The organism is Rhodococcus sp. 1R11 (genome assembly GCF_004563845.1).
Lineage (GTDB): Bacteria > Actinomycetota > Actinomycetes > Mycobacteriales > Mycobacteriaceae > Rhodococcoides.
Window position 1 is genome coordinate 1 of sequence record NZ_SPNG01000009.1, and the last position, 114,222, is coordinate 114,222.

General features: G+C 63.4%; 105 protein-coding genes, 1 rRNA gene and 1 pseudogene (1 of these 107 only partly in view). 71 read left to right on the plus strand and 36 right to left on the minus strand.

From position 1 onward, the window contains the following. Nucleotides 1-191 precede the first annotated feature (191 nt). Both rrf and E4P29_RS16345 read left to right on the plus strand, forming a co-directional pair. A 5S ribosomal RNA gene (gene rrf, locus E4P29_RS16340) occupies nt 192-308 on the plus strand. Nucleotides 309-443: 135 nt separating this feature from the next. Continuing rightward, the gene (locus E4P29_RS16345; RefSeq protein ID WP_209205437.1) at nt 444-1,046 is read left to right on the plus strand and encodes a DUF6188 family protein; all 603 of its coding nucleotides are present in this window, start codon (nt 444-446) and stop codon (nt 1,044-1,046) included. Here the strand turns inward: E4P29_RS16345 and E4P29_RS16350 are convergent. Beyond that, a complete protein-coding gene (locus E4P29_RS16350; protein ID WP_245154362.1) occupies nt 1,025-1,774 on the minus strand; it encodes a DUF2071 domain-containing protein in 750 nt (249 codons plus the stop codon). The two genes, E4P29_RS16345 and E4P29_RS16350, sit on opposite strands and share 22 nt — an antisense overlap. A gap of 24 nt (nt 1,775-1,798) precedes the next feature. Continuing rightward, complete coding sequence (locus E4P29_RS16355; protein ID WP_135046284.1) at nt 1,799-2,467, minus strand: SIMPL domain-containing protein; 669 nt, start codon at nt 2,465-2,467, stop codon at nt 1,799-1,801. An 86-nt stretch (nt 2,468-2,553) separates the two neighbouring features. Between E4P29_RS16355 and E4P29_RS16360 the strand changes: the two genes are divergently transcribed. Next, nucleotides 2,554-3,546, plus strand: a complete 993-nt coding sequence (locus E4P29_RS16360; protein ID WP_135046285.1) for a 2-oxoglutarate and iron-dependent oxygenase domain-containing protein — start codon at nt 2,554-2,556, stop codon at nt 3,544-3,546. Here the strand turns inward: E4P29_RS16360 and E4P29_RS16365 are convergent. Beyond that, nucleotides 3,540-3,968: a DoxX family membrane protein gene (locus E4P29_RS16365; RefSeq protein ID WP_245154363.1), complete on the minus strand. Its 429-nt coding sequence runs from the start codon at nt 3,966-3,968 to the stop codon at nt 3,540-3,542. The genes E4P29_RS16360 and E4P29_RS16365 overlap by 7 nt on opposite strands. Nucleotides 3,969-4,002: 34 nt before the next feature. On the opposite strand from E4P29_RS16365, the gene E4P29_RS16370 reads away from it, so the two are divergent. Next, nucleotides 4,003-5,094 carry a DNA polymerase IV gene (locus E4P29_RS16370; RefSeq protein WP_135046287.1) on the plus strand — a complete coding sequence of 364 codons (1,092 nt, stop codon included), beginning with the start codon at nt 4,003-4,005 and terminating at the stop codon, nt 5,092-5,094. A 1-nt stretch (nt 5,095) separates the two neighbouring features. Here E4P29_RS16370 and E4P29_RS16375 read toward each other — a convergent pair whose 3' ends face one another. Next, nucleotides 5,096-5,788, minus strand: a complete 693-nt coding sequence (locus tag E4P29_RS16375) for a tellurium resistance protein (RefSeq protein WP_135046288.1) — start codon at nt 5,786-5,788, stop codon at nt 5,096-5,098. A gap of 140 nt (nt 5,789-5,928) precedes the next feature. On the opposite strand from E4P29_RS16375, the gene E4P29_RS16380 reads away from it, so the two are divergent. Then, the gene (locus tag E4P29_RS16380) at nt 5,929-7,407 is read left to right on the plus strand and encodes a carboxylesterase/lipase family protein (RefSeq protein ID WP_135046289.1); all 1,479 of its coding nucleotides are present in this window, start codon (nt 5,929-5,931) and stop codon (nt 7,405-7,407) included. Between the two features lie 47 nt (nt 7,408-7,454). Here E4P29_RS16380 and E4P29_RS16385 read toward each other — a convergent pair whose 3' ends face one another. Next, a complete protein-coding gene (locus tag E4P29_RS16385) occupies nt 7,455-9,206 on the minus strand; it encodes a pyruvate dehydrogenase (RefSeq protein WP_135046290.1) in 1,752 nt (583 codons plus the stop codon). A gap of 282 nt (nt 9,207-9,488) precedes the next feature. On the opposite strand from E4P29_RS16385, the gene E4P29_RS16390 reads away from it, so the two are divergent. Genes E4P29_RS16390 through E4P29_RS16405 form a run of 4 tightly spaced genes read left to right on the plus strand, consistent with a single transcriptional unit; the run spans nt 9,489 to nt 13,693 of the window. Continuing rightward, on the plus strand, nt 9,489-10,226 hold the full coding sequence (locus tag E4P29_RS16390; protein WP_209205438.1) for a GntR family transcriptional regulator: 738 nt from the start codon (nt 9,489-9,491) through the stop codon (nt 10,224-10,226). Between the two features lie 33 nt (nt 10,227-10,259). Beyond that, nucleotides 10,260-11,261, plus strand: coding sequence for an ADP-ribosylglycohydrolase family protein (locus E4P29_RS16395; RefSeq protein WP_135046291.1), 1,002 nt, complete (start codon nt 10,260-10,262; stop codon nt 11,259-11,261). A gap of 30 nt (nt 11,262-11,291) precedes the next feature. Continuing rightward, nucleotides 11,292-12,758 carry a cytosine permease gene (locus E4P29_RS16400; RefSeq protein ID WP_135046292.1) on the plus strand — a complete coding sequence of 489 codons (1,467 nt, stop codon included), beginning with the start codon at nt 11,292-11,294 and terminating at the stop codon, nt 12,756-12,758. Then, nucleotides 12,755-13,693, plus strand: a complete 939-nt coding sequence (locus E4P29_RS16405) for a PfkB family carbohydrate kinase (protein ID WP_245154365.1) — start codon at nt 12,755-12,757, stop codon at nt 13,691-13,693. The genes E4P29_RS16400 and E4P29_RS16405 overlap by 4 nt, the downstream gene beginning before the upstream one ends. On the opposite strand, the gene E4P29_RS16410 is transcribed toward E4P29_RS16405, so the two are convergent. Continuing rightward, the gene (locus tag E4P29_RS16410; RefSeq protein ID WP_135046293.1) at nt 13,649-14,719 is read right to left on the minus strand and encodes a LacI family DNA-binding transcriptional regulator; all 1,071 of its coding nucleotides are present in this window, start codon (nt 14,717-14,719) and stop codon (nt 13,649-13,651) included. The genes E4P29_RS16405 and E4P29_RS16410 overlap by 45 nt on opposite strands. A 111-nt stretch (nt 14,720-14,830) precedes the next feature. Here E4P29_RS16410 and E4P29_RS16415 point away from each other — a divergent pair, with 111 nt between their 5' ends. The 11 genes from E4P29_RS16415 to E4P29_RS16465 all read left to right on the plus strand — a co-directional run bounded on the left by E4P29_RS16415 (nt 14,831) and on the right by E4P29_RS16465 (nt 26,788). Further along, nucleotides 14,831-15,865 carry a formamidase gene (locus tag E4P29_RS16415; RefSeq protein ID WP_135046294.1) on the plus strand — a complete coding sequence of 345 codons (1,035 nt, stop codon included), beginning with the start codon at nt 14,831-14,833 and terminating at the stop codon, nt 15,863-15,865. A gap of 159 nt (nt 15,866-16,024) precedes the next feature. Beyond that, nucleotides 16,025-16,657, plus strand: a complete 633-nt coding sequence (locus E4P29_RS16420) for a flavin reductase family protein (RefSeq protein ID WP_135046295.1) — start codon at nt 16,025-16,027, stop codon at nt 16,655-16,657. After that, nucleotides 16,654-17,547: a carbon-nitrogen hydrolase family protein gene (locus E4P29_RS16425; protein ID WP_167735514.1), complete on the plus strand. Its 894-nt coding sequence runs from the start codon at nt 16,654-16,656 to the stop codon at nt 17,545-17,547. Before E4P29_RS16420 ends, E4P29_RS16425 begins: the two co-directional genes overlap by 4 nt. After that, nucleotides 17,525-18,556, plus strand: coding sequence for a hypothetical protein (locus tag E4P29_RS16430; RefSeq protein ID WP_135046297.1), 1,032 nt, complete (start codon nt 17,525-17,527; stop codon nt 18,554-18,556). Before E4P29_RS16425 ends, E4P29_RS16430 begins: the two co-directional genes overlap by 23 nt. Nucleotide 18,557: 1 nt before the next feature. Further along, entirely contained in the window at nt 18,558-19,817 is a 1,260-nt protein-coding gene (locus tag E4P29_RS16435) for an FAD-dependent monooxygenase (protein ID WP_135046298.1), read from the plus strand. Beyond that, entirely contained in the window at nt 19,814-21,244 is a 1,431-nt protein-coding gene (locus E4P29_RS16440) for an MFS transporter (protein WP_230591857.1), read from the plus strand. The genes E4P29_RS16435 and E4P29_RS16440 overlap by 4 nt, the downstream gene beginning before the upstream one ends. Beyond that, the gene (locus E4P29_RS16445) at nt 21,244-22,095 is read left to right on the plus strand and encodes an FAD binding domain-containing protein (protein ID WP_135046299.1); all 852 of its coding nucleotides are present in this window, start codon (nt 21,244-21,246) and stop codon (nt 22,093-22,095) included. The genes E4P29_RS16440 and E4P29_RS16445 overlap by 1 nt, the downstream gene beginning before the upstream one ends. Continuing rightward, entirely contained in the window at nt 22,092-24,458 is a 2,367-nt protein-coding gene (locus tag E4P29_RS16450; protein ID WP_245154366.1) for a xanthine dehydrogenase family protein molybdopterin-binding subunit, read from the plus strand. Before E4P29_RS16445 ends, E4P29_RS16450 begins: the two co-directional genes overlap by 4 nt. Next, on the plus strand, nt 24,455-24,958 hold the full coding sequence (locus E4P29_RS16455; RefSeq protein WP_094714514.1) for a (2Fe-2S)-binding protein: 504 nt from the start codon (nt 24,455-24,457) through the stop codon (nt 24,956-24,958). The genes E4P29_RS16450 and E4P29_RS16455 overlap by 4 nt, the downstream gene beginning before the upstream one ends. Further along, a complete protein-coding gene (locus tag E4P29_RS16460; RefSeq protein ID WP_135046300.1) occupies nt 24,955-25,581 on the plus strand; it encodes an SRPBCC family protein in 627 nt (208 codons plus the stop codon). Before E4P29_RS16455 ends, E4P29_RS16460 begins: the two co-directional genes overlap by 4 nt. A gap of 7 nt (nt 25,582-25,588) precedes the next feature. After that, nucleotides 25,589-26,788, plus strand: coding sequence for an XdhC/CoxI family protein (locus tag E4P29_RS16465; RefSeq protein ID WP_135046301.1), 1,200 nt, complete (start codon nt 25,589-25,591; stop codon nt 26,786-26,788). On the opposite strand, the gene E4P29_RS16470 is transcribed toward E4P29_RS16465, so the two are convergent. After that, entirely contained in the window at nt 26,698-27,816 is a 1,119-nt protein-coding gene (locus E4P29_RS16470; RefSeq protein WP_135046302.1) for a YbfB/YjiJ family MFS transporter, read from the minus strand. The genes E4P29_RS16465 and E4P29_RS16470 overlap by 91 nt on opposite strands. A gap of 130 nt (nt 27,817-27,946) precedes the next feature. Between E4P29_RS16470 and E4P29_RS16475 the strand changes: the two genes are divergently transcribed. The 5 genes from E4P29_RS16475 to E4P29_RS25955 all read left to right on the plus strand — a co-directional run bounded on the left by E4P29_RS16475 (nt 27,947) and on the right by E4P29_RS25955 (nt 31,652). Then, nucleotides 27,947-28,810: a hypothetical protein gene (locus E4P29_RS16475; protein ID WP_135046303.1), complete on the plus strand. Its 864-nt coding sequence runs from the start codon at nt 27,947-27,949 to the stop codon at nt 28,808-28,810. Nucleotides 28,811-28,901: 91 nt separating this feature from the next. Further along, complete coding sequence (locus tag E4P29_RS16480) at nt 28,902-29,201, plus strand: type VII secretion target (protein WP_135046304.1); 300 nt, start codon at nt 28,902-28,904, stop codon at nt 29,199-29,201. Further along, the gene (locus tag E4P29_RS16485) at nt 29,198-30,181 is read left to right on the plus strand and encodes a hypothetical protein (protein ID WP_135046305.1); all 984 of its coding nucleotides are present in this window, start codon (nt 29,198-29,200) and stop codon (nt 30,179-30,181) included. The genes E4P29_RS16480 and E4P29_RS16485 overlap by 4 nt, the downstream gene beginning before the upstream one ends. Further along, nucleotides 30,178-31,125, plus strand: coding sequence for a hypothetical protein (locus E4P29_RS25950; RefSeq protein ID WP_167735515.1), 948 nt, complete (start codon nt 30,178-30,180; stop codon nt 31,123-31,125). Before E4P29_RS16485 ends, E4P29_RS25950 begins: the two co-directional genes overlap by 4 nt. A gap of 17 nt (nt 31,126-31,142) precedes the next feature. Next, nucleotides 31,143-31,652, plus strand: a complete 510-nt coding sequence (locus E4P29_RS25955; RefSeq protein WP_167735516.1) for an LpqN/LpqT family lipoprotein — start codon at nt 31,143-31,145, stop codon at nt 31,650-31,652. On the opposite strand, the gene E4P29_RS16495 is transcribed toward E4P29_RS25955, so the two are convergent. Next, the gene (locus E4P29_RS16495) at nt 31,649-33,016 is read right to left on the minus strand and encodes an MmgE/PrpD family protein (protein ID WP_135046307.1); all 1,368 of its coding nucleotides are present in this window, start codon (nt 33,014-33,016) and stop codon (nt 31,649-31,651) included. The genes E4P29_RS25955 and E4P29_RS16495 overlap by 4 nt on opposite strands. Before the next feature lie 177 nt (nt 33,017-33,193). On the opposite strand from E4P29_RS16495, the gene E4P29_RS16500 reads away from it, so the two are divergent. Together E4P29_RS16500 and E4P29_RS16505 are read left to right on the plus strand one after the other, a co-directional pair. Next, a complete protein-coding gene (locus E4P29_RS16500; RefSeq protein ID WP_027497869.1) occupies nt 33,194-34,006 on the plus strand; it encodes a cyclase family protein in 813 nt (270 codons plus the stop codon). Beyond that, nucleotides 34,003-35,421 (plus strand): MmgE/PrpD family protein, encoded by a 1,419-nt coding sequence (locus tag E4P29_RS16505; RefSeq protein ID WP_135046308.1) that lies wholly within the window; start codon nt 34,003-34,005, stop codon nt 35,419-35,421. Before E4P29_RS16500 ends, E4P29_RS16505 begins: the two co-directional genes overlap by 4 nt. A gap of 51 nt (nt 35,422-35,472) precedes the next feature. On the opposite strand, the gene E4P29_RS16510 is transcribed toward E4P29_RS16505, so the two are convergent. Both E4P29_RS16510 and E4P29_RS16515 read right to left on the minus strand, forming a co-directional pair. Beyond that, a complete protein-coding gene (locus E4P29_RS16510; RefSeq protein ID WP_135046309.1) occupies nt 35,473-36,300 on the minus strand; it encodes a CoA ester lyase in 828 nt (275 codons plus the stop codon). Further along, nucleotides 36,297-37,085: an IclR family transcriptional regulator gene (locus E4P29_RS16515; RefSeq protein ID WP_032384779.1), complete on the minus strand. Its 789-nt coding sequence runs from the start codon at nt 37,083-37,085 to the stop codon at nt 36,297-36,299. The genes E4P29_RS16510 and E4P29_RS16515 overlap by 4 nt, the downstream gene beginning before the upstream one ends. Before the next feature lie 211 nt (nt 37,086-37,296). On the opposite strand from E4P29_RS16515, the gene E4P29_RS16520 reads away from it, so the two are divergent. Genes E4P29_RS16520 through E4P29_RS16560 form a run of 9 tightly spaced genes read left to right on the plus strand, consistent with a single transcriptional unit; the run spans nt 37,297 to nt 46,651 of the window. Beyond that, a complete protein-coding gene (locus E4P29_RS16520; RefSeq protein ID WP_032369049.1) occupies nt 37,297-38,517 on the plus strand; it encodes an ABC transporter substrate-binding protein in 1,221 nt (406 codons plus the stop codon). Then, nucleotides 38,514-39,503: a branched-chain amino acid ABC transporter permease gene (locus E4P29_RS16525; RefSeq protein ID WP_135046310.1), complete on the plus strand. Its 990-nt coding sequence runs from the start codon at nt 38,514-38,516 to the stop codon at nt 39,501-39,503. Before E4P29_RS16520 ends, E4P29_RS16525 begins: the two co-directional genes overlap by 4 nt. Next, a complete protein-coding gene (locus tag E4P29_RS16530) occupies nt 39,500-40,543 on the plus strand; it encodes a branched-chain amino acid ABC transporter permease (RefSeq protein ID WP_052056402.1) in 1,044 nt (347 codons plus the stop codon). The genes E4P29_RS16525 and E4P29_RS16530 overlap by 4 nt, the downstream gene beginning before the upstream one ends. Then, nucleotides 40,540-41,262 (plus strand): ABC transporter ATP-binding protein, encoded by a 723-nt coding sequence (locus E4P29_RS16535; RefSeq protein ID WP_135046311.1) that lies wholly within the window; start codon nt 40,540-40,542, stop codon nt 41,260-41,262. Before E4P29_RS16530 ends, E4P29_RS16535 begins: the two co-directional genes overlap by 4 nt. Beyond that, the gene (locus tag E4P29_RS16540; RefSeq protein ID WP_179273948.1) at nt 41,259-41,963 is read left to right on the plus strand and encodes an ABC transporter ATP-binding protein; all 705 of its coding nucleotides are present in this window, start codon (nt 41,259-41,261) and stop codon (nt 41,961-41,963) included. The genes E4P29_RS16535 and E4P29_RS16540 overlap by 4 nt, the downstream gene beginning before the upstream one ends. Before the next feature lie 13 nt (nt 41,964-41,976). Then, complete coding sequence (locus E4P29_RS16545) at nt 41,977-42,609, plus strand: hydantoin racemase (protein WP_135046312.1); 633 nt, start codon at nt 41,977-41,979, stop codon at nt 42,607-42,609. Then, on the plus strand, nt 42,606-43,970 hold the full coding sequence (locus tag E4P29_RS16550; protein WP_135046313.1) for an FAD-binding protein: 1,365 nt from the start codon (nt 42,606-42,608) through the stop codon (nt 43,968-43,970). The genes E4P29_RS16545 and E4P29_RS16550 overlap by 4 nt, the downstream gene beginning before the upstream one ends. Before the next feature lie 27 nt (nt 43,971-43,997). After that, entirely contained in the window at nt 43,998-45,464 is a 1,467-nt protein-coding gene (locus E4P29_RS16555) for a dihydroorotase family protein (protein ID WP_032384784.1), read from the plus strand. Then, nucleotides 45,461-46,651, plus strand: coding sequence for a CoA transferase (locus tag E4P29_RS16560; RefSeq protein WP_032369045.1), 1,191 nt, complete (start codon nt 45,461-45,463; stop codon nt 46,649-46,651). The genes E4P29_RS16555 and E4P29_RS16560 overlap by 4 nt, the downstream gene beginning before the upstream one ends. A gap of 40 nt (nt 46,652-46,691) precedes the next feature. On the opposite strand, the gene E4P29_RS16565 is transcribed toward E4P29_RS16560, so the two are convergent. Continuing rightward, a complete protein-coding gene (locus E4P29_RS16565) occupies nt 46,692-47,618 on the minus strand; it encodes an ABC transporter substrate-binding protein (protein WP_135046448.1) in 927 nt (308 codons plus the stop codon). A gap of 76 nt (nt 47,619-47,694) precedes the next feature. After that, nucleotides 47,695-49,992, minus strand: a complete 2,298-nt coding sequence (locus E4P29_RS16570) for an excinuclease ABC subunit UvrA (RefSeq protein ID WP_135046314.1) — start codon at nt 49,990-49,992, stop codon at nt 47,695-47,697. 396 nt (nt 49,993-50,388) lie between these two features. On the opposite strand from E4P29_RS16570, the gene E4P29_RS16575 reads away from it, so the two are divergent. Continuing rightward, on the plus strand, nt 50,389-50,592 hold the full coding sequence (locus tag E4P29_RS16575) for a hypothetical protein (protein WP_045840953.1): 204 nt from the start codon (nt 50,389-50,391) through the stop codon (nt 50,590-50,592). Nucleotides 50,593-50,596: 4 nt separating this feature from the next. Here E4P29_RS16575 and E4P29_RS16580 read toward each other — a convergent pair whose 3' ends face one another. Continuing rightward, complete coding sequence (locus tag E4P29_RS16580; RefSeq protein WP_135046315.1) at nt 50,597-51,136, minus strand: DUF2231 domain-containing protein; 540 nt, start codon at nt 51,134-51,136, stop codon at nt 50,597-50,599. Between the two features lie 87 nt (nt 51,137-51,223). On the opposite strand from E4P29_RS16580, the gene E4P29_RS16585 reads away from it, so the two are divergent. Continuing rightward, nucleotides 51,224-52,720, plus strand: a complete 1,497-nt coding sequence (locus E4P29_RS16585; RefSeq protein WP_135046316.1) for a fatty acyl-CoA synthetase — start codon at nt 51,224-51,226, stop codon at nt 52,718-52,720. Between the two features lie 5 nt (nt 52,721-52,725). Here the strand turns inward: E4P29_RS16585 and E4P29_RS26390 are convergent, their stop codons facing one another. From E4P29_RS26390 to E4P29_RS26400, 3 genes and pseudogenes are all read right to left on the minus strand, one after another. Continuing rightward, complete coding sequence (locus E4P29_RS26390; protein WP_245154367.1) at nt 52,726-54,369, minus strand: HNH endonuclease signature motif containing protein; 1,644 nt, start codon at nt 54,367-54,369, stop codon at nt 52,726-52,728. Nucleotides 54,370-54,406: 37 nt separating this feature from the next. Further along, the gene (locus E4P29_RS26395) at nt 54,407-54,658 is read right to left on the minus strand and encodes a DUF3253 domain-containing protein (protein ID WP_245154380.1); all 252 of its coding nucleotides are present in this window, start codon (nt 54,656-54,658) and stop codon (nt 54,407-54,409) included. A gap of 15 nt (nt 54,659-54,673) precedes the next feature. Then, nucleotides 54,674-54,802: pseudogene (locus tag E4P29_RS26400) on the minus strand (DUF2256 domain-containing protein); the annotation flags it as partial. A 63-nt stretch (nt 54,803-54,865) separates the two neighbouring features. Between E4P29_RS26400 and E4P29_RS16605 the strand changes: the two are divergent. Beyond that, nucleotides 54,866-55,432 carry a peptide deformylase gene (locus E4P29_RS16605; protein ID WP_135046318.1) on the plus strand — a complete coding sequence of 189 codons (567 nt, stop codon included), beginning with the start codon at nt 54,866-54,868 and terminating at the stop codon, nt 55,430-55,432. A 24-nt stretch (nt 55,433-55,456) separates the two neighbouring features. Here E4P29_RS16605 and E4P29_RS16610 read toward each other — a convergent pair whose 3' ends face one another. Continuing rightward, nucleotides 55,457-55,789, minus strand: a complete 333-nt coding sequence (locus tag E4P29_RS16610; RefSeq protein ID WP_135046319.1) for a hypothetical protein — start codon at nt 55,787-55,789, stop codon at nt 55,457-55,459. Between the two features lie 106 nt (nt 55,790-55,895). Between E4P29_RS16610 and E4P29_RS16615 the strand changes: the two genes are divergently transcribed. Together E4P29_RS16615 and E4P29_RS16620 are read left to right on the plus strand one after the other, a co-directional pair. Then, entirely contained in the window at nt 55,896-56,309 is a 414-nt protein-coding gene (locus tag E4P29_RS16615; protein ID WP_209205439.1) for a hypothetical protein, read from the plus strand. A gap of 142 nt (nt 56,310-56,451) precedes the next feature. Beyond that, nucleotides 56,452-57,720: a DUF4185 domain-containing protein gene (locus tag E4P29_RS16620; RefSeq protein WP_135046320.1), complete on the plus strand. Its 1,269-nt coding sequence runs from the start codon at nt 56,452-56,454 to the stop codon at nt 57,718-57,720. On the opposite strand, the gene E4P29_RS16625 is transcribed toward E4P29_RS16620, so the two are convergent. Continuing rightward, nucleotides 57,683-58,306 carry a hypothetical protein gene (locus E4P29_RS16625; RefSeq protein ID WP_135046321.1) on the minus strand — a complete coding sequence of 208 codons (624 nt, stop codon included), beginning with the start codon at nt 58,304-58,306 and terminating at the stop codon, nt 57,683-57,685. The genes E4P29_RS16620 and E4P29_RS16625 overlap by 38 nt on opposite strands. After that, nucleotides 58,303-59,259, minus strand: a complete 957-nt coding sequence (locus E4P29_RS16630) for a hypothetical protein (RefSeq protein ID WP_245154368.1) — start codon at nt 59,257-59,259, stop codon at nt 58,303-58,305. The genes E4P29_RS16625 and E4P29_RS16630 overlap by 4 nt, the downstream gene beginning before the upstream one ends. A gap of 319 nt (nt 59,260-59,578) precedes the next feature. On the opposite strand from E4P29_RS16630, the gene E4P29_RS16635 reads away from it, so the two are divergent. The 6 genes from E4P29_RS16635 (at nt 59,579) to E4P29_RS16660 (ending at nt 67,236) form a co-directional block, all read left to right on the plus strand. Further along, nucleotides 59,579-60,559 carry an ABC transporter permease gene (locus tag E4P29_RS16635; RefSeq protein WP_032407015.1) on the plus strand — a complete coding sequence of 327 codons (981 nt, stop codon included), beginning with the start codon at nt 59,579-59,581 and terminating at the stop codon, nt 60,557-60,559. Nucleotides 60,560-60,591: 32 nt separating this feature from the next. Beyond that, on the plus strand, nt 60,592-61,512 hold the full coding sequence (locus tag E4P29_RS16640; RefSeq protein WP_135046322.1) for an ABC transporter permease: 921 nt from the start codon (nt 60,592-60,594) through the stop codon (nt 61,510-61,512). Further along, nucleotides 61,505-63,406, plus strand: a complete 1,902-nt coding sequence (locus E4P29_RS16645) for an ABC transporter ATP-binding protein (RefSeq protein ID WP_135046323.1) — start codon at nt 61,505-61,507, stop codon at nt 63,404-63,406. The genes E4P29_RS16640 and E4P29_RS16645 overlap by 8 nt, the downstream gene beginning before the upstream one ends. A 37-nt stretch (nt 63,407-63,443) precedes the next feature. Next, entirely contained in the window at nt 63,444-65,132 is a 1,689-nt protein-coding gene (locus tag E4P29_RS16650; protein WP_135046324.1) for an ABC transporter family substrate-binding protein, read from the plus strand. A gap of 209 nt (nt 65,133-65,341) precedes the next feature. Beyond that, complete coding sequence (locus E4P29_RS16655; protein ID WP_135046325.1) at nt 65,342-65,782, plus strand: hypothetical protein; 441 nt, start codon at nt 65,342-65,344, stop codon at nt 65,780-65,782. A gap of 89 nt (nt 65,783-65,871) precedes the next feature. Further along, nucleotides 65,872-67,236 carry an acetamidase/formamidase family protein gene (locus E4P29_RS16660; RefSeq protein ID WP_135046326.1) on the plus strand — a complete coding sequence of 455 codons (1,365 nt, stop codon included), beginning with the start codon at nt 65,872-65,874 and terminating at the stop codon, nt 67,234-67,236. 75 nt (nt 67,237-67,311) lie between these two features. Here the strand turns inward: E4P29_RS16660 and E4P29_RS16665 are convergent, their stop codons facing one another. Then, on the minus strand, nt 67,312-67,929 hold the full coding sequence (locus E4P29_RS16665) for a TetR/AcrR family transcriptional regulator (RefSeq protein WP_209205440.1): 618 nt from the start codon (nt 67,927-67,929) through the stop codon (nt 67,312-67,314). Between the two features lie 85 nt (nt 67,930-68,014). Here E4P29_RS16665 and E4P29_RS16670 point away from each other — a divergent pair, with 85 nt between their 5' ends. Then, entirely contained in the window at nt 68,015-69,367 is a 1,353-nt protein-coding gene (locus tag E4P29_RS16670; protein WP_032393136.1) for a cytochrome P450, read from the plus strand. 3 nt (nt 69,368-69,370) lie between these two features. On the opposite strand, the gene E4P29_RS16675 is transcribed toward E4P29_RS16670, so the two are convergent. The 3 genes from E4P29_RS16675 to E4P29_RS16685 all read right to left on the minus strand — a co-directional run bounded on the left by E4P29_RS16675 (nt 69,371) and on the right by E4P29_RS16685 (nt 72,023). Further along, the gene (locus E4P29_RS16675; protein WP_135046327.1) at nt 69,371-70,234 is read right to left on the minus strand and encodes an alpha/beta hydrolase; all 864 of its coding nucleotides are present in this window, start codon (nt 70,232-70,234) and stop codon (nt 69,371-69,373) included. A 47-nt stretch (nt 70,235-70,281) separates the two neighbouring features. Further along, nucleotides 70,282-70,578 (minus strand): antibiotic biosynthesis monooxygenase, encoded by a 297-nt coding sequence (locus tag E4P29_RS16680; protein ID WP_135046328.1) that lies wholly within the window; start codon nt 70,576-70,578, stop codon nt 70,282-70,284. A 68-nt stretch (nt 70,579-70,646) separates the two neighbouring features. Further along, the gene (locus E4P29_RS16685) at nt 70,647-72,023 is read right to left on the minus strand and encodes an NAD-dependent succinate-semialdehyde dehydrogenase (RefSeq protein ID WP_135046329.1); all 1,377 of its coding nucleotides are present in this window, start codon (nt 72,021-72,023) and stop codon (nt 70,647-70,649) included. Nucleotides 72,024-72,263: 240 nt separating this feature from the next. Here E4P29_RS16685 and E4P29_RS16690 point away from each other — a divergent pair, with 240 nt between their 5' ends. Then, nucleotides 72,264-74,501, plus strand: a complete 2,238-nt coding sequence (locus tag E4P29_RS16690; protein WP_135046330.1) for an NADP-dependent isocitrate dehydrogenase — start codon at nt 72,264-72,266, stop codon at nt 74,499-74,501. Between the two features lie 213 nt (nt 74,502-74,714). Here E4P29_RS16690 and E4P29_RS16695 read toward each other — a convergent pair whose 3' ends face one another. Then, nucleotides 74,715-75,608 (minus strand): LysR family transcriptional regulator, encoded by an 894-nt coding sequence (locus tag E4P29_RS16695; RefSeq protein WP_135046331.1) that lies wholly within the window; start codon nt 75,606-75,608, stop codon nt 74,715-74,717. Between the two features lie 82 nt (nt 75,609-75,690). Between E4P29_RS16695 and E4P29_RS16700 the strand changes: the two genes are divergently transcribed. The 4 genes from E4P29_RS16700 to E4P29_RS16715 are packed head-to-tail and all read left to right on the plus strand — an operon-like array spanning nt 75,691 to nt 80,358. After that, nucleotides 75,691-77,103, plus strand: a complete 1,413-nt coding sequence (locus E4P29_RS16700) for an SLC13 family permease (protein WP_135046332.1) — start codon at nt 75,691-75,693, stop codon at nt 77,101-77,103. After that, on the plus strand, nt 77,100-78,452 hold the full coding sequence (locus E4P29_RS16705) for an acyclic terpene utilization AtuA family protein (protein WP_135046333.1): 1,353 nt from the start codon (nt 77,100-77,102) through the stop codon (nt 78,450-78,452). The genes E4P29_RS16700 and E4P29_RS16705 overlap by 4 nt, the downstream gene beginning before the upstream one ends. Further along, complete coding sequence (locus tag E4P29_RS16710; protein WP_135046334.1) at nt 78,449-78,763, plus strand: hypothetical protein; 315 nt, start codon at nt 78,449-78,451, stop codon at nt 78,761-78,763. The genes E4P29_RS16705 and E4P29_RS16710 overlap by 4 nt, the downstream gene beginning before the upstream one ends. A 38-nt stretch (nt 78,764-78,801) precedes the next feature. Beyond that, nucleotides 78,802-80,358, plus strand: coding sequence for a CocE/NonD family hydrolase (locus E4P29_RS16715; RefSeq protein WP_135046335.1), 1,557 nt, complete (start codon nt 78,802-78,804; stop codon nt 80,356-80,358). Here E4P29_RS16715 and E4P29_RS16720 read toward each other — a convergent pair. Together E4P29_RS16720 and E4P29_RS16725 are read right to left on the minus strand one after the other, a co-directional pair. Then, a complete protein-coding gene (locus tag E4P29_RS16720) occupies nt 80,345-81,181 on the minus strand; it encodes an adenylate/guanylate cyclase domain-containing protein (RefSeq protein ID WP_209205442.1) in 837 nt (278 codons plus the stop codon). The genes E4P29_RS16715 and E4P29_RS16720 overlap by 14 nt on opposite strands. Further along, nucleotides 81,178-82,158: a helix-turn-helix domain-containing protein gene (locus tag E4P29_RS16725; RefSeq protein WP_135046453.1), complete on the minus strand. Its 981-nt coding sequence runs from the start codon at nt 82,156-82,158 to the stop codon at nt 81,178-81,180. Before E4P29_RS16725 ends, E4P29_RS16720 begins: the two co-directional genes overlap by 4 nt. A gap of 122 nt (nt 82,159-82,280) precedes the next feature. Here E4P29_RS16725 and E4P29_RS16730 point away from each other — a divergent pair, with 122 nt between their 5' ends. Genes E4P29_RS16730 through E4P29_RS16745 form a run of 4 tightly spaced genes read left to right on the plus strand, consistent with a single transcriptional unit; the run spans nt 82,281 to nt 85,017 of the window. Next, nucleotides 82,281-82,913, plus strand: a complete 633-nt coding sequence (locus E4P29_RS16730; RefSeq protein ID WP_135046336.1) for an isochorismatase family protein — start codon at nt 82,281-82,283, stop codon at nt 82,911-82,913. 21 nt (nt 82,914-82,934) lie between these two features. Further along, complete coding sequence (locus E4P29_RS16735; RefSeq protein WP_245154369.1) at nt 82,935-83,354, plus strand: hypothetical protein; 420 nt, start codon at nt 82,935-82,937, stop codon at nt 83,352-83,354. A 12-nt stretch (nt 83,355-83,366) separates the two neighbouring features. Further along, a complete protein-coding gene (locus E4P29_RS16740) occupies nt 83,367-84,353 on the plus strand; it encodes an alpha/beta fold hydrolase (protein ID WP_135046337.1) in 987 nt (328 codons plus the stop codon). Nucleotides 84,354-84,360: 7 nt separating this feature from the next. Then, nucleotides 84,361-85,017, plus strand: coding sequence for a nitroreductase family protein (locus E4P29_RS16745; RefSeq protein ID WP_135046338.1), 657 nt, complete (start codon nt 84,361-84,363; stop codon nt 85,015-85,017). Between the two features lie 22 nt (nt 85,018-85,039). On the opposite strand, the gene E4P29_RS16750 is transcribed toward E4P29_RS16745, so the two are convergent. The 3 genes from E4P29_RS16750 to E4P29_RS16760 form a co-directional block, all read right to left on the minus strand. Beyond that, nucleotides 85,040-85,330, minus strand: a complete 291-nt coding sequence (locus E4P29_RS16750; RefSeq protein ID WP_135046339.1) for a hypothetical protein — start codon at nt 85,328-85,330, stop codon at nt 85,040-85,042. Nucleotides 85,331-85,407: 77 nt separating this feature from the next. Then, the gene (locus E4P29_RS16755) at nt 85,408-86,475 is read right to left on the minus strand and encodes a ParB/Srx family N-terminal domain-containing protein (RefSeq protein WP_245154370.1); all 1,068 of its coding nucleotides are present in this window, start codon (nt 86,473-86,475) and stop codon (nt 85,408-85,410) included. A gap of 108 nt (nt 86,476-86,583) precedes the next feature. Beyond that, complete coding sequence (locus E4P29_RS16760) at nt 86,584-87,114, minus strand: GNAT family N-acetyltransferase (protein ID WP_135046340.1); 531 nt, start codon at nt 87,112-87,114, stop codon at nt 86,584-86,586. A 116-nt stretch (nt 87,115-87,230) separates the two neighbouring features. Between E4P29_RS16760 and E4P29_RS16765 the strand changes: the two genes are divergently transcribed. From E4P29_RS16765 to E4P29_RS16785, 5 genes are all read left to right on the plus strand, one after another. Further along, nucleotides 87,231-88,091, plus strand: a complete 861-nt coding sequence (locus E4P29_RS16765; RefSeq protein WP_135046456.1) for an ABC transporter permease — start codon at nt 87,231-87,233, stop codon at nt 88,089-88,091. A 3-nt stretch (nt 88,092-88,094) separates the two neighbouring features. Next, nucleotides 88,095-88,814 carry an ABC transporter ATP-binding protein gene (locus E4P29_RS16770; protein ID WP_135046341.1) on the plus strand — a complete coding sequence of 240 codons (720 nt, stop codon included), beginning with the start codon at nt 88,095-88,097 and terminating at the stop codon, nt 88,812-88,814. Nucleotides 88,815-88,850: 36 nt separating this feature from the next. Next, nucleotides 88,851-89,897 (plus strand): ABC transporter substrate-binding protein, encoded by a 1,047-nt coding sequence (locus tag E4P29_RS16775; RefSeq protein ID WP_135046342.1) that lies wholly within the window; start codon nt 88,851-88,853, stop codon nt 89,895-89,897. 28 nt (nt 89,898-89,925) lie between these two features. After that, complete coding sequence (locus E4P29_RS16780; RefSeq protein ID WP_032384806.1) at nt 89,926-91,029, plus strand: LLM class flavin-dependent oxidoreductase; 1,104 nt, start codon at nt 89,926-89,928, stop codon at nt 91,027-91,029. 103 nt (nt 91,030-91,132) lie between these two features. After that, entirely contained in the window at nt 91,133-92,389 is a 1,257-nt protein-coding gene (locus E4P29_RS16785) for a DUF4143 domain-containing protein (protein WP_245154371.1), read from the plus strand. A gap of 37 nt (nt 92,390-92,426) precedes the next feature. Here the strand turns inward: E4P29_RS16785 and E4P29_RS16790 are convergent, their stop codons facing one another. The 4 genes from E4P29_RS16790 to E4P29_RS16805 are packed head-to-tail and all read right to left on the minus strand — an operon-like array spanning nt 92,427 to nt 96,423. Further along, nucleotides 92,427-93,560: a serine hydrolase domain-containing protein gene (locus tag E4P29_RS16790; RefSeq protein ID WP_135046344.1), complete on the minus strand. Its 1,134-nt coding sequence runs from the start codon at nt 93,558-93,560 to the stop codon at nt 92,427-92,429. Further along, nucleotides 93,550-94,176, minus strand: coding sequence for a TetR/AcrR family transcriptional regulator (locus E4P29_RS16795; protein WP_135046345.1), 627 nt, complete (start codon nt 94,174-94,176; stop codon nt 93,550-93,552). The genes E4P29_RS16790 and E4P29_RS16795 overlap by 11 nt, the downstream gene beginning before the upstream one ends. Further along, nucleotides 94,173-95,735, minus strand: a complete 1,563-nt coding sequence (locus E4P29_RS16800) for a class I adenylate-forming enzyme family protein (protein WP_135046346.1) — start codon at nt 95,733-95,735, stop codon at nt 94,173-94,175. The genes E4P29_RS16795 and E4P29_RS16800 overlap by 4 nt, the downstream gene beginning before the upstream one ends. 25 nt (nt 95,736-95,760) lie before the next feature. After that, a complete protein-coding gene (locus E4P29_RS16805; RefSeq protein WP_135046347.1) occupies nt 95,761-96,423 on the minus strand; it encodes a nitroreductase family protein in 663 nt (220 codons plus the stop codon). 183 nt (nt 96,424-96,606) lie between these two features. Between E4P29_RS16805 and E4P29_RS16810 the strand changes: the two genes are divergently transcribed. After that, nucleotides 96,607-98,532 carry an NAD(P)/FAD-dependent oxidoreductase gene (locus E4P29_RS16810; protein WP_209205443.1) on the plus strand — a complete coding sequence of 642 codons (1,926 nt, stop codon included), beginning with the start codon at nt 96,607-96,609 and terminating at the stop codon, nt 98,530-98,532. Nucleotides 98,533-98,541: 9 nt separating this feature from the next. Here E4P29_RS16810 and E4P29_RS16815 read toward each other — a convergent pair whose 3' ends face one another. Further along, nucleotides 98,542-99,213, minus strand: a complete 672-nt coding sequence (locus tag E4P29_RS16815; protein ID WP_135046348.1) for a hypothetical protein — start codon at nt 99,211-99,213, stop codon at nt 98,542-98,544. A gap of 263 nt (nt 99,214-99,476) precedes the next feature. On the opposite strand from E4P29_RS16815, the gene E4P29_RS16820 reads away from it, so the two are divergent. Next, nucleotides 99,477-100,001 carry a hypothetical protein gene (locus tag E4P29_RS16820; RefSeq protein WP_135046349.1) on the plus strand — a complete coding sequence of 175 codons (525 nt, stop codon included), beginning with the start codon at nt 99,477-99,479 and terminating at the stop codon, nt 99,999-100,001. 23 nt (nt 100,002-100,024) lie between these two features. Then, nucleotides 100,025-100,540 carry a hypothetical protein gene (locus E4P29_RS16825; protein WP_245154372.1) on the plus strand — a complete coding sequence of 172 codons (516 nt, stop codon included), beginning with the start codon at nt 100,025-100,027 and terminating at the stop codon, nt 100,538-100,540. Nucleotides 100,541-100,606: 66 nt separating this feature from the next. On the opposite strand, the gene E4P29_RS16830 is transcribed toward E4P29_RS16825, so the two are convergent. Continuing rightward, nucleotides 100,607-101,380 (minus strand): hypothetical protein, encoded by a 774-nt coding sequence (locus E4P29_RS16830; protein ID WP_135046350.1) that lies wholly within the window; start codon nt 101,378-101,380, stop codon nt 100,607-100,609. Nucleotides 101,381-101,628: 248 nt separating this feature from the next. Here E4P29_RS16830 and E4P29_RS16835 point away from each other — a divergent pair, with 248 nt between their 5' ends. The 5 genes from E4P29_RS16835 to E4P29_RS16855 all read left to right on the plus strand — a co-directional run bounded on the left by E4P29_RS16835 (nt 101,629) and on the right by E4P29_RS16855 (nt 108,518). Then, nucleotides 101,629-103,107: a hypothetical protein gene (locus tag E4P29_RS16835; RefSeq protein WP_135046351.1), complete on the plus strand. Its 1,479-nt coding sequence runs from the start codon at nt 101,629-101,631 to the stop codon at nt 103,105-103,107. 375 nt (nt 103,108-103,482) lie between these two features. Then, nucleotides 103,483-105,897: an AAA family ATPase gene (locus E4P29_RS16840; protein ID WP_245154373.1), complete on the plus strand. Its 2,415-nt coding sequence runs from the start codon at nt 103,483-103,485 to the stop codon at nt 105,895-105,897. Between the two features lie 33 nt (nt 105,898-105,930). Continuing rightward, nucleotides 105,931-106,287, plus strand: coding sequence for a hypothetical protein (locus E4P29_RS16845; RefSeq protein ID WP_135046352.1), 357 nt, complete (start codon nt 105,931-105,933; stop codon nt 106,285-106,287). Between the two features lie 42 nt (nt 106,288-106,329). Then, nucleotides 106,330-106,977: a DUF6308 family protein gene (locus E4P29_RS16850; RefSeq protein WP_135046353.1), complete on the plus strand. Its 648-nt coding sequence runs from the start codon at nt 106,330-106,332 to the stop codon at nt 106,975-106,977. Nucleotides 106,978-107,216: 239 nt separating this feature from the next. Then, nucleotides 107,217-108,518: a hypothetical protein gene (locus E4P29_RS16855; protein WP_135046354.1), complete on the plus strand. Its 1,302-nt coding sequence runs from the start codon at nt 107,217-107,219 to the stop codon at nt 108,516-108,518. 187 nt (nt 108,519-108,705) lie between these two features. Here E4P29_RS16855 and E4P29_RS16860 read toward each other — a convergent pair whose 3' ends face one another. Continuing rightward, nucleotides 108,706-109,335 (minus strand): DUF6642 family protein, encoded by a 630-nt coding sequence (locus E4P29_RS16860; RefSeq protein WP_135046355.1) that lies wholly within the window; start codon nt 109,333-109,335, stop codon nt 108,706-108,708. A 178-nt stretch (nt 109,336-109,513) separates the two neighbouring features. Between E4P29_RS16860 and E4P29_RS16865 the strand changes: the two genes are divergently transcribed. Beyond that, nucleotides 109,514-114,222: the 5' portion of an AAA domain-containing protein gene (locus E4P29_RS16865; RefSeq protein WP_135046356.1), read on the plus strand. The gene runs 187 nt beyond the window's last position; 4,709 of the gene's 4,896 nt are visible here — the first part of the coding sequence; the start codon lies at nt 109,514-109,516; its stop codon lies off the right edge, out of view.

The following is a 114,222-nucleotide window of genomic DNA, read 5'->3' on the forward strand; positions in this document are numbered from 1 at the left end:
AAGTACAGCAATGTATGCAGGTGACTGGTACTAATAGGCCGAGGACTTACCACAAAGAAGCTACGCGTCCACTGTGCAATATCTGAAACAACACACGAAGAGTTGTTCAGTAACACAACCGAATACACGAATCCGCCACCCCACACGTGAGTGTGGGTGACAGGTTCGCTCGTGACACTGTTTCGCAGAGTTACGGCGGCCATAGCGGAGGGGAAACGCCCGGTCCCATTCCGAACCCGGAAGCTAAGCCCTCCAGCGCCGATGGTACTGCACTCGACAGGGTGTGGGAGAGTAGGACACCGCCGAACACAACATCCCGAAATGCCCCTGACCCTCCACGGTCAGGGGCATTTTGCATTCGAAACCACTACCCACACAACACAATCGAAAGAACGCGTGCGCACTGTGTACCGCGCTGGATTCGTGTGGCACAGTCGTGTTCGATGAAACTTCCCGTCGACGGCCAGCGCGTCCGCAAGGTCCTGCTCGATTTCGACCTGACCGTCGAATTCGACAGCGGTGCCACTATCGCGTTCAGTGAAGTCGTCGTCGATGATCTCGTCGTCGACGAAGACAACCAATTCGAGGGGCTTCGTGCGTTCGCCGCGTTGCTCGGTGTCGTCTGCGAGGATGCCGACTTCGACGAATCCGGTGTTCTCCGTCTGACATTCGACGGACGGACGCGAGTTGTGGCCCGTCCACGACCAGAGGTCGAGTCGTGGGAATTCTGTGCGGCCGACGGGTCCACCGTGCTGTGTGGTGCCGAGGGCACCGTCGAATCGTGGCCGGCACCGCCACACCGAAGTGACGATGAATCCACTCGAGAGGGTCTGCCCTCGATCGGTGCGACGGTCGTTCGCATATCCACCGGCGACGATGCCTCCGTAGAGTTCTCCGACGGAACGTGCCTGCATTTCGACCTACCGCTCGATGCGGGTTACCTGGTGCTTCGGGAGAGCGTCACGGCTGGTTCCGACGCGGGCGGGGACTGGGTCGTCGAGTTGTCGTCGGGGCACGTCATCTTCTATCGACCTCGCACCACATAGGGCTTGCCGAACTGAGTTGCGACACCGTCCGAGTACAGCACCGAGTCGGGTGGTCGAGTACTGACCCCCGGAAGACCCGCAGCGGCAACCAGCTGATCCGAGCAGTGGGTGGGTTCAGCGTCCACCAGGGCCCAATGTCGATGCACGTTCGGTACGTACAGCAGGCGTCCGCCCAGCGCGGTGTGCAGTCCCCACCGCGCGGTGAGGAAGACCGCCAGTGGGTCGTCGGACATGTCGCGTGTGCCCCGCACGATGCCGAAGTCCGTCGTCGCACCGCGCTTGGGCGGTGTCAGCCGCCGGCTGCGGTAGGAAATTGTCCGCTGGTCGTCGTCGATATCGATCGATGCCCACCGGTAGGGGATACGTGCGGCATTGGTGCCCACGACCACTGCGAGTCGGGTCGCCTCCAGGGAGCGAAAGACGACACCGCGTCGGCCTTCTGCGTCGATCGAGTACAGCCGCACATTGATCTCGCCGAAGGTCCCGAAGTACGGGACCGGGTGCCTATATCCGAGACCCGCACCGACCATGTGGAACCCGATGAGACCGACCCACGACGAACCGTCGAACTCGTCCGGTACGCACCCATCCGGTAACAGCGGCGCGACGACCGAACTCGGTACTCGCCAATGCAGAAAGACGAGTCGTTCCCACCGCTGGTCCATCAGAATCGGACGAGGCAGCAGCGGTGGCCGGGGCCAGAGGCGTCGGGCATCGTCGCGGTTCATGTTGCCGAGGGTAGGCGCGCTACGTCAGGAGGCGGTGAATCTGGCGTGCACACTGGCGGCGATCGTGATGTTCTCGGGCTTCAGGGCGAACGCGGCGGGCCCGGATTTCGCGGCAAGCATGCGGTGGGACGGCTCGGTGACGCCGCGTTCGGCAGACCCCGTCAGCAGCCCGGGATCGGCAACGGCCACGGCCGTCACATTCACCCTTCCCAGGCTCGACGCATATGCCTCTGCCTTGGATACAGCATCCTGCACTGCACGTTCGCGGACCTCATGGGTGTGGGCTTTCCTGCTCGGTTCGGTGAGGTCCCAGTCGAAGTGGTCGATCGAGACCCCGTCGAGAGCGGATGCGGCGTATACGAAGGCATCCACCAGGTCGAGTTGGCTGAACTTCACTTCGACGGACGCCTCGGCCTGATAGACGTACGGAAGTTGTTCGCCGTCCTGGTTGAACGGGCGGTGACGGGAACGCCGAACCTGATCGATGGTCCATCGATCGATCGGCCCGTGTTCACTGTTGTAGAGGGGTTCGATGAGGCGAGTGAGCTCACGTACGAGTTGCCCCGCAGGCTCCGACGCGGACTCGGCGCTGCGGCCGTCGGTACGCACCGTCAGGGACAACGTGCATTGTTCGGGTGGATAGGTCACCTCGCCGTGACCGACGACGGTGATGTCGAGTGCTTCCGGGCTCATGACGTCCAGTCTGGCATCCGGGCACGGGGATTCATCGAATCTCAACACTGCTGGCCGACGCGTCAGGTGCGGAGGACAATCGGGTCATGCTCCCTGTTCTCGATCTCGCGTCGTCCGAACACGACCCACAGACCTTCCGACGGGCTCTGCGCGAGGCAGCCCACGATTCGGGTTTCTTCTACCTCGTCGGACACGGGATCGGCACCGACCGGATGGACGACGTGTTGCGTTCGGCGCGGGCATTCTTCGCGGTGTCCGACGCCGTCAAGGACGAGATCAGTCAGCTGAAGAGCCCACACTTCCGCGGCTATTCGCGAGTGGGCGGCGAGCTGACCAACGGTCGGGTCGATTGGCGCGAGCAGATCGACATCGGTCCCGAGCGGCCGGCGATCGAGCATGCGCAGGGCTACTGGAATTTGCAAGGACCGAACCTGTGGCCGTCCGAACCCAGGGGCTTCCGCGAGACGTTCGAGCAGTGGGAGCGATCGGTGTCGCAGATCGGACTCGCGCTGCTCCGACATTGGGCGGCCTCTCTCGGCGCGGACGAGCACGTGTTCGACGACGCGTTCGGTACTGCGCCGGCGACGTTGATGAAAGTGGTGCGTTACCCAGGAACGCCGGATCATTCGCAGGGTGTTGGCGCGCACAAGGATTCGGGGGTGTTGACGCTGCTCCTGGTCGAACCCGACTCGGCCGGTTTGCAGGTGGAGACGGCCGCAGACACCTGGGTCGATGTGCCGCCGGTGGAGGGTGCGTTCATCGTCAACATCGGTGAGCTGTTGGAGGTGGCGACGGGCGGTTACCTCCGGGCGACGCGACATCGCGTGATTGCCCCCGGGCCGGGTACCGACCGGGTATCGGTGCCGTACTTCCTCAGTCCCGCACTGGATGCCGTCGTACCGATCATCACGCTGCCACCGGAACTGGCACGGCACTCACGTGGCGTCGAGGACGATCCCGACAACCCCATCTACGACAACTACGGGGAGAATGCGTGGAAATCCCGTACGCGCGCACATCCCGACGTGGCTCTGTTGCACCATGGAATCGTTCCCGCCGGGCACAGCTCCGCTCAGTGACGCTTGCTGCGACGCCCATTCGAGGCGCGCCACTGTGCCCAGGCACCGGTGCACCACAGTGCCCACACGATCAGCAGAGGTTGGAACAGCAGCCGGATGCCGCGTGCGGCATCCGAGTCCAGGCCGAACGCGTCGGTGTGCGTGACGAATTGAGAGATGTTTCCTGGGAAGACGGCGACGAAGAAGGCGGCCACCACCCATCCCACGAGTGCTGATCGAGCCGTCCAGAACAGGAGCGCAAGACCGAGAACGATCTCGACGACGCCCGAAGCCAGGACGACGAAGTCGGTGTCGACGGGCATCCATGTCGGTACCTGGGCCGCGAAGGTACTGCGTGCCCAGAACAGATGGCTCAGACCGGCGAAGACGAGAAATGCTCCCAGCACGATCCGGCCGATGGTCCGAGATATCGATTTCGTCATTGCGCCATGAGACACCACGGGCACACTGGTGACCATGACCGGGACCACCACGACCGAGCATGCGTCGACCGATGCCACTCGGCGGCGCTGGGTACTGCACGTCGATCTCGACCAATTCATCGCAGCGGTCGAGGTGCTGAGGAACCCCGACCTCGTGGGCAAAGCCGTCGTGGTCGGAGGCAGGGGAGACCCGACCGAGCGTGGGGTGGTGTCGACGGCTTCCTACGAGGCACGGGCGAAGGGCGTCGGATCCGGAATGCCGCTGCGGATCGCAGCGAAGAAGATTCCCGACGCCGTCTTTCTTCCCGTCGACAAGCCGGCATACGACGAGGCGTCGGCGACGGTGATGGACACGCTGCGTTCCCTCGGGGTGGTGGTGGAGGTGATCGGCTGGGACGAGGCCTTCCTGGGCGTCGAGACCGACGATCCGAGGACATTCGCCAGGACCGTGCACGACGCGGTGTTCGATGCGACCGGACTGCATTGCTCGGTCGGGATCGGGGACAACAAGCTTCGAGCGAAGATCGCCACCGATTTCGACAAGCCTCAGGGTATCTACCAACTCACCCAGGACAATTGGTACGAGGTGATGGGAGAGCGTGGCACCGATGCGCTGTGGGGAATCGGCAAGAAGATTTCCACACGGCTTGCTGCACTCGGTATCACCACCGTCCGTGAATTGGCCGATGCGGACGACGCAGACCTCGCCGCGGCGTTCGGGCCGAAGATCGGGCCATGGCTCGGTACGAAGGGTAAAGGGATCGAGCTGTCCCCGGTGACGTCCGAACCGTGGGTCGCGCGATCACACAGTCGGGAAGTCACGTTCCAGACCAACGTCGCCGATTGGACCGTGATCAGGGACGAGGTCGCGAATTTGACGTCGACGGTGCTCGCAGACATCGAAAGCGAGAACCGGCCCGCGGTCCGCGCGGCATTGAAGATTCGGTACGCCCCGTTCGAGACGCATACCGTCAGCGCCCCGATTCAGGGCCCGCCAACCTTCGATGCAGCGACTCTCACGTCGGCCGCAGTAGCCCTGGTGGATCGCCTCGACCACAGCCGAGAGGTTCGCCTGATCGGTGTGCGATTGGAAATGGTTCCGCCGCAACCGAAACCAGCTTCCTAGTTCACTTTCGGCCGGCAGCCCACTTCATTCCCCAGCCGTACTTCTTGTCGAGATCGGCTTGGCTGCCCTGGATGTACTCCACCTCGCGCGTCACGGTGATCCCGGCGGACGTGTTCTGCAGCAACGCGATCGAGCAGATCCGTGCCGAGTTCTCGGTCGAGTCCAGGCGAACCTCCACCTGCGGACCGCTGGTGGGGTACAGGGTCACCACGCCGTCGACCGCAGCCCAGTTGGGCGCGCCGTCGTAGATCATCGCGAAGATCAGAATGCGCGTGAATTTGTCGGGGTCGGCGAGATTGATATGCATGTTCTCCCCGCCGCTGACCGAACCCGAGCGGTCGTCGCCGTCGAGCGCGATGAACGGCGGCTGCTGCAACGACCCGAAGCTGTTTCCCAGTGCCTGAACGACGCCCTTGGAACCGTCGCGCAGCTCGTAGAGGCAGCCGAGGTCGAGATCCACCCCTCCGGTGCCGTACGACGCGGCGGCCAGCTTCGCCAGAAAGCCTTTCTTCTTCGGTTGCGCGGCCGGTGCGCCGCTCGACCAGTTCAGATTCACGCGCATCGACCCCTGCTTCTCTCCGGACTTGGTCAAACTGATGGTGGGCGACGCCTTGGACAGCGTCACCTTGCTCAGGTTGACCGACGCGGCGGGCTGGGCGGGCTGGGAGGGCTTGCGGGTGTAATCGATGGCCATCGTGGAGCCTTCCGAAACGGTCGAGTTCCGGATCGCGATGTCCGGTTTGGGCGGTCCGTCGAGAATAACCGCAACCGGGGTCGACGACGCGGGCCGGGAGTGCACTATGGAGTTCTCACGTTCGAAACCGAAAGGAACCGATGAACCCGGTCGTAGAGGTCGCGCAAGGGAAACTCAGTGGTCGCACGGTTGCGGGGGTGAGCGCCTTCAAGGGAATCCCGTACGCGGCACCGCCCTTCGGTGCACACCGATTTCAGGCACCACAGCAACCCGAGTCGTGGGAGGGCGTCCGGCAGGCCACCGAATTCGGCGCGACGGCTCCCAAGCCCGGATTTCCCAGCCCGATCGACCAGATTCTGTCCGAGGTGGCGATCGACGGAGACGATTGCCTGAACTTGAATGTCTGGACGCCTGACGTCGAGGCCGCGGGGTTGCCCGTACTGGTGTGGATTCACGGTGGGTCGTTCACCAACGGCAGCGGCGCGGTACCCACGTACGACGGGACCGCCTTCGCCCGCGACGGAATCGTGTGCGTCACCATCAACTACCGATTGGGCGTCGACGGATTCCTGGCGATCGACGGAGCGCCCGCAAACCGCGGTCTGCTGGATCAGGTTGCGGCACTCGAATGGGTGGCCGCCAACATTGCGGCGTTCGGCGGCGACCCCGCTCAGGTGACGGTTGCGGGTGAGTCGGCGGGCGCGATGAGTGTGGGCACGTTGCTGTCGATGCCTCGCGCGAAGGGGCTGTTCCGCCGCGCCATCCTGCAGAGCGGCGGCGGGCACCACGTGCTGACCGAGGAGACCGCGAAGAAGGTGACCGCGGCGTTGGCGTCGGACCTCGGTGTGGAACCCACCGTCGACGGTTTCGGTTCGGTGTCGGTGGCGGACTTGACGGCCGCGCAGACCGCGCTGTCGAATCGCATTGCCAAACAACCCGATCCGCGTCTGTGGGGCGAGCTGGTCCTCAACGTCATGGCGTACGAGCCGCACATCGACGGTGACGTGGTGCCGGACCGGCCGATCGATGCGATCGCTGCCGACTCCACCGCAGACGTCGAGATCATGGTCGGATCCAACTCCGACGAACACGCGCTGTTCTTCGTACCCAGCGGGGTGTTCCGCCACATCGACGAGAATCTGCTGCGCATGGCCATGGCGGGCATGGGTGCCGACGCAGACCGGGTGCTCGAGCTCTACCGCGCCGACGCACCCGACGCCACCGCAGGTGAGGTCATGATGGCCGCAATGACCGACTGGTTCTTCCGGATTCCTGCCATCCGTATCGCCGAGGCTCGTTCGGGTTCACCGACGTACATGTACGAATTCGCCCGGCCGTCACCGTCGTACGAGGGCAAGCTCGGTGCCTGCCACGCGATCGAGATCCCGTTCGTCTTCGACAACCTCGCCGAAGGCACCGGTGGGTTGCTCCTCGGACCGAACCCACCACAGGAACTCGCCGACCGAACTCACCGCGCCTGGGTGGACTTCGTCACGGGAGGCGACCCGGGCTGGGCCCCGTACGGGCCGGAGCGAACGGTCATGACGTTCGACGCGGATTCGGCGTCGGTGCAGGATCCTCGTGCGGCGCAGCGGGAGTTGTGGGACAAGATCCGGTAGACGACAGCACCGGTGGTACAGGCAGTACCACCGGTGCCGGGTCTGGATCAGGGGCGCGGAACGTTCCGCAAGTTCGACTTCGCCATCCGAACTGCTTCCCCCACACCGCCGTTGAGAACCACCTTGCTCATCGCGAGCGCGAATCCCTTGAGCTGCTCGCCGGTCAGGGTCGGCGGAACCGACAGAGCCAGCGGATCGGTGATCAGTTGCACCAGGGCAGGCCCGTCCGTGGCGAACGCGGTTTCGAGTGCGCCGCGAATATCACCCGGCTGGTCGACGCGCTGCGCATGAATGCCCGCAGCCTTGGCGATTCCGGTGTAGTCGACCTGCGGCACGTCTACGCCGAAGTCGGGGAGGCCGTCGACGAGCATCTCGGCCTTGACCATGCCCAAGGTCGAGTTGTCGAACATCACGATCTTCACCGGCAACTTGTACATCGCCACGGTGAGGAGTTCGGAGAGCATCATCGAGAATCCACCGTCACCCGAGATGGAGACGACCTGACGGCCCGGGTGCGCGAACTGCGCCCCGATGGCGTGCGGTAGCGCGTTGGCCATCGAGCCGTGCAGCATCGACGCGACGAAAGCTCTTCTGCCGGTGGGGTTGATGTATCGGGCGGTCCACACGTTGCACATACCGGTGTCGGTGGTGAACACGGCATCGTCGTCGGCCAGATCGTCGAGCACGGACGCGGCGAACTCGGGATGGATCGGCACGAGCTTCTCGGCATTGCGGGTGTACGCGCCGACGGTCTTGCCCATCAGGTCGTTGTGCTTGTCCAACCACTTCTCTGCGTAGCGGCGATCGGTCTTGCGAGTGACCAACGGCTGCAACGCGTTCAGAGTTGCGCGGACGTCCCCGTGGATGGGGTACCGCACCGAGGTACGGCGACCCAGCTTGGTCGGATCGATGTCGATCTGCGCGGTCGCGACATCCTCGGGAAGAAACTGTTGGTACGGAAAGTCGGTGCCGAGCAGGATCAACAGATCCGCGTCGTGGATACCGGCGTGCGCAGCTCCGTAGCCGAGCAGGCCGGTCATGCCGACGTCGTACGGGTTGTCGTACTGAATGAACTCCTTGCCGCGCAACGAATGTCCGACGGGAGCACCGATGGTGTCGGCGAATGCGACGACCTCGTCATGGGCACCTTTGACGCCGTAGCCGGCGAAGATCGCGACCTTCTCGGCATTGTTGATGGCGTCGGCCAGCTGTTGGATGTCGGCGGCGGGCGGAGTGACGACGGGAGTCGACGGAATGGCGATGGGATCCATTGCGCCGGCAGCGGCCAGCTCGGCGATGTCACCGGGGAGCGTCACCACCGATACTCCGCCGCCGGTGATCGCTGCGTTGATTGCAGCGCGGAAGACGCGCGGTGCTTGCTCGGCGGTGGAGACGAACTCGTTGTACAGCGAGCATTCGACGAACAGGCGATCGGGGTGCGTCTCCTGGAAGTACCCCGACCCGATCTCGCTGCTGGGAATGTGGGATGCGATCGCGAGAACCGGTGCGCCGGAACGGTGTGCGTCGAACAGCCCGTTGATCAGGTGCAGGTTACCCGGCCCGCAGGAGCCGGCGCAGACGGCGAGGGTGCCGGTGGTCTGCGCGTCCGCCGACGCCGCGAACGCCGCAGCTTCCTCGTGGCGAACATGGATCCAGTCGATGCCGCCCTTGGCCGATCCTCCGGTCCGACGCACCGCGTCGACCACCGGGTTGAGACTGTCGCCGACGATTCCGTAGATGCGCCGAACTCCGGCGTCGACAAGTCCGCGAACGAGTTGTTCGGCCACTGTGGTGGACATAGTTTTTCTCCTCGGATGTAGTAGCGCGCCTCGGGGTCGATGTGCCTGTGCGCATTCTCGACGCCTTCCCGGCGTCGAGGGTGTACGAAACATAGAAGTGCAGCGCGATCACTACCGCAAGAGCAAAGCCCAGGTAGAGGCCCGTCGCGATCTCCGTCACGTGGCGAAATTCCTGCCAGCACTCATCGAAGACTGGGGCTGTCCTGACGTGCTGTCTGCCGATGGCGACATCCAAATGAACAGGCTCTGTACAGGTTCATTCTTGGGATGTACGGTACTGACATGACCGAGCCCGCTATGACTCAGCGCACACCGGAACGCGCACGGCACAAGCGCCAACAGGTACTCGCCTCGCTCAAGAACACCATCGAGTCCGGCGACATCCCCTCAGGCTCGTTCTTGCCCGGAGAGAACGACCTTGCCCGTGAGTTCTCGGTCAGTCGCGGAACCATCCGATCGGCGCTCAGCGAATTGGAAGAACAGAACCTCATCCAAAAGCGCAGCGGCATAGGATCACTCGTCACCTTCGATGGTCATCAGATCGAGACTGCGGACGGATGGGCGCGGGCCCTGTCCTCCGCGGGCGTCGAGATGCACACCCGCACTCTCCGGGTCGAGCGCATCGTCGACCCCGAGTTGGCAGCCGAGGCCGGTACTTCCACGCTGAACTTCGTTGCCGTCGACCGAGTGCGGCACGTGGTCGACGGCCGACCGGTGTCGCTGGAGCGTAGCCGTGTTCCGGCGCTCGGTTCGCTTGCGGACCTGCCCGAGAACGGATTGCTAGGAGAATCGCTGACGGCAACCTTGAGGTCTGCGGGGCTCGTGGCTGCCAGCGGCGAGCAATGGGTCTCGGTGGTTCCCGTCGACGCGGCCGATGCAGCCGTTCTCGAAGTCCCGGTGGGCACCCCGTACCTGCACAGCATTCGTGTCAGTCGAGACGCGTCGGGTCGGTTCGTCGAGAAGGTCGTCAGCCTGCTCGCGCCCGACCGCTTCCGGCTCCATCTCACTTTCAATTCCTGACCGATGACCCCACTCTCTGCGAGGACTGTTTCGATGTCTGCTTCACGCGATCGCGCCCTCGGGGCTTTCTATGGCCTGGCGCTGGGAGACGCGCTGGGAATGCCGACACAATCGATGTGCCGCTGGGACATTGCTGAGGATTACGGCCAACTACGCGGATTCGTCGCCGCCGGTCCCCGTCAGCGGATCGCGCACGGCATGTCGGCGGGCTCGATCACCGACGACACCGAGCAAGCGATCATGTTGGCCCAGTTGATCATCGACGGTGACGGTAGGGTCGATCCCTCGGCTTTCGCCCACGCCTTGATCGCGTGGGAGTCCGAGATGTCCGCGCGCGGATCGTTGGACCTGCTCGGACCGTCGACCAAGCGAGCTGTGGAACGAATACTCGACGGCGCGGACCCGAACGAGGCGGGCAAGTTCGGCAGCACCAACGGTGCGGCCATGCGAATAACGCCCGCGGCAATTGCGGCATCGTTGGACGGCGGTATCGCGCCATTCGTCGACGCGATCTACAGTTGCAGCTTCGTCACCCACAATACGTCTCTCGGAATAGCCTCCGCCGCAGCGGTTGCCGGAGCCGTCAGCGCCGGGATCGCGGGTGCGGAATTGCACGAGGCGGTCGACATCGGTGTCGCCGCGGCCACCGAGGGGGCCACCCGTGGGTATTGGGTCGCCGGTGGAAACATCGCAGCCCGTATTCGTTGGGCAGTCGAGCTGGTCGGGAAATCCACCGACCGGCACATCACGGACACAGTGGCAGACGTCATCGGCACCTCCGTCGCGTCACAGGAATCAGTGGTAGCGGCCTTCGCTCTGGCCGTTGCGTACGACGACCCTTGGGACGTCGTACTGACAGCCGCCACCATCGGCGGCGACACCGACACGATCGCAGCAATAGCCGGCGCAATTCGCGGCGCCGTCGGCGGCTTGGCAGCGTGGCCCGGCGAAGCGATACGAACGGTAACCGACGTGAACAAGCTCGATCTGGAGCCCATCGTCGATCGACTGCTTGCTCTCCGTAACACGAACTGACACAGTTCGACTCACCCTTGGAGCACAACCATGACCTCATCCGCTTCCACGTCTGCATCGGACACGACAGTCGACGTACTGTCGCTGGAAACTCGGGGGATCGAGCCCGTCCCGGACGACGAACGCAACGGTAATCCGCTGCAGTTGTTCTGGGTGTGGTTCGCCGCGAACATTTCCATTCTCGGTCTACCGCTCGGGGCCACCCTGGTGGTCTTCACCGGTCTGAATATCTGGCAAGCATTGATTGTCGCCCTGGTGGGCGCGGCGGGTTCGTTCGCCATCGTCGGAATCGTGTCGATTGCCGGCAAACGTGGCGGGGCACCCAGTCTCACGTTGTCGCGGGCCACCTTCGGGGTTCGCGGAAACATCGGCCCCACATTGGTCTCGCTGATGTCGCGGCTCGGCTGGGAAACCGTCAACACCACGACCGCGGCATTCGTGTTGCTGTCGATATTCACACTGATCTTCGGTGGATCCGGCGTCGCGAAGGATCATGCGTTCGTCACGATCGTCTCCATTGTCGTCTTCATCGTGCTGACACTGGTGGTCAGCGGTCTGGGGCATGCGGCGATCCTCGTCATCCAACGCTGGTCCACGTGGATTTTCGGTGCGCTGAATATCTTCGTCGCGATCTTCCTGATCGCCACCGTCGACTGGACTGCAGTGACCAGTACCCCGGCCGGATCCATCAGTGCGATGGTCATCGGTGTCGGAACCATCGCTGCTGGAACAGGTATCGGTTGGGCGAATGCCGGAGCCGACATGTCGCGATATCAACGAAAGAGTGTGGGAGCCGGCTCGTTGGTGCTGTCCAGCGCGGCCGGAGCCGGAATTCCCCTCGTTCTGCTGATCGGACTCGGCGCGCTGCTGTCGGCAGGCGACAACAGCCTTGCGTCCGCATCGGATCCGGTTGCGGCAATCCGAGAAATTCTGCCGGCCTGGATGGCCGTTCCGTATCTGATCACCGCATTCGGCGGATTGCTGTTGTCCAACCACCTTTCGGTGTACTCGGCCAGTCTCACCACGTTGACCCTCGGTTTCCGGATCAAGCGGGTCTATGCGGTCGGAGTCGACGTCTTCGTCACGTTCGTCGGCGCCATTTACTTCATGCTGATCTCCGACGGCTTCTACGGACCGTTCATCACCTTCATCTCGGTTCTCGCCGTACCTCTGACGGCATGGCTCGGTGTGTTCATGACTGACATGATCAAACGGAAGACGTACGACGCGGCATCGATCATGAACGTGGGCAACACCAGTCGCTACTGGTACACCGGCGGAGTCAACTGGTACGCCTTCGCGAGCTGGGCGGCGGGAATCGTGGTGGGCTTCCTGTTCACTGCGATCACGGTGGACGGCGACGTGATCTACACCGGACCGCTGTCCGGCAGCTGGATCGGTGACAACGGACTCGGCTGGGTGGCGTCGTTCGTGATCGCCGCCGGGCTTTATCTCGTCACCGGTGGAGCGCGGCGGACCGAGACGGTCTCTCGGTGAGTCCGCGACTGATCCATACCGGTCAGGTGATCGTCGACGTGGTGATGGCCGTACCCGAAGTGCCGGTTCCGGGAGGTGACGTCGTAGCGACGTCACTGAACGAGACCGCGGGCGGTGGACTCAACGTGATGGTCGCCGCGATTCGTGATGATCTGCCGGTGATCTTCGCCGGCAGATACGGGTCCGGTCACTATGGTTCGATCGTCCGCGAAGCTCTGTCCGCCAGCGGTGCCGGCATAGTCAATACCGCACCGGCTGAACAGGACTCGGGATTCTGTATCGCCCTCGTCGATGCGAACACCGAGCGCACGTTCGTGACCTACCCGGGGGCCGAGGCGGAACTGAGTATCGGGGACCTCGAGGCGGCAGGGGTACGGAGTGCAGACTTGGTGTACGTCACCGGCTACGGGTTGGCGCACGAGAGCAACGCCGCAGCATTGACCGCGTGGCTGCCGACGCTTCCCGCAGACGTCACGGTGCTGTTCGATCCGTCCCCATTGATCGCCACGCTGAACCGCGACGTGGTGGACGCCGTTCTCGCCCGTGCCGACATCGTGAGCGTGAATCTACGCGAGGGCATGCTCATGACGGATGAGGTCGATATCGATTCCATCGCGGCCGAATTGGTGACGAGGGTGCGGCCCGATGCGGCGGTGGTAGTCCGTACCGGTCCGGACGGTTGTCGAATCGCGGGCGGTAGACGAACGTCGCAATCGGTTCCGGGGTTCGAGGTGCAGGCGGTGGACTCGAACGGCGCGGGCGATGCTCACGCCGGGGTGTTGTTGGCAGGGCTGTCCCGTGGGCTCGGTCTGTACGACGCGGCACTGCGAGCCAATGCTGCTGCAGCACTTGCGGTCACCGAGCGAGGACCGGCGACGGCTCCGCCTCGGTCACGTACCGACGCGTTGATCCGCGGTCGTCCTCTCGACGGGTGAGAGACGACTCCGTCCTGGAACCGTCGAGTCGCGCACGACGAGGGTCGGTGTCAACGCCATCGAGGACACCGGAAGTCCATGGGTGACCGCCAGCAGCATCTCTGCTGCGCGCGTGCCGATTTCGCGGTGTGGGCTGTGAATCGTCGTCAACGGAACGGTCAACTCGCTGCAGATCGAGATGTCGTTGTAGCCGACGACGGCTACGTCGCGTCCTGGCTGCAGACCCGACTCACGCAGCACGCCGAGCACTCCGATGGCGCTGAAATCGTTGGTCGCGAAGATCGCCGTCGGGGGAGTCGGCAGCGACATAAGGTCGCTCGCCCCGCGCCTTCCGGCATCGGGATCGAACCCCTCTTCCCGTACGTACTCGTCCGGAACGTCGATGCCTGCGTCGCGGAGGGCAGCGCGGCAGCCCTCCAAGCGGTCGATTCCGGTGCTGGCCCACGCCGGGCCGGACACGATCCCCACTCGGGTGTGGCCCAGTCCGGCAAGGTGCTCACCGGCGAGGTAGCCGCCCCGATGGTCGTCGCACGTCACGGAGGTCATTCCCGGGTATCTGCGGCTGATGAGCACGAACTTGATCCCTCGGCGCTGGAGGAGTTCGAGGTTCTCGCTGTCGAGGCGAGCATCACCGAAGATGAGGCCGTCGACGTTGCGGCCGAGCAACAGGTCGATGCGTCGACGCTGCTGAATCGGATCGTCGTGGGTGTTGGCGACGAAGGTCTCGTACCCGGCACGGTTCGCTGTTTCCTCGATGGCGTCGTACATCGCAGAGAGCACCACATCGGTCAATCGCGGGACGAGTACTCCGAACGCAGTGGATTTCTTGGTGGTCAAGCTCGCCGCGTTGGGGTTGGGGACGTAGTCCATATCGCGGGCCAGCTCGAACAATCGCAGATCTCCGGCGCTCGCACCTGCCGGGTCGAGCGCAACGCGTCGCAGAGCACGAGAGACGGTCGAAACATGCACTCCCGCAGCCGCTGCGACCGTTTTGAGCGTGACGCTCCCCGAACTGGTGCTGTCCACTGGCGGTTCCCCTCGATCCTCCGTCGGCGCTGCCCCGACCCCTGATGACCCCTAAGCTAGCACCGTGCGCAATCGTTTGCGCAACAAGTTGCCCCTAGGAACGGACATTAGATGACAGGTCTTGGTGGTCTCAATCCGTCGCCGACGTCACTCACGCTCGGCCTGGTTCAGCAGCAGGTTCCGCTGATCACGAGCTTGGACGATGTCGACGCGACGACCGATCGCGTGTGCAGGCAGCTGCGCGAGGCGAAGGCCGGGTTCGCGGCGCTCGACCTCGTGGTCTTCCCGGAGTACTCGCTGCACGGTCTACGCAAATCGTCGTGGGCGTCCGACGAGGTGATGTGCGACATGGACGGTCCGCAGGTGGAGCGATTGCGCGACGCGTGCCGTGAGTCGACGGTGTGGGGGTGCTTCAGCATCATGGAACGCAACCCCGGTGGAGCGCCGTTCAACTCAGGAATAATCGTCGACGATCAGGGTGGGATTGCCCTGTACGTCCGCAAACTTCACCCCTGGACGCCCAAGGAGCCTTGGGAGCCCGGCGACATCGGTCTGCCGGTCTGCCCGGGACCGAAGGGTTCGGTGTTGTCGCTGTTGATCTGTCACGACGGAATGTTCCCCGAAGTCGCCCGTGAAGCGAGCTACCGCGGTGCCAACGTGTTGCTGCGCACGGCCGGCTACAAGTTCCCTCTTCGGCAGTCCTGGCGTATCACCAACGAGGCCAATGCATTCCACAACCTGGCGTACACTGCCTCGGTCTGTTTGGCGGGGGAGGACGGCAACGGCATCCCGTCGATGGGGGAGGCGATGGTGTGCGACTACGAAGGAACGATCATCGAGCGCGGCGATTCCACACCCGATCGGGTGGTGACCGTGTCGATCGAGCCGGCCAGGGCCGACGCGGCACGTCGCGAGTGGGGAGTGGAGAACAACATCTATCAACTGGGGCATCGTGGGTACACCGCGCTCGATGGAGGGGCGCGTGACTGCCCGTACACCTACGTCCGCGATCTCGCCGACGGAACCTACCGAGTTCCGTGGGAGGACGAGGTTCGCATTGTCGACGGGTCTTCGGAGGGGTACGGGCCGCCGCGTCGAGACGGCAGTCCGATCGATACGGCCAGGGCCGGGATGCGCGGCGAGTAAGGCGCAGGTTACGCAGCCGGTGCCCGTGTAACGGTGCCATTAATTGGTTTCGGATTTGTGGCCCAAAGCTCGACATCGACCGAGAAACCCCTCTATCGTCAGAGCAACGCAATCGGTTGCACGACCGGTTGCACAGCAAGCGAAAGAAGGCTCGTTTCGATGACTCCCCAGGTAGGCGACTCTCTGGAGCTCACGGATCGCACCCGCCACGACATCGAATCGATGTCGTCGGGGGATGTGTACAAACTGCTGTCCTGTGCGGTGCAGCCGCGTCCTATCGCCTGGATCTCGACGGTCTCCGGCGACGGCGTCCGCAACCTGGCACCGTTCAGCTTCTTCAATGTCGCGTCGCGCAATCCGGCGACGCTGATGATCTCCATCGGAGAACGTATCGGATCCCCCGGAGAGTTCAAGGACACACTGGTCAACATTCGCGAGACCGGCGAATTCGTCGTCAACATTCCGTCCGCGGACACCGTGGATGCGGTGACCGCGAGTTTCGCCACCGTCGACGCCGACGTCGACGAGTTCGAGCTCTCGCGCATGACCGCAGTGCCGTCGGTGTCCGTCGCAGCCCCGTCGGTGCTCGAATCCTTGGTGTCTCTCGAATGCCGCACGATGCAGGAAATTGCGCTCGGCACGGACACTCTGGTGTTGGGGACCGTGACGGCGGTGACCAGCAGGCCTGGCCTGCTCACCGCCGACCTGCACGTCGATACTCTCGAACACCGTTTCCTCGGCAGACTGGCGGGCCCGTTCTACACCACCGACATGAACCGGGTGGCGCAGTGACTGCCTCGGCCCGTCTGCTCGGTGTCGACACCGAGGCGGTTGTCGACACCTTCGACATCGCTGTGGTGCAGACCGGTTCGCGGGTGGGAGCCTGGCAGCAGAACATCGACGCGGTGCGCTCGGAGGTGCAGGCTCTCGCCGCGGGCGGATCGAAGGTGATCGTTCTGCCCGAATTGTTCGCCAGCGGTTACGATCTCGACAGCATCGACACGATGGCCGAGTCCGTACCCGGTCGAACGTCGACCGCACTCGGAGCGCTGGCCGCCGAGACCGACACGGTTCTGGTGACGGCCATCGCGTTTCGTGATGCCGACGGAATCGTCTTCGACAGCTCGCTCGTCGTGGGCCCGGGCGGCCTGATCGCTCTGGGACACAAGCGCTTTCTGTGGGACCGAGAGAAATCGGTGTTCACTCCTGGCGCTGAGAGCGGACTGCTGGTCAGCAGTCCGTTCGGCACCATCGGCGTCGTGATCTGCTACGAGGCAGGGTTCCCCGAGACGGTCCGCGACCTCGTCCAGCGAGGAGCCGATGTGATCGCCGTACCGTCGGCATTCGGACACGTCCGTTTGCACGTGTGGAAGTTGCTCACCCGTTCCCGAGCACTCGAGAACGGCGTCGTCGTCGCGGCCGCCGGACTCACCGGACAGACCGGCGACGGCCCACGGTTCGCGGGCCACAGCGTCATCGTCGGACCGCAAGGACGCACCATCGTCGAGATGGACGAGAGCGTCGGATCGGTCTCGGCAACAGTGACGCGCCGTGAGTTGCTCGACGCACGCGACGAAATTCCTTATCTGAAAGACCTTGCCCGCCTGGGCGGAATCACCGAGAACGATTCAACCGAGAACCCTCACGAGAGGAACCGAGATGTTCGATCTGCGATCAGCTGATCTCCTGCGCGCGTTCACCCGTCAGCTCGAGCTGTGCAAAGTGCAGCCAGGAGAGCAGGTGGTGATTCTCGCGGAGCCTTCGAGCCGTGGGGATTACGTCTCGGCTGCCTTCGGAGCGGCTCAAAGTTTGGGGGCACAGGTACTTTCGGCCACCGTTCCCGGCGGCAGTCCGGCACCGATGCCGAGCACCCACACCGGTGCGGGCCCCGGTCTTGTGTCGGTCATGAACAGTTCGGTCGCACAGGACATGCTCAAGGGAGCTGATCTCGTGGTCGATCTGACCAGCGAGGGCTTCATTCACGCGCCTATCCAGCAAGAGATCCTGGCCGCCGGAACACGCATCATCTTCGTGTGCGACGCCCCGGACGTGCTTATCAGGAATATGCCGCAGGACGGCGACAAGGAGCGGGTCCAGTCAGGCGTCGATCTGATCCGCAACGGTTCGACCATGCGCATCACCAACGAAGCCGGTACCGATCTCACCGTGCAACTGAGCAATTCGCAGCCCGAGTTCCAGGTGGGCTTCGCCGACGACAAGGGCCGCTGGGATCACTGGCCGTCCACCATGGTGTTGTGTTGGCCGGAGATCTCGAACGGAAAGATCGTGCTGTCCGAGGGCGATATCTTGTTGCCGTTCAAGGAATACGTCCGGGACGAGACGACGCTGACGGTCACCAACGGCCACATCGACGAGGTGACCGGCGGCGGTGAAGCTGCACTGCTCAACATGTTCTTCGCCGACTCCAACGACAAGTGGGCGCGCTACCTGTCCCACATGGGCTGGGGCTTGATGAAGACCGGCGACTGGTTCGCGGCCGCGATGTACGGCAAGGACGACATCATGGGTATGGACGCGCGAGCGTTCGCCGGCAGCTTCCTGTGGTCCACCGGCCCGCACCCTGTACTCGGCCGAGACTCATACGCACACCTCGACATCGGAATGCGCGCCTGCACGGTATCCATCGACGGCATCGACGTCGTCACCGAAGGTCGATTGGTGGAGAACTGACATGGCTCCGATCGAAGTGGTCGTCGCCGGCGGCGGCCTGGGCGGGCTGACCGCAGCGCTTTCGCTGCGGCACAGAGGAATCAAGGTAACGGTACTCGAAGCCGCCGCCGAGCTCGGCGAGGTCGGAGCAGGCATCCAGACCGCACCGAACGCCAGCCGCATTCTCATCGCCCTCGGTATGCGAGAGAAACTCGAAGAGATCAAAACCGAGCCGATGGATCAGGTGCGCAGGCGCTGGGAGAACGGGAAGGTCATCGCGCTCACCGCGCTCGGCGAATACTGCAAGAAGACGTTCAACGCGCCGTACTGGCACTACCACCGCGCAGACCTGCACTCTGCCATTCATGCGCAGTGCCTCGACCCCGACGGCCCCGGCCCGGTTGTAGTGTTCGAGACCGACGCGAAGGTCGTCGAGGTCGACCGCACCGACCCGATGCGGCCCGTCGCAGTCACCGGAGCGGGACGACGGTACGAATCGGATCTGCTCATCGGAGCCGACGGAATCCGCTCGACGGTACGCGATCTCATCGGCCTGCCCGACACGCTGGTGTTCTCCGGCGAAATGGCGTATCGCGCACTCATTCCCGGCGACCGTATCGTCAAGGATCCGGCAACCCGCTGGCTCGTAGATCGCTACCAGAGCACCATCTGGTACGGACCCGACCGTCACCTGGTGCACTACATGATCCGCAACGGCGAGTACCTCAATGTCGTTGCGTTGGCACCGTGTACGGATGAAGTACGTGACGGCGGACCGCGGCTCGTCGGGCCCGAGGAACTGATGGCGACGTTCCCGGACTGGGACGACCGCGCCCACGCGATGCTGTCCAAGGCCGACGAGAACGTGCTGTGCCAGGCGCTCTACTACCGCAGACCCGACCCGCGTTGGACCGACGGCCGCGTCGCGCTGCTGGGCGATGCGTGCCACGCCATGCTGCCGTACCAGGCGCAGGGCGCATCGCAGGCAATGGAAGATGCGGCGGTGCTCGCCGAGGAACTCGCGAAGGTGACCTCAAGCGGAATCGACGACGCGTTGGCGCGCTACGTCTTTCGCCGGGCCCGGCACGCGCGGATGGTGCAGGATGCGAGCCTGCAGAACAAGACCTTCTACCACATACCCGATGGACCCGAGCAGCAGAAGCGGGACGCGACACTGGCGTCGTTCGATGGGGAGTCCGACATCTCGTACGGCTGGCTGTGGAGCGGTACACCGCTCGACGACAGCGACGACGAGAAATTCCACTACTCGTTCGTCCGATGACGACCTCGGACCACAACACCGCGCCGGAGGCTGCGATGAAGACTGGTGATCAGGTAGTACAGGAGCTCCCCTGGAAATGGGGAGTGCAGGGCAAGATCTTCATCATCGGCGGGCTGGGTTACATGTTCGACGCCTGGGACGTGGCGCTGAACGGCTTCTTGACTCCCCTGCTCGGAAGTTACTGGGATCTGTCCCAGGCCGAGCGCGGTCTCGTCGCCACCGGCAACCTGATCGGTATGGCCGTCGGAGCCGTCGTGTGGGGAACGATCGCCGACCGCGTCGGGCGAAAACGCGCATTCTCGTTGACGCTGTTGATCTTTGCGCTGTTCTCGGTCCTCGGTGCTTTCGCCCCGAGCTTCGAGATCTTCATCGTTCTGCGGTTCCTCGCAGGATTCGGCCTCGGCGGCTGCATCCCGGTGGACTACGCGTTGGTCAGCGAATTCTCGCCCCGCCGCATTCGCGGCAAGATTCTGTCCGCGATGGACGTCTGGTGGCCGATCGGTGCCACCATCTGCGGCGTCGTGGCAACACTGCTCGTCCCGATCGACGGCGATGTTCGCTGGCGCTACATGCTGTTGTTCATGGTTCTGCCTGCGCTGCTGCTGTTCTGGGTCCGGCGCGGCATCCCGGAGTCGCCGATCTACCTCGCCAAGGTCGGCCGAGAAGCCGAGGCCCGCGCCGTCATCGACGACATGGTGACTCGTACCGGATCCGACGCCGTCGAGTACGTCATCGTCGCCGACACCGCTCCGAAGGGTCCAGGCGGGATGAAAGCTGCTCTGACGCAGCTCAAATCGGTGTGGCGCTACAGCCCACGTATCACTGCCGCAGCGTGGATGCTGTTCGTGTCGATCATGCTGCTGTACTACGCCGCGCTGAGTTGGATGCCGTCCATCCTCCGCGCCGAGGGCTACGGAGAATTCGCGGCCTTCGCCGGTACGACGCTCATGACCGGAGTCGGCATCGTCGGAGTGCTCACCTCCGCGTTCATCGTCGAGATCTTCGGACGCAAGTGGGTCATCGGACTATCCGGTCCGATCGCCGGTAGTGCCCTGGTCATGTTCGCGGTCATGCTCGACATCCAATCGGCTGCGCTGATCTGGCTCGGCATCTTCGGGTTCGTCATCCAGCTGACCATCCCGGTGCTGTACTGCTACGTCTCGGAGTTGTATCCCACCAATATCCGCGCCTCGGGATTTGGGTACGCGTCCTCGGTCAGTCGGGTGGCCACGGGCTTTGCGCCGCTGCTTTTCGGCTCCGTCATGTGGCCGATCCTGGGTCTGCCGTTGACCTTCGGCATCGTCACCGCGTTCGTGTTGTTCGCGGTGATCTGGATGGCGTACTTCGCACCCGAGACCAAGGGGCGCGAACTCGACACCCTGGTCGACGAACCCACCGAGGTAGTCGCAGGCGAGGCTCGGGTCTGATGAAGCCCGCACAGTTCGACTACCACCGGGCGCGCGATGTCTCGGGTGCAGTGCGCCTACTGGCCGAGCTGGGCGAGGACGCGAAGATCATCGCCGGAGGCCAGTCCCTGGTCGCCATGATGAACTTCCGCCTCGCCCGGCCCGGGCATCTGGTCGACGTGGGTGGGTTGAACACTCTGAGCTACATCCGCCGAGAATCCGACGGCCTGCACATCGGAGCGCTCACCACCCACCATGACGTCGAATCCGGCGACGTGGGAACAGAATTCGCTGTTCTACGCGATGCCATGCGGTGGGTGGGGCACTACCCGATCCGTACCCGCGGCACTGTCGGTGGCAGCATCGCCCATGCGGACGCCACCGCCGAATGGTGCTTGCTCGCCATCCTGCTGGATGCCCGCATCGTCGTCGAGAGTGTGCGGGGACGGCGCACCGTCGAGGCAGACTCGTTCTTTTTCGGGTACTACTCCACCGATCTTGCGTTCGACGAGATGATCGTCGAGATCGTGTTCCCGAACCCGGCACCACATGCCGCAGTGACCGAATACGCCGAGCGGCAGGGAGATTTCGCGATCGTGGGTGCAGCAGTGTCCCTCGATCTCGACGGCGTGGCCGTGGTCGGCGGACGCGTCGCCCTTGCGGGGGTCGGCGCGACCCCGATGCGATCGCCCGCAGGCGAGGCCGCGCTCGCCGCCGGTGGAACATTCGCCGACTGCGCGGACGCCGCAGCCGAAGCACTGGAACTGGAGGACGAGGGCATGTTCACTGCCGAGTACCGCCGCACCCTGGTGCGCACGCTGGTCGTCGAAGCCTGCAGCGACGCGCTGGTGTCGCAGGGGGTGCCCACGTGAGCGTCGATCAGGTTCTCACGCCGAAATTCGTCGGTACCTCGGTCGCACGCCGGGAAGATCCACGGTTGCTCACCGGCCGTGGCAGATTCGTCGACGACATCGCAATGCCGGGCATGCTGCACGCGCAGTTCGTCCGCAGCACCGTCGCGGCCGGAGACATCACAGGTCTCGACGTCGGTGATGTCGCCGGAGTCGAGGGAGTGCGCGGTGTGTTCACCGCGGCGGACCTGGACTTGAGGCCGATCCGAGCCGAATTGTCCCGTCCTCTGACCGAATTCGTGCCCACCGACATGCCCGTGCTGGCGCACGACGTCGTGCGCTACGTCGGTGAGCCGCTGGCCATCGTCGTTGCCGCCGATGCGTACAGCGTCGAGGACGGGCTGGAAGCGGCACGAGTGTCGTACCGGACTGTCGCCGCTGTCACCTCCGCAGATCAGGCCATGTCCAAAGGCGTGCCGCTGGTTCACGATTCGGTTCCGAACAACACCGTCGTGGACGTGCAGATGTTCGCCACCGACTGCATCGACGAGATATTCGACGACGCGCACACCGTGGTGTCCGTGCAGTCCAGAACCGGACGTCAGAACGCACTGCCTCTCGAGACCCGCGGATGCATCGCGTACTGGGACGACCGCGACGAGCAATTGATCGTCTACATCTGCACGCAGGTCCCACACCAGGTTCGCACCGTCACCGCGCTCTGCCTCGGACTTGACGAGCGCCAGGTGCGCGTCGTGGTACCCGACATGGGCGGCGGCTTCGGGCAGAAGTGCGTCGTCGGTCGCGAGGAAATTGCAGTCGCCGCGGCAGCGTTGAAGCTCCGTCGTCCCGTGAAATGGATCGAGGACCGCAAGGACGCCTTGACGGCCTCGTTCCTGGCGCGCGAACAGCAATACGACGTGCGGGCAGCGTTCGATTCCGAGGGGCACATTCTCGGACTCGACGCAGATGTCGTGTGCGACATGGGCGCATACTCCTGCTACCCGTTCACCGCCGGTATCGAGCCGCTCATGGCGTCGGCGGAAATGCCCGGGGTGTACCAGGTTCCGGCGTACCGAGTTCGAGGGCGCTCGGTGTTCAGCAACAAGGCCCCGACCGCGCCGTACCGCGGAGTGTCACGCCCGCAGTACGTCATGGTGATGGAGCGACTGTTCGAGCGAGCAGCCCGTGAACTGGCGCTCGATGCAGTGGAGATCAGACGGCGCAACGTGATCACCGCTTTCCCGTACACCGGCGTCAACAACATCACCTACGACCCGGGCTCGTACCTCGAGGCCCTGAACCTGTGCGAGCAGACGCTGCGGGACGGCGGTTGGTACGACCTTCAGGAGCGGGCGACCGCAGACGGCCGACACATAGGCATCGGCTACTCGTGCTTCAGCGAGCGAACCGGATACGGCAGCAGCGCATTCGCGGCCCGCAAGATGAACGTGGTCCCCGGATTCGACATCTCGGAGGTCAGGATGGACACCTCCGGCACCGTCGTCGTGACCACCGGAACGATGAGCCACGGGCAGAGTCACGAGACCACCATGGCGCAGATCGTCGCAGATCGTCTCGGCATCGGCGTCGAACAGGTGAAGATCGTGCAGGGCGACACCGACCGCATCACGTACGGCTTCGGGTCGTTCGCCTCCCGCTCGATCACCATCGGCGGCAGTGCGGTGGCGTTGGCGTCGAACAAGCTGGGAGACAAACTGTGTGAGATCGCGGCGCACCTGCTGGAGACACGTGACGACAACGTCGAGCTGGCCTCCGGGCGCGTCCGTCAGCGCGACGACCACTCGAAGTACGTCACCTACCGGGACATCGCCGATGTCGCGTACCTCAAGGCGCAGTTGCTGCCCAAGGGGGTCGAGCCGGGATTGTCGGCAACGGCGAGCTTCGACGTGTTCAACGACGGCACGTTCTCCAACGCCACACACGGCGTCGTCGTCGAATTACACGAGGGCACCGGGCAAGTGGAGATCCTGAAGTACGTGTGCGTCGAGGATTGCGGGGTGGCCATCAATCCGAGAATCGTCGAGGGCCAGTGTCGCGGCGGGATCGCCCAGGGTATCGCGGGCGCGTTGTTCGAGCAGGTCTCGTACGACGACCACGGAAACCCACTGTGCGCGAGCTTCATCGACTACAAGGTGCCCACCGCGTGCGAGATTCCCGACATCGAGATCCACCACCTCGAAACTCCCTGCCTGTTCACCGAATCCGGGGCCAAAGGAGCCGGTGAGGGTGGAACTATCGGCGCACCGGCCGCGGTGCTCAACGCGGTCAACGACGGACTGCGTTCCACCGGAGTCGAACTGAACGACACACCGATCACTCCCGTTGCTGTACATGCGGCGCTGGCGAAGGGAAGGCCATGAGCAACAAGCAACTGATCGAACTGACCGTCAACGGTACTGAGCACGAGGTGATCACCCAACCACGCCGCACCCTGGTCGATGTACTACGGCACGACCTGCAGTTGACCGGAACTCACGTGGGTTGCGAGCACGGCGTCTGCGGGGCCTGCACTGTCTTGATCGACGGCAAGCCGGCGCGCGCATGCTTGACGTTTGCCGCGCAGGTCGAGAACTCCGAGATTCGGACCGTCGAATCACTGAGCATCGACGGCGAATTGAACGATCTGCAACAAGCGTTCGCGGACCACCACGGACTGCAGTGCGGATTCTGTACGCCGGGATTCCTGATGCTGGCCGAGGGATATCTTGCCGACAATCCCGATGCCACCAAGGAACAGATCCGCGAGGTGGTCGCCTCGAACTATTGCCGTTGCACCGGATACCAGACCATCGTCGAGGCCATCGACTCGTGCGCCGAACAGCGCCGCTGCGTCGGCTGCGCGAAAGGAGTTTCCCCGTGATACTGACCAACACCCTCGACATCGACGCGTCCGCGGACGACGTTTTCAGGCTGATCAACGACGTCGAGAAAGTGGCGACCTGTGTACCCGGGGCCGCAATCACCGGCAAGGACGGCGAGACTTTCCTCGGTGGAGTCAAGGTCAAGGTCGGGCCGATCAGCGCGTCGTACGCCGGCACGATTCGGTTCCTCGAAGTCGACGCCGAGACCCGCACGCTCACACTCGAAGCCAAGGGTGCGGACTCGCACGGAAACGGCGATGCCGAGGCTCAGGTCGATCTCGCGGTCGAGTCGATCGGTGACCGTTCGCGGTTGACCCTGAACACCGATCTGGTGATCAGCGGCAAGATCGTCTCGTTCGGCAAGGGCGCGATCGTGGCGGTGTCGAACAAGGTGTTGCAACAGTTCGCCGTCAATCTCGGTGCGTTGCTCAGTGGTTCGGCTACGGCCGATCCCACCGCGCCTGCAGCAGTGAAGACCGCTGTTCCGAGTCCGATGGGCGGCGAATTGAATGCGATGTCTCTGATACCCGAACCGGTGCGCAAGTACGCACCGGTCGCGGGGATCTTTCTCGCCGGAATGGTCGAGGGCTGGTTGGTCTCCAGAGCCTTCGGACGTCGGTAGGTTCGCGATGCTCGACTTCGCCGGCACACTGCACGATTGGTTCGTAGACGGACGACCGTTCGGTGTGGCCACTGTCGTGGCAACCTCAGGCAGCGCGGTGCGGGACGTCGGTGCGGTCATGGCCGTCGACGCCGGTGGTACCGCTCTCGGCGGGGTGTCCGGCGGATGCGTCGAAGGTGCAGTGTTCGATGCGGCAGTGTCGGCGGCGACGGGTGGACTCGTCGACCGCCTGAGGTTCGGCGTCGCGGCCGACGACCCGTTCGCCATAGGCCTCACCTGCGGCGGAACGGTCGACGTTGTGGTCGACAGGGTCGATCGAGACAGTCGCCCGCACTACGCAGAACTGTTGGCGCGAATAACATCGCGATCGTCGGTTGCCGAGGTCACGGTCGCCTCCGGTGCTGCGGGCGGACACCTCGTGGTGACTGCCGACGGCTCGTCCGGCTCCATCGGACACCCGGTGCTCGATGAGCGAGCTGTATCGCTCGCTCGGGTGATGTTGGCGGACGGTGCAAGTGGACTGCGGGAAATCGACGTCGACGACGACATCGTCGAGGTCTTCGTGCGATCGTTTCGGGCCCCACCGCTCCTGATCGTCTTCGGCGCGCTCGATCTCGCCGACGCCGTCGCCCACGCAGCAACCATCGTGGGCTACCGCACCGTGGTGTGTGATGCCCGGCCGATATTCGCCACGGAGGAGCGCTTTCCGCATGCCGACGAGGTTGTCGTGGCGTGGCCGCACGAGTATCTGGCGGCCCAGTCGGACAAGGGGCTGATCGACGACACCACCGCCCTGTGCGTGCTCACGCACGATGCGAAGTTCGATGTCCCGTTGCTCGACGTCGCAGTGCGCACCCCCGCCGGCTACATCGGCGTGCTGGGCAGCCGTCGAACGCACGAGGACCGACGTGAACGTCTTGTCGACAGAGGTGTCGGAGAGGACGCGTTCGCGCGGTTGTCGTCGCCCGTCGGTCTCGACATCGGCGGACGCACCCCTGGGGAGACCGCACTGTCGATCGTCGCCGAAATGGTTGCGGTGTCCAACGGGCGATCGGGCGGGCGTTTGCGTGACGGCACCGGTCCGTTGCACGGCAGCGCCGACCGTGGCAGCGAGGCTCAGCGTGGCGCGGTCAACTGCGATACGCGCACTGCGCCGGCAGTTCCCAGCACCAGCACGCCGGTCGCGATTGCGAAGGCGGTCGAGTAGGAGTCTCCGATCGCCGGCGCAACCACCAATGGCCCCACCACTTGTCCGACGCCGTAGACGGCAGTCAGTGTCGCCGCGGTACGGCCGATGGGAAGTGTTTGCGCTGTGCTCATCGTCAGCATCGTGATGCCCATGAACGTTCCCCCGAACAACAACGCTGAACATACAGCGGCAAGGGTGTTCGCCGTCAGGGCGGGAAGCACTGCGGCAACGGACTGTAAGGCGAATGCGGCAACCAGAGCACTGCGCAGGCTGGTTCGACGAGCCACCCCTTGCCACAGCACCGTCGCCGGCACCGCAGCCAATCCCACGACGATCCACACCGCTGGACCCACCGACGTGCTGCCGTGGCCACCGACCGCTGCCACGAGAAACGTGCCGACGACGATGTACCCGAGGCCCTCGAGGAAGTACGCGACGAGCAATGTCCGCCACACCGCGCGGGTTCCGGAGTTCACCTCGCCCGCCTCGGACCGCCCTGCAGGCTCGGGGTGTACCCGAAGCGTCCACGCCGGGGCGACGAGCACCGCAGTCAGTATCGCCGAGCACAACCACAGCGCCTCCCACGACAGATGTGGTCCGGCGAGCAACGTCAGAATGCCGGACGCTGCAATACCTGCACCGACGCCGCCGAACGCGATTCCTGGTGACGCACCGTCGGCTCTGTGCTTGGTGACGGTGCTCGCGCAGGCGATGAACACCGCGGCACTCGCCAGGCCGGCCAGGAACCGCAGCGCCGAAAACGTTGCGGTGGAATGCACTGCAGCCATCGCCATTTCGCTTGCGATGAGCACGAGCGTCCACAGCCTGAACGACGTCGTCGTATTGATCGACGGGCGCACCGACAACACGATCGCGCCGACGAGGTAGCCGGCATAGTTCGCGGTTGCGATGACGGCACCGCTGCTCGGGGTCACCTCCGCCGCGTCGACCATGATCGGTAGCAGCGGCGTGAACACGAATCGCCCGACGCCCATCGCGGCCGCGAGTCCGGCCGCGGCAGCGAACGATAATCGACGGCCGTTCATTGCGATCGCCCTCCTAAGTCGTTAGCCGCGCCAACGGTACGCGTTGGATCCCCGTCTCATCGAACCGAGCAGCAGGGAACCGATCGCACCACCGGTGCGTCCAATACCTGATACCGACTGTGGGGGACGCATGAGTGAGACGAAGTACACCGACGCAGAACGACCTATCTGGGTCCCGTACTGGCCGAACACGTTGGGCCGCCTGTGGCAGGCCGTCATCGCGATTGTCGCGGTGGTAGCCATTGCGATCTATCGCGGGCGGCTCGAGGTGCAAGGAAGCGACAATGGGCACACGATCGGATCGATCGCTCTACTTGCCCTCATGGCTTGCGTTTGGATCGGCATCAACGACAACGTGATTCGATGGGGAATCCCCGTCCGATTCGTTCGGCGCGTCGAGGACCACGCGCTCGGTAGCGGCGTCTGCATTCCGCCTCGGACCGCCAAGCTCTGGTCGATCACGGTCGCGTCCATTTTGGTGTCAGGAATGGGGGTCGCCCTGTCGAAGAGTGACGTGTTCGGCGCGGCCGGTATGCCGATTGCTGGAATTGCCATCGTTGTACTGGTGGCGACGCTCGGCTTCCGCAGCAGCGTCGAGCTGCGCTTGTTCGCGGACGGATTTGTCAGACGCAGACGGTCGTGCATGTTCTTCTTTCCGCGCACTCACGACATCCTCGTGCGCTGGGGCGATGTGGAGCAGTACGAGGCCTCGACGTACCGAACGTCAGAGAAACGGGGGAGTGGGTTCACCGAGCCCGTACTGTATGTCCGAGCGACTGGGCTCGGTATCGAGCGTCCCCGCGACCGGCTGGATCAACCGGACCGGATGGCGATTCGCATCCATTTGCTCGCAGCCGAGCCGAATACCGTTCTGGCATTGATGAAGTGGTGCACCGACGGCCCGGTCAACCGGATCCGCATGACCGGCTACGACTCACCCGACCTGCTGGTGCCACCACCGCTTCGTGAGCGACTGGAACTGTCGCGGTCCTAGCTTCGGCACGGAACCGATCACGGGCTCGCTGCGTCAAACCCGATGACGCCGATTCACCGGGCGTCGATACAGTGCGACTCGGGGGAGCGTCATGACAGTGAATGTGGATCCAGTGATCCTGCGGCAGTTCTCGAATGTGCTGTCGGGAACGGGGGAGGTGATCGCCGAGTTGGACACCCTCGCCCCGTTCCGAGCATCCGAGAATGCGCTGCAGGGTACCGACTTTCGCGCAGCGTGTGCGGCAGCGTCCGCAGCGGCTGCGGGAGCTGTTGCCACTCTGGCAGGCCGAGCCGAATGCGTTGCGGACATCGCCCGTGGTGTCGCGCAGAACTACGAGATCACCGACGACGACCTTGCCCGCCGCCTCGCTGCGATGGACCAGCCGAAATGACCCCGACCGTGCCGCACGTCGCCGGCTGGGAGCCGCAGTCGATGCGCAAGACGATGATCGAACTGGCCGAGATAGTCGAACGCGTCAACGGCCAACGAACCGGGGTGTTGGAAGAGCAGGACACACTGGCCGAGACGTGGACCGGCGACGCAGCACGCGCTGCAGCCGATCGCGTAGTGGCCGAATGCTCCCGGATGAGCTCCGTCTGCAGTGAAATCGACTCGCTCGCAGCTGCATTCGAAGGTGCAGCCGATATCGTCGAGGCCGCCCAAGCGCACGTGCAGGCTCAGGTGTCGGCGGCTACGACGAGCGGGTTCGCGGTACGGGCCGACGGTGTGGTGAATCCCGAAGGGATGATCGCGCTGATCCCAGACAGCCTGGGTGAAGAGAAGACGCGTCGAGCCGACGAACTCCGTTCTGCAGCATATCAATTGACCCAGGACATTCAGAGTGCTCTGCGCCAGGCCGAGAGTGTCGCTCTCGACGCTGCGCAGCAGCTGGCCGAGCCCACCGAGCGGTTGACCGCGCTCGCCCTCGACAATCCCACCGGAAAGTTCGTCGAGAACCCGGACGGGTCGTTCTCCTGGATGCCGGACTGGCCGTCGACCATCGCGGCGTCGGTCGTCGGAGGCATGGCCGCCGTGACGAGGCGGGCGCTGGAAGTACCCGGTGTCGAATCCGTCGACGACGTTGCCAAGAACATCGGACGCGGGCTCGGGGTCTTCGGAGTCGTTGCCGGTGCGATTCCCGGAATTGCGGGAAAAATCGACGAGGGGGTGAACCCGGCCGAGGCCGTGATCGTCGAGGCGACGCCGATAGTCGCGGGAGCAATTACGACCTGGGCGTTCGGAGCCGTGGGTGGCATGGCGGGTTCCATTATTCCGGGGCCCGGCACGGTGGCCGGCGCCGCTGCCGGGATCGCTCTGGGCCAAGTCGTCAGCTACGGCGTGGAGAAGTTGTTCGAGGCGGCAGGAAAATGAGCGAGATCAGAGACGATCGCACGCCCCAGACCGAGGACGTGCTGCTTAAGAGCCTGGTAGCACAGAAGTATCCATTGTGGGTGCGGACGTGGCGCAGTGTTCACCTGGGTTGGCTGGTAGCTCTCGGAGTTTCGTCTGCAGTCCTTGCCGCGACGATCGTGGCTCCGGTTCTCCTGTTCGAGACGCTTTCCGGGGAGACCGTTCTCCTCGTGTCGCCGCTGGTGCTCGCGGTGCTGATACCGCTCGCAGCGGCCGTGGTGTTGTCCGGCATCGGGTCTGCGCGGCTGTCGCTGTTCGTGCGACCGGTGACTGTCGCCGGAGTCGGCCGAGGCGTGGCAGTGCCGGGGCGGGGGACTGTGTTGTATCGCAGCGGAATACTCGCATTCGCGTTGGTGTCCGGCCTGTCCTACATCCACTGGGGAGGAGACGCACGGGTAAGTACAACGCGTCACGACCTGGGCGTCGTACTCATGTCGCACTTCGGCGCTCCGATATGTCTGCTGTTTTTCGCACTGAGTGTGCTCGTCGTCAATCGGACCCGAATTTCGCTGCATCCCGATGGCCTCGTGGAGGAGATCTATCGTCGCCGCGGATGGAAGGCCACCACTGCAATCACGGTTGTCCCGTGGGACGGGATCGTCGAGCTGCAGCCGCAGACGCATCCGAATCCTGCGGTGTCGCATTCACATTGGTACCCCACCATCCGAGTCGTGTATCGCGACCCTGCCGGTGGAACGGATCAGGTGCTGGTCCTGATGGCGTGCGAGAAGAAGGTCGAGCCCAACGCGCTGCTGTCCGTACTGCAGTGGTGTCGGGCCAATCCCTGGGGCCGTGCGCAGCTTGCCCACGACGACGCGCGAGAGCTACTTCGACCGCCTCGATTCCTCGATCGCATCGAAGCAGACCGAGCGGCGTCGATGTCGGGTCGACGGGACGTCCCGTGACAACTCGGGAACAATCGATGCAGAGCGTTCTGCAACAGCAGGGTGTCGAGCTCGTGCCCGTACATCTCGACGAATGCGCAAGGTTCGGTCTGGAGCTCCCTGCGCTGCCGGGGTGGGATCTCGTTCCTGCGCACCTGTTTCCGCACGCCACCGCGGTGCTGTGTTCTCCGACAGATGCGGTCGACGGATTCGTTCCCAACGCGGCAGTCTTGACCGGAAAGTTGACGCGGTCACTCGATCCGCAGACCCTGCTGGCATGTGGGTTCGGCGACTCCCGGGCACTTCCGCAGTGGATCGACGTCAGCTACGACCGTGACCCGTTCTGCGGTCTACCGTCCGTTTCGATTGCGGGTCGATACGAGTGGGACGGTCGGACGTTGTTCGCCCGGACCCGGTATGTCGTTGTCCACCACATCGTCGATCAGTACCTCGTCCAACTGACGGTTACCCTGCCCGACCAGATGAGGTCTCGCTTGCATTGGGCGGCTGATGTATTCGTGGACGAGGTGCGTATCGGGAGAAACTAGGTCGTAGGTAGCCTGCGCAGTTCCTCAGCAACGTCATCCGTCGTGCAGATGGATTCGACGATGCCTCCGAGCTCTGCTGCATCCTCTTCTCCCACCAGGCGGGCAATTTTGGCTCTGATCCCGCTGTAATTCATCGGGAAGTGGGCGACATCTCCGACAGGATTCGGGGTCGAGGCAGACATGAAAGTTCCATCTCGGAATTCGATCGTCACCTCGGCAATTCGGCGCTCGGGTAGAAGCTCATCGAATTCTTCGGCCGAGGAGACATCGACCCGGGCGCTGAATCGATGCGCACGAGAGAAAGTGGGACCATCCGGATCGAGCGCGTCGACGTCGATCGCGTCGGACAAGAACGCGGCAGCGACGACGAACGGTAGCGAGAACATCGCGCCGAGGCGAGTGCTGGGATTGCGTTGGAACAGGGGCTCCGCCAGTGAATGTGTACGCACGACGACCCTTGCGATGTCGTCGGCTGACCAGTCGGCACGGCTGCGCAGACTCTGCACGGTGTCGATGGCGGCATGTGTGTAGGAGCAACTCGCATGCTGCTTGGAATAGCCTTCGAGAGTCAGCCATCGCTCACCGAGATTCTCGGTGAGCTTCGCCAGGTCCAGCGTGCCGATGATCGAGCCCAGTGAATGCTCGATCGCACCGGTGTTGCCCACCACGCCCGCACGGGCCAGTCGTGCGGCGTTCGTACCGGCCCGCGCCGCACCGCCGATCCAGAGGTTGCGTGCAAAGTTACCGTCGAGCACCACAGCCCACGGCGCGACCTGTACCAACGCCGCGGACGAATCGATCGCTGCAGCAACGGCATCGAGGTCGCATCCGTGAACGACGGCGGCCGCAGTCGCCGCACCGGTCGCACCCCAATGCCCATGGGTGTGCCATGCGCTGTTCCGCGTCAGCGCATAGCCGAACCTGGCCGCCACTTCGTATCCGGCAACAACGGCGGTGAGGAAGGTGCGGCCGGAGACCTGCTGGGGTGCAAGTCGCGCTGCGGCGATCGCTGCAGGCACCACGTGCGCGGCGGGGTGTCCAGCGGCGTACTTGTTTCCTTCGTCGAGTTCGAGGCAGCACGAGGCAATCGCGTCGAGTTCGGCGGCCGATTCGACCGTGGTGCCGCGGGGTCCGCCGAGCGGGTGCGTCGAGCCGGGTTCGGCGTTCCAGTGGGCGCGTAATCGTGTCATCTCTGTGGTGCGCGCCCCGGCCAGTGTCACGCCCAGTAGGTCCAACAGAACGAGCTTGGCGCGCTCGGCGAGGTCGTCCGGCAAGGGGCGGCCGCGAAGTGTGTCGACTGCTTGGGCGAGCCGCGCGACGGAGTTCTCATGTTCCGGTGAGCGAAACGATAGTGAACCGTCCATTGTTGAATGTTAGAAGTAACAAGATCTGATCGTCAATGACGCAACCGATAATGCCTGGACTGTTACTCTGACGGCATCGCTTCGCTGTGAACTGGGTCGCTCCACAATGTTCCGCTTGGCGAAACGAACGCATTGCTGACGTGATCGGCGCGCTCAGCGAGTAGAAGGAGACAATCAATGTCCGATCAACTCCTCGATGCCGTCCAGCAGGGCGTGCACACGGTGGATCTCGGGAGGCAGCTGCGGGTGGGAATGCCGCAGTCGCCCAATCACCCGCAGTTCTGGCACACGCTGCCGCGCAGACACGGGGACATGACACGGTCGGACGGCGGTAGCGCAGCCAACGACATGATCACCACGGGTACCCACGTCGGAACCCACATCGACGCGCTTGCGCACGTGAGTCACAACGGGAAACTGCACGGCGGTGCCGACGCGGGTCAGTCCTGCCTCGGTGGAAAGTACGTGGAGCACGGCGTGCACACCATCGCACCGATGATCCGGCGCGGTGTACTGCTGGACATCCCCAGGCTTCTCGGTGTCGGTCGCTGCGATGGTGGTTACGAGATCACGGTCGACGATCTCGAATCTGCCTGCGCTGCACAGTCGGTCGAGATCGGTACCGGCGACGTAGTGCTGATTCGCAGCGGCTGGGGTCAGCTCTTCGACGAAGGCCTGCCCTACGTCGGAGGCCCTTCCGGCGTGCCGGGGGTCAGCGAAGCCGGGGCTCAGTGGCTCGCTGCCCTGCAGGTGCACGCGGCCGGTGCCGACACCATCGCGTTCGAACGACTCGCCCCCGGCGGAGGTCACGCCCTCCTGCCCGCACACCGAGTGCTGTTGGTGGAGAGCGGAATCTACATCATCGAAGCGTTGGACCTCGAAGAACTGTCGCGTCAGGAAATCTTCGAGTTCACGTTCCTGCTGGTGCCGCTGAACATTTTCGGTGCAACCGGCTCGCCGGTTCGCCCTCTGGCGGTGACGTCCGCATGAGTGAACTCACCCTCGCGCAGCAGGTGGCGCGGTTCGCTGTGAACACGCGATACGAGGATCTGCCCGAAGATGTGGTGGCCTCGGTCGGTATGCGCGTTCTCGACACTCTCGGAATCGCGGTCGCGGCCACTGATCTCGATACCAGCCGCGCCGCCATCGCATGGGCGTGCGAACAGGGTGGCACTGCGACGGCGACAGCCATCGGAGTCGACGTCGCGCTACCGCCCATGCTCGCCGCATTCGTCAACGGGGTGCTCGCGCACTCCTTGGACTTCGACGACACACATCTGCCCTCCATCCTGCATCCGAGCGCCAGCGTGGTTCCCGCTGCCTTGGCTGCTGCCCAGGAACACGGTGCCGACGGCCGCGCCCTGGTGCGCGGCATCGCAATCGGCCTCGAGGTCTGCGTTCGGCTCGGCATGGCAGGCTTCGACCCGGACGCCAAGAACTCGGTGTTCTTCGAGCACGGCCAACACGCAACCTCCATTTGCGGCGCGATGGGTGGTGCCGTAGCGGCTGCCGTCATCGGGGGTGCCTCCGAGACCGGGATCGTCGACACCATGGGCATTGCGGCGTCGATGGCATCGGGCATCATCGAGGCCAACCGCACCGGCGGAACCGTCAAGCGCATGCACTGCGGGTGGGCCGCGCATTCCGCACTGTCGGCCGCGGGACTGTCCAGGCACGGGATCACCGGCCCGCCGACGGTCCTCGAAGGCCGGTTCGGGTTCTTCCAAGCCTGGTTGCACGAACCGGGCCGGGCAAACGAAATAGTCGCCGGCCTCGGTACCGAGTGGGCGGTTCCGGGCATATTCTTCAAGCCGTATCCGGCCAACCACTTCACCCATGCCGCCATCGACGCAGGGGCTGCGCTCCGCAAGCGCGGAATCGTAATGGAGGACATCGGCACATTGGAGCTGGGCGTCCCGGCCGCAAACCTGCGCACGATCGGTGAACCGATCGAGGTCAAGCGCACTCCTGCAACCGGTTACATGGCTCAGTTCAGCGGCCCGTACGCCGTGGTCGTCGGACTGCTGGGCGGTGGGGGACTCGGTGCCGCTCTCGAGGACTACTCCGACGAGTTGGCCAACGATCCGCAGCGGCGGGAGTTGATGGCAAAGGTCTCGGTGGTGCCGGATTCACGGTGCGACGCCATTTTCCCCCATCAGTTCCCTGCGGTCCTGACGGCCACGATGACCGACGGTTCCGTACTCGTCGAAGAAGTCCTGACGACTCGCGGTGGTCCGGAAAGACCACTGTCGTTCGAGGAGGTGTCGGCCAAGTTCACCAGCAACGCGCAACAGTTTCTGAGCGAGACCGAGCTCGGTGCGTTGGCCGGTCGTTGCCATGCACTCGGCGACTTGTCGAACATCACCGAACTGCTTGCGCCCCTCACGGTATCGAAGAACCAGTAGAGGCGCTGCACCGCCCAGTTCTCGGCTGGGCGGTGCAGTAGTTTCGATCCATTACGCGCGAGCCAGGACTTCCCGAGCTCCACGAACCACGGCTTCGTCGACGAATCGGCCGGAGTCATCGACCGTCGGTCCTCCGTGAGCTGCGTCGTACAGCTCGAGCAACCTCCGAGCGGCGTTCACATCTTCGTCGGTGGGTGTGAGTGCGGCGTTGATGATGGGCACCTGGCTGGGGTGCAGTGCTGTTCGTGCTCGAAAGCCCATCTCGACAAACCGTGCGGTGGTGGTCTCGAAGCCGGCGAGGTCTCGGAAGTCCGTCGAGGTGGGTGCGATCGGGGCTGCGATACCAGCTGCAGCGCAGTCGATCACGATGCTCGTGCGGATTCCGTCGATCACCGTCGCCGTGTCCTCGGAGCGGGTGATGCGCAGGTCTGCCAAGAGGTCGACCTCGCCTATCCCGAACGTGCGAATTCGGTTGCAGCGGGTCATCTCCGGCAAGGCACGCAGTGCGTGGGCGGTTTCGACGAGACCGATCAATTCGACATCGGGGAGCCCTCTCTCGAAGAGAATTCGGTCGGCATGGGTGAGCGAATCCACCGAACATTTTGCAACCATGATGCCGGTGATCCCCACCATGCCTACCGCGTCGAGATCCTCCTCGAGGAATTCGGGGGTGACGCGAACCCACACTTCGGTGGCGGTCGGCTCTGTGATGTCGAGCCACTGCGCGACGTCGTGGCGAGCTCGTTCCTTGTACGGCAACGGAACTGCGTCTTCGAGGTCGATGATGACGGCGTCGGCCGCGCCTCGTACTGCCTTGTCGAACAGCTCGGGCTTGACCGCAGGAACATAGAGAAACGACCGGGCGGAGGACAGTGTCATCGGCTTGTACGAGCTTCCAGGATCTGGGTGATCGATGTCGCGGCGGCGACCACCTGGCGGGCATGAATCATGTGTTCGTCGTCCGCCGAGGACGAGTAGCGGAAGGCCGGACCGGACGAACTGACAGAGCCGAGTACATGTGCGGCCCCGTCGAAGAACGGTGCCGCAATGGAGGCAGCTCCGGTGTTCCGCTCGTTCGTGGAGGTGGCGTACCCATTGGTGCGGATGTCCTGAAGTCCTGCGTGGAAGCGACTTTCGTCGGCATCGGGGGAGTGCGCCCGCAGCTCTTGGAAGGCCTCCACCGCAAAGCGTTCGGGCAGGAAGGCCAATATCGCGCGGCTCGATGCTCCTGAGTGCAAGGCGTACTGGGGCCCGATCTCGACCACCATCTTCACTTCTTGCGGGCTCTCGTATTGGTCGAGGTACACGCGTCGATGTCCGACGAGGACCGACAGAGTTGCGGTCTCACGGGTTTGAGCGCGCAGGGAACGCAGGACCGGGGCAGCGACGGACCTGACGTCCAGCTGGCTCCACGCCTTGGTTCCGAGGCCGATAGCCGCAGGACCGAGGGCGTATGTCGACTCTCCCACGACCGGCTGCACGATCGAGCGTGACGCCAGCGATTGCAGGATTCGGTGCACGACGGCCTTGCTCAGTTCGAGTCTGCGCGCGATCTCCGAAACCCCCAGGGCCCGATCGGATTGTGCGAAAGCAATGAGCACATCGGCGACACGATCTGCCGACTCCGTGCCCGTCGATGTTTCCAGTACCGGCTTGCTGACCATATGTGTCACCTTTCGGATGTGCCTGCGTTCCGCTGGGCGAACCATACCCGTAACAAGAATTTGACGAAAGGTCCTGTTCTGAGCGCGTGATGCATGACATACTCGGTTCCAGCGAGAAAAGTCATCAATCTGATGGTGCGCTCAGCGGAACGATCGAGTTCCGCCCTCTTGTTCGACTCGGCGCCGGTGGGTGCGGAAGGCAGACACAACAATGAAGAAGCTCGTAGGTGTGCTGACAGCGGTTGCGGTCGTGGGTGCGGCAGCGTGTGGATCCTCATCGGGTTCGGACGATTCGGGGCCGATCAAGATCGGCTCGGTGCACCCCACCACCGGTGCGCTCGCCGGTGTGGGTGGTCTGATGAACGACGGTGCAGCGCTGGCAGTTTCCGACATCAATGCGGCAGGCGGCATCGCAGCCCTCGACGGGCGGTCGCTCGAACTGGTGTCCGGTGACAGCCAGGGCAAGGCCGAAGTCGGCCAGAGCGAGGCGCAACGCTTGATCGACGACGGTGCCGTGTCCCTCGTCGGTACGTACCAGAGCGACGTGACGCAGAACGTCGCGTCGGTCGCCGAACGGTCTCGTGTGCCCCTGGTCATCGACGTCGCGGTGGACGACAAGATTCTCGAACAGGGTTACCAGTATTCGTTCCGCATGCAGCCGAATGCCTCGAGCATGGGCACCGACGGTGCCAAGGCGCTCGCCGCGATCGAGGAGCAGACCGGCCAGGCCATCGACAGAGTGTCGTATCTGCACATCGAAGGCTCGTTCGGCGACAGCGTCTTCGACGCTTTCGAGGCCGAAGCAGCAAATCAGGGAATCTCCTCCGTGCAGGAAATCACCTATCCGGCAACGAACTTCTCGGACGCGACCACCCAGGTCCGGGAGGCAGCCGTGTCCAATCCCGATGTCATCGTCGCCACCGGTTACTACCCGGACGGGTTGTTGATCGCTCGCGCGGTCGAGCAGTTGAACCTGAACGTCAAGGGCGTGTACGGAATTGCCAACGGCGCGTTCGACGACAGCTCCTTCCCGAGCGATGCCGGTGCTGCCGGCGCAGGCGTTCTCAGTGCCAATTACCACTTCGATGCCACCAGCGACCGCGTCACCGACATCCGTGCACGCTTCGAGGCTCAGTACGGGCGACCCATGGAAACGGCAGCGATGTTGTCCTACCAGGCAGTCGAGGTTATCGCGGCCGGCTTGGAAGGCGGCGCTTCGACCGACCCCGAGGATCTGCGGGACGCGATTGCGGGCGTCTCGATCGAGGATCCGTTGCTCGCGTTCAGTGGGCCGATCGAGTTCGACGAAACCGGTGAGAACAAGAACGCGACCGTCATCGTCACCCAGGTACGCGACGGTGCGATCGCCCAGGTCTTCCCCGAAGAATTCGCAACGGACGCAATCGAGTTCCCGGTAGGGGCGGGACGATGACGTCCACGGCCCCAACCGTCGACAAGGCGGGAAAGCGCGGACTCCCGGGTCTCGGCCCCGGTGCTCCCGTGCTGGCCGCAATCGTCGTCGTCATGGCGGTCATCTATTTCGTCGGTGGTAAGGACCAGGGACTGGTCACCCAGGCGGTCGTCTCCGGTCTGCTGCTCGGCGGCGTCTACGCATTGATCTCGGTCGGGTTGACGCTCATCTTCGGTGTTCTCGGCATCGTCAACTTCGCCCAGGGAGCGATGCTGACGATGGCCATGTACATCGTCTACGCCTTGTCCACGGCAGGCCTTCCGGTCTACGTCGCGACACTCGTGGCGGTTCCGCTGATGTTCGTCTTCGGCATGATCGTGCAGGCGACGTTGCTGACCAAGCTGACGATCAGCGGGAGCCACGACGGCCCGCTGCTGGTCACTCTCGGTCTGTCGCTGTTGATCATCAACGTGCTGTTGATGATCTTCGGCGGACGTCCACAGTCGGTGCAGGCACCGATCGACGGTTCGCTGAACGTGCTCGGGGCCGTCGCATCATGGCCACGTGTGGTGGCGTTCATCGGTGCTGCGCTCGTCGCCGTTGCGTTGACCGCCGTGTTGAAGCGGACGCCGCTCGGCTTGTCGATCAGGGCAGTTGCGTCGAACTCGGAGGGGGCCAAGCTCGTCGGCGTCGACATCGGCCGGGTCTACGCTCTCACCTTCGGAATCGGCGCGGCCTGTGTGGCTGTGGCCGGCGGATTGATGACGCCGTTCACCAGCCTCACACCGTCGGTCGGCGAGCAGTTCACGATTCTGGCGTTCGTCATCGTCGTTCTCGGCGGACTCGGCAGCGTCGTCGGTGCCGTGATCGGCGGGCTGATCATCGGGCTCGTGCAGACGGTCGGCGCGCTCTACCTACCCGGAACGGGGTCGCTGATCCTCGTGTTCGCGGTGTTCGTCCTCGTCCTGTTTCTCAAGCCCGAAGGATTGTACGGAGCTCGCCGATGACAACGACCGGTACCGCACCCACCCCGGTGCACGACGATTCACGACTGAAGGACACGTGGCTTCGTCGCCAACTGATCACGCTGGCAATAGGATTCGTCGTCGTCGCGGCATTGCCGTTGATGCTGGGCGAGCAGGCGCAGACGGTGGCCGTCCGCACGTTGATCTTCGCGATCATGGCAGTGGCCTGGAACATCATGAGCGGCTTCGGCGGCATGTTCAGCTTCGGCCACGCCGCGTTCTTCGGCATCGGTGCGTACACCGGTGCGTTCCTGCTCGTCGAACACGATGTGTCGCCGTGGATCTCGATGATCGTGGCCGCGTGTATCGCCGCTGTGGTGGGCACACTGATCGCCTATTTGTGCCTGCGTTACCGGCTTGCCGGTTCGTACTTCGCGCTGGCCACGTTCGCCTTCGCTCAGATGTTCCTGCTGTTGGTACAAAACCTGGAGGTCTTCAACAAGACCGAGGGCTTCAATGTGCCGATCCTGCCTCGTGATTCGTGGTGGATGCTGCAATTCGAGAAGGGCAGCGCCAACTACCTCTGGATCCCGTTGGTGATACTTGCTCTCGCAGTTCTCGGCACCATCTTCTACACGCGTTCTCGTGCAGGCCAGTTCGTCCAGGCCACCCGCGACGACGAGACAGCCGCAGCATCGCTCGGTATCGACACGATGAAGTATCGGCTGATCGCCGTCGCGGCGAGTTGTGCGCTGACCGCCGTCGCCGGCGTCTATTACACGCAGTACTACTTCTTCGTCGGCCCCGAGCAGGCCTTCGGCTCGGCGGTATCCGTCGAAGCAATCGTGCCGGCGGTCATCGGCGGAATCGGAACGATCTGGGGTCCGGTGATCGGTGCCGCCGTCATCGGGCCGCTGTCCGAGTTGATCAACCAGTTGCTCAGAAATCCGCCGCAATTCCTCGAATTCCTGCAAGGAACAATCGGTTTGGACGTCGCCGCCTACTCGGTGATCCTGATTCTGATCGTGATCTTCCTGCCCAAGGGAATCTTCGGGACGATCCGTGAGAGGTGGAACCGATGAGCCTGTTGAGCATCGAGAACCTGAGCAAGTCCTTCTCGGGGATCCACGCGGTACGCGAGGTCAGCCTCGACGTGCCCGAGCACGAATTTCTCGGCATCATCGGCCCCAACGGGGCAGGTAAGACGACCCTGTTCTCCCTGCTGTCGGGTGAGCAGCCCCCGACAGCAGGCCGAGTGATCTTCGACGGAACGGATATCACCGGATGGCCGGCGAGCAAGATCGCGCGGGCCGGTCTGGTTCGTACGTTCCAGCTGATGCGGCCGTTCGAGTCGATGTCGGTACTCGAGAACGTCACCATTGCTGCACTGTCGAAGCGTAAGTCGCGCAGAGATGCTCGACGCCACGCGCTCGAGGTGCTCGATCGGGTCCAACTGTCGGATCGGGTCGGCGGCAAGGTCTCGACCATGTCCACGGCGGGGTTGAAGCGACTCGAACTCGCGCGTGCTCTCGCGATGGAGCCGCGGGTCGTCCTCCTCGACGAAGTACTGGCAGGGCTCGTCCCCGCCGAGCGCGCACCCATGATCGAGCTGTTGCGCAGCGTGCATCAGCAAGGCCAGACGGTGATGTTCGTGGAGCACATCATGGCAGCGGTGATGGCGTTGTCCGAGCGTTTGGTCGTCATGCACGAGGGCGCTGTGTTGACCTCGGGCGACCCGCGCACTGTCGTCGCCGACGAACGAGTCGTCGAGGCCTACCTCGGTGAGGAGAAGACCGCATGATGCTCGAAATCGACGACCTCCACGCCGGCTACCGCAGGCTGGAGATTCTGCACGGACTGACGCTGGGGGTCGACAAGAACGAGATCGTCTCGCTCATCGGTGCCAACGGTGCGGGTAAGACGACGACGCTACGTGCGTTGTCCGGCCTCGTCACCACGTCAGGTGGCCGAATCATGTTGGACGGAAACCCCATTCACGGCATGCGTGCCGACCGAATCGTCAAGGCGGGTCTGGTCCACGTGGCGCAGGACCGCGCGCTGTTCGGTAGCCTCTCCGTAGCCGAGAACCTCGAGATGGGTGCCTACTCGCAGAAGCACGGAACCGTACGCTCGTCGTTGGATTCGGTCTTCGAGTTGTTCCCCATCCTCGCCGAACGCCGGGAACAACGCGCCGACACCATGTCCGGTGGGCAACAACAGATGTTGGCCATCGGACGAGCCATGATGGCCCGTCCCCGGGTGCTGACGCTGGACGAACCGTCCGTCGGACTGGCACCGAAACTCGCCGCGGAGGTTCTCGACGCTATCGTGCGCATCCGCGACTCCGGCGTGACGGTGCTGATAGTCGAACAGAACGCCGCGCAGGCACTGGCAATCTCCGACCGCGCCTACGTAATCGAGAGCGGCTCGATCGTGTTGACCGGCAGCGGTTCCGAACTGACACACGACGAACGCGTCAAAGCGGCGTACCTCGGCATTTAGGAGCCCCACGCACATGCACCTCTTGGCTTTCACCCCGATCGACGTCGACTCGGCCGAACTGGCTCGTCGGCAGCGTCGGTACGACCAGTTGGCCCCGTCCGGCGTCACCGTCGAACTCCGCAACATCGGACCCGACGCGCCCGATGCGCTCGACACGGAATTGGACATCAGACGTTCCGAGGATGTCCTGTCTGCGGCCTTTCATGCTCTACGCGACACCGAAGCAGACGGCTTCCTGCCCGACTGCGTGCTGGATCTGTGCGCAGAGGAAGCGGACTCGTTTGCTGTACCCCTGTACGGATTGACTCGACTGACCGCGTCGTTCCACGCATCCCAAGGAAGCCGCATCGGCGCTCTGGCCCGAAACGAGGCCATCGCCGCCGAACTGGACCGCAGGCTCGGCTTCTATGGACTCGTCGCCGAGGCCACTGTTGTTCTGGGACTGGGTGTTCACGACATCGCCGATACTCGGGCGTGGGGACGAGCAGTGTCCGAGCACGCGCGCGAGTTGCACTGCGACGTCGCCATCAACGCCTGTTCGGCAGTCGACCTGACGGATCCTCCGGTGTCTCCGTGGGTAGTGGACCCGACAGCAACGGCGCTTCGACTGCTGGGACTTCGCAGCGAATTGAAGGTCCTCGCATGAGCGCGGAGGGCCCCGATCTCGTCGTTGCAGGTGCGGGCGGCGGACTCGTCGCGGCGCTCAGGGCTGCTCAGCTCGGTCTCGACGTATTGGTGGTCGAGGCGAGCGAACACTTCCGGCGCGGCAACAACACGGCGATGTCCACCGCGATGATCCCGGGCGCGGGCTCGCGGTGGCAACGCGACGCGGGAATCGACGACTCACCGCAGCAGTTCGTCGACGACGTGATGCGCAAGACCAAGGGCACAGCCGACGCTCGGTTGGCCACGGCGCTTGCCGACGTCAGCGCTCCCTTGGTGGAATGGTTGGCAGATCATCTGGAGCTTCCGCTGGCGTTGGTGACCGACTTCGCGTACCCGGGGCACTCCCGATTACGTTGTCACACAGTCGAAGGCCGACACGGTAGCGCGATGCTCGATCACCTCGCCCGCGCTGTGGCGGCCGAGCCTCGGATCGACATGCTGGTTCCGGCGCGCCTCACCGATGTGTCGGTCGACCTCGACGGTGGAGTGGACGCGGTGACTGTCACGCTGCCCGACGGCAACACCGAGGTCATCCCTACTCGCGCAGTACTGTTGGCCACCAACGGATACGGCGCGAACGAGGCTCTCGTGGAGCAGCACGCTCCGGAGATATCGTCGGCGCGGTACCACGGTAGCGAGCACTCCACCGGAGATGCTCTCGCCATCGGGCGCAAGCTGGGAGCGGATGCGGCGTACCTCGACGCCTACCAGGGGCACGCGGCACTTTCGAAGAAGGCGACGACGCTCGTCGGCTGGGCCACTGTGATGCACGGCGGAATCGTGATCGACGCAACGGGCCGCCGATTCGGTGACGAAACTACCGGCTACTCCGAATATGCCGCCGCTCTCGCGGCTCGGCCCGGATCCGAGGGCTGGGTCGTCATCGACAGGGAGGTCTACGACAAGTGTCTGTCGTTCAAGGACTTCGAGCAGACGGTGGCCTCCGGTGCGGCAGTGTGGGCCGATGACGCTGCAACTCTGGCCGACGTGACCGGCCTGCCGGACGAGGCGGTGGCAGAGGAACTCGCGGCTGTGGCAGGGTATGCACAGGGCGACGTGCCGGATCCGTTCGGCCGCAGCTCTTTCGAGCACACCCTGACCGAACCGTACGCGGCCATCAAAATCGTCCCCGCGTTGTTTCACACGCAGGGCGGCCTCGTCGTCGACGAGAACGCGCGAGTACTGAGGCCCGACGGGTCTGCAATCGACGGACTGTTCGCCTCCGGCGGTGCGGCAATGGGCATTTCGGGCCACGGGGCCGCCGGTTATCTGGCGGGCAACGGGTTGTTGCCCGCGCTCGGGCTTGCGTACCTCGCGGCCAGTTCTCTCACAACTTCCTAACTAGTGAAAAATCTCGAAAGGACAATCATGTCAACGTTGTTGATCATCAACGCCCGAGTCGTGCGACCGGGATCGGCCGCTCCCGACGAGGGGGAGTTCCTCGACCTTCTCATCGAAGACGGCAAATTCACCCGCATCGAAGCGGGAATCGATGCTGCCGGAATCGACACGGTCATCGACGCCGCAGGCAAGGTTGCGTTCCCCGGAGTGGTCGACGCGCATCAGCACTGGGGTATCTACAACTCACTCGGTGAGGACGCCGAAATCGAGTCGCGGGCCTGCGTGCAGGGCGGCGTCACCACCTCGCTGTCCTACATGCGTACCGGGCAGTACTACATGAACACCGGCGGCTCCTACGCCGACGTCTTCCCGACCGTGCTCGAGGCCACCGAGGGCCGACCGTACGTGGACTACGCCTACCACCTGGCACCGATGTCCAAGGGGCACATCGACGAAATCCCGGCACTTATCGCCGAGCACGGCGTCACCTCGTTCAAGATCTTCATGTTCTACGGCAGCCACGGCCTGCACGGCCGCTCGACCGACCAGAGCGAGTTCCTGATGACGCCCAAGGGTGAGCGTTACGATCTGGCGCACTTCGAGTTCGTCATGCGCGGAATTCAGGCTGCGCGCGAACAGTTCCCGGACAAGGCCGATCACATCTCGCTGTCGCTGCACTGCGAGACCGCCGAAATCATGAGTGCGTACACCAAGATCGTCGAAGAAGAAGGCACACTGCAGGGACTGGCCGCCTACAGCGCGTCACGGCCACCGCACTCCGAGGGCCTCGCCGTCACGATCGCGTCGTTCCTGGCCGACGAGACGCAGCTGCCGAACATCAACCTGCTGCACCTGTCCTCGCGCAAGGCGCTGACGGCGGCAATGCGGATGGCGAAGGCCTTCCCGCACGTGAACTTCCGTCGTGAGGTGACCATCGGGCACCTGTTGGCAGATATCGACACCGCCTACGGGCTCGGCGGCAAGGTCAACCCGCCGTTGCGTCCTCGAGACGACGTCGAAGCGTTGTGGGAGCACCTGCTGGCCGGCGATATCGACTGGGTCGTCAGCGATCATGCGTGCTGCAAGGACGAGAAGAAGTTCGCCGAGGACCGCGGCGACATCTTCGCCGCCAAGTCCGGCTTCGGCGGGGCCGAGTACCTGCTCCCCGGTTTGGTCAGCGAAGGCCGCAAGCGCGGGCTGAGCTGGCGCCGGATCGCCGAGCTCACGTCCCTCAACCCGGCGTTGCGCTACGGCCTGCCGGGCAAGGGCGACATCGCCGTCGGGATGGATGCAGACCTCGCGCTGGTCGACCCCGATCACACCTGGACCGTGAGCCCCGAAGACTCCGAGTCGGCCCAGGAATACACGCCGTTCCAGGGCTTCGAGCTCGGTGCCAAGGTAACCGACACGTTCGTCCGCGGACAGCGTGTGCTCGCTGACGGTGCCGTCTCCGGCGCGCCCGCCGGTCGCTACCTGCACCGCCCGTACCTGTGACGGGGCCGCTCGAGGGCGTCAAGGTACTCGATATCTCGACGATCCTCGCCGGGCCGCTCGTCGCGCAGATCCTGGGTGATTTCGGTGCCGAGGTCATCAAGATCGAGCACCCGACGAAGCCCGACGGGATGCGGGGACACGGTCTGGACAAGGACGGACACCCGCTGTGGTGGACGATGATCAGCCGCAACAAGCGGACGATGACGTTGAATCTCGGCAACGAGCGCGGAGCGGAGATCTTTCGGCGTCTCGCGGCAGAGGCCGACGTGGTGGTCGAAAACTTCCGGCCGGGCACACTCGAGCGCTGGGGGCTGGGATACGACGTCCTGTCCGAGGTGAACCCCGGCCTGATTCTGTTGCGCGTCACCGGTTTCGGGCAGACCGGACCGTATTCCACCAGGCCCGCGTTCGGAACACTCGTCGAGTCGATGAGTGGCTTCGCCCACCTGACCGGTGAGGCCGACGGCCCGCCGACGCTCCCCGCATTCGGACTCGCCGATTCCCTCGCCGGAATAGCGGGCTCGTCGGCGGTGTCCATGGCATTGCTGCACCGCACCAACAACGGCGGCAAGGGGCAGGTCATCGACCTCGACCTGTTGAGCCCGATCATGGCCGCAGTCGGCCCGGGCGTCATCTACGCCGACCAATTGGGTATCGACCAGGAGCGCACCGGAAACAGGTCCAGCAACAACGCACCACGCAACCTGTACAAGACGGCGGACGGCCATTGGCTGGCGATCTCGACCAGTGCCAATTCCATCGCCGAGCGGGTCCTCGTTCTCGTCGGCCACCCCGAGGTGCTCGACGAACCCTGGTTCGCCACCGGCCGGCAGCGCGCAGCGCACGCGGATCTGTTGGACGATTACGTGGGGGGTTGGATCGCCGAGCGGACGCGGGACGTCGTCATCGACGAGTTCGAGAAGGCAGGTGCTGCAGTCGCTCCCGTGTACAAACCCAGCGAACTGCTGTCGGATCCGCAGGTCAATGCCATCGAGATGGTGACGACCGTGGAAGACGACGATCTGGGGCCGGTCCGTATGCAGAATGTCATGTGGCGGATGGGCGGTAGCCCCGGCCGAATTCGGCACACCGGTCGACGGCACGGGGCCGATACCGACGACGTACTGTCCGAACTCGGCTGTACGGCGGACGAGATCGAGGCCATGCGACGCGACAGCGTGGTGTAGATCGATCCCGCGGTAGCGGGTGTCGGAACGCCGCGGCGGGTCAGGCGGGGAGCTGTCGAAGCACCGAAGCGACGGCCTCTGCCTGGTCTGCGATACGAGGGCCCCATCGACTCGACAGGTCCTCGTCCATCGGGAAGATCCGGCCGTCGCGGACGGCGGTCATCGATCCCCAACCCGGTCGTGACGAGACGGAAGCGGCTGTGACGCCACAGCATTGGGCGTCGGCAAGAAACACCACATCCGGGTTCGACGTGATCACGGCCTCGGCGGCGAGCTGCGGGTAGTCGCCGGCGTCGGAACCGTCGGCGATGCTGGTGAGTCCGAACAGACCGTAGATCTGCCCGACGAAGCTCGCACTCGTCACCGTGTACAACGTGTCATCGAGTTCGTGGAAGTACGTTAGCGGCGCCTCGCGGGTCGGGACGCTCGCGACGGCTGCATCGATCCGGTCACGAGTCCGGGATACGACGGCATCGCCGTCGGCGTCGTGGCCGGTGGCGTCCGCGACGCGCTCGATCTGCGAGTAGGCGTCGTCGATGCTCGTCGCGGCAGGCAGCACCAGCGTCGGAACGCCTGCCTCGGCCAGTGTCGACGTCACGAGGCCCAGGTCGGTGGAGGCGATCACCAGATCGGGGTTGTACGCCACGATCGCTTCGAGGCTCGGGGTGAACGCCGACAACCCTGTCTTCGGAGCATCGGCGGGGAAGTCCGATTGACCGTCCACGGCCACCACCTGGTCGCCCGCCCCGACGGCGTACAGCGTCTCCGTCGCGGTTGGGCTCAGCGACACGATCTTCTGTGGAGCAGCGTCGATGGTGACCGAGCCGCCGTCCGAGCCGGATGTGATCGTCCTCGGAAACTCGCCACTCGCCGCGGGTGCCGGATCGGCGGCGGGTGGCGCGTCCGTTTCCGTGGTGCTGCATCCCGCCGCTACGAGCGCGACGACCGCGAACCCGGCTGAGATCATTCGTGCCGATCGACGCTGCACTGCCACTCCTGTGTTGTCCGGTGTCTCTTCGAACGCCAACACTATCGGGGAGCGGTCAACGCCCCAGGCTCCGTGCCAAGTACCTACCGGTGTGGGTGTCCGAGGCCACCAGCTCGTCGACCGTGCCGGTGAAGGTGATCAGCCCGCCGTTGTGGCCGCCGTCGGGACCTAGATCGATGATGTGATCCGCCGCGGCGACGACGTCGAGGTTGTGTTCGATGACGATCACCGACCTGCCCTCGTCGACCATCCCGGACAGCAACGCAACCAAGTTCGACACATCCGACGGGTGCAGTCCCGTCGTCGGTTCGTCGAGCACCAGCACCGAAGACGACCCGATCAGCTCGGTGGCGAGTTTGAGACGTTGCCGTTCGCCGCCGGACAGGGACGACAAGTTCTGTCCAAGCGAGAGGTAGCCGAGTCCGACGTCCCGGCAGCGACGCAGAATGTCTCGAATCTTCTTGACCTCGAAGAAGTCCTGCGCGTCCTCGACGGACATCTCGAAGATGTCGGCGATGCTGACGCCGTCGACGGTGTGTCTGATCGCGCCTGATCGAAACCTCCTGCCCTGGCACGTCTCGCAGGTGCTCGTCACGGGATCGGTGAATCCGAGTTCGGTGAAAATGACGCCGCTGCCTTGGCAATCGGGGCACGCGCCGTCCGAGTTGGGGGAGAACAGCGACGGCGGTTGCCCGGTCTTCTTGGCGAAGTACGCGCGGATCGGATCGAGCAGACCGGTGTAGGTCGCAGGGGACGAACGGCGTGAGCCCCGGATCGGTGCCTGGTCGATGACAACGGCGTCGGGCGCGGCCTCGCGCAGATGACCGTGGATGAGGCTCGACTTTCCGGAACCGGCGACACCGGTGACGGCTGTCAGTACCCCGAGCGGGATGTCGACGCTGACGTCGCGCAGGTTGTGGGTGGTGGCACCGAAGATGCTCAGCCAGCCCGAAGGCGCACGGGGAGTGCGTATCTCGGCGTCATCACGCCGGAGCGCGGAGCCGGTCCTGGTGTCGGCTCGGCGGAGCTCGTCGAAGGTTCCCTCGAACACCACTGTGCCACCGGACTTTCCGGCACTCGGTCCGATCTCGACGATACGGTCGGCGATGGCCATCACCTCGGGGTCGTGTTCGACGACGAGGACGGTGTTGCCCTTGTCGCGCAGCGCGAGCAGCATGTCGTTCAGGCGGTGGACGTCGCGAGGATGCAAACCGGTCGTCGGTTCGTCGAAGACGTAGAGCATGTCGTTCAGCGTGGCTCCGAGGTGACGAACCATCTTGATGCGCTGGGATTCACCACCCGAGAGCGAGGACGTCGCTCGGTCCAGGCTCAGGTAGCCCAGGCCGAGATCGACGAGCCTGGTCAACTGCGTGACGATTTCGGTGGTGACGGAGTGCAGGCCCTTGATGTCCCATTGTTCGATACGGTCGGCTAGTTCGGAAACCTGCATGGCGAACGCGTCGGGCAGGGAAAGTCCTTCGAGAGTGGCACCGCGGATGGTGTCGTTGTAGCGGGAACCGCCGCAGGCCTCGCAGACGCCGCGCGTGACGATGCGCTCGAACGCGGCTTTCGCCTTGCCCTTGAGCGCATCTGCGTCCTTGGCGAGGTAGCTTCGGCGGAACCTCGACACGATGCCCTCGTAGCTCTTCATGACGGCGTCGGGATTGGTCACCTCGACCTCGCCGGGCTTGGCGTCGAAGAAGAGGTGACGCTCGCGCGCCGAGTACTGCTCGATCGGGACGTCGAGATCGAACAGGCCCGAGTCGGCGAACACCCGGTACGGCCATTTGCCGACCTCGAAGTCGGGATGCTTGAACGGGCCCTCGCGCAACGACTTCGACTCGTCCACCAGTTCGCCGAGGTCGACGATCTTCGCCTCGCCGAGCCCCTCGCATTCGAGACACATTCCGGCGGGGTCGTTGAACGAGAACGCGTTGGCGTAGCCGATGTCGGGCGTGACGGCGCGGGACCACAGCATGCGCAGCCAGTCTCCGATGTCGGTGATGGTGCCGACCGTCGACCTCGGGCCACCGAACAGTCGCCTCTGATCGACGATGACGACGGCCGACAGGTTCGCGATCAGATCTGCATCCGGTCGGCCGTAGGACGGCAGAAACGTCTGCGCGAACGCGGTGAACGTGGAGTTGATCTGCCTCTGTGCTTCGGCAGCGATGGTGTCGAACACCAGTGACGACTTGCCCGACCCGGAGACGCCGGCGAACACGACCAGCGAGCGTTTCGGCAGATCGAGGTCGACGTCGCGCAGGTTGTTCTCCCGGGCTCCACGCACGACGATCGTGGACAGGGGATCAATAGGTGGCTGGTCTTGTAGCACAAGCTGGGGCTCGGTCATCGCGTTGTCGATTGCCTTTCGCCGCGCCCCGAAGGGCGTACACCCACGTTGGTTCACGCAGTGCCGCCGCAGCCTACCGTACGGTGTACGGAAACGCTACCGGTAACGGATCGACGCAAGGGGAGATCCATAGAAGACGGCTGCTGTGGTGGGGGTTTGTCGTAACGAAAGGTCGCAATGTCGACGAGAAGGCATGTGCTCGCGGCTTGCATTGCCGTGTTGCCGATGCTGGCGGGATGCAGCACTCCGAGCGCAGACGTCGGCACGGACGTCGAGGCGGTGCCGGGGGGAGGCCTCACGCGCTCCACCGTTGTGCCGAGGATCGTCATCCCCGATACCCCGACGGTCGAGAGGCCCGCACCCGCAGCCCCCGCCTACATGCCTCCGGTTGTGTGTATGAATCTGCAGTCAGCGCAGAACGCGATACAGGCGGCCGGTGTCTTCTACTCCCGCAGTGCGGACGCGTCGGGGGAGGGCCGTATGCAGGTCAACGATTCGAACTGGATTGTCGTCGAACAGGATCCGGCTCCCGGTGTCCTCATCGGCGAGGGCGAAGCCGTGCTGTCGGCGGTCAAGATCGGAGAACCGAACAACTGTTGACGGGTCAGCTCGGCAGGCGGTGTCGAGCTTCGGACTCGGCCTCGCTGCCGGGGGTGCTGTAGGCGAGGTGCCCGCCGATGAGTCCGCCAAGCCCTGCGGCTGCGAGGCCGGCCGCCGCCAGAGCTTTGGCAACTCCGTCGGTCTGCTTCCGCCGACGGAGGTAAGAGCCCAGAAAGAGGAACACGCCGGTCGCGTTCGAGGCCGCGTGGATGATGCCGACCCGACGCTGAACAGTGTTCATCGTCGACCAGTCGGCCCATCCGGTCGCTATCGCCGGCGGCGCGGACGCGAGACCCAGCGCGACGACAATTTTGGCCGCCCTGGACTGGTTCTTGACTAGATCGAGCGCGACGGCGCTGGTCCAGCTGCCGATGGTCACCGTCACCAGCGCGGGGTGGATGGGGTGCCCGATCCACCGGCCGTGCAGCGCTGATCCGACGGCACTGTCCGCTACCGCAGGTGCAAGTACGCCATGGATCGCGTCGCTCGGTCCGTCGAGAAACGAGGCTGTCTCGAGACTGTCGAGTGATTGTTTGATTGTCATGGAACACCGAATGCCCCGTGATCGGCGAGCGAACCATCGACGCCGAAGTCGAGGCGAGAAGCTTGGACGTCCTATAACGTCGGTGTCATGACGAACGGCACCCGAGTCAGCACCGTCGACGGCGTTCTGCGCAGGTCGGCGGCGAAATTTCCCGACCGTCCGGCAGTGACATTCGATGGCCGCAGCCATAGCTACCGCGAACTCGACACCGCCGTGACCCGAGCGGCCCGTCGGTTGATTGCAATGGGCTTGGACAAGGGTGACCGGGTGGCGGCGTACGGCGTCAACTCCGACGCGTACGTGGTGGCATTTCTTGCCTGTTCGCGAGCAGGATTGGTGCACGTGCCCATCAACTACGCACTCGTGGGCGACGAGCTGCTGTATCTGCTCGATCAGTCGGGCGCACGGGCTGTGCTCGTCGACCCGGAACTGTCGAACACGCTCGATTCCGTTCGGAGCGGCACCGACGTCGAGTTCGTGGTGTCGCTTCCGGATCTGCTCGACGCTGCTGGGGATGATTCGGTCCTCGAGCCGGCCGCGGACTCCACGGACCTGGCGCAGTTGCTCTACACCTCCGGCACGACGTCGAAACCGAAGGGCGCGATGATGTCTCACGGCGCGCTCGTTGCCGAGTACGTCTCGTGTGTGATCGCTCTGGGGTTCACCGAAGACGACGACCCGCTGTTGGTGATGCCGATGTACCACTCGGCCGGGATGCACGTGTTCATGCTGCCGTATCTGTCGGTCGGGGCGACCGTGCGACTGATGCGCAAGCCCGACGTCGCGGAGATTCTGCGGCGGATCGAGGACGAGAAGATCAAGTCGTTGTTCCTGGCACCGACGGTGTGGGTTCCGCTCGCCAATCACCCCGACCTCGATTCTCGTGATCTGTCGTCGTTGAAGAAGGCGCAGTACGGGTCGTCGATCATGCCCGTCACGGTGTTGACCCGGCTGCGTGAGCGATACCCGGACATCGAGTTCTACAACTGCTTCGGACAATCCGAAATCGGGCCGCTGGCAACGGTTCTGCAGCCGTCCGAGCACGAGGCCAGACCGGCGTCGTGCGGTCGTGCGGTGTTCTTCGTCGAGACCCGCGTCGTCGACGCGGACGGTAACGATGTGCCGGACGGCGAGCCCGGTGAGATTCTCTACCGCTCGCCTCAATTGTGCGACGGTTACTGGGACAAGCCGGAGGCGACGGCGGAAGCGTTCTCCGGGGGGTGGTTCCATTCGGGTGATCTGGTGACTCGGGACGCCGAGGGGTTCATCACGGTCGTCGACCGAATCAAGGACGTCATCAACACGGGCGGGATTCTGGTTGCTTCTCGTGAGGTCGAGGACGCGATCTACACGCACCCCGCCGTTGCCGAGGTCGCGGTCATCGGAATTCCGGACGACAGGTGGATCGAGGCGGTGGCTGCTGTCGTCGTGCTCAAGGACGGAAGTCAGGTGTCGGCGCAGGAGTTGATCGACCACGTGAAGGGCAGGATCGCGCCGTTCAAGGTGCCGAAGACCGTCACTTTCCTGGACGAGTTGCCTCGCAACCAGAGCGGAAAGTTGCTCAAACGCGCGTTGCGCGCCTGAGTTGTTCACGCGGCTCGCTGTTTTCGTCGGTGGTAGCTCGGGAGGGGTTGCTGTATGGGGTCGACGGATTCGGGTGGGATGGCGTAGGGGTGTCCGTCGTCGCCCATGATGAGCTGCCAGTCGCCGTGGTGGACGAGGCGGTGGCATTCTCCGCAGACGAGCGCGAGGTTGTCGATGTCGGTGGGGCCGCCGTGTTCCCAGAATCTGATGTGGTGGGCTTGGCACCATTGTGCGGGGCGGCCGCACATGACGCAGCAGGTGTCGCGGATGGTCAGGGCGATGCGTTGGTCGTCGCTGGCGAGTCTGGTGGTTCGTCCGAGCGCGAGTGGTACGCCGTGGTGGTCGACGATGACGGGGGTCAGGTCGGCGTCGCAGGTGACGAGCTCGGCAAGGAAGCGGCTGATGGGGCCGGTCCAGTCGAGGTGAAACGGCCAGTCGGCGCCGCCCGGCGTGGGGACAGACTTCTGCCCGCCGTTACTGTCACCGCCACGACGGGCCGCGGCATCGCCGCGAGGACCAGCGTCGCCCGGCTCGGACACAGATTCTTGCCCGGCACCACCACATCCGGATGCCGCATCGCCGCGAGTAGCGATATCCCCTCGGGCAGCTCCATTCGGACGCGAGGCGTTGCTATCGCTGCCGCTCGAGGAACCATTCGAGATCGAACCCGTGTCGCCCGAATCCGTTGCCCCGCTATCGGATTGCTTATTACCGCCGTGGGCGAGCAAGTCCCGCAGGGGAACGATCAGGTGCACTGACGCCCGCGACCCGCCCGCCGACCCACGAGTGCCACCGCGGAGGTGTCGGTCGAGGATCTGATCGAGTGCATCGGCCCGGCGCTTCGACGGGCTGCGTGGGTCGCGCTCCCCGCCGGGACCTGGTCGCGGTGCCGTCAACGGCGATAGAGCGGTGAGCAGCTTCTCGGCGAGCAACAGGTCGATGTCGCCACCGACCTGGAAGCGGCCGTTGGCCAGCGGGTGCAGGTCGAATCGGTTCAGGTCCGGGTTCTCCGACACCGGTCGCGGTGCAGGTGTCGGCGGAACAGGCTCGGGCGCATGCGGTTCCGGATCCGGTGTCGGGTCGCCGTGTCGGTCGGAGGACGTGGCGGTGTCGGCGGCGCGACGCTCCTGTTCCTGCTGTTCTTTCTCTCGGCGTTGTTTCTCGGCTTTCGCGTGTCGTGCTCGGGCGTCGTCGGCGGCCGCATGCGCCAAAGCCTGCGCGCGGGAGGTCACGTGGCCGGCGGTGTTGCGCATCGCGGTGTCGAGGAGTTCGGCGACAATTCCGTCGCGCCGGTCCTGATCCAACGTCGGGTCGGCCACCAGAACCACGTCGTAACCCTCGGCGATGGCTGCGGCGTGCGCGGCATGGATCCGACCCTCGGCGAGGGCGTCGAGCACGGTGGGGTGATCGAACAGCCAGTACCCCAGTGCGTTCTGGCGGGCGGCGGATCCGTCGGTGATCCGCACCGACTTCGCGTACCAGCGGGTGACGGACGAGTGCCCGAGTTTCATCGCCAAGCCGCGTCGGTCGATCTCGGCGAGCAACGTCAATCTCGTTGCTGCGAAAGCGTTTTCGAGTGAGATGACGTCAGCAAGCTCGGAGACCAACTCCTGGTCCCCGAGCCCGAACACATCCCCCCATGTCTTCACACCACGAAAGCTATACCCACCCACCGACAGGTTTGTGTCACTGCTTCCAGCGGATCCGGATCGGTCCTTTTGCGGTCGAGGGATCTATGACCGACCCCTTCTGGGTGATCTCGACTTCGCCGGCTTCGACCATGCGTCTGGCCGCGCGGCGAACGGGCTCCATCAAGTCGCGCCAGGCGTCGTCGGACAGGGCTCGTGCCACATCCGATGGGCAGATCGTCGCGTCGCGTGATCGGGTGTCGAGCAAGGATCGGATTTTGTCCTCGAGTTCCTTGTCGGTTGCACTCACTTTGCGCCGCCGGCAGGTGTCGCTGCAGTACTTGACGTCATCCCAGTTCTTCTCCCATTTCTTGCGCCACTCGATCCGCCGACCGCACGACGCGCAGACCTTGTCTGCGGGGTGCGCGGTGGAGGTGCGACGGGAGTGGGCCACAGATCGACAGTAACCTCGTTGCCCAGGGCTTCGCCGCTCTCGGAGTGAAACTATCCTGATCTCATGGCGATTCGACCGATCCTGGTTGCCGGTGATCCCCGGCTGACAACTCCGGCAACTCGCGTGACGGTGTTCGATGACGAGCTCGCAGCGCTGGTCGAGGACATGTTCGAGACCAATACGGCTGCACCCGGTGCGGGTCTGGCGGCCAACCAAATCGGCGACCCACGTTCGGTCTTCGTCTACGACCTGCGGGACGGCGGGGTCCGTCACCGCGGACACGTGATCAACCCGGTGCTCGAGACCTCGGAGATTCCGGAGACGATGCCCGACACGGACGACACCGAGGGATGTCTGTCCGTGCCGGGGGAGCTGTTCCCGACCGGGCGTGCCCACTGGGCCCGTGTCACAGGTGTCGATGTGGAGAACAACACGGTGACGGTGGAAGGCACGGGCTACCTGGCGCGGTGCCTGCAGCACGAGTCCGACCATCTGGCCGGGCTCCTCTACCTCGACCGCCTGCTCGGCCGCCACCGACGTGCGGCGAAGAAGATGATCAAAGCGAGGGGGTGGGTCGGGCCGGGCAACAGTTGGTTGCCCGGGGCCGACGCGCATCCGCTCGGACTGTGATTGCGGCTGTGCCTTATCCGACTGTCAGAACGGGTTGTAGACGTAGAGCATCCGGTAGTCCCATTCCGAAGACCCCGCCGGGATTCGTACCTGGGTCAGCACGCGGCCGTTCTGCGTGCACCAGCCTTGGCCATGGAACGACGAGCAGTCGATTTGCCGACTGGTTCCGAATGGGCTGATGATCCATGAGTTCTTGCTCGTGCCGCTGTAAGCCGCAGGGTCGAAGGCGCTGACGAAATTCGCGGTGGAGTCCTTGGGGCCGAACGGGTTGTCGTCGGGTGCAGCGAATGCCGTCGGCGCGGCGAGGACCGCCACGCCGACTGTCAGTGCAGCGCCGGCGAGGATCTTCTTCAGCATGGTGGCTCCGTTCGTTTCGAGCACGAAGACTCGGTGCTCGGAGATCGGCAGCAACGGACCGCGCGTTACGGGACGCCCTCGGCGTCGGGCCCGGCACACTGGGTTGATGACTCGTATGGAAGCTCCCGCCGTCGCCCAACTACTCGGTCGGCGTCTCGCCGTGTGGGGCGGTGTGAGTGTGCTTGCCGGAACGGTGTTGGCGGTGCGCGGTTCGTCGCCTGCCCGTCGTGCATTCGGCCAGCAGACGGCGGGTTGGGGTGCGATCGACGTGGCGATCGCCGGCGCGGGAGCGCTCAACTCCTCGGTCCCGACGTCGAAGAGTCTGAGCACGTTGCTGTGGATCAATGCCGGGCTCGATGTTCTCTATGTCGCGGCCGGTGCGCACATCGCCGTCCGGAAGCCCAGCTTCGGCCGTCGAATTACCGCTGACCAGGCGATCGGTCACGGAACGGCGGTCGTCGTGCAGGGCGCTGCGCTGCTCGCACTGGATACGACTCACGCGCGCATGATTGCCGGCTAATCACACGAGTGTCATTCTCGCCGTAGGCGTTTTGTCAAGTACCGACACGTCCGATTTGTTGCGCGATCAGTAGATTTGCGTAACACTCGTCCCATCAGTCACATCAGTATCGTGGGTCACACGGGAAACGGTGGGTTCGTCCATGCGTGTACGTAGTCGGCAGATCGCGGTCGGGGCTGTCCTGGCACTGGCAGTGAGCGGACTCAGCGCTCTGACCGCGCCCACCGTGTCGGCCGAGCCGTGCGGCGGCCTCGGTGGGCCGGGCTCCTCACCGCTGTTCGGTTCGTCGGGCAGCGCGGGAATGTCGGGCAAGAACCCGCAGGGACCGCAGGGTCCTTTGCCGCGCATCACCGGGAACACTCAAAGCATCGCCTGGGTCACCGGTCCGCAGAGCGTGAACGACACCTACGACAACCTGGCGATGTCCGGAACCGACCTCGGTATCACCTGGGACAACGGTGCGGGCCAGATTTTGATGGCGTTCGGTGACACCTTCGGTGATTGTTCCTCCGGAAATGCCCAGTGGCGCAGCAATGCACTTTTTCGCTCGGACAAGGCGTCGACGAACCTGTCGCAGGGCATCTCGATCGGTCCGGCCGATCCCACGAACACCACCTCGGGAGCGGTTGTCAGAGTCAACAATCCGCATTACGCCGCCGAGATCATCTCGAGCGCAAAGCTTCCGACCGTCGAGGACACGACCATCCCCACGGCGGCCATCGCGATCGGCAGCACCCAGTACATCAACTACATGTCGGTGCAGAGCTGGGGTACACCCGGTCGCTGGATCACGAACTACTCGGCGACGGCCAAATCGACCGACAACGGCCAGAATTGGACGACGGATCCCAAGACGATCCGCGTCAACAAGGGTGTCACGATCCCGGGCTTCACCAACGTCCACGAAAGCCAGGGGAAGTTTCAGCAGAGCGCCTATGTTCTGGGGCAAGACGGTCAGTACCTGTACCAGTTCGGTACTCCCAATGGACGATTCGGTGACGCGTTCGTATCCCGAGTCGCGCCCGATCAGATCGAGAACCTCGACGCGTACGAGTACTCGACGCAGAAGCCTGGGCCTACAGAGCAGTGGTCCAAGAACATCGGCGACACCGTGGCCGTAGTGAAGGGCCCGGTCAGCGAGATGTCGGTGGCGTGGAACGACTACCTCGGCCGGTACGTCATGATGTACGGCAACGAGAACAACCGGACGCTGGTGGCGCGAACGGCCGAAAATCCGGAGGGGCCGTGGAGCGAACCGAGGACGATCCTCGACGCCAACCAGACGGCGGGCGGTATCTACGCGCCGTTCATTCACCCGATGTCGAGCGGAAAAGACCTGTACTTTACGGCTTCTCGGTGGTCCGATTACAACGTCATGCTCCTGAAGACGAACCTCGATGCGTTGAAGTGATGCGTCCGGTGGCCGCGTCGAGGTAGGCGTCGACGTCCATGTCGATCTTTGCGGACAGCAGTCCACGCCGGATCGTCGAGAGATACTTACTCGACGGTTCGCCGTGCTCCCGCGCGATCGAACTCGTCAGCGTGAACGCCGGCTGTCCGTCGATGTCTTGAAGTCGTAGCAGCGCATCGTATTTCCCTCGGTATGCTTCACCTCGGCGGTCGATGTCGAGTGTGGTCCACTCGCCGATGGGCAGTGATTCCGCGGCCGAGGTATCGACGGAATCGACCACGTTCTCCACTGAGGCTACGTGCGCCAACTGCACACTATCGATCAGGTAGGCATGTGCCAGTGACGGTTCGGCGGGATCGATCGTCAGTGACACGAATGCCGACGCCCCGGTCCACCGTCGGGACACGCCCGCGAAGTACAGAGCGTGATCGATCCACAACCAGCGTTCCGCGTCGACCGCTGTCGACGAGGGTGCCGGTGGATGCGGCCCGAACTCCGATCCGTCCTCGGCACCCGTCAGATAGACGAAGAACCTCTCTCGCAACAGGTTCGAGCCGTATGCGACGTACCAGAGGCGGTCGCTCATTCGGCCTCGAACAGCTGCCGATACGCCTCGGCGAGTAGGTCGGCCGCGAGATCGTGGTTGTGTTCCGCTGCGCCCGTAGAGTTTCCGGAGCGCATCAGCCGCGCGTTGAGGCCGTACGCGAGATCGTCGAACGTGTCGTCGTCGATACCGAGGTCGACGTCCACGTCTTCTTCCAGCAATGCGCCGAGGTCGATCGACCACGACCACACCCGCTCCTCTCGGTACGGTCCGCGTCCGGCGCTGACGGTTTCGTTGGAGACCTCGAGCTGCTCGTCGGTCCGGTCGCGCGGGACGTTGGTGTTGATGCGCAGGTCGAGTTCGATCGTGTCGTCGTCGTGCACGATTTCGTCGACTCGCAGGGTCTCGAAGCCGCCGCACGTCAGCGTCAGCAATCGTCGCGGACCGGTGTCGTCCTGTACGTCGGACAGAGCGGCTGTCTGCCAGAGGTATTTCGCGGTGTTGGCTGGGTCGGGGATCGACGAGTTGATGTAGTCGGCCACGATGCTGCGGATGGCGGGGTACGCGATGTGGTCGGACAGTTCCCAGAATTGGCGACGACTGCGTCCTACGGCCGCGTCGAGGAGCGTCGTGCGCTTGGCTCGTTCTTTGGGCAGTGCCGTCTTCACTCCCGGAGTTTCGCCGATCGCGCTGGGCTCCGACGGGCGTTGTCGCAGGGGGTGGAGCTGGGACACGAGATCGGTGAGCTGCTCCAGGCGATCTGCGGCACCGGGTGCAACCTCGATGGCTTCGATGTCTGGCCAGATCTCGCGGTCGGCATTCACTCGGGCCGCGAGTGATTCGGAGTAGCCCACGAAGGCCGCGTTGTCTGCGAAATGCAGAACGTAGAGTCCGTTTCGGTAGTCCTTGGCGGCGAAGATCGTGGCGATGGCCCCGGAATCGGTGACGTCGAAGCGTTCGAGAGCGAATCCGTCGGGTGTGGAGTCTGTCGGCATGGCAGTGAATCTACCGACGTGTGCGAGCCCCGCCTATTCGTCTCCTGTCCGCATTGTCGCGAATGCGTCCGCCGAGTCGATGAATTAGGCGACCCTACGAGTGCCAGGTCGTCAGACTTGTTCTGCGACCGATGATTCCGCATTGTCCGAAGTGTCGGTAAGAGTTTCTCAACCGTCGTCGAAAGATGAATTCCTGGTGCTATCTTGAGGATTGTCCGTTTCCACCGCTAACGAAACACGCAGGAAACAAGCGGTGTGAACAATGCCGAGAGCAGTGCCGTCGGGCGCGGCCGTGGTGCTCGATGGAAGGTGGTTGCGCGTGGGCGGTTATCTTGCACGCAGGTTGCTGAACTACGTGGTCCTGCTGATCATCGCGACGTTTCTCACGTACTTGCTGGCCTCACTCACGTTCGATCCATTGTCGAATCTGCTCAGCCGCAACCCGCCGCCGTCGGATGCTGTACTCGACGCCAAGCGCGCGGCACTGCATCTCGACGACAATCCCGTGCTTCGGTATTTGAAGTGGCTCTGGGCCGTTCTTCACGGTGACTTCGGTCAGACCATCGCTGCGGGCTCGGTCAACGACGAACTGTGGCGACGCATCCTGGTCTCGCTGCGGTTGGTCGTGCTCGGCACCGTCCTCGGCGCGGTACTGGGAACACTCGTCGGTGCGTACGGCGCCGTCCGGCAGTACAAGATCTTCGACCATGTTGCAACGGTGGTGACGTTCATTCTCATCAGCACCCCGATCCTGGTCTTGGCCCCGGTGCTCAAATACCTTGCTGTGCAGGTCAATCAGAGCACCGGCAGTCAGTTCTTCCAGTACACCGGTGAAACGTCGACGACGCTCGCCCCCGGTCTGATGAACGAAATACTCGACCGCGCACAGCATCTGCTGCTGCCGACCGTCGTCTTGATGTTGTTCACCATCGGTGGGTACAGCCGGTACATGCGCAGCTCGATGCTCGACGAGTTGAACATGGACTACATCCGTACTGCCCGCGGCAAGGGGCTCACACGCGGGCGCGCAATCTTCAAGCACGGCTTCCGTACGGCGTTGATCCCGATGGCCACGTTGTTCGCATTCGGTATGGGTGCGGTGATCACCGGCGCGACGTTCACCGAGCGCGTGTTCGGCTGGTACGGCATGGGTGACTGGCTGATCTACGGCATCACCAGTCAGGACATCAACATCACGCTCGCGGTCTCGCTCTTCACCGCGCTGTCGGTCCTGGTTTCCGGAATGTTGACCGATATCTTCACTGCTGCTTTGGATCCGCGCGTTCGCTACGCGGACTGACCCACCACTTCGAGTAGAGGAAAGGACCGGCGATGGCGACACCTGTGGTTCCCGAGATCGCTGCGGTCGAGGGCCCGATCGACTCGTCTGCCCCGATCACCCGTCGGCGGTTGGTGCTGCGCCGGTTCCTGCGCAACCGGCCGGCGCTGGTGGGCATCGTGGTCCTTCTCGCGATGTTCGTCGGCGCGTTCGTGCTCCCGCATTTCATCCCGTTCACCTACGAGGAACTCGACGCGTACGCGCTCAACTCGCCGCCGACCACACGACACTGGTTCGGCACCAATCAGATCGGCCAGGATGTTCTGGCTCAGACGCTGCGCGGTCTGCAGAAGTCGTTGATCATCGGCATGCTCGTCGCGCTCATTTCCACGGTGCTCGCCGGCGTCGTCGGCGCGGTGGCGGGGTACTTCGGCGGTTGGACCGACCGCGCGCTGATGTGGGTCGCCGATGTATTGCTCGTCGTACCCAGCTTCCTGGTGATCGCCATCTGCTCTCCGTTGTTCCGCGACAAGAGCTTCTTCATCCTGGTGCTGCTGCTCGCGGCCTTCGCGTGGATGATCACCTCACGCATCATTCGCGCGATGACGCGGTCCCTGCGTGAACGCGAATTCATCCGCGCCGCAAAGTACATGGGCGCAACACCGAGCAGCGTGATCTGCAAGCACGTGCTGCCGTCGATGGCCTCCATCCTCATCGTCGACGTCACGCTCAATGTGGGTATCGCCATCATCGGTGAGGCATCGCTGAGCTACTTCGGCTTCGGTGTCCAGCGACCCGACGTCTCGCTCGGCACGCTGATCGCAGACGGTACGTCGTCCGCGTTGACGTATCCGTGGCTGTTCGCGTTCTGCTGTGGCGCACTGGTATTGATCGTGCTGGCCACCAACTTCGTCGGCGACGGCCTGCGCGACGCATTCGATCCGAACTCGACGAGGGGACAGGCACGTGGCTGAGACTGTGCCGGTGTTGAAGGTCAGCGGACTCGAAGTCAGCTTCCCGAGTGAGGAAGGCCGCGTCACCGCAGTCCGCGGACTGGACTATCAGGTGGACAAGGGCGAAGTCATGGCCATCGTCGGCGAATCCGGCTCCGGTAAGTCGGTCTCGTCCCTGGCCGTCATGGGGTTGCTTCCGCAGACCGCACGGGTCACCGGGTCCATCGAGTTGAACGGCCGTCAGCTACTCGGACTGTCCGATCGCGAGATGTCCCGTGAGCGTGGGCGTTCGGTGGCGATGATCTCGCAGGACCCACTGACCGCACTTACCCCCATCTACCGCATCGGCGACCAGATTGCCGAAGCGATCTCCGTGCACAATCCGTCGCTGAGCAAGGCGAAGGTCGAGGAGCGCACCCTGGAGTTGCTCGATCTGGTCGGCATCTCCGATCCGAAAACACGGGCGAAGTCGTATCCACACGAGTTCTCCGGCGGTATGCGCCAGCGCGTTGTCATCGCGATGGCCATCGCAAACGATCCCGATCTCATCATCGCCGACGAGCCCACTACTGCTCTCGACGTGACGATTCAGGCCCAGATCCTCGACCTCCTGCGTACCGCCCGCGACGTCACCGGCGCAGGCGTCGTGTTCATCACCCACGACCTGGGAGTCGTTGCCGGCGTTGCCGACCGGGCCATGGTGATGTACGCCGGTCGTGCTGTCGAGACAGCTCCGGTCGACGAGCTGTACGCGCACCCATCGATGCCCTACACGGTGGGACTGCTCGGCTCCGTCCCTCGCCCGGATCGTCCTGCGCAGGAGCGGCTGGTGCCCATCGAGGGCACTCCACCTGCCCTGGTGAACCTGCCGACGGGATGCCCGTTCGGGCCTCGGTGCCCGTTGCACACGGAGGCCTGCGACGAAGGCGAACCGCCGTTGATCGAGGTTGCCCCGAATCACAGCGCGGCGTGCATCCGCATCGACGCAGCCACGGCCGAGTCGGTGGAGGCCGAGTTCGAGGGTGCCCCACGGTCGGAGGCCCCGGCGGAGCTAGTGGTGACGGTTTCCAAGGACGCCCCGGTGCTGTCGGTGACCGATCTGCACAAGAGCTACCCAATGTTCAAGGGTTCCGTGCTGCGTCGTCGGGCTGGGGAAGTGCCTGCCGTGCAGGGCATCAGCTTCGATGTACATGCGGGGTCCACGTTGGCGATCGTCGGTGAGTCCGGGTGCGGAAAGTCCACGACTCTCCTCGAGATCATGGAATTCGTGAAGCCGCAGCAGGGTTCGATCAAGATCAACGGCGTCGAGCCCTACAGCCTGAGCCGCGCCGAGCAACGAAAGTTGCGCGCCCACATCCAAATCGTGTTCCAGGATCCGATGGGCTCGCTCGACCCGCGCATGCCGGTGGGGGAGATCATCGCCGAGCCGTTGAAGATCAACGGCGTGCCGGTCGACGAACGCACCCGCAGGGTTCGGGAACTGATGGACACCGTCGGAATGCGTCCCGAGCTCGCGGATCGGTATCCCACCCAGTTCTCCGGCGGGCAGCGCCAACGAGTGGGCATTGCACGGGCTTTGGCGCTGAAGCCGTCGATCCTGGTGCTCGACGAGCCCGTGTCTGCTCTCGACGTGTCGATCCAGGCGGGTGTGCTGAACCTGTTGCAGGATCTGCAAGAGGAGCTCGGTCTGGCGTATCTGTTCGTTTCGCACGATCTTTCGGTGGTGCGTCATCTCGCCGACGAAGTAGCGGTGATGCGTAACGGTGTGTTCGTGGAGAAGGGCCCGACGGAGCAGATTTTCGACGCACCGAAGGACCCGTACACGCGGGCACTCCTCAAAGCCATCCCCATTCCCGATCCCGTGCTCCAACGAGCCCGAATCGCCGAGGCCGCAGCACTGGCCGACGCCATCTGACCCTGCAGGTTACGTGCACACTGAGAAAGGTGAATTGATGAGAGCCAAGCTATTTCGGGCACTGGTCCCGATCGCGGTGGCCGTGACCACTGTGGGACTGGTGGCGGGGTGCAGCTCGGGTGACACCGGGCCGAACGCCGATGCGCCCGCGTCCTTCGAGAGCGGAGCGCAGATCAACCCGCATCCCATCAGCGATCTCCAGCAGGGCGGAAATATGAACTTTCCGCTCTCGCAGGTGCCGACCAACTACAACTACTACCAAATCGATGGCACGACGGTCGATGCGGCACGGTACTACCTGGCATTGATGCCGAGAGCTTTCAATGCTGCAGCCGATGCAAGCCTGACGGTCGCGACGGATTTCTTCACCGACATCACCGAGTCCGAGGTCGACGGCAAGCAGGTCATCACGTACAACATCAACCCGAAGGCCAAGTGGAGCACCGGGCGTCCGTTGGACTACACAGACCTCGTGGCAACGTGGACTGCCAACAACGGTAAGGATCCGGCCTACGAGGCGTCCAGCACCGCTGGCTGGGACAAGGTCGAGTCCGTCGTCCGCGGCGAGAACGACCAGCAGGTCATCCTGACCTTTGCCGAGAAGTTCGGTGACTGGCGGTCGTTGTACGAGCCTCTGATGCCGGCTGAGTCCATGGCCAGTGTCGACGCATTCAACACCGGATCTGTGAGCACGATGCCGGCCACCGCAGGGCCGTTCCGTATCCGGACCATCGAGCCCGGCGGCAAGCGCATTGTCGCCGAACGCAACCCGGACTGGTGGGGCGAAAATCCCGCAGTGCTCGACACCATCACGTACCTGCCACTCGATTCGACAGCGTCCGTCGGCGCGTTGCAGAGCGGCGAGATCGACTACTACGAACTGGGCAGCAGCGCAGATGCGTTCAAGGTTGCCCGCGGTATCCCGAACGTCGACCTGCGGCAGAGCCTCGGGTCTCAGTACCGCCACTTCGACTTCAACGGTGCTCCCGGACGCATCACGTCCGACAAGGCGGTCCGGTTGGCTCTGATGAAGGCGATCGACCGCAACTACCTGGCCACCTCGCAGCTGGGCCAGATCACCTCGAACCCGACGGTGCTCAACAGTCATATCTACGTCGACGGACAGAAGGGCTACCAGGCCAACAACGGCGACATCACGTTCGATCCGGAGAAGGCGAAGTCCGAACTCGACGCGGCCGGCTGGACGATGAACGGTGAGTTCCGCTCGAAGGACGGTCAGCAGCTCGATCTGCACGACATCATTCCGGCCGATACCCCGAATGCGACGCAGGAAGCGCAGATCATCCAGCAGAACCTCAAGGCTGTCGGTGCCAATCTCATCATCGATGCGGTGCCTTCGGACGACTTCTTCGAGAAGTACATCCTGGTGGGTGCCTTCGACGTCACCCACTTCACCTGGGAGGGAACGCCGTACACGTCCAGCAGTGACGGCATCTTCCGTTTGACGCCCGGCAGTACATTGCAGAACTACGGCCAGGTTGGGTCCGAGGAGATCAACGGACTGCTCGACAAGGCTGCGGGCGAGCTCGACGACGAAGCACGTATAGCCGACTACAACGAGGCGGACAAGGCGATCTGGGCCGAAGGCCACAGCCTGACGCTGTTCCAGCGTCCGTTCACCTACGCGACGAAGTCCAATCTCGCCAACTTCGGCGCTCCAGGATTCGGCGACATCGACATGTCGAAGGTCGGGTTCCTGAAATAAACAACGGGCTCGGATATCCGGTCGGTGTCGCGGCAATCACGCTGGTTGTCGCGGCATCGACCGCTGTCTACACCCCGCTCGGCCTGGTGGTTGCGCTCGTCGTTCTGATCTTCACGGGTTGGTCTGTGGCCTCGGCCTTGGTGGCCGGACGATCCGCAGCGCGGTCTCGGGATCGAATCTCCGTGCGTCGTGTTCGGTTTCAACACCGCATGCGTTCGCGCGGGTATGTGGAGGTTCAGGAGGGCGCCGGTCGGGCCTGGTATCCGGTGTACTTCCACACCGGTCTTCTCGGATTGGTCCCCGGCGCCGAAGCGAAAGTCGGTAGGTCGTTTCTCGGACGCCGCGCTTTCGTCGTCGAACCGGGGATCGTTGCCTTACCGTCGGGTCGGCGTCGATCGACCTTACCGCCGGGAACACCTCTCGATGCCCCGCGCCTCAACGAGTCCGATCTCCGCACGCGCAGCGCCAGATTCGGTTCGCTGCGTCGTCGGCTCATGCTCGACGCCCCCGCAGCAGTGGCCGGCCCGTTCATCGGGCTGCTGTGGTTGATTGTCGACGGTGGGGGCTTTGCTCAATTTCTGGCAGTGAGTCTGTTGGCAGCTGTCACCGCGATCTGGTGGTCGGCGATCGCCGGCAGCGACCCCAGTTGAGTCGCTGAGCAATTCGCGTGACGCGCGTTCGTAACTGCTGAGAAACACCCCTGATCTACGTTCGAGATTCGGACAATTCAGGAGGCAGCATGGCGCAGTCGATGGCAGAGCACGCAGCGGAAACGATCAGCAAAGGAATCGGCCGACGCGGTTTCATTCGGGCGGTGGCAGCGATGAGCGCAGGGGCTGGTTTGGCAACTACAGCAGCGTGTTCGACGTCCTCGACCACTACCGCGGCAACAAGCTCGTCGGCTCCTGCCGCGTCCGCGGGTGCCATTCTCAACCCAGGATCGGGCGACATTTCGGGAGACCACTATCTGAGCTCCGAGGTAGACAAGGTTCTGTGGGGCTACGTCCCGACGGTCGAATCGGAGTCGGTACTGCAGATGAAGTCCGGCGAGACCGTCACCATCGACGCGCTCAGCCACGAGGGCATTCTCGAGGACCAGGGCCGCGATCCCGTCGAATTCTTCGGCGGCAAAGGCGTTTCGGAGTCCGACGTCCTCCAGGACGCTATCGATATTGCCGGCGGATACGACCGGACGGTACGCAACTTCGACGTCGACGGACCGCACGTGGTGACGGGCCCGGTGTTTGTCGAAGGTGCGCAGCGCGGCGATGTGCTCAAGATCGAAACTCTGGAGGCCGTTCCGCGGGTGCCGTACGGCGTGGTGTCGAGCAGGCACGGCAAGGGCGCGCTGGCAGTTACGGCGTCCGGCGAGGCATCGGCGGGCATCAGCCTTGATGAGGTCATGCCGCCGATCGGAAGCGACGGCAGGAAATCGGGTGACCCGACGCAGTACGGCAACGTGTCCACGTTCACGGCCGTCGAGGACGGGCAGGGCGTGATGCGGTACGGCGATGCGGCCGTGCGCTTTCCGCTGCGTCCGTTCATGGGCATGATGGGCGTGGCGTTCGCCAGTGACCCGGGTCTGACATTCCCGAATGCCAACTCGATTCCCCCGACGCTCGGCGGCGGCAACATCGACGTCGGTCTGCTCGGCGTCGGCTCGACGTTCTACCTTCCCGTGTTCGCGGAGGGCGCGTTGTTCTACGTCGGCGATCCGCACATGGCGATGGGTGACGGAGAGGTAGCGCTGACTGCGATGGAGGGGTCTCTGCGCGGCACCTTCCGCCTTACGGTCTGCAAGGCGGGCAGCGGTGACGCGCCGTCCGTCGCGTACTCGTATCCGTTTGCGGAGAACGAGGACTCGTGGATTCCGATCGGCCTGTCGGATCCGGACGGGGCCGTCGGCGGCCAGAGCTCGGACCTGAACGCTGCGATGCGCCGCGCGGTGGTCAATGCTCTCGACTTCTTGGAGACCGATCTCGGCATGGACCGCGCGACTGCGTATGCGTACCTCTCTGCTGCCGCGAACTTCACCGTCTCGCAGGTGGTCGACAAGACCGTCGGCGTGCACGGACAGATCTCGAAGGCGCACTTCGACCGGTAGGAGTGCGCCTGCGGCGCAGTGGTGCGTTTAAGTGCCTCTGCGGGCACATAATCACGCCACTGCGCGTAGCGCACCTCAGCGGTGTGCGGTGGCGATGAAGTGACGTGTCGCGGCGTCGACGATGTCTGCGGGGGCGATATCGATTTCGTCGTTCAGCCAGGCGATGACGAGTTCGGCCAAACCACCGATGAATAACAGGCCGTTGATCTCGGACTGTGGTTGGGGCCAAGCCTTGTCGCCGTAGAGTTCGCGCGACTGTTCGGCCACCAGATGAGCGAAGCCGCGCAGGGACTTTCGGCGGTATTCGCGGAGGGAGTCGACGGCGAGCGATTCGATCATCGCAACACGGCCCTTGCGTCGGTCCTCGGTCAGGACGCCGACGAACGCGGTGACCGCGTTGTGGACCTTCTCGTCGACGGTCCGGGCGGGGGAGTTCAGTGCATCCAGCGCTGCGGTCCGTATCTCGGCGGATACCGATTCGACGACCTGCTCGAGCAAGTCGTCTCTGCTGCTGAAGTTTTGGTAGAAGTAGCGCTCGGTGAGCTTGGCATGCGCGCAGATCGCAGTCATGGTCGCACCCTTCGCCCCGGCTGCTGCGAATACGTCGAGGCCGGCGTCGAGCAGACGCGCTCGGCGGTCGGCCGCGCGGTCGTCGGCGCTCATGCCGTTGTAGCGACGCGTCGTGGGTGGCATGGATAGATCTTGACAGAGACCGTGACTGTGACGCAGACTACATCCCATCTGACATGGCGTCATGTCAGATTGACGGAGGTCGACAATGGCACGTGCTCTGGCTGCTCCACCCGCAGATTCAGCTCTCCAACCGGTGTTCGGCGACGGCGGTCTTCCCGTCGTCGGGCACACACTCGAGTACATTCGCGACCCCTTGAAGCTGCTCGGTAGTCGGTGGGACAAGTACGGCGAGGTCTCGTGGATGACGATGGCCGGGCAGAAGTGGATCACCGTTCTCGGTCCCGATGCGTGTCAGCAGGTGCTGCAGAACGCGGACAAGGCGTTCGCCAACGGTGACGGTTGGTCGCTGTTGATCGGGCCGTTCTTTCACGGCGGGCTGATGCTGCTCGACTCCGAGGAGCATCTACGTCATCGACGAATCATGCAGCAGGCCTTCACTCGGGACCGGCTGACCAAGTCCGTCGCAGCGTTGAATCCAGTCACAGCAACGGGTTTGGACGCGTGGCAGCCGGGCCGCGACTTCCAGGTCTATCCGGCGCTCAAAGCGCTGACGCTGGACGTCGCGACGAGCATCTTCATGGGCGGTGCGGAGGGAACGACGGACGCCGACATCGCGGAGCTCAATGCGAGTTTCATCGCCTGCGTGCAGGCCGCCACGTCGATAGTGCGCTACCGCGTTCCGGGCACACGGTGGAAGCGGGGTTTGGACGGCCGAGCGGTGCTCGACCAATTCTTCCGCCGCTACCTCCCGGCCCGTCGAGCCACCGAGACCGACGACCTCTTCTCGGTGTTGTGCCACATCGAGGGTGACGACGGAGAGCACTTCTCCGACGACGAAGTGATCGACCACATGATCTTTCTGCTCATGGCTGCGCACGACACGTCGACGATCACGCTGTCGACGATGATGCAGTATCTCGGTCAGCATCCGGAGTGGCAGGACAAGTGCCGAGCCGAATGCGAGGCGCTGGGCACCGATGCCCCGTCGTTCGCGCAACTCGACGAGCTGACCAACGTCGATCTGGTGATGAAGGAGTGCTTGCGCCTGGTCTCGCCCACACCGGTAGTGGCCCGCCGTGCCGTGAAGGACACCGAGGTGCAGGGTAAGTTCGTTCCCGCGGGAACGTATGCCTCTGTCGCGCCGCACTTCACGCATCACATGGAGCAGTACTGGCCCAACCCCGAGCAGTTCGATCCCGGACGGTTCGCCGCCGACCGACGCGAGGACAAAGTGCACCGCTATGCGTGGGAGCCGTTCGGCGGAGGCGTCCACAAATGTATCGGCATGTTCTTCGCCGGGGCCGAGATCAAGACGATCATGCATCACTTGCTGCTGCGGTTCGACTGGACGGTCGACCCCGATTACGTTGCACCGCTGAACTTCACGTCGCTGCCCTTCCCCGAGGACGGGCAGCCCGTGCAGCTTCGACGACGGTAAGTACTACCCGGCGCGCTCGGTCAGCCAACCGATGATGTCGGCGGTGACCTCGTCGCGATTGGTCTCGTTCAGAATTTCGTGGCGCGCGCCGGGGTAGAGCGTGACGGTCACATCGCTCATCCCCGCCTCGCGGTAGCGGGCGGCCAGCGTCTCGATCAACTGCCCACCGCCTGCCAGCGGGTCGTCCGTTCCCGACGTGATGAGCAGGGGGAGGTCGGAACGGATCTGCTCCAAGTTGTGCGGATCGGCGAGCTTCTCGGCCTCACCGAACAATGCGGGAACCGTCGATGCCGGAAGGTCGAAGCCGCACAGTGGATCTGCGACGTAGGCGTCCACCTCGGCCTCGTCGCGCGAGAGCCATTCGTAGCCGGTGCGGTGCTCGAAGGCGGCGTTGAACACGCTCAGGTCGCCCGCCGGGGCGTCGGCCATTCCTGCGGCGAGTACGTCGAGTGTCGTCGAACCCGACAGCACCACGCCCTCGTACAGATCCGATCGCTCGATCAGAACATGCTGGGTGGCAAAGGATCCCATGGAATGAGCGAACAAGAACAGAGGCAGGTCGGGGTAGTCGGTGAGCAGTGATTCGCCCAGTTGCTCGATGTCTGCCCACAGTCCTGCAAACGCGGCGGCCCCGAAATCGCCGGGGGTGTCCACGATCGACTGGCCGTGGCCGCGGTGATCCGACGCGACGACGTGGAAGCCGGCGTCGTTCAGCGCGGCAGCGAAGCGTGCGTAACGGCTGCCGTGCTCAGCCAGCCCGTGTGCGATCTGTACGACACCGCGAGCAGGATCGGCGGACGTCGCCCAGGTGTAGGTGCTGATCTCGAGGTCGTCCTGCTTGGATACGAACGACGAAGCGTTGGCCACGGAAATCTCCTTGGTGCGGCGAGAGGGTCGAGACACGAACCTAACTCTTACGCCTCGAGCATCGGAGCAAAATGCTCGACGACGGGGAACGGTTCGTAGAAATGGTGCAGCAGCGACTTCCACTGCTGATACTCGTCGGAACCACGAAAGCCGTCGGTGTGGTCTTCGAGTCGTTCCCACTTCACCAACAGCAGGTAGGTATTCGGCTGCTCGATGCCCCGCGAGAGGGTCAGATTCACGAACCCCGGCATCGACGCGATGATCGATTTCGCGTCGGCGAACGCGGTTTCGAACTCGGCGGTTCTGCGGGGGATGACGTGCAGCAGGGCGTGTTCGACGATCATCGAGACAGTATGACCGCAGCAGCGCGATGCTCCCCGAGCAACTGCCCGGAGAGCATCGGCGAGTACGGCTACTTGGCGGAGACTCGGACGAGCTTCTTGTTCACGAATTCGTCCATGCCCCACGGGCCCAGTTCGCGGCCGACGCCGGAGCGCTTGACTCCGCCGAACGGCAGACCTGGCAGCGTGGTGCCGTGTTCGTTGACGAAGGCCATTCCCACCTCGAGGCGCTCGGCCACGTCCCGGGCCTTGTCGAGGTCTGCGCTCCACACCGAACCACTCAGTCCGTAGGGGGAGGAGTTCGCCAATTCGATTGCCTCGTCGGCGTTCTGGACCTTGTAGATGACTCCTGCGGGGCCGAACAGTTCCTCGGTGTAGGCCCGCATGTCCGGCGTGACGTCGGTCAGCAGGGTCGGCTGCACGTATGCACCCGGTCCGTCGATCTTCTTGCCGCCGGTGAGCAGTGTCGCGCCCTTGGACACCGCGTCGTCGATCTGCTCGATCAACGTGTCGGCAGCGGTCTGCGACGACAGGGGACCGAGGGTGGTGTTGGCATCCAATGGATCGCCGGTTTGCACAGCCTCGAAGGAGGTGACCAGTTTGGCGACGAATTCGTCGTAGACGTCCTCGGCGACGAGTATGCGCTTGGCGGCATTACAGGCCTGGCCTGCGTTGGACAGGCGCGCACGGGTTGCGGATTCGACGGTGGCGTCCATGTCTGCGGAGTCGAGCAGGATGAACACATCCGAACCGCCGAGCTCGAGCACGACCTTCTTGAGGTTGCGCCCGGCTGTCTCGGCGACGGACGTTCCGGCTCGCTCACTTCCGGTGAGCGAGACGCCCTGCACGCGGGCGTCGGCGATCATGTCGGCGATCTGCTCGTTGGTCGCGAAGATGTTGATGTACGCGTCTTCGGGCAACCCGGCCTGCCGGAATATCTCTTCCATCAGCAACGCCGATTGTGGGCAGTTCGGTGCATGCTTGAGCAGAATCGTGTTGCCCACCATCAGGTTCGGGCCGGCGAATCGGGCTACCTGGTAGTACGGGAAGTTCCACGGCATCACGCCGACGAGCGCGCCCACGGGCTTGCGCTGCAGCACACTGATTTCCGCTCCGGGCACGTCGAGTGTCTCGTCCTCGAGCAAGCGTGGACCGTTGTCGGCGTAGTAACGGTAGATGTTCGAGGACAGTTCGACCTCGCCCTGAGACTCGGTCAGTGGCTTGCCCATCTCGAGCGAGATGGTGCGGGCCAGTTCGTCGGCGCGCTCGACATACAGGTCGGCGACCTTGTGCAGGATGTCTGCGCGGTGCTCGGGTGAGGTCTTGCGCCACGTGTGGAAACCGGCGTGCGCATCCGCGAGGGCGCGCTCGATGCCGGCCGAGTCGAGAGTTTCGAATTCCTTGACGGTTGTGCCGTCGGCAGGATTGACAGTCTTGTAGGTCGTCATACTGGGTTCAACGGACGGCGAGGCCGATGTTGTTCCTAATCGGGCAAATCGGATGGCCCGACGGTGGTCAGAGGCGGGACCGAGCACGGTCTCGAAATCCATTGAGCGCCCTACTGGTCGGTAACTTGGATGCGCAGATGGAGTGATACCCCACTGCCCCCCACAGCGGCGAGAACGAAGATTAAAGTTGAGGACGAACGCATCCAAAAGACGACGTCGAAACTGAGGCAAAGGCGAAACATGACAGCGAAGAAGCCGACCATCATCTATACCCTGACCGATGAGGCGCCGATGCTGGCGACTCACGCGTTTCTGCCGGTCATACGTTCTTTCGCCAGCGCGGCCGGCATCGACGTCGAGTCCAGTGACATCTCGGTTGCGAACCGCATCCTCGCCGAGTTCCCCGATTACCTCAACGAAGACCAGCGAGTGACCGACAACCTCGCCGAGCTGGGCAAGCTGACGCAGCTGCCCGACACCAACATCATCAAGCTTCCCAACATCAGTGCCTCCGTTCCGCAGTTGCTGACCGCGATCAAGGAACTGCAGGACAAGGGTTACGCGATCCCCGACTTCCCCGGGAACCCGAAGACCGACGAAGAGCGCGAAATCCGCGACCGCTACACCAAGTGCCTCGGCAGCGCGGTCAACCCCGTTCTGCGCGAGGGTAATTCGGATCGCCGCGCACCCAAGGCCGTCAAGGAATTCGCGCGCAAGCACCCGCACAGCATGGGTGAATGGTCGCCGGCGTCGCGCACCCACGTTGCGCACATGCGCCACGGCGACTTCTACCACGGCGAGAAGTCGATGACCGTCGAGGGCGACCGCGAGGTCAAGATGGAGCTGCTGACCGAGGGCGGCGAGACCATCGTCCTCAAGGAGAAGGTGTCGCTCACCGACGGCGACGTCATCGACAGCATGTTCATGAGCAAGAAGGCGCTCATCGAGTTCTACGAGGAGCAGATGGAGGACGCCTACAAGACGGGCATCATGTTCTCCCTGCACGTCAAGGCCACGATGATGCGGGTCTCGCACCCCATCGTCTTCGGTCACGCCGTCAAGGTCTTCTACAAGGACGCGTTCGCCAAGCACGGCGACCTGTTCGAGGAGCTCGGCGTCAACGTCAACAACGGCCTGTCGGATCTGTACAGCAAGATCGAGGCACTCCCCAGCGCGCAGCGCGAGGAGATCATCGACGACCTGCACAAGTGCCACGAGACTCGCCCGGAGCTGGCGATGGTCGACTCGGCACGCGGAATCTCGAACTTCCACTCGCCCAGCGACGTCATCGTCGACGCGTCGATGCCTGCGATGATCCGCAGCGGCGGCAAGATGTGGGGCGCGGACGGCCGGCCGAAGGACACCAAGGCCGTCAGCCCGGAGTCGACCTTCTTCCGCATCTACCAGGAAATGATCAACTTCTGTAAGACCAACGGCCAGTTCGATCCGACGACGATGGGCACCGTTCCCAACGTCGGCCTCATGGCGCAGAAGGCCGAGGAGTACGGCTCGCACGACAAGACGTTCGAGGTCCCAGCCGGGGGCGTCGCGAACATCACCGACCTGGCGACGGGCGAGGTTCTGCTGACGCAGGACGTCGAAGAGGGCGATATCTGGCGTCTGTGCATCGTCAAGGATGCGCCGATCCGCGACTGGGTTGCGTTGGCAGTGCGACGCACCCGTGAGTCCGGAATGCCCGTCGTCTTCTGGCTCGACCCGTACCGCCCGCACGAGAACGAGCTGATCGGCAAGGTGCGCAAGTACCTGAAGGATCACGACACCGAGGGCCTCGACATCCAGATCATGTCGCAGGTTCGTGCGATCCGCTACACGATGGAACGCCTCATCCGCGGGCTCGACACCATCTCCGCGACCGGCAACATCTTGCGCGACTACCTCACCGACCTGTTCCCGATCCTGGAACTCGGCACGAGCGCCAAGATGCTTTCCATCGTTCCGCTGATGGCCGGCGGCGGACTGTACGAGACGGGTGCGGGCGGCTCGGCCCCCAAGCACGTCAAGCAGCTCATCGAGGAGAACCACCTGCGCTGGGACTCGTTGGGCGAGTTCCTGGCTCTCGCGGTAAGCCTCGAGGACCTAGGCACCAAGACCGGTGACGTCAAAGCGACCATCCTCGCCACCGCACTCGACTCGGCGACCGGCAAGCTGCTCGAGAACAGCAAGGGCCCGTCGCGCTCGACCGGTGAACTCGACAACCGTGGCAGCCAGTTCTACCTCGCCCTCTACTGGGCACAGGAACTCGCCGAGCAGACCGAGGACACCGAGCTGGCCAAGCACTTCGCAGCTCTGGCAAAGACCCTCTCGGAGAACGAGGAGAAGATCGTCGGCGAGCTCAACGCGGTACAGGGCAACCCGGTCGACATCGGCGGCTACTACTACCCGGACCCCGAAGCCACCGCCGCAGTGATGCGTCCGTCCACGACGTTCAACGAGGCACTGGAGTCGGCGAAGCAGTAGTACTTCTGCCTGCTTCACCCCCCCTTTGGGATGAATGGCCCATTCACGCGCTCAGACGTTGTGAATGGGCCATTCATTCGTTGAGGTGCAACAACTCTCGGGCTCCGGTAGCCGTCAACCGTCCGCGGTCTACAGTCCGCCCCTTGGTTGGGATTGCACGCCCGCGACGGATCAATGTGACTTTCACGCGCTCAGACGTACTGAATGGCCCATTCATCCCGTCGGGGGTGGCACCAGAACGCTGAGAAACGCCGAACAGCTTGCACTTTGGCGTCGTCCGGGCAACTGGACGACGGAGATGGTGCGGTGCACGGTCGGCTCGATGGGTAGGTAGGTCAACTCGGCGAACGACATCATCGGCACCACCAATTCGGGGACAACTGTGACGCCCAGTCCCGCTGCGGTCAGGCCTGCCACCGCAGCCACGTTGTGGGCCTGAACAGACGGTCCTACCTCGACTCCCGCGCTTTCCAGTGCGAGCCGCACATGTGACTCGATGCTGGATTCGGGGCCGAACGAGATGAACGACTCGCCGTCCAGGTCGGTCCACGACAACGAAGTTCGTTGCGCAAGAGGGTGATCGGTGGGTAGGGCGCAGACGAATGCGTCGGTGCTGATCGTCGTGCGTTCCAGGTCGTTTGCTCGACCCGACGCGGCGACGACTGCGAAATCGACCGAGCCGTCTCGAACCGACGCTACGACGCCGTCGCGCAGGCCGTCTTTGACGTGTACCGAGACGTCGGGATGGTTGCGACGAAACTCCACGATGTACGGGGGCAGGAATGTTGCCGCTATCGACGGTAGGCACGCGATTGTGACGGTGCCGCGTTCTCCGGAGACGAATCGTGCGATCTGTTCGAGTCCGTCGTCGAACTCCAGCAGTATTCGACGCCCATATGCGGCCACTTCGAGCCCGTCACCCGTCGGATCGACGCTGCGGGTTGTGCGTACGAACAGTCGGACGCCCAGGCGGCGCTCGGCTTCGGCGACGGTACGGCTGAGGTTGGGCTGAGACACGCCCAGTGCCGCGGCAGCGGACGTGAAGCTCTGAAGATCTGCCAGTGCGACAACCGCGCGCAGATGCGCGATCCCGATGTTTATGCCCACGACGCATGAATCTATACCCAACTGATGTTGGACTGAGTAAGTGATCTGCACAACACTCTTCGTATTCGATGAAGGAGATCACATGCTGTCACTGCTCGGCTTCGGGACGATTGCCATCATCCTGCTGCTGTTGTTCACCCAACGTGTCGCGGCCATAGTCGCACTCGCGGGTGTTCCGCTCGCTGCGGCGTTCCTGGCCGGAAACTCGCCGTCCGAGGTGGCAGGGTTCGTCAAGGACGGGCTCGGCGGCGTCGTCGGTGTCGCAGCCATGTTCCTGTTCGCGATCGTCTTCTTCGGGATCATGCGCGACGCAGGCCTGTTCGATCCCCTCATAGCGCGCATCGTGAAATGGGCAGGCAGCGCACCGCCGACCGTCGCCGTTGCTACGACGGCTCTCGCCCTGGTCGCCCATCTCGACGGCGCAGGCGCGGTCACGTTCCTCATCGCCGTTCCGGCGATGCTCCCGATCTACGAGCGCCTCGGCATGAGTCGGCTGGTGCTGGCCACGTGCGTCGGCCTCGGTGCGGGCGTGATGAACATCGTTCCCTGGGGCGGCCCGACGGCGCGAGCAGCAGCAACATTGGGCGTCGACGCCAACGAGCTGTGGGTACCACTGATTCCCGCTCAGATCGCCGGCGTGGTGTTCGCGTTGGCCATCGCGTACTACCTCGGACGCCGAGAGCGGACACGGTTGGCGAAGGTCGCAGCAGGCGACGTCAAGGCCGAGGTGGAGGAGTCGACGGCACGCGTCGGGCAGCGAATCCCCGTACCCACTCCCGGTGGAACGGACGAGTCAGCCTCGGCCGGCTCGGGCGGTGACGAGACCCCAGAAGAGCCCGACAATTCTGACGAGCCGAGCTTGCTACGCCCGAAGCTGTTCTGGGTCAACGTCGTTCTCGTTGTCGCAACACTTGCCGCACTGATTGCGGCCGTCGCGCCTCCGGAGACGTGCTTCATCATCGCGACCATCGTTGCGCTCCTGATCAATTACCCGGGCATGAAGGCGCAGTCCGCGCGGATCGAGGCGCATGCCGTGGGCGCGATGCTGATGGTGGGCACGCTGCTCGCCGCCGGTGTTCTGCTCGGTGTGCTCGACGGCAGCGGCATGATCGAATCGATGGCCGTGAGCGCTGCCAACGTGATTCCGGACTGGATGGCACCGGCACTTCCGCTCATCGTCGGGGTGTTCGCGGTTCCGATGAGTCTGATCTTCGGCCCCGACGCGTACTACTTCGGCGTGCTGCCGGTACTCATCGAGGTAGGCGACCAATTCGGTATCAGCGCAATCCATCTCGCTCAGGCATCGATCATCGGCGAGGAGACCGTCGGCTTCCCGATCAGTCCGATGACGGGCGCGTTCTACCTTCTCGTGGGTCTGGCCAAGGTGGATATCGGCAGGCATATTCGTCACACGATCGGGTGGGCGTGGCTGGTCAGCCTCGGCATGCTCGGGGTCGCTTTCGCGACAGGCGTCATCCCGGTGTGGGTCTCATGAGGGCCCGCGAAACTGTTCGATTGGGGGCCGGCGCAGGGTTTGCCGGCGATCGCATCGACCCTGCGCAGATCTTGGCCGAACGCGGCGCGCTCGACTATCTGATCTTCGAGTGTCTCGGAGAGCGGACGGTCGCGACAGGGCAGGCCCGGAAATTGCTCGATCCCGAGGCTGGGTACGACCCACTGTTGGCCGCGCGCATGCGCGCAGTTCTCTGTGCGACGACGGAGCAGGGAATCACTGTCGTGACCAACTCGGGAGCCGCGAATCCTGTTGCAGCAGCTGCCGTCGTGGCCCGTGTGGCTGAGCACGTGTGCTCGCGTTCGGTACGGATCGCGGCCGTCACCGGCGACGACGTGCTCGACGCGGTGCGCCGCATCGATCCGGTGGTGTGGGAGACCGGACGCCCGCTGTCGGAGCATTCCGAGGAATTGGTGTCGGCCAACGCCTATATCGGGGCCGATGCGGTACTTCCCGCACTCGACGTCGGCGCCGACGTGATCGTCACCGGCCGTCTCGCCGATCCGGCTCTGTATCTCGCGCCGCTGATGCACGAGTTCGGGTGGGCGGGGCAGGACTGGGAGACCCTCGGTGCAGGGACGGCCGTCGGACATCTGCTCGAGTGCGCGGGCCAACTGACCGGTGGCTACTTCGCGGACCCGGTCACGAAGCCTGTGCAGGGTCTGGCAAATCTGGGCTTCCCGTTCGGGGACGTACGTGCAGACGGCACAGCCGAATTCGGCAAGGTCGACGGCACCGGCGGGGAGTTGTCTCGGCGAACGTGCGCCGAGCAGTTGCTCTACGAGGTAGGGGATCCAGCCAGATACTTGACGCCGGACGTGACCGCCGATTTCACCGGAGTCGACTTCGAGACGCTCGGACCCGATCGGGTAGCGGTGTCCGGAGCGACGGGCAGCACGCGGCCCGAGGAGCTGAAAGTGACACTCGGATTCCGCGGCGGTTGGCTCGGTGAAGGGCAGATCAGCTACGCCGGGCCACGCGCACTGCAACGCGCCGAACTCGCCGGAGAGATTGTGCAGCAACGACTGTGGGAGGTGCACGGTATTTCGGCGGAGAACGTCGGCATCGAGTACATCGGGGCGGGCGCTGCATTTCGTGGTCTCGTCGCCCCAACCGATGTCCCTGAAGTACGACTTCGCGTGACCGCGAAGGTGCCCGACGCGGAGACCGCGTTACTTGTGGGGTGGGAAGTCGAAAGCCTCTATACCAACGGCCCGGCCGGCGGCGGTGGTGCACGACGCAGCAGCACCGAGGTTCTTGCCATCAGATCGTGTTTGATCCCACGTGCACAGGTGTCGACCGCCGTGCACATCACGGAGGTGACGGTATGAGGACTGTCGACGATCTCGCCGACGTGCGAACCGGGGACAAGGGCGACACCCTCATTCTCGCTGTCTTCCCACGAACCGACGAAGGCTACGAGTTGCTGTCCCGCGAATTGACTGTTGATGCCGTTGCCACGCACTTCGCACCCCTGGTCACCGGAGACGTGCGCCGCACTGAAATGCCTCTGGTCTCCGGGTTGGTGTTCGAGCTGCCCGGCGTACTCGGCGGGGGAGTGACGGGTAGTCCTGTTCTCGACGGCCATGGCAAGTGTCTGAGCTACCACCTGCTGAGTATGCCTGTGTCCGAATCCCTCTGACCCTGCTTCCCGACTCTCGCGGCCCAGCCGCCCGATGGATGGAGATCGACATCCGTATCACCCGCGTACCCCTGGCCCTTACCCTTGCCGCAGTCCTCGTCGGACAGGCAGCCGGTACTGCTGCAGCGGTACCTCGAGAATTACCGACAGACCCGTTCTTCACCTACGGACGTGCGGCCGAATACAGGGCCACCTCGGAGCGCATGAAGGTTCCGTTGCGCGACGGTGCCACCCTGGCCTGCAATGTGAACCGACCCGGTGATGACGGCAACGTGCCGGTCGCAGGGAAGTTCCCGACCATCGTCTACGACTTCAACGCCTACGACAGCCTCGACCAGTTGGCAACGGACTCTGCGTATCTGGTCGAACGTGGATACAACATTCTGCTGTGCAACGTCCGGGGATCCGGGGATTCTCCAGGTGTACTGGATCCGTTCGGCCCGCAGGAACAGCAGGACAACTACGATCTCGTCGAATGGGCTGCAGCGCAACCATGGTCGACGGACAAGATCGGACAATCCGGTGTCAGCTACGGCGGTCACACATCGATGCTGGCCGCGGCCAACAATCCACCACATCTGGCTGCCGTCATCCCGGTCGATGCGTTCAGCGACTGGTACGAGAACACCATCTACCGCGGCGGAATCCGATCCGACACCATCCGCACGTGGCAAGCGAGCACAGCCCCGGCCACCGAAGGTCCCTACGACGAGCACCCGCTGTACGACCAGTACTGGATCGACCGCAGCGTCGAAGCGAAGTGGCAGAATATCGATGTCCCCATGTTGCAGATCGGGGGATGGTACGACCGCTACCGAGATCCGATGGTGCAGAACTACTCCGCACATCCGGATCTGACGTGGGTCGTTGCCGGTCCGTGGAAACACGGGATGCCGGCGGGCCAGAAAGCCGATATCGGTACAGGCGCGTACCTCGCATGGTGGGACAAGTGGCTGCGCGAGGACGGCTCTGCACCCCTGCCCGCGAAGCGGATCAATTCCTACGAGATCTCGTCGGTGCCCGCAGAACGTGGCTGGCAGGAATTCGGCCAGTGGCCGCCTGCCGAATCCACCGAGTTGACGTTGGCAATGGGGACCGATGGTGGTCTGAGTCCGTTACCGACCGAGCAGGGCAGTCGCGCGTACACAGTGCCGACGGATCACACCGACGCTGTTGATGCAGCAGTGGTCTTCTCGACCACTCCGTTGCCTGCCGATGTGGTGATCGCAGGGTCCCCAACGGCACAGATCTCGGCGACCTTCACCGCGTCCAACGGCAACCTCGCTGTCATCGTCGACGACGTTGCCCCGGACGGCACTGTGGAGCGCATTACCCAGGGCTGGCTGAAGGCCAGTCATCGCAACGGATCCGTTGCGCCCGAGCCTGTAATGCCCGGTCAGGAGTACGAATTGGATGTACGGGCGTGGCCGACACACTTCCGGTTGCCGGCCGGACACCGGCTGCAAGTCCAGGTTCGCAGTGACGATTACCCCGACATCACCGACGATGCGCCTGCCGGCGATGTCGTCCTCAGCACCGGTGCCGGAGGTTCGACTTTCACCGTGCCGGTGCTCCCCGGCGCTATCCCGCGCTGATGGACGGCGTTGTATCCGGTTGTGCTGGTAGCGCGACCGGATACAACTGGAAACTACCGCTCATTCCCTTGAGTTCGACGTCGCGGGGCGTCCCGAGGGTCAGGTCATGCGCGGCACCGATGGCCTTGCGCACCGGTTCGCTGACCAGAATTTCGCCGCCGTCGGCCTGCCCTGCGACGCGTGCCGCCATGGCCACGTTGAGTCCGAACAGGTCGTCGCCTCGACGCACCGAACTGCCGACGTGGATGCCCATACGGACGCGGATGCGATCCCATCGATCCGGGTTTTCCAAAAGGGCTTCTTGCACTTCCACCCCGCAGCGCACGGCTTCAGCCGGGTCGGAGAAGGCGATCATGTAACCGTCGCCCTGGCTCTTGACCACATGTCCGCCGTGGTCGTCGACGTGTTTGCGGATCAGCTTGTTGTGCTTCTCGAGCAATTTCACCCAACCGCGGTCGCCCAGTTCCTCATTGCGGGCGGTGGACCCTTCGATGTCGGAGAACATGACCACTATGTCGCCGTCGGCGGTCATGCGTGCCAGGTCGGGGCGTTCGACCTTGGCCCAGCCCGCGAGGTCTTCTACGGAGTTGCGGACGGTAGCGCCGAATCCCTTGTTGATGAGTAGCTCCGTGGTGTGGAAGGCGGTTCTGATCGCAAAGGGCACCAGGCCACGTCGCTTACGGCGTTGCTGCGATTCGAGAGCGCGGTCGAGTGCTCGGCGCGTGTGCTTCAACTTTCGTCGAGACACGATGAGAACCACACCGAGCGCGATGATGGCGGCGAGCTCGACTCCGGCAACTATCCACAGGATCACGTTGCTCATCCTCGCCTCTCGGCGGTGTCCGTGGTTGCACAACCGACCGCGAACTGCTTCCGGTAGGCCGTCGGCGTGACGGCGAAAGCCGAGTGGAAGTTCTGACGCAGGGTGACGGCGCTGCCGAATCCGCACGAGGCAGCGATGCTCTCGATGCTGTGGCCGGTGGTTTCGAGTTGGCTGCGGGCGGCGTCGAGCCGCTGGTCGAGTACCCAGCGCGCGGGCGTGGTGCCCGTCGCATACTGAAATTGCCGGATGAAGCTGCGCCGGCTCATGCGTGCCCGCTCGGCAAGGCGCTCGATCGGCAGGGGCTCGGCCAGTCGCTCCAGCGCCCAGCTCTGGACGTCGGCGATCGCGGAGTCCTCGGATGCCTCGATCACCGGCCGTTCGATGTATTGCGCCTGACCGCCCTCGCGATGGGGTGCGACCACCAGACTGCGCGCGACCCGTGTTGCCGCTGCCGCGCCGAGGTGTTTGCGGACGATGTGCAGGCAGGAATCTATCGACGACGCCGTGCCCGCGGAGGTCATGACGTCGCCGTGGTCGATGTAGAGCACGGACTCGTCGAGGCCCAGTTGCGAATTGCGGTCGCGCAGTTCGGTCATCTTGGACCAATGGGTGACGGCAGGGCGTCCCGCGAGCAGTCCGGTGTCGGCGACGGCAAACGACCCCAGACACAGTCCCGCGATCTGGGCTCCCCGTCTGTGAGCGCCTCGAAGAGCGGTGGACAGGTGAGCGCCGATGTGTGGCAACGACTCCGGCCACGACGTCACGATGACGATGTCGGCCCAATCGGCGATGTCGGGGCCTTCGATCTCGCCGACGGGGAAGCCCTCCTCGGTGCGGATCGACCCTGGCTCGTCGGACCACACCCGCGTCTCCCAGTCGGGGGCCAGCCCGAGGCGCGTCACCTCGCCGAACACCATCAACGGCGCGGCGAGGTGGAACATGGTGATGCCGTCGAACACGTACAGCGCGATGCGCATGAATCTCCGATCGACGAATTGGCGCAATTTCATCGAAAGTATGCATCCGTGCCACTCGTGAACGCAAGGTCGGTGCCGAAGTATGGGTATCGACCGAGTACGCCACCTGAAGGAGAACGTCCATGACCGCACCGCGTAGAGCCCTCATCGTCATCGATGTACAGCAGGAATACTTCGAGGGAGTTCTGAAGATTCAGTACCCGCCTCGCGACGAGTCGCTGGCCAACATCGTTCGTACCATCGAAGCGGCTGTGGCGCAGGATGTTCCGGTGGCCATCGTGCAGCACGAGATGCCCGAGGGCTCGCCTGCTTTCGTCAAGGGAACCCCGACGTACGAGCTTCATCCCGACATTCAGGCCGTCGTGCAGCCGTCCTTCGAGCGAGTCGAGAAGCAGTACAGCAGCGTCTTCGCTGGCACCGACGTGGCGAAGTGGTTGCAGGGCAACAACGTCGACACCGTCACGATCGTCGGATACATGACCAACAACTGCGATCTCGCCACCAGCGCCGACGCCGAGGCGCTCGACCTGACCGTCGAGATCCTGTCCGACGCCACCGGCGCAATCAACCTCTCGAACGAGGCCGGGACCGTCTCGGCCGAACACCTGCACAAGGCGTTGATGGTGCTCTACCAGTCCAACTTCGCCGCAGTGGCGACGACCGACCAGTGGATCGACGCGGTGAAGAACGGAAACGGGCTTACAGCGAGCAACCTGGTGGTCTCGGCTGCGCAGGGCAACGACGCGGTGGCGTAGTTCGTCATTAGGATTGCAAGTGTGACGGCACGGGCGATAACGGACCAGACGCTCGGCGCATGGGTGATCAAGTGCAATCCGCACAAGACCGACCTCGCACCGATGGTCGAAGCCGGACGTGCGCACGATAATTGGTGCGTCGCGAATAACTATCGAACTCATCTGATGGTCCCTGGGCAGCCGGTGTTGTTCTGGGTCAGCAGCCACCCGCGACGCGGGATCTGGGGTGCGGGTCGGTTGACCGGCACCCCGGTCCCCGGCACCCAGTGGAAGGTCTCGACGAACATCACGCTGTTCGATGAGCCGATCCTCGCGTCGGATCTGCAGGCCGTCGCGGAACTGTCGACGCTCGAGGTGTTCCGGTCGCCGCAACAATCCAACCCCTCGTGGATCGACGCGTCCGCGTGGGCAGTGATCCGACAAATGCTGCCTCTCGAATGATGTGATGACGGTATGACACTGGAGGACGAACCGACACTTCGCGGAATGCTGGATGTCGGGGACGGGCAGCGCGTCTACTGGGAGCAATGGGGTCCGTCCGACGGCGTCCCGGCGATCTACTTGCACGGCGGACCGGGCGGGACCCTGAACTCCAGTCAGTTTCGTCGTCACTTCGACCTGTCCCGTGTTCGCGCAATCGGATTCGAGCAGCGCGGGTGCGGACGGTCGACCCCGCACGCGTCGGATCCCTCGACTTCGGTGGCTACCAACACCACTACGCATCAGATCGCCGATATCGAAGCCCTGCGTGTGCACCTCGGCGTCGAGGCGTGGATCGTCAACGGCGCGTCCTGGGGATCCACTCTTGCTCTTGCCTACGCTCTCGCGCATCCGACGAGGGTTCTCGGCATGGTGCTCGTTGCGGTCACGACGACAGGTAGGGCTGAGGTCGACTGGATTACGGAGGGGGTCGGCGCGGTCTTCCCGGAGGCGTGGGATCGGTTCGCCACATTTGCCGAGCAGGCCGGAGTCGGCTATCGACGCGGTGAGGGCCGAATAGTCGACGCGTACAACCGCCTGTTCAATTCGAACGATCTGACGTTGCGCGACAATGCTTCCCGAGAATGGGCGCTGTGGGAGGACGTCCACATATCGATCGGCACCGATGGCGTTCGGCGCAATCCGCGATGGGACGACGACCGGTTCCGACTGGCCTTCGTGCGGCTGGCCGCGCACTACTGGTCGCACGACGGCTTCTGCGATCCACCCTTGCTCGATCGCGCCGACGGTCTCCGAGACATTCCGGGCGTCCTGATCCACGGCCGGAAGGACATCTCCGGACCCGCTGTCACGCCGTGGCATCTACACCGACGTTGGCCCGGGTCGACACTCGTGGTCGATGAGGGCGACGGGCATGGAGGCATGTCCATGGCGGCGCGCTGGGATGCAGCGAACGAAGAACTGGTCGATCGGGCCCGGAGCAGAGCGAATGGTGCATGATCGAGAGGTGACTACTTTCCCGATTGTCGACCTGACTCCCGACGAGCTGCTGACCACCACGCGAACTGTGCGCAAGCGCCTGGACCTGACGCGGCCGGTGCCGATGGAGCTGATCAAGGAATGTCTCGAGATCGCGCTGCAGGCCCCATCCGGCTCGAACAAGCAGGGGTGGCAGTGGATCGTCGTCACCGATCCTGATCTTCGTGCCCGCATCGGTGCGATCTACGGCGAACTGTTTGCCGAGTACCAGGCATCGAAGCAATCCGCTTCGGCCTTGTTCGCGGACGATCCCGAACGCGCCTCGGTTCAGAAGCGCGTCGGCGACAGTGCCGGTTGGCTCGGCGAGCACATGGGTGAAGTTCCCGTGCTGCTGATTCCGTGCATCAAGGCAGGGAAGACGCTTCCGGCCGGCAATCAGGCCGGTTTGTGGGGCTCACTGTTGCCCGCGGTGTGGAACTACGCGCTGGCTGCTCGGGCACGTGGACTCGGAACAGCGTGGACAACAATCCATCTCGCCTGCGAGGCTGAGATCTCCGAACTACTGGGCATCCCCGAAGGCTTCCATCAGGGTGCGTTGATTCCGACGGCGTACTACACGGGTGAGACGTTCAAGGTTGCGCCCAGGGAGCCGATCGAGACGGTGCTGCACGTCGATCGTTGGTAGATGGACCGGCCCGTCGCGGTCATCAGACGATTGTGTCAACGTAGATGATTTCGGTCCTCGCCACTGCACGCCAATGCACGTCGGCGAGCGCAAGCCGCTCGGGGTCCTCCAAGTAAGCTTCCAAGGCCGAATCGTCAGGGAGATGAATGACCTGCACCTCGAGTGGTCCGTCGCCCGAGTCGACGCGGCGGACCCTGCTCACTACCTCGCCGCCGTATTTCGGGATCAGGTCCAGCACCGTGTCCTCGTAGCGGGTGAGTGCGTCTTCTTGTCCGGGCGACGCCCACAGCAGCACGCACAGTTTCAGCTCCATGACGCGAGACGGTACCGGATGCGGTCTCGCCGCCAGGTCGGTCTGTGACAACGCCGGCCCGGCGACCTGACATGCACTTATCGGGGCAGTCCCGACTTGTATTGCAAGGCGTACGCCAGTTTGCCGGGCTTGTCGTTCGCGTACGGTGCGGAGAGTTTCCCGAACTCGCCCTTACCAGCAGCCTTGCCGTCGTTCCAGGAAGCCAGTGCGCCGAGTTCCGCTGCGGTACGACCACTGTCGATGACTGTGTCTTTCGGGGCCGCCACCTGAGCGCGCGAGACCGACTCGACGGTACTCAGGTAGCTCTCCAGGGTGTTGCTGTCCCAGCCGCTGATGTCGACTTCCGCCGAGTCGCGAACCCATGCACCCCAATAGAATTCCTGGAACGGGATCGTGCCGGGTGTGAAGCCGATGTCGCGGGCGAAGTACATCAGGCTGCGGTACTTGTCGTTCTGGAACTTGGCGAGACCCACTCCCGACGGAAGCTGCTCCACCGGAACTTCGTTGCCGTCGACGTCGTAGTTCCACACCCACTTCTCGGCTTTCATCCGAGCCCAGAAGTCGGCAGGACTCAGGTCGCTGAGATTGGCGACCACTCGCAGACGAAGATGCAGATTCGGCCCACCGTCGGCCGTTTCGTAGAACGAGGTCAGAGTGTGGTGACCGTCGGTCAGGTACGGCACGCCGCCCGGTCCGATGACAACCGTCTTCATGGGCGCGATCGTGTCGGGCGTTTCCTGGCCGACGGGCACGGCGCAGGTGAACGACGACGGATTGTCCAGGCGCGCATCGGGTAGCGCCGACGCGGCCTTCTCCTGGCCGTTGGCTTCGCACCAGTCGTCGAACTTCTTGTTGATCTGGTCCTTGCCGAGTGTGTATCGACCGAGCTTGTAGTACACCTCGTCGTACCCGAGCGACGGTTGCGTCGCGTGTACATCACCGATCGGCAGATCGAGAAGCTCACCGGCTTCGGCACATTGGTAGCCGAGGCCAGAGGACGATCCACTGGGGAGCAGGTCCGCAACCTGACACAGCGGCGACGCCGTCCGTGCCGGGACGGCAGTGGCGACGCCGCCCATCGACGTGGAGACGACAGAGACCAGTGCGAGGATGCCCAGTAGAGCAGCTCTTCGACGCGATGCCATTCGTGAAACTCCCAGAGTTCGGAAAGTGAAGTTTTCCGAGACTGTCGCACCGCGGTCACCGGCCGGTGTCGGGGAACCGACGCGGAGGTGAACGTCGCGTGATGTGCGTCAGCGATCCTCGCGCAACAGTGCGTAGACGAGCGTGTCGGTCCATTCGCCCTTGCACCACCAGTTTTGGCGGAAGTGCGCTTCCTGACGCATCCCGACCCGGGCGGCCAACCGGGCCGACGCGTCGTTGCGTCCGTCCATCTGCGCCGTGACCCGGTGGATCTGGGGCAGTGAGAACACGTGCTCGATCAACGCATCGACCGCCTCGGTCGCGTAACCACGACCGGCCACGGCAGGGGAGAACGTCCAGCCGAGTTCGACGAGTGCCGGCGAACCGTCAACGAGCCATGCTTCGACGTTGCCCACCACCGTCCCGTCGTGTTCGACGACCATGGCGAGCGCCTGAGTGTGTAATCCGGATCGCTTCATCCGTTTACCCACCGCTGCAACGGCGTCGGCGTGCGTCCAGGCCTCGTGCAGGAGATAGCGGCACACCTCGGGGTCGCTGTAGTACGCAAGAACCCTGTCTGCGTCGTCGGGTTCGTACAGACGAAGGGTCAGGCGCTCGGTGTGGATGGGCTCGACTGTCATATGTCCGATTCTGCCCGACCTAGATTCACGCTGATTCGAACCCTGGTCTCGTACCCCTCTCGTAACGGATGGTGGTGAGTCGAAGCTGATCTTCATCAAGTGGAAGGCACGTGAACATGGTCGTGACGTCGTACGCCGCTCCCGCGGGACCTGTGGACACGCGGCGCAGCGTCGTACCGAAAGTCGACCCGGTTTCCGCCTCGTCCAAAACGCCACTGTGGCAGCGATACCGATGGACCTTCCTGCGCGCCTTGTCGCCGATCGTCCTCCTCGTCCTCTGGCAGATCGCCAGTGCTGCCGGAGTCCTCTCCGAACGTGTTCTCCCCGCACCGTCACTGATCTTCGACGCGGGTCTGGAATTGCTGCGCAACGGTGAATTGGCCGACGCTCTGGCTATTTCCGGAACGCGAGTGGTTCAGGGACTCCTGCTGGGCGGGCTGATCGGGGTGGCACTCGGGGCGCTCGTCGGACTGTCCAAGCTCGCCGAAGCAACCGTCGACCCGCCGCTGCAGATGCTGCGTGCACTCCCACACCTCGGGTTGATCCCACTGTTCATCCTGTGGTTCGGAATCGGCGAGACTCCCAAGATTCTGCTCGTCGCTCTCGGAGTGGCATTTCCGTTGTACCTCAACACGTTCTCGGCCATCCGGCAGATCGATCGCGACTTTCTCGACACTGCCGTTGTACTGGGATTTTCGTGGCGACAGCGATTCACAACGATCATTCTGCCGAGCATCGCGCCCCAGCTGTTGGTGGGACTTCGGCAGTCGTTGGCCATCGCGTGGCTGTCGTTGATCGTGGCCGAGCAGATCAATGCCGAATCCGGGCTCGGCTACATCATCAACAATGCGCGGGACTTCCTGCGTGTGGACACCATCATCTTCGGGCTCGTCGTCTACGCGCTGATGGGAATCGGCACCGACGGAATCGTACGAATCCTCGAAAAACGAGCCCTCCGTTACAGATTGGACGCGTGAGCCATGACTACGACGACGACTTCCGTCGCCACCCTGCACGGGATCGACAAGTTCTACGGATCCAGCCACGTGTTGAAGGGTGTCGACCTGTCCATCGAGCGCGGCGAAATCGTCTCGCTGGTCGGACGATCCGGCTCCGGCAAGTCGACCATCCTGCGTGTCCTGGCCGGACTGTCGACCGACCACACAGGGGAGCGGCACGTCGCCGGACATCCTGCAGTCGCGTTTCAGGAACCACGACTGTTCCCGTGGCGATCGGTTCGCCAGAACGTGTCCTACGGTCTGAACACCGCAGGCGTCACCGGCAACGAAGCATTGACTGCTGCCGACGCGACCCTCGACGAGGTGGGGCTGGCCGAGAAGCGAGACGCATGGCCACTCACATTGTCCGGTGGGCAAGCTCAGCGCGCTGCGCTGGCGCGGGCTTTGGTGGGGGAGCCCGAACTGCTGCTCCTCGACGAACCGTTCGGCGCGCTCGACGCACTCACGCGACTGACCATGCAGTCACTTCTGCTCGACCTGTGGGGACGGCACCGCTTCGGCATCCTCCTGGTCACGCACGATGTCGACGAGGCGATCGCGCTGGCCGATCGGGTTGTGGTGCTCGAGAACGGCGCAGTCTCGGACACTGTCACCGTCGATCTGCCCCGCCCCCGCGATCGCGGAACGGCGGGCTTTTCCCGCCTTCGCACCCATCTGCTAGGAGCTCTCGGAGTTCACTGACCGTCCAATTCGGCACCTGACAAGGATCTTTCACACATGTCGTCACATGCTCGTCCTCGCTCTCTGCGCGCACTCGGTGTGCTCACTGCCCTGTCCTTGACGGTCGTCGGACTCACCGGTTGCGTCTCGCGTGGTAGCGATACCACCAACACCCAAGCCCCGGAACTGGTCTCGAACGACCAACTCGCCACAGTCACCCTCGATGTCGGCGACCAGAAGGGTGGCACCGAAGCCCTACTGCGCGCATCGGGTGAGCTGGACTCCGCTCCCTACGATGTTGCGTTCTCCACCTTCACTTCCGGCCCGCCTCAGGTGGAGGCGGCAACGGCCGGCCAGATCGACTTCGCGGTCACCGGCAACACGCCCCCCGTCTTCGGGGTTGCAGCCAATGCACGCATCAAGGTCGTCTCCGCCTATACCAACGATGCGAGCGGGGATCAGATTCTCGTGCCACAGGATTCGACTCTGGCATCGTTCGCCGACCTGCGCGGTAAGAAGATCGCGGTGGGCAAGGGAAGTTCGGCGCACGGCCACGTGCTGCTGCAGTTGCAGAAGGCCGGCTTGACCACCGACGACGTTCAGCTGGTGTTCCTTCAGCCTGCCGATGCGCTGACGGCATTCACCTCGGGCGAGGTCGATGCCTGGGCGATCTGGGATCCGTTCACCGCGATCGCGCAGGTGCAGAACGGCTCGAAGACGCTGACCACTGCCGAGGGTGTGGCCAACGGTTATGGCTTCGGTATTGCCTCGCAGCAGGCTCTGGACGATCCCGCGAAGAACACCGCGCTGCAGGACTTCGTGGTTCGTCTGGCCAAGGCCTCGGCCTGGGCCGAGAAGAATCCGGGAGAGTGGGCGGCGGCATACTCCACGGCCGTCGGCATCGACCCGGCCGCGGGTGAATTGGCGCAGGGGCGAAGCCAGCGACCCGCAATTGCTCTGGACGACAACGTGATCGAATCCGAGCAGACGCTCTTCGATGTATTCGTCGAGAGCGGAAGCATCCCTGGCGGCAACACGTTCGAGGACTTCGTCGACACGCGTTACAACGACGCCATCGCCGCCGCGACCGCCTCCGCCAACTGATCACCCACCACGTCGTAGGAGTTCACTCGTGACCGCACGCATTTTCTGGTTCCTCCCCACCGCTGGCGACGGCCGCTCCATCGTCGGTGCATCTCACGCGTCGGCCAACATCGTCGAACCTGCCGGGTTCCGTCGTCCGTCGCTGCGGTACCTCACGGAGGTGGCTCAGGCCGCGGACCGACTCGGCTACGAGGGGGTGCTGACTCCGACGGGAACGTGGTGCGAGGACGCCTGGCTGACCACGGCGGCTCTACTGCAAAGCACCCGACGGCTGAAGTTCCTCGTCGCCTTCCGTCCCGGCCTCACGCCGCCCACGTTGGCGGCGCAACAGGCAGCGACGTTGCAGCGGTTCTCGGAAGGTCGGGTGCTGTTCAACATTGTCACCGGGGGCGACGACGTCGAGCAGCGTCGGTTCGGTGATTGGATCGACCACGATCGGCGCTACGCCCGCACCGACGAATTTCTCGGATTGGTGCATCGGATCTGGACGGAGACGTCGGTCGACCACGAAGGCGAATTCTTCAAGGTCGCAGATGCACGCGTGTCGGAGGCCCCGGACCCGTTGCCCGAGTTCTGGTTCGGCGGTTCCTCCGATCCCGCACTCGCCGTCGCGGCCAAGCACGTCCAGACGTATCTGACGTGGGGCGAGCCGCCGGCCGACGCCCGCGCCAAGATCGAGAAAGTGCAGGCGCTCGCGGACGCCGAGGGCCGCAAGCTCACCTATGGCATTCGCCTGCACACCATCAGCCGCGACACCTCCGAAGAGGCCTGGGCCGTCGCACAAAAGCTGCTCGACGAGCTTCCCGAGGAGCAGGTGTCTGCGGCACACGCGCTGCACTCGTCCTCGCAGTCCGAGGGACAGCGTCGGATGGCCGCATTGCACGGCGGCAGCAAGGATTCCCTCGAGATCTACCCGAACCTGTGGGCCGGAGTCGGCCTGGTCCGCGGCGGTGCCGGTACGGCTCTGGTCGGGTCGCACGAGGAAGTTGCCAACCTGATCGGCGAGTACCACGACGCCGGATTCGACGAGTTCATCCTCTCGGGCTACCCACACCTCGAGGAGGCGTACCACTTCGCCGAAGGTGTTCGACCCATCCTCGACGCGCGAGGAATCACGGTCCCCGCACGCTAGGGCACGTGGATCGAACCACCGGGTGTGCCGGTTATGGGAAATCTGTCCAGTAGATGGCGTGAAAAATGGATGATAGACGAGGGTGAATCTGTATGATGGCCGCGTGTCCAGTGCCATGTACGTCCCGCGAATCGTGGATGAGGAGCTTGACGACCTCCTCCCTCACCTCGCCGCCATCAACCTCGACGGTGCGAAAGGCGTAGGCAAGACCGCTACCGCCACCCGCCGTGCGAAGTCGGTTCTCGAACTCGACAACGCGGTGGATCGGCAGCTGATTTCTGCGGACCCAGATCTGCTCGCGAGATCGGCGCGCCCCATGCTTATCGATGAATGGCAACGATTCCCGCCGTCATGGGATCTGGTTCGCAGAGCCGTGGACAACGATGCGTCGGGTGGGCAATTTCTGCTGACGGGAAGCGCGCCGCCTTCCGACGCTGTCGTCCACTCCGGTGCAGGCCGAATTGTCCGTGTACGAATGTGGCCTCTGAGCTTCGCCGAACGTTGGCCGTCGGATTCGGCTGTATCCCTGAAGGACTTGCTGTCTCCCCGGCAGGTGACTATTTCGGGTTCGACCGAGACCGTGCTCGGCGATTACATCGAAGAAGTGCTGGTTTCCGGCTTCCCTGGCATCCGTCGTCTCGCCGGTCGCGCGAATCGCGCAGCTTTGGACGGCTACCTGCACGCGATCATCGAACACGACTTTCCGGAGCAAGGCCACGTGGTTCGACGTCCGGAATCCCTTCGTGCCTGGATGACTGCATACGCCGCAGCCACGTCGACCACAGCATCCTGGGAGTCGATCAGGGATGCGGCAACGCCGGGTGCGACCCACAAGCCAACCCGTCAAACATCGATCAACTATCGCGATGTGCTCAGTCGCCTGCGCATGCTGCATGACGTAGAAGCATGGTTGCCGCAGGATAATTCGTTGGGGAAGCTGGCCAAGGCACCTAAGCACCATCTAGTGGACCCAGCCCTGTGCGCTCGATTGCTCGGCGTGACAGCTGAGTCCCTGTTGACGCCCGGCGGCTCGGCGGGCGTCAGATTGGGGCACCTTTTCGAGTCGTTCGTAACGCAAAGCCTCGAGGTGTACGCGCAAGCGAACGAGGCGAGGCTGTTTCATTTCCGTGGCAGGACTGCCGAAGTGGATCTGATCGTCGAGCAAGGCGATGGATCGTTCATCGGCATCGAGGTGAAAGTCTCGCCCGATATCACGGACCACGATGTCCGACATCTGAAGTGGCTTCGGAGCGCAGTGGGCAGTCGAATGAGGGACGCGATCGTAGTGACGACAGGTCCTCACGCTTACCGCCGACAGGACGGTATCGCGGTGATTCCGTTGGCTTTGCTCGCGCCATAGCCGGTCCTCGGCCGCTCGGAGTCGGTGATACGCACTGTCAGCAGATTCCGGCGTACACCGCCCGCACGTACTGCTCCGCTCGGTCGGAGCCGATGATTCCGGGTCCCATTCGGTTCATGACGTAGGAGATGGTCAGCTTCGACTCCGGGTGCAGAACGGTGAGTGATCCGCCCCAACCTCCCCAGAAGCAGATCTTGCCGTCGGGGATGTAGGGAATCGATTCGTGCTGTGGGAGGGCAAAGCCCAGACCGAAGCGCAACGTAATTCCCAGCGCCAAATCGATTCCGTTGGACTGCTCCTCGAAGATCGAGTCGATCGTCTCCGGGCTCAGCAGCCGTACGCCGTCCACGGTTCCGCCGCGGGAGATGACCGACAGGATTCTTGCAACCGACCGTGCGTTGCCATGCCCGTTCAACGCGCCCATGTCCGCGCCGCGCCATGCCGCGGTGTTCGCGGACGACGCCTGCACCAACGGTCCGAGAAAGGTCCTGCGACGCACCATCGTCGGGTCGGGCACGGCATCGTCGGTCGGCGGGGGCGGCGGAACCACATCGGCGATTCGATCCCAGTCGCTTTCGGCGGCACCGATCTGGAAGTCGGCTCCGAGGGGACCGGCAATCTCGTCGGCGACGAACTGCCGCAACGACTTTCCGGTGACCCGGCGGACGACTTCGCCGATCAGGTGGCCCTGACTGGCCGCGTGATACCCCGATGTGGCGCGTGAGTCCCACCACGGAGCTTGCTCAGCCAGTCGTGAGGTCGAGAGTTCCCAGTCGTAGAGGTCCTCTTCGTTGAACGGTCGGTCCCAGCCCGAGACGCCGGAGGTGTGCGACAACAGGTGCCGAACGGCAATCTCCTGCTTGCCGGCGGCCGCGAACTCGGGCCAGTAGGTCGCGACCGGCGCATCGGGATCGAGCACTCCACGGTCGATGAGCATCAACGCCGCCAGGCACGTCACCATCTTGGTCGTCGACCACACGTTGGTGATCGTGTCCGACTCCCACGGCGAGCGGCGCTCGGTATCGCGGTAGCCGCCCCAGAGGTCGACAGCGGTGTGGCTGTCGATGTCGACCACCAGCGACGCGCCGAGTTCCGCTCCGCTCTCGACGTTGGCGGCGAGTGCGTCACGCACCGCCGCGAATTGGGGCTCGCAGTGACCGTCAATTGTCATGTGATGCCCCGAGAATGCGGTGAACGGCCAATTCGACGTAGTTGTCGGCGACCTCCTCGATGCTCAGCTCGCCGCCGTCGTGAAACCAGTTGCTGATGCCGTTGAGCATGTCGGTCAGAGCGAACGACGCCAGCCGCGCATCCGGGACGGTGAATTCACCGCTGCGCATTCCGGCGGTGATGACGTCGCGGACACGTCGTTGGTACTGGCGGCGGTAATCCTCGATGACGGTGCGGTGTTCGGGGATGAGCGAGGCCAACTCGTGCAGGCCGACGATGTACTCCACCCGTCGCCGGTTCAGATGCACCAGGTGCGCGCGCACCAGTGACGAGAGGCGATCGGTAGGGGTTCCGGCCGCGTCGAGCAGCGGCAGGTTCTCCTCGGCCGGCTCCTGCGTGACAGTCAGACAAATCGCGAACAGGATGTCTTCCTTGGACGGGAAGTGGTGGTAGAGGCTGGCACCCTTGATGCCGACGGCGTCGGCGATATCGCGCATCCCCACGTTCGAATAGCCCTCACGCGCAAAGATATTTGCTGCGTTGGCCACGATGTCTTCTCGGCGTTGCCGGGTACGTATCTGCCGAGGGAGTGGAGTCACAGCTTCGGGCTGAGTCATACGGTCTCCTCCACCGCCGCCAGCAGTCGCAGTTCACGCTTGAGAATCTTCCCCTGCGGGTCGACGGGTAGCTCGGCCACGAAGTGTACCGACTTCGGGGCCTTGTACGACGCCAACTCGGTGCGGCAGTACTCGATGATCGCGGCCGGGTCGGCGGTCACCCCGTCGCGCGCGATGACGAAGGCGGTCACGGCCTCGGACCAGTACGGGTCGGGGACTCCGACGACGGCGGCACGCAACACATCCGGGTGCGTGTGGATGGTGCGTTCCACTTCCTGCGACGACACGTTCATCCCTCCCGACTTGATCATGTCCTTCATCCGATCGTAGAAGAACAGGTTGCCGTCGGCGTCGATGCGCACCATGTCGCCGGTGTGTACCCAGCCGTCCCGGAACACCTCGGCGGTGCGTTCGGGGTCCTTGAAGTAGCCGAGCATCACCGACGGAGTGCGACAGAGCAATTCACCGATCTCGCTCTCGTTGCCCGAGGGGTCGACCACCTTGATCTCGAGGTGGGTCACGGGCTTGCCGATCCACGACGCGTCGCCGTCGGGGATGTCGTCGAGGGTGGAGAACCAGCCGACCGAGCCGAGCTGCGAGAGTTCCGACTGTCCCCAGTAGGTGCCCCAGATGGCCTCGGGGGCCGCGGCGGCCCAGGCGCTGATCGTGTGCGGTGACACCTGGCCACCGTAGGTGAGGCAGCGCCGAACCTGACTCACGGACTCCGGGCCGAACTGTGCGTCACGGGCCAGGGCCAGGTAGAACGTCGGAGTCTGCGCGATGACGGAGATCTTCTCGGCGGCGATGATGCGCAGTGATTGCGCCGGGTCGACCGTCGCGGGCAGTACGAGGGTGGCACCCATCAGCGTCAGGGTGGTCATCGAGCCGAGTCCGGCGATGGTGTGGAAGGGCATGACGAACAGCCAGGTGTCCTCCGGTCCCGTGCGCAGGCCCCAGCTCCACGCGGGCGCGGTGGAGATCAGGAAGTTGCGGTGCGGAATCATCACGCCCTTGGGTGCCGCTTCGGTTCCGGAGGTGTAGATGACCATCGCGACGTCGTTCTCGTCCATGTCGACGTCCGGCTCGGTGGACGGGGTGTTCGCCGTCAGTGCGGCGTATTCGGTGCCGAACGTCACCAGGGTGGTGGTCTCCGGCTTCGCCGAGGAGATGATCTCGGCGTAGGCCGGATCGGCCACCACCACAGTCGGTTCCGCGTGTTCGAGTTGGTGCTTCACCTCGGCCGCGCGATACATCACGTTGATGCCGGTGAAGGCCGCACCCGCTTTGAGGGTGCCGTAGTACGCCACCACCACGTCGACGCTGTTGCGTGCCATCGATGCGACGCGGTCGCCCGAAGTCACTCCGAGATCGACCAGCAGGTTGGCGAACTGGTTTGCGCGAGAATCCAGTTCGCCGTACGTGGTGACCTCGCGGGTGCCGTCCGCTGCGTAGCTGATGAACGCGACCTTGTTCGGCTGAGTCCGCGCATGGCGACGTAGCTGATCGCCGATGGTGGCGCGGCCGATCGGGGAGCGGTGGTGGATAGCAGTACCGGGCACGGCGGACTCCTTCAGATGCGTGGTTTTACAGTGCAGGCGAGAGCGCAGCGGAGTCGAACATCGGCTGCGAGAACGTCTCTGCCGCAACGATCTGCTCCACCGGGTCACGGGTGAGCTTGCGCGGGAACGACCTCTCGGGATAGCCGACGGCGATGTGCGCGGCGGTGATGTAGTCGTCCGGGATCCCGAGCAGTTCGCGGATGGCGGGCTCCTCGTGGCACAGCAACGTCGTCACCGCGGTCGCGACGCCCTGATCGCGCAGGCTCAGGCACAGGTTCTGGACGGTCGGATAGATGGACGCGCCGCCGACGACGGAGAGTCGGCCGAGTTCGTGGTCGGTGGGGTGCAGTCCGTCCAGCGCGGCGCAGACCACCACGATGGCGGGCACCTCGTGGAGGTGGCGGGCGAAGTAGTCGGCGTCCTGCACGGTCTTGGGTAATGCGCCGACGGCGACGGTTCCGCCGGTGATGCCGGCGAAGTAGGCGTCCCACATCGGCAGGTAGAGATCGGCGAGAGCCTGCTTGCGGGCGGCGTCGCGCACGACGATCCACCGCACGGGCTGACGATTACCGCCCTGCGGGCCGAAGCGGGCGACGTCGAACGCGGCCTTGAACACCTCGTCGGGAACAGGATCGCTGAGGTACCGCCTGCAGGTGCCGGTGGTGCGCATCGCCTCGGTGAGTTCCATGGGTGTTTCCCTTCGCCTGTCCGCTGTTAGGTAGTGCCATGAAGCATCGTGTGGCGTGGGCCACATTGTCAAGGCTCGACTTGCTGTGAATTTCGAGATTGCGAATCCCTTGCGCGAAATTGCCTAACCGTGGTTAGTTGAGCTGTCGGAGTCGGATGGAGCAGCGCGCAACAGGAGGTACCGGTGTCCACAGACGCAGCAACGGCAGCGGAAACCGTGGGTGGGGTCGATCGGGACCGACTCTCGCGGGCTCTCACCGCAGCCAACCTGCCCACGCTGGTGGCGGTGCTCTATCAGTTGACCGGCGATCCCATGTGGCTCGCCGATCCGTATCGCCCCACGCGTAGTCGGGGCATGGACAACAACGACACGGGCGGATTCGACGACGCAGTTGCCGACCACATCCGCTCCGCAGCACTCGACGCGATCTGCGCGTTCCACGAGGGTGCGCCCATGGCGGTGCCCTCACCCGACTCGGAGCACCTCGTCGAGATGATCAGCGTGGCCGTCGGTGAGCAGGTCCCTCCCGAGTTCGGCGTCATGGTCGCCGAAGACATGGGCTTCACCGCCGCGGACACTCCGGTGGCCGCGCCGAACGATCTGTCGGTCATCGTGATCGGTGCCGGTGTCTCCGGAATGCTCGCCGCCATCAAGCTGCATGAGGCAGGCATCAACCACGTTGTGCTGGAGAAGAACTCCGACGTGGGCGGCGGCTGGTTCGAGAACACCTACCCCGGTGCCGGCGTCGACACCCCCAGTCACCTGTACTCCTACTCCTTCGCGCCGCGGGCGTGGAGCACCCACTTCGGCAAGCGCGACGAGGTGTGGCAGTACCTCAGTGATGTCGCGTCCGAACACGATCTGCGCCAACGCATTCGCTTCGACACCGAGGTGGCGACCGCCGAGTACGACGCGCAGCGCCAGGGCTGGACCGTCACGACAGTCGACGGCGAGACGCTGACCGCCGACGTGGTGATCACCGCGACCGGTCAGCTCAATCGGCCGAAGGTGCCTCACATCCCCGGGCTCGAGTCGTTCGACGGCCCGATCTTCCACACCGCGAACTGGCCGGCCGATCTGGATCTGACCGGCAAGCGCGTCGCCATCGTCGGCACCGGGGCCAGCGCCATGCAGGTGCTGCCGGCCATCGCGTCGACGGTGGGGCATGCGACGGTCTTTCAGCGTTCGCCGCAGTGGGTGTCGTCGAGCGACGTGTACTTCACCGAGATGGGCGACGACGCCAACTACTTGATGGACGTTGTTCCGCTGTACCGGCTCTGGTATCGGACCAGGCTGGCCTGGAACTTCAACGATCGTGTGCACAGCTCGCTGCAGGTCGATCCCGAATGGGAGCATCCGCAACGCTCGATCAACCCGATGAACGACGCCCACCGGCGGGTATTCACCCGCTACATCGAAGCCGAACTCGACGGTCGACCCGACCTCATCGAGAAGTCGCTTCCCGATTACCCGCCCTTCGGCAAGCGGATGCTTCTCGACAACGGCTGGTACGCAGCGCTCAAACGCGACAACGTCACCCTCATCGCCGACGCCGTCTCGTCCATCACCGCCAACTCGGTTGTGGCGCAGGACGGTTCGGAGGCCGAGGTCGATGTGGTGATCCTCGCGACAGGCTTCGAGACCCACAAGCTGCTGACGCCGATCGACGTGCGCGGACGCTCGGGGGAATCCATCCGCGATATCTGGGGCCCGGAAGATGCGCACGCGTATCTCGGCATCACCGTCCCGGACTTCCCGAACTTCTTCATCACCTGCGGTCCAGGAACGGTATTGGGCCACGGCGGCAGTTACATCACCATCGCCGAATGCCAGGTGCGCTACATCGTCGATGTGTTGATCGACATGGTGGACAAGCGAATCGGAGCCATCGAGTGCAAGGCCGACGTGGAAGCCGAATACGTCCGCAAGCACGACGAGGCGCACGCGAAGATGATCTGGTCGCACGGCGGCATGGACAACTGGTACCGCAACGACGCCGGACGCGTGGTCTCCACGTTGCCATGGCGCATCGTCGACTACTGGGAGATGACGAGGCGGGCCGATCTCGACGACTTCGTCACCGAGCCCCGTCGGAACCAGCTCGCGTGAAAGCCGTTCTCAGAACGCGATGTTGATGTCGCGGGAGATCACGAAACCGTGGTCGCCGCTGTAGCAGGCAATGCCGCCCTCGGTGGAGCGGCAGAAGGTGCCGGTCACTCCGATGACCTGGCCGTATTCGAGTATTCGAGGCTCTCCGCTGCTCGGATCTCCGACGAAGATGCCCTGGTTGGTGCAGATCTGTTCGACGGTGTCGTCCTGGTTGATCTTCACCCCGTAGGTGTTGTTCGCGGCGTTGGCGCACTCGCGTCCGGTGTTTCCCGGCACCGAGTAGCGCACCTGACAGCCCACGATGGTTCCGGGTGCGTTGGATGAGTTGAAGCCGCAGAACACGTTTCCGCTGGGGGACTGGAAGAAGTACTGACCGCCGGGTTGTTCGTAATCGCGGGCATCGACGTTGACGTCGTCGCGGTTCGGGGCAGGTGGCACAGCGGGGACGCCTTGCTCGACGGGGATGGTCGGTAGCGCAGTCACGTAAGGAATCTCACCGGTGGGCCCAGGGCCGCTACCACCGTCGGAGTCGGTGTAGCCGTTGGCCGACGGCGCTGCGGCCGCACTGGTGGTGGGCGGTGACGCTGTTCCTGTGGGTTCCTCGGATCCGCAGGCGATGGCTGCGAAACCGGTAGCGGCGATCAGTGCGCACGTGGCCACGACTCTGCGGACTCGACTCATTTTGTTCGTCCTCACCGGCGTCTGCACAGTGCATCACCTCTGATCAGAGAATCGAACGGGCCAAGTGGTCTGTTAACGTCTTTCGTGTCACGACCCCGTCACGAATCGATATACAAGTGGTCCTTTTGTCGTGATTGCTGCGAGGGTGGGTCGGGAAACGAACCCAGAAGCGCTCGATGCTTCAGGTTCGACCTCGAGTGCTCGGTCCGGTGTCGCAAGCGAACCCGGTATTCCATTGTGCGACGTATCGGAAGGCGTGCTGTATGCGAAAGACGTTGCGGCGAGCGGTTGTATCGATCGCACTGACCGTTCCCTTGATTTTTGGCATCGGCGCGGGAACGGCTGCGGCAGCGCCGCAGACCACTCTGCTCCAGATTCCGGTCGTTACCGGTTTCCAGATCGCACCGGGCGCAGTGCCCGGTGGGCTGTTCCAGACCATTCCGATGAAGGGCACGGTCGGTACCGAGCCGGGTGTTCTGCTGCTGTCCGCGGCGAATATCGCGCCGTATGCAGACCAGTATCCGTACCGAAGTCTCGGTGTGAACTGGCGAAACTGGGACATCGGCTTCCGTGGAAGCGCGGGACTGCGGCACTGGCAGGACAACCCCAACCCGAGCCCGCCCAACGACCTGCCGCCGCTACACAGTGAGCAGTACCCGCGCGAAGTAGCTCTGCCCACCGGCAGTGGGTGGGTCGAGATCACCGTGACCCACTACCGCGATTACTACGACGGCGAGCCCTACGTCGACACGCTGATCCCGGGCAAAGGCTTGATCTACGTGCCGTGATCGCACCTACGAAGGGAAACTCGATGAGGACATCGATCCGATGCGGAGTCGCCGCCCTGGCGCTGTCCGTCCCCCTGGCCTTCGGCGTAGGTGCCGGAACTGCAACCGCTGCGCCGCAAGAGTCGGTACTGCAGGTGCCTGTCGTCACCGGGCCGGAATTCGTCCCTGCAGGCGTTCCCGGCGGGCTGATCCAGACCATTCCGATTCGCGCGGTGGTCGGGGAGAAGCCGGGTGAGGTGCGTTTCTCGGCCGCCGACATCCGGCCGTACTACTACCAGTTCGCTTACCGGCATCTGACGGTCAATTGGCGCAATCTGGCGACCGGTGAGGTGGGTTCTGCGGGGCTGCGCCATTGGAACGACGAGATCGATCGGACGCAGCCGGCCAATCAGGGTGGTTCGCAGGCCTACCGCCTGCCGACCGAGGTGACGGCTCGAACGGGTGCAGGTCCGGTATTTGCGACGGTGACCCACGACCGCGAGAATCCCGATGCGTCGAACGCTCTGATCCCCGGCTTGGGTGTGTTGTTGGTGCCGTGATGTGTGGCATTGGTCGCCGTACTGCGAAAAGTTCCATGCTCGTATCGTTATGAATTGCAGGTTGATTCAGAACAACGTGGGTGCGGTGTAGCGGCCGTTCCGTGCTTCGTTGAGTCGGGCGCTCCAGCGCTGAACGAGCCACATTTCGACGAGTTCGGGGCTGGTGCCGATGTCGGTGGCCCATGCGGTGATGAGTTCGACGTAGCGGTCGTAGCGGCGACGAGTGAATCCGGTCACGGACGGATCTTCGAGCCACCCTTCGTGGATGAGTGTCGAGACTCCGTATTGATCGATCAGCTGCGCGGGGCCGCCGTACACCGATGCCTTTACGGCCCACAGGAACGTGGCCATCAGGGACATTCCGACACCGGGCGCATCGGGCCATCCAGACCATGTCGAGTTCGGATGGTCTGGCACGGCACGGTTACGGACGCAGCTGTCGAGCACCGCGAGAGTCTTGGCGACGGGGTTCTCGTCGGGACGGCTCAGGTGCGGATTCATGACATCCGGGAATCGTCGCATCGCTCTGCGGTGTCGATGGCTGCCCTGCCACGCTGCGCAGAGGAACAGTAGGCCGAGCGAATCGTGTTCGCCTACAGCCAGATCGGTGCCGATCCGTAGATCGTTCCGCTGAACGGTGGCACCGCCGTATTCGACGATTTCGCCGTCGAGGTTGCGTCCGCGCAGTCGAAGATCGTGGCCTGCGCGGTCGAGGTGGCCGTTCCACCAATCCAGGTCGACCTCCACGCCGTCGTCGAGGACGTGCAGGTCGTAACTGCGGTGCTGACACCACTGCACACAGGCCGTGGGAGGCGGGAACCCCTCGTCGAGTCGTGACATACCGCCATCGAAGCATCGGGTACCGACAGATCCCCGCAGAATCGGTGCCATCCCTACGGCATGTCGGTGCTACAAAAACACATTGGGTTTGGTGATCGACTAAGACGAAGGCTGAGCTGTGAGGGTACTGCAGTATGGCGTTGACACCTTGAGTCCTCTGTCTCGGTCGCAGGGCCTGGGGAACTTTGGTGCGGCTGAGATACCATTCGTCCGGGACTACCACGCCGCAGGTCAGGGAGGCACGTGTCATGAAGCAGATATATACTAATTTTGGTTCCTTAAATTTCGGCAAAGCAAATGCAGAATGGGAATTGGAGGATAACCCTGACCTACTGCGGGAAGGATTCCTGGATCCGTTCGATATAAAGCAGGACATTCTGAGGTTAAAGAAGTGGATAGTCGTAGGCCCGAAGGGTGCTGGGAAAACTTCGATCTTGACCAATCTGCAGTTCGACGCTCAAGTCAATCCAGAGTTATTCGTCAAAGCTATGGATTTGGACGACTTCCCACTCGACGCGCTGTTCGATGTGGATACCGGCGAATCCACGGGGGCGTTGCGTGCTCAAGATATGTGGACCTATCTTCTGCTGGTAGAAATGTTTGCATCATTTCAGACCGATGAGGGTGCCGCCTCCAATAGGGAATCCGAGATCAGGGATATCTACACCAACCTAATTCGAGGCGGCCTCCTGCCGGCGAGAAAGTTGAAAGAATCGTTTATGCGCCTGAAGGAGGTTGACCTTAGGGCCGGTACCCCCGGGTTTGAAGCGGGGATCAAATTAGAAAACTCAAAAAACGATGCATCTTTCCGTACGGTGATGAATCATCTGCTATACCATGCGTCGCGCTTTCGTACCAACAGCACCCATCTGATTTTTGTCGACGGGCTTGATTCTGTGGCCATCGGCTTGAACGATGGAAAACGGTGGACGGTTTTGACCGCGCTTGTCAACGCAGCGCATCGCCTAAATATTCGTCTACGTGACAATATGGTCCCCGTGAGGGCAGTCATTCTGTGTCGAAGCGACATTTATCACGAGCTAAGCGATCCGGCCGCCGATAAAAAGCAGGCTAATGTGGCTACCTTTAATTGGTTGCCGGACAACCGAATCCCGCAAGATAACTCATTGGTCGATTTAGCTGAAAGAAAGTGTGCGGTTGGGGCGAATCCACGAATTCCGCTTCTGGTTCGCAATTTTTCAAACACGATACGGTACCAAAACCGAGTTTACGAGACAGCCAATTTTTTAATGCGGTACACTCGGTACTTGCCACGCGATTACTTGACTCTACTAAATTCGATCGCAAAGCATTCTAAAAACCAGGAGGTTGTTAGCTCTAACTCAATTGTGGCGGGGCTGAATCACTACTGTAGCGACTACTTCGTAAATGAAGCGTGGCGAGGAATTTACGCGGTGCTTCCTGTTGAAGAGGCCCGTAGCATGCTGACGCTATTGAAGTCTATCCGCGGTAATAGATTCAGTTTACAAACCCTTTTGCATAAAGTTGATATCGACGACGAAATGGAGGAGTTCGATCTTCGGCGATCTCTACATGCTCTGTATCGTCTAGGTTTAGTATCCAATATTGACCGCGATGATTTCGGAACCTCCTACCTCAATTACGCATACCATTCACAATTTGGTCGACTAGATTTTGAAAGCAATATGGTATTGCACGACGCGTTGACGATTGGTTTAAGAAAGCCATTCAGGGAAGTTGGCTGAGGCGTATCTATCGCGCAACTCGGCGAAACTTCTAAAAGTTATCGATTCTGAACAGCCACTGTAGTACGCTTGAAATCAAGCTTTACGTGACGGTGATTCGATTCGTAGTTTTTTTGGGGGGGGGTCGTTGGGCGATTTTCTCCGTCGCAAGTTTCGCTTACTGTCCAATTGCTGGGTGAGTCATTCAGACGGCGTTGACCGTAACTTGTCCAGGTGATCTGCTCGATGTCGTCACCGCTCTCAAGCTAACGACCTAAAATTTCGAGTGGCTGGGCGGTCATGCTGGCGGCGGCCGTTCCGATGTCCGTGCGAACTGTCGGCACCATATGGAACTGTGGGGTCTGGTTAGCCATCAGAACGAACAGGGGAGTACCGGTGCCCGTTGCCGACAATGCTGTCGACAGGCCACTCGTCGACGTCGTGATCGACGCCATCGACGCTGACAATGACCTGTCCGACGAGGCCAAGTACTACGTGCTGGCAGCGCTCGAAGGGCCGACGGCACTGCAAGAACTGCTCGACGGCGTCTCTACGCCCCACGTCCCCGAGCCGTCGGGGAGTCAGCTCCTCGAAGAGCCGGTCGGTGCGTTTTTGACCTCGATCACTGTCGCGGGATTCCGCGGTATCGGGCCCAAAGCAGCACTGGAGCTACACCCCGCGCCGGGCATCACGATCGTCAGTGGCCGCAACGGATCGGGCAAGTCGAGCTTTGCCGAGGCGCTGGAATTCGCGATTACCGGTTCGAGCTACCGCTGGGAGAACAAGGCCAAGCTGTGGGCCGATACCTGGCGCAATCTGCATCAGGGAGACCCGTGTGAGGTGCGGGTCGGGCTCACGATCGAAGGATCCGAACCGACGGTTGTCGGTGTCGACTGGACTTCCGACGCCGCGCTGAAGGGATGCTCCACCTGGACTCAGGTGGGAAAGCAGAAGCGCAGTACCGGTACCGATGCACTTGGGTGGAAGTCTGCCGTCGAATTACATCGCCCGATACTGTCCTACGACGAAATCGGCGGACTGTTCGACGCGACGCCGTCCACCCTGCACGACGCTCTGGCCAAACTCCTCGGACTCGACGAGATCACCGATGCCGAGAAGCGACTGGCAGCGGTACTCAAGGAGGTCAAGGGACCCCGGCAACGAGCAGCGGAGAGCCTGCGCCAGCTCAAGAACTCGTTGTCGGATGCGTCGGATGATCGTGCGAAAACTGCTGTGGCCCTGGTCAAGAAGCGGGTTGCGGATCTCGACGCGGTGCTGGCGCTCGCCACCGGAGCCGACGCATCGGCATCGCCCGCGCTCATCGGTTTGAAGCGGCTCGCAACGCTGAGCGCCCCGACTCAGCAGCGTGTCGACGAGGTGGTGGCGGAGCTTCGGGCAGCTGCGGCCGATACCGCGGATTCGGCTCATGAGGCACTGTCGGTGGTGGAGCAACGCAACGATCTGCTCGATGCGGCATTGCGACTACACAGTGAGACGGGCACTGTCAAGTGCCCGGTCTGTGCGATGGGGACGCTCGACGATGCCTGGGCCGAGCACTCGCGGGCGCAGCTTGCCGAGCAGAGCCAGAAACTGGCCGCCTACAAACACAGTCGCCGCCGACTAGACCAAGCGCAACGCGCCGCAGTCGAACTGGGGAACGGAATCGCCGACGCCACCGCGGTGGAGGGCGTTGACCTGCCTTCCTTGTCCGAATATCGAAAGTCCGTCGCCGTGGCGCGAGAGCAACCGTCGAGTTCTTCGGTTCTAGCGGATCACTTGGCTACGACGATCCCCGCCGTTATCGAGTCTGCTGAGGCGCTGCGCACTGAGGCCAAGGAAGCGGCGGCTCAGCGTGAGGACACGTGGGCACCGATTGCTGGACGTCTGGCCGCGTGGGCCACTCTCGAATCCGCGGCGCGAGAGGCGGATAAGGCCGTAAAGAACGTCGACGCGGCCAAGAAGTGGATTGCCTCGCATGCCAAGCAATTGAGGGATCAGCGGCTTGCTCCGATTGCCGAGCAGGCACGCGACATCTGGGCGGAGTTGCGGCAGGAAAGCAATGTCGACATCGGTGCCATCAACTTGGTGGGCCACAACACCAGCAGGCGAGTGGTGATGACCGGCTCGGTCGATGGCGTGGAGTCCGAGGCACTGTCGGTCATGAGTCAGGGCGAGCTGCATGCGTTGGCATTGGCACTGTTCATACCGAGAGCGACTACGCCGAACAGTCCGTTTCGATTCATCGTGCTGGACGACCCGATCCAGGCTATGGATCCAGCGAAGATCGACGGCTTCATCAAGGTGCTGTCGACGCTCGCGAAGACCAGGCAGGTCATCGTGTTCTCGCACGACGACCGATTGGCCACTGTGATCAGGCAACTCGCCGTCGACGCTCGGCTCGTCGAGGTGATGCGCGAACCAGGTTCCAACATCAGTGTTTCCGAGACGCAGAATCAAGCGACCCGGTATTGCAACGATGTGCGGGCATTGGTGTTGGACGAGAATGTGCCCGAGGACGTCAAGCGGCGAGTTGCCACCCGGCTTGTTCCGATTGGCTCTGGAATCGGCTGCACAGCAGGTGTTCTATGCAAAGCAACACCGGGCGGGGGAGTCTCGGCTGGTGACCGAGGAGCGGTGGTCGTCAGTGCACAAGACTCGCAACAAGATTGCGCTGGCCGTGCACCAGGATTCCGAACGCGACCTATCACAGTGGCTCGGCTTCCGCACCGAACGCTTCCCGACGCTGCATATTGCGAATGCCGGCACTCACAACGGTTCAGATCGGCCGATCACCTGGGAAGTGGTCAATGACCTGAAGAAGATGGTCGACGGGATCCTCGCCGAATGACTACTTCAACGTCTCCGGCAGTTGCGCTGAGAAATGCGGAACTGCTCCTCGACGGAAGCCATGGTGCTGCAGGCGGTTCGGCGCGTCTGGCTGCGTTCCTTGCTCGGCAGGCGTTGGAGGAGTTGGTGGTCGCGCGATGCGTGGCGTTGGGCGTGGACATCGAGCGACCGAGCATGCGATCGCGGCTGGTGATTCTGCGGTCGCTCGACACAGCCGAGAATGCCGACGCTGCTGCGATGGCATGGAACAGACTGAGCAACGCATGCCACCACCATGCGTATGAACTCGCGCCGACAGTGGTTGAGGTGCGGCATCTATGCGGAGTGGTTGCTGTGCTGCTGGAAAATGGATGATCCAGGAAGTGAGAGACCGAGTTGGCCAAGGACGATCCACACATGCCCGATCTCGTTGCGCAACGGGACTCGAAGACCGCAATCCGATTGTGGAAGCAGTACTTTGCGCTCGATTCTCAAGGCAGGCCGAACTTCAGTGGCTCGCAATTCGAGAGGTTTCGGGGCGGCGGCGATAAGGCGACCCGGGACGTGTTCACTTCCGATGACCTGGTGGCGGTCTCTCTACTGAGCGTCAATGTGCCCGCGCAGTCGGCGTTGCGCATCCTTGGCCCGGACGCCGATCGCTGCAGAGCACTACTCGAAGCGATCCCCACAGGACTCACACTCGCGGATTCGCCAGAGTCCGCTATTGGCGCGGGGTCGTCTGCGGCGCAGCTGTGGCGCTTGTTGCGTCAGTCGTCGACTCCGAAGCAGGGCGCACACGACGGAATCGGCAAGACGACGACGAGCAAACTCATCGCCAGGAAAAGACCTGACCTGATTCCGGTGTGGGACAGCGTTGTGACCGGCCTGACAGGTCAGGACAGCAAGGGCAGCTGGGTATGGCTGCGATCGGAGCTACGCGGCTCCGATTCGTCACTCGACCGGTGGATCAGAAACACTGCGCCGGACGAACTGATGGACATCTCCACCATTCGGCTATTGGACGTACTTCTATGGATGGTGGGCTCTGGTCGACATCGAGGATGAAGCAGAGCGTCTCGGACAAGCTGTCTGTCGAAATATGCACGACGCGGTCAGGAGAAGGAGAACGACCGTCTATCGACAGACGACGGTTGGGACCGTGGCATCGCGCCAGTAGAGAACGTGATCAAAGAAATGGGACGCGAGCGGTTGGGCTGGCGTGACGGCGGCAAAGTTGCCGATGCCTCCAGAACCTGTCGGTCTGTTCGGTTATGGTGAGCGCCAACAACCTCAGGAGGCTTTGGATGACCGACGACTGGATGAACCAGGAATTGACCGACTTCGACAAGGAGCTGCTCGAGTCCTCTGGAATATCGGTGCACGTCGAGCCGGAGGGCCTGCTGATTTCGGGTGATGACGACGCAGTGGCGGGGTATCTCAGTCGGATCAAGGATCTTGTAGGCGACGGTGTCCAGGTTGCTGGCATCGACAAAGCCGCTATAGCGAACGCGGGTGCACTGATAGCCGCTGCAGCCACAGCGAAAGCGCAGCATGGTCACTTCGTGAAGCTTGCTCCTCAGAGTGTTGACATGCTCAAGTCCTACAAGGTCATTCCGGGCCTTCCCGGTTACAACCGTATGACTCTGGTCGACTCGGCCCACAAGTTTCGCCATCAGATGCAGTGGCAGTCGGTCGCAATGACACCGACCCGAGCTCTGGGAATGCAGATCATGGTGGTACAGCTCGCGCTGCAGACAGCGATCAGCGAGGTGTCGGACGGGATCAAGCGCATCGAGGGTGAGGTCGACAAGATCCTCCGTCTCGCCGAAGCGTCGCGTGTCGGGGATGTCCTTGGCCATCATTCTGCGTTGTCGCACATCGTCAAGGTCTACAAAGAGACTGGCGCGCTTCCGACGACCGATTGGGAGAGCGTCGCCTCACTCGGTCCGCAGCTTCAAGTCGGTATCGAGCGACTACGTGACCATGCGAAGCGCACTGTCAACAGCTTCGACGCGGACAAGCCGGTCCAGGAGCGCGCCGCGTATCTGACCCGAGCAGTCAAGGACGAGCGTCTCGGTGAGACCCTGCAGCTTTTGGTTATCGCGGAGAGTTCGCTCTACCTGTGGCAGACGCTCCGCATTGCTCGTGTGCGCGCTGCGGAGCCCGAACATCTCGACGCAGTCGTTGCGTCGGCACGGAAGATCCTTGCTGAGCACGTTGAGCGGGACGGCGACCTACTGCGTCACGCTCGGCTCGAGCTGTCCAATTACGGCACGGTCAAGCCGCTCGAGATTGTGCGATGGATGGCGACAGGTGATCTCAAACGTGATATCACCCAACTGCGCAATGACTTGGACGCATTCGCTTCGGCACGGAACAGTCAGGTCACCGGTTGGATCGACAATGAGGACCCTTCCATAAGTGATGCATTCTCCGAGCTTGGTAACCGTGCGAAAGCCGTTGGTGGTGCCGCAGCTGAAATCGGTGGCAAAGCAGTCAGCATTGGCGCAGCGGGTGCAGGTTGGATCGGTAGAGGTGTGAAGGGCATAGTCTCGAAGGGTCCGGCGAAATCCGATGGCGAACCTGAAAATCGCCGAGGCAGCTGACCTGAGCGCGATCTGGTTCGGGGTTCGGCAGTGGCGCAACGCAATCGCCGATTCATGAACTTGGAAACGCCGGTCGTAGGTCGGGTCGGTCAATTCGATGTGCGTGCACTCGGCGTTGTCTAATAGAAGATGATCCGTTTTCGATATTCTGGTCCCTGGGTTGTTGGCGCTTTCGCACGTTGGTCCGTCAGGACCCGACTGCGCTCGCCCACGTTCGATGCGCCATGCGAAAACCGAGTTTATTCGTAAGCACCGGGTGTTCCCGCACGAGTCGGTCGTGCAGGGGCTTGATGCTCGTCGACCCCAAAAGGCTACTGATCATCATCAGCTCGAACGCAGATGATTCGGTCCAGTCGACGTTGCGGGTGTATCCGGCGACCGCGCGTGCTCCGGACTTCCGGCAGAACGACATCAATTGAGCAGCATCGGCATTGAGAACCGAACATGATGCGATGTAGACAACGAAACCCGGCTCCTGCTGGGACAGCATCGAAGCAAGTGAATCGAGCGAGACGGCTTTCTTGCCTACATCGAATCCGTCTCGGTCACCATGGAACGCGAGGTAGACGATGTCGTATCGCGTCTTTTTCCGATAATTCATTCGGCTGATGTGATATTCGAGCTCGGCAACCGTGTTGACGTTTCTGTGCACCAACCGCAGGTAGTTCTGGAGCTCCAGCAGTCGCAACACGTGTTCGACGCTGAGCTTGTCCCACGGATCGTTGTCCTCCCATTCACCTTCCAGACACAGCAGCCCGGGTGGCTTCGTCGAGCTGGCCCTGACTTGCTCGGTACGTGAAAGGTCAGCTGCTGCCATGTGAGCTCCTCGATCGTCTGAACTTCATTCCGAGAGTACGAGCCGGGCCATTCGCGGGGGCAGACTTCGGCGAACTTCGGCCGCACCTGCCGTGTGTTCCGTCAGCCAACCGACCGCCCGTCACGTTTGTCCGAGTCTGCCGATAGATTGTCCGAACAACGTTCGAGTGAGGAGTGCGGTGACCGTTCACAGCGATGAGGTCGGCGGGCGAGTCCGTCGATTGCTCGAGTTCTTGCGCGAGACGGTGTCTGCTCAGTCCAAACCGGTTCGCGCCTACGGGCCGACGACTCGACTCGAGTGGCTGTATCGACGGGACCGCGATGTCCAAGTCGATGTCAACGCAACGGCAGGCGACGTAGTCGTCAGGGTTGTCCGAGTCAGTGTCGAACCGCCCCCGCAGCTGCCCGAACAGCTCGTTGATGCGGTGCAGGGTCCGATCGACAGAGCCGTCGAACCGCCGACACTTGCGCGCGGAGCCGGTGCAGCCGAGTTCGAGCTGTTTCGATCGTGGCTCACCGAATGGCAGGTGTGGGCGGTCGACGACGTGAAGAAGCGTCCCTTGGCGGAGTTGTATCTGTCGGTCGATCGAATGCGAGAAGAGTCGCATACACAGCCGGAGACGGTCGAAGTCGTTCTGGCATCAGGGCTCCTGTCGGCGACTGTGTCCGGAGTGGCCATCGATTCTCATCTGGTGACTCAACCGGTGGAGGTCATTCGGGACGAGGACACCGGGGATCTGCTGGTCAAGTTGACGGCTGGAAGCAGCCCTCGGCTCGAAGACCGGCAACTTTTGCTCGGGCTCGATGGACTCCGCACGGCGTCAGCAGCATCCCTTGCACAGAAACTCGGCGACGTCGCGGGCTCGCCGATCGCACGCTCTGCCTCCACGATTCTGAAGGAGTGGTCGAACTCGTCCATCTCCAGCATCACGTACGTCGCCGATCATCATGTTCCTCCTGCCGCGCGTCGCGGGACGGTCCGTGAGTCACCTGCATTGCTGCTTCGTCGTCGAACCGGCTTTGCGCTCGTCTCCTACTACGACGCCATGATTGCTGCTTTGAACGATGGTGCCGATGTTCCGCTAGGACTCCAACAGCTCGTCGAAAGCATCGAGTCGACAGACCGGCTCGACTGGTTGGCGCGTCCTAACTCAGAGCCGTCGCCAGAGATTCTGTTTCCACTTCCCGCGAATCGCGCGCAGTCCAGCATCATGGAGAAGCTCTCACTCGACACGGGTGTCGTTGTCGAAGGGCCGCCCGGAACGGGAAAGACCCACACCATCGCAAATCTCATGTCTGCGTTGCTGGCTCAGGGTCAGCGAGTTCTCGTCACCAGTGAGAAGTCGCAGGCATTGCGAGTGCTACGAGACAAGTTGCCGGCGGAACTGCAAGATCTGTGTGTGTCGATCACCGACCTTGCCAAGGGCGGGTCGGAGGAACTCGACCACAGTGTCTCGGTTATTGCCGGCCGTCTTGCGGATTTCGAGATCGCTCAGGCAGACCGGCACATAGAGCGAATCGCCGGGGATCGTTACCGAGCGATCAACAAGAAGTACACCCTGGAAGAAGCGCTGACCTCGACACCGTCCGACGAGTCCGAGGTCCAGAATTTCGGCTCGCATTACGAGGGAACGCTGTCGGGAGTGGCGTCGCAGCTTGCTGCGTCGGCCGCAGAGCTGTCCTGGGTGCCGGGTCCGCTCTATACCGAGTCGCCGCCAATCACCTCAGCGCAATTTGCTGAACTCGCGGGCCTGCTGGTCGAGAGCGAGCTTCACGCGGCGGACCGCCGCGAACAGTCTCTTCCGGACCTGTCCACAGTGCTACCGAGCAAGACCGTGGTCACTCGACTGTGCGACGGTGCAAGCAGTCGGGCTTCGGCATCTGCACTGGCTGATCTCCCGACGGCGGAGCTGCGCCGACTGGCAGCCCTGTCTCGTCAGGTGCTCGCGCGCGGCACGCAGCTGGATGGGGACCTCCGCGCCGTGCTGGACGGTGTGTTGTCCGGTTCGCTCGGCTACCTGTGGACGAGGGCAATTGGGGCGTCAGCCCTGCTCGACGACGCGAAATCTGCCGACGCATTGGTCGGTACAGCGAATGTGGTCGCAGACAGAGCCGATCTCGTTGCTCTGGAGACGTACGACGCCGCCGCGCGTCTCTACACAGAAGGACGGTTCGACACCCTCCGGTGGTTGCGGACGCCGAAGGAGCAGACTGCGGTCGACGAACTGGCCGTAACGGCCACAGTCGATGGCGTTCCGGCGCAAGGAGGCCAGGCGTACCGCCTTGTTGCAGAACATATTCGTGCGCTTCGTTCGGTAGACGAGGCCGCATCATTGTTGGCGGACATCGGTATTCGCCTTCCGCACCGAGAGAGTCGTGCGGCGCGTATCAACGAGGTGGACGGTGCCGTTCGCAACATGGCATTGGTGCAGGACGTCGTCAAGCGGATTGCAGCAATCTCGGATGAGCTCGAAGACCGGGTGGCACTACGAACGCTCGACGGCGTGGAAGGGCTGTTGTCGGATATCGAGAAGGCGCTGGCGGGCACGAATGCACGCGACGCGCTGGAGCGGCTTGTGGTGATCGCCGATGATTTCGACGCTGCCACCGGAGGGGCGAACAGCACAGAAGCGCTCGCACTCTCGGACGCGCTCCGCACCGCCGACCGCGAGGCATTCGACGCTGCGGTCCATGGATACGCACGAGCGAGTGTCGAACAGCAGCAACAGTTGTCGATGGATACACTGCTGCGGGATCTCGATGCAGCAGCACCGACACTTGGTCATCTGGTCACGAGCGACCGCGTCACCGACTGGGTTGCTGTTGCCGGCGATTTCGAGGACGCATGGGCGTGGAGGTGGGTGAACCAGCACGTCGAACAGCGTCTCGTCCGCCCCGAAGCATCGAACCTGGACGATCTCTACGACGATGTAGATGGAGAGATCTCCCAGCTCACAGCGACACTGGCGGCGGAGAAAGCATGGCGAGAGTGTCTGCAGCGCATGACGTCACGGGAGATGCAGGCGCTCCGCACGTACCAGGAGAGCATCAGCAACATCGGAGTTGGCAGTACCAAAATCGCACAGCGTTACCGAGCCTCGGCACGGGCAGCCATGCAGGAAGCGCAGAGTGCTGTGCCGGCGTGGATCATGCCGATCGGGCAGGTTCTGTCGTCGATTCCCCCGCAGCAGAACGTCTTCGACGTCGTGATTGTCGATGAAGCGAGTCAGGCGGACATCAGCAGTCTGTTTCTCATGTGGCTCGCACCGCGGGTGATCGTGGTGGGCGACGACAAGCAGTGCGCACCGGATCGAATACAGCAGGTCTCCGACGACACAGTTTTCGAGCGTCTGGACTCTCACCTCGGTGATCTACCGATACACGTCCGGAACAATTTCAGCCCTCGCTCAAGCCTGTTCTCGCTGCTTCGGAGCCGGTACAACCAGCGTGTACGGCTACGTGAGCATTTCCGGTCCATGCCGGAGATCATTGAGTGGTCGTCGAAACAGTTCTATCGAGACACTCCGCTGATTCCGGTGCGACAGTTCGGAGCGGAACGCCTGCAACCGCTCGTGTCGACCTACGTCGAGGGCGCAGAAACGGCGGGGTCGAGTGCGACCTTGGTCAACGAGGTCGAAGCGCTTCGCCTCGTCGAGCGCCTGTGCGAGTGCATCTCCGATCCTGACTACGACGGCATGACTTTCGGAGTCGTCGTCTTGCAGAGTCGGGCGCAGGTCGAGTTGATCCGCTCGCTGATCTCGGAGCGTATCCCGGCCGAGCAACGGGACAATCTGCGTTTACGCGTGGGAACGGCACCCGAATTTCAGGGCGATGAGCGAGACGTTGTGTTCGTGTCGATGGTCGTGGGCGCGCGATCGACGCGCAATGCGCTCACCAGCGAATCCTGGCAGCGCCGTTTCAATGTTGCGGCAACTCGTGCACGAGACCAGGTGTGGCTGTTCCATTCTGTCCGGGCAGAGGACCTCTCGCCGCTGGACCTGCGGGCATCGCTGCTCACCTACGTCGAAGCTGCCCCCACTGTCCCGGTTCCGGAGATGCCGCAGGTTGTCGACGAGGAAGCCCTCCACAGTGATTTCGTATCGATGACGGCGCAAAGGGTATTCGTCGCCCTGCGCGATCGCGGATACCACGTCAATTCTGCGATCGAGATCAACGAACTCGTCCTGGATCTGGTGGTCACCGGTGTCGCATCGAAGGTCGCGATCGAATGCGATGACGACCGCGAGCGTTCGAGAGACGTTGTTGTCGAGCGCCTTCGCCGAGAAATGGATTTGAAGCGGTGTGGGTGGACGTTTGGAAGAGTGCGTGCGTCCCAGGTCGTCGTCGACGTTGACACTGCACTCGCCCCGATCATCGAAATTCTGGACGCGGTCGGAATTCTTCCCGGTGAAGTTGAGATTGCCGACGCTGGCCGGGATGCGAATTGGAAGCCGGTTGTACTGAGCGCGAATTCCAACGAGGACGCCCCTCCTGACGAGGAGCCGATGACTCCTGCTCCGGTTGTGGATACCGCAGTCGCGCCGTTGCCTACGGTGATCGAGGAAAAATATCCCGTCCGTTCGAGTGCCGTTCAGGTCGTCGAGCTCGAGCCGGGGGAGACACGACCGCCGAAGTTCGACGGGTCGCGCGAGATTCGGGTCGACTCTCGATACTCCACCCCGCGGCGGTCCGCCCCGGTCAAGCGCGTGCCGGTAACCAAGCGTCCTTCGCCGGCAGTCATGCCGAAACGGGCACCGTCGAAAAAGCCCGTCGTTTCGACAGCACCTGTCGCCGCTGCGGCAGCGGGGGTAGGTATCGAAACGCTCCCTGCGGAGGTGCAGGCGGCATTGGCATCGCTGCCCGCAGCATCGTTGTCGACGGGTCGCGT

What these genes read in the sequence shown, in the direction of transcription:
- E4P29_RS16345 (WP_209205437.1), top strand. Translation starts at nt 444, where the DNA reads ATGAAACTTCCCGTCGACGGCCAGCGCGTCCGCAAGGTCCTGCTCGAT.
- E4P29_RS16350 (WP_245154362.1), bottom strand. Translation starts at nt 1,774, where the DNA reads ATGAACCGCGACGATGCCCGACGCCTCTGGCCCCGGCCACCGCTGCTG.
- E4P29_RS16355 (WP_135046284.1), bottom strand. Translation starts at nt 2,467, where the DNA reads ATGAGCCCGGAAGCACTCGACATCACCGTCGTCGGTCACGGCGAGGTG.
- E4P29_RS16360 (WP_135046285.1), top strand. Translation starts at nt 2,554, where the DNA reads ATGCTCCCTGTTCTCGATCTCGCGTCGTCCGAACACGACCCACAGACC.
- E4P29_RS16365 (WP_245154363.1), bottom strand. Translation starts at nt 3,968, where the DNA reads ATGACGAAATCGATATCTCGGACCATCGGCCGGATCGTGCTGGGAGCA.
- E4P29_RS16370 (WP_135046287.1), top strand. Translation starts at nt 4,003, where the DNA reads ATGACCGGGACCACCACGACCGAGCATGCGTCGACCGATGCCACTCGG.
- E4P29_RS16375 (WP_135046288.1), bottom strand. Translation starts at nt 5,788, where the DNA reads ATGGCCATCGATTACACCCGCAAGCCCTCCCAGCCCGCCCAGCCCGCC.
- E4P29_RS16380 (WP_135046289.1), top strand. Translation starts at nt 5,929, where the DNA reads ATGAACCCGGTCGTAGAGGTCGCGCAAGGGAAACTCAGTGGTCGCACG.
- E4P29_RS16385 (WP_135046290.1), bottom strand. Translation starts at nt 9,206, where the DNA reads ATGTCCACCACAGTGGCCGAACAACTCGTTCGCGGACTTGTCGACGCC.
- E4P29_RS16390 (WP_209205438.1), top strand. Translation starts at nt 9,489, where the DNA reads ATGACCGAGCCCGCTATGACTCAGCGCACACCGGAACGCGCACGGCAC.
- E4P29_RS16395 (WP_135046291.1), top strand. Translation starts at nt 10,260, where the DNA reads ATGTCTGCTTCACGCGATCGCGCCCTCGGGGCTTTCTATGGCCTGGCG.
- E4P29_RS16400 (WP_135046292.1), top strand. Translation starts at nt 11,292, where the DNA reads ATGACCTCATCCGCTTCCACGTCTGCATCGGACACGACAGTCGACGTA.
- E4P29_RS16415 (WP_135046294.1), top strand. Translation starts at nt 14,831, where the DNA reads ATGACAGGTCTTGGTGGTCTCAATCCGTCGCCGACGTCACTCACGCTC.
- E4P29_RS16420 (WP_135046295.1), top strand. Translation starts at nt 16,025, where the DNA reads ATGACTCCCCAGGTAGGCGACTCTCTGGAGCTCACGGATCGCACCCGC.
- E4P29_RS16430 (WP_135046297.1), top strand. Translation starts at nt 17,525, where the DNA reads ATGTTCGATCTGCGATCAGCTGATCTCCTGCGCGCGTTCACCCGTCAG.
- E4P29_RS16435 (WP_135046298.1), top strand. Translation starts at nt 18,558, where the DNA reads ATGGCTCCGATCGAAGTGGTCGTCGCCGGCGGCGGCCTGGGCGGGCTG.
- E4P29_RS16440 (WP_230591857.1), top strand. Translation starts at nt 19,814, where the DNA reads ATGACGACCTCGGACCACAACACCGCGCCGGAGGCTGCGATGAAGACT.
- E4P29_RS16445 (WP_135046299.1), top strand. Translation starts at nt 21,244, where the DNA reads ATGAAGCCCGCACAGTTCGACTACCACCGGGCGCGCGATGTCTCGGGT.
- E4P29_RS16455 (WP_094714514.1), top strand. Translation starts at nt 24,455, where the DNA reads ATGAGCAACAAGCAACTGATCGAACTGACCGTCAACGGTACTGAGCAC.
- E4P29_RS16465 (WP_135046301.1), top strand. Translation starts at nt 25,589, where the DNA reads ATGCTCGACTTCGCCGGCACACTGCACGATTGGTTCGTAGACGGACGA.
- E4P29_RS16470 (WP_135046302.1), bottom strand. Translation starts at nt 27,816, where the DNA reads ATGAACGGCCGTCGATTATCGTTCGCTGCCGCGGCCGGACTCGCGGCC.
- E4P29_RS16475 (WP_135046303.1), top strand. Translation starts at nt 27,947, where the DNA reads ATGAGTGAGACGAAGTACACCGACGCAGAACGACCTATCTGGGTCCCG.
- E4P29_RS16480 (WP_135046304.1), top strand. Translation starts at nt 28,902, where the DNA reads ATGACAGTGAATGTGGATCCAGTGATCCTGCGGCAGTTCTCGAATGTG.
- E4P29_RS16485 (WP_135046305.1), top strand. Translation starts at nt 29,198, where the DNA reads ATGACCCCGACCGTGCCGCACGTCGCCGGCTGGGAGCCGCAGTCGATG.
- E4P29_RS25950 (WP_167735515.1), top strand. Translation starts at nt 30,178, where the DNA reads ATGAGCGAGATCAGAGACGATCGCACGCCCCAGACCGAGGACGTGCTG.
- E4P29_RS25955 (WP_167735516.1), top strand. Translation starts at nt 31,143, where the DNA reads ATGCAGAGCGTTCTGCAACAGCAGGGTGTCGAGCTCGTGCCCGTACAT.
- E4P29_RS16495 (WP_135046307.1), bottom strand. Translation starts at nt 33,016, where the DNA reads ATGGACGGTTCACTATCGTTTCGCTCACCGGAACATGAGAACTCCGTC.
- E4P29_RS16500 (WP_027497869.1), top strand. Translation starts at nt 33,194, where the DNA reads ATGTCCGATCAACTCCTCGATGCCGTCCAGCAGGGCGTGCACACGGTG.
- E4P29_RS16505 (WP_135046308.1), top strand. Translation starts at nt 34,003, where the DNA reads ATGAGTGAACTCACCCTCGCGCAGCAGGTGGCGCGGTTCGCTGTGAAC.
- E4P29_RS16510 (WP_135046309.1), bottom strand. Translation starts at nt 36,300, where the DNA reads ATGACACTGTCCTCCGCCCGGTCGTTTCTCTATGTTCCTGCGGTCAAG.
- E4P29_RS16515 (WP_032384779.1), bottom strand. Translation starts at nt 37,085, where the DNA reads ATGGTCAGCAAGCCGGTACTGGAAACATCGACGGGCACGGAGTCGGCA.
- E4P29_RS16520 (WP_032369049.1), top strand. Translation starts at nt 37,297, where the DNA reads ATGAAGAAGCTCGTAGGTGTGCTGACAGCGGTTGCGGTCGTGGGTGCG.
- E4P29_RS16525 (WP_135046310.1), top strand. Translation starts at nt 38,514, where the DNA reads ATGACGTCCACGGCCCCAACCGTCGACAAGGCGGGAAAGCGCGGACTC.
- E4P29_RS16530 (WP_052056402.1), top strand. Translation starts at nt 39,500, where the DNA reads ATGACAACGACCGGTACCGCACCCACCCCGGTGCACGACGATTCACGA.
- E4P29_RS16535 (WP_135046311.1), top strand. Translation starts at nt 40,540, where the DNA reads ATGAGCCTGTTGAGCATCGAGAACCTGAGCAAGTCCTTCTCGGGGATC.
- E4P29_RS16540 (WP_179273948.1), top strand. Translation starts at nt 41,259, where the DNA reads ATGATGCTCGAAATCGACGACCTCCACGCCGGCTACCGCAGGCTGGAG.
- E4P29_RS16545 (WP_135046312.1), top strand. Translation starts at nt 41,977, where the DNA reads ATGCACCTCTTGGCTTTCACCCCGATCGACGTCGACTCGGCCGAACTG.
- E4P29_RS16550 (WP_135046313.1), top strand. Translation starts at nt 42,606, where the DNA reads ATGAGCGCGGAGGGCCCCGATCTCGTCGTTGCAGGTGCGGGCGGCGGA.
- E4P29_RS16555 (WP_032384784.1), top strand. Translation starts at nt 43,998, where the DNA reads ATGTCAACGTTGTTGATCATCAACGCCCGAGTCGTGCGACCGGGATCG.
- E4P29_RS16565 (WP_135046448.1), bottom strand. Translation starts at nt 47,618, where the DNA reads ATGATCTCAGCCGGGTTCGCGGTCGTCGCGCTCGTAGCGGCGGGATGC.
- E4P29_RS16570 (WP_135046314.1), bottom strand. Translation starts at nt 49,992, where the DNA reads ATGACCGAGCCCCAGCTTGTGCTACAAGACCAGCCACCTATTGATCCC.
- E4P29_RS16575 (WP_045840953.1), top strand. Translation starts at nt 50,389, where the DNA reads ATGAATCTGCAGTCAGCGCAGAACGCGATACAGGCGGCCGGTGTCTTC.
- E4P29_RS16580 (WP_135046315.1), bottom strand. Translation starts at nt 51,136, where the DNA reads ATGACAATCAAACAATCACTCGACAGTCTCGAGACAGCCTCGTTTCTC.
- E4P29_RS16585 (WP_135046316.1), top strand. Translation starts at nt 51,224, where the DNA reads ATGACGAACGGCACCCGAGTCAGCACCGTCGACGGCGTTCTGCGCAGG.
- E4P29_RS16605 (WP_135046318.1), top strand. Translation starts at nt 54,866, where the DNA reads ATGGCGATTCGACCGATCCTGGTTGCCGGTGATCCCCGGCTGACAACT.
- E4P29_RS16610 (WP_135046319.1), bottom strand. Translation starts at nt 55,789, where the DNA reads ATGCTGAAGAAGATCCTCGCCGGCGCTGCACTGACAGTCGGCGTGGCG.
- E4P29_RS16615 (WP_209205439.1), top strand. Translation starts at nt 55,896, where the DNA reads ATGACTCGTATGGAAGCTCCCGCCGTCGCCCAACTACTCGGTCGGCGT.
- E4P29_RS16620 (WP_135046320.1), top strand. Translation starts at nt 56,452, where the DNA reads ATGCGTGTACGTAGTCGGCAGATCGCGGTCGGGGCTGTCCTGGCACTG.
- E4P29_RS16625 (WP_135046321.1), bottom strand. Translation starts at nt 58,306, where the DNA reads ATGAGCGACCGCCTCTGGTACGTCGCATACGGCTCGAACCTGTTGCGA.
- E4P29_RS16630 (WP_245154368.1), bottom strand. Translation starts at nt 59,259, where the DNA reads ATGCCGACAGACTCCACACCCGACGGATTCGCTCTCGAACGCTTCGAC.
- E4P29_RS16640 (WP_135046322.1), top strand. Translation starts at nt 60,592, where the DNA reads ATGGCGACACCTGTGGTTCCCGAGATCGCTGCGGTCGAGGGCCCGATC.
- E4P29_RS16650 (WP_135046324.1), top strand. Translation starts at nt 63,444, where the DNA reads ATGAGAGCCAAGCTATTTCGGGCACTGGTCCCGATCGCGGTGGCCGTG.
- E4P29_RS16655 (WP_135046325.1), top strand. Translation starts at nt 65,342, where the DNA reads ATGCGTTCGCGCGGGTATGTGGAGGTTCAGGAGGGCGCCGGTCGGGCC.
- E4P29_RS16660 (WP_135046326.1), top strand. Translation starts at nt 65,872, where the DNA reads ATGGCGCAGTCGATGGCAGAGCACGCAGCGGAAACGATCAGCAAAGGA.
- E4P29_RS16665 (WP_209205440.1), bottom strand. Translation starts at nt 67,929, where the DNA reads ATGCCACCCACGACGCGTCGCTACAACGGCATGAGCGCCGACGACCGC.
- E4P29_RS16670 (WP_032393136.1), top strand. Translation starts at nt 68,015, where the DNA reads ATGGCACGTGCTCTGGCTGCTCCACCCGCAGATTCAGCTCTCCAACCG.
- E4P29_RS16680 (WP_135046328.1), bottom strand. Translation starts at nt 70,578, where the DNA reads ATGATCGTCGAACACGCCCTGCTGCACGTCATCCCCCGCAGAACCGCC.
- E4P29_RS16685 (WP_135046329.1), bottom strand. Translation starts at nt 72,023, where the DNA reads ATGACGACCTACAAGACTGTCAATCCTGCCGACGGCACAACCGTCAAG.
- E4P29_RS16690 (WP_135046330.1), top strand. Translation starts at nt 72,264, where the DNA reads ATGACAGCGAAGAAGCCGACCATCATCTATACCCTGACCGATGAGGCG.
- E4P29_RS16700 (WP_135046332.1), top strand. Translation starts at nt 75,691, where the DNA reads ATGCTGTCACTGCTCGGCTTCGGGACGATTGCCATCATCCTGCTGCTG.
- E4P29_RS16705 (WP_135046333.1), top strand. Translation starts at nt 77,100, where the DNA reads ATGAGGGCCCGCGAAACTGTTCGATTGGGGGCCGGCGCAGGGTTTGCC.
- E4P29_RS16710 (WP_135046334.1), top strand. Translation starts at nt 78,449, where the DNA reads ATGAGGACTGTCGACGATCTCGCCGACGTGCGAACCGGGGACAAGGGC.
- E4P29_RS16715 (WP_135046335.1), top strand. Translation starts at nt 78,802, where the DNA reads ATGGAGATCGACATCCGTATCACCCGCGTACCCCTGGCCCTTACCCTT.
- E4P29_RS16720 (WP_209205442.1), bottom strand. Translation starts at nt 81,181, where the DNA reads ATGAGCAACGTGATCCTGTGGATAGTTGCCGGAGTCGAGCTCGCCGCC.
- E4P29_RS16725 (WP_135046453.1), bottom strand. Translation starts at nt 82,158, where the DNA reads ATGCGCATCGCGCTGTACGTGTTCGACGGCATCACCATGTTCCACCTC.
- E4P29_RS16730 (WP_135046336.1), top strand. Translation starts at nt 82,281, where the DNA reads ATGACCGCACCGCGTAGAGCCCTCATCGTCATCGATGTACAGCAGGAA.
- E4P29_RS16740 (WP_135046337.1), top strand. Translation starts at nt 83,367, where the DNA reads ATGACACTGGAGGACGAACCGACACTTCGCGGAATGCTGGATGTCGGG.
- E4P29_RS16750 (WP_135046339.1), bottom strand. Translation starts at nt 85,330, where the DNA reads ATGGAGCTGAAACTGTGCGTGCTGCTGTGGGCGTCGCCCGGACAAGAA.
- E4P29_RS16755 (WP_245154370.1), bottom strand. Translation starts at nt 86,475, where the DNA reads ATGGCATCGCGTCGAAGAGCTGCTCTACTGGGCATCCTCGCACTGGTC.
- E4P29_RS16760 (WP_135046340.1), bottom strand. Translation starts at nt 87,114, where the DNA reads ATGACAGTCGAGCCCATCCACACCGAGCGCCTGACCCTTCGTCTGTAC.
- E4P29_RS16765 (WP_135046456.1), top strand. Translation starts at nt 87,231, where the DNA reads ATGGTCGTGACGTCGTACGCCGCTCCCGCGGGACCTGTGGACACGCGG.
- E4P29_RS16770 (WP_135046341.1), top strand. Translation starts at nt 88,095, where the DNA reads ATGACTACGACGACGACTTCCGTCGCCACCCTGCACGGGATCGACAAG.
- E4P29_RS16775 (WP_135046342.1), top strand. Translation starts at nt 88,851, where the DNA reads ATGTCGTCACATGCTCGTCCTCGCTCTCTGCGCGCACTCGGTGTGCTC.
- E4P29_RS16790 (WP_135046344.1), bottom strand. Translation starts at nt 93,560, where the DNA reads ATGACAATTGACGGTCACTGCGAGCCCCAATTCGCGGCGGTGCGTGAC.
- E4P29_RS16795 (WP_135046345.1), bottom strand. Translation starts at nt 94,176, where the DNA reads ATGACTCAGCCCGAAGCTGTGACTCCACTCCCTCGGCAGATACGTACC.
- E4P29_RS16805 (WP_135046347.1), bottom strand. Translation starts at nt 96,423, where the DNA reads ATGGAACTCACCGAGGCGATGCGCACCACCGGCACCTGCAGGCGGTAC.
- E4P29_RS16815 (WP_135046348.1), bottom strand. Translation starts at nt 99,213, where the DNA reads ATGAGTCGAGTCCGCAGAGTCGTGGCCACGTGCGCACTGATCGCCGCT.
- E4P29_RS16820 (WP_135046349.1), top strand. Translation starts at nt 99,477, where the DNA reads ATGCGAAAGACGTTGCGGCGAGCGGTTGTATCGATCGCACTGACCGTT.
- E4P29_RS16825 (WP_245154372.1), top strand. Translation starts at nt 100,025, where the DNA reads ATGAGGACATCGATCCGATGCGGAGTCGCCGCCCTGGCGCTGTCCGTC.
- E4P29_RS16830 (WP_135046350.1), bottom strand. Translation starts at nt 101,380, where the DNA reads ATGTCACGACTCGACGAGGGGTTCCCGCCTCCCACGGCCTGTGTGCAG.
- E4P29_RS16835 (WP_135046351.1), top strand. Translation starts at nt 101,629, where the DNA reads ATGAAGCAGATATATACTAATTTTGGTTCCTTAAATTTCGGCAAAGCA.
- E4P29_RS16845 (WP_135046352.1), top strand. Translation starts at nt 105,931, where the DNA reads ATGACTACTTCAACGTCTCCGGCAGTTGCGCTGAGAAATGCGGAACTG.
- E4P29_RS16850 (WP_135046353.1), top strand. Translation starts at nt 106,330, where the DNA reads ATGCCCGATCTCGTTGCGCAACGGGACTCGAAGACCGCAATCCGATTG.
- E4P29_RS16855 (WP_135046354.1), top strand. Translation starts at nt 107,217, where the DNA reads ATGACCGACGACTGGATGAACCAGGAATTGACCGACTTCGACAAGGAG.
- E4P29_RS16860 (WP_135046355.1), bottom strand. Translation starts at nt 109,335, where the DNA reads ATGGCAGCAGCTGACCTTTCACGTACCGAGCAAGTCAGGGCCAGCTCG.